The sequence below is a fragment of the Methanolobus sp. WCC1 genome (assembly GCF_045690315.1).
In the GTDB taxonomy this organism is placed as follows: domain Archaea; phylum Halobacteriota; class Methanosarcinia; order Methanosarcinales; family Methanosarcinaceae; genus Methanolobus; species Methanolobus tindarius.
Genome location: NZ_CP146979.1, coordinates 1,091,689 through 1,207,031 on the forward strand (window position 1 = coordinate 1,091,689; position 115,343 = coordinate 1,207,031).

The 115,343-nt window shown below is 40.1% G+C and carries 102 protein-coding genes and 1 pseudogene (2 of these 103 only partly in view); 45 read left to right on the plus strand and 58 right to left on the minus strand.

From position 1 onward, the window contains the following. Positions 1-42 (plus strand): annotated as a pseudogene (locus V7O61_RS05420) (transposase) (its annotated part extends 459 nt beyond the left edge of the window); the annotation flags it as partial. A 108-nt stretch (positions 43-150) separates the two neighbouring features. After that, positions 151-5,424: a hypothetical protein gene (locus V7O61_RS05425; RefSeq protein ID WP_407282500.1), complete on the plus strand. Its 5,274-nt coding sequence runs from the start codon at positions 151-153 to the stop codon at positions 5,422-5,424. Between the two features lie 356 nt (positions 5,425-5,780). On the opposite strand, the gene V7O61_RS05430 is transcribed toward V7O61_RS05425, so the two are convergent. The 9 genes from V7O61_RS05430 to V7O61_RS05470 all read right to left on the minus strand — a co-directional run bounded on the left by V7O61_RS05430 (position 5,781) and on the right by V7O61_RS05470 (position 16,173). Next, positions 5,781-6,413, minus strand: coding sequence for a hypothetical protein (locus V7O61_RS05430; RefSeq protein WP_407282499.1), 633 nt, complete (start codon positions 6,411-6,413; stop codon positions 5,781-5,783). Between the two features lie 25 nt (positions 6,414-6,438). Next, positions 6,439-6,765, minus strand: coding sequence for a winged helix-turn-helix domain-containing protein (locus V7O61_RS05435; RefSeq protein ID WP_288067789.1), 327 nt, complete (start codon positions 6,763-6,765; stop codon positions 6,439-6,441). A gap of 756 nt (positions 6,766-7,521) precedes the next feature. After that, positions 7,522-8,811 (minus strand): nitrogenase component 1, encoded by a 1,290-nt coding sequence (locus tag V7O61_RS05440; RefSeq protein ID WP_407282498.1) that lies wholly within the window; start codon positions 8,809-8,811, stop codon positions 7,522-7,524. Then, complete coding sequence (locus V7O61_RS05445; RefSeq protein WP_407282497.1) at positions 8,808-11,027, minus strand: nitrogenase component 1; 2,220 nt, start codon at positions 11,025-11,027, stop codon at positions 8,808-8,810. The genes V7O61_RS05440 and V7O61_RS05445 overlap by 4 nt, the downstream gene beginning before the upstream one ends. Beyond that, positions 11,024-12,124 (minus strand): ABC transporter ATP-binding protein, encoded by a 1,101-nt coding sequence (locus V7O61_RS05450; RefSeq protein ID WP_407282496.1) that lies wholly within the window; start codon positions 12,122-12,124, stop codon positions 11,024-11,026. The genes V7O61_RS05445 and V7O61_RS05450 overlap by 4 nt, the downstream gene beginning before the upstream one ends. After that, positions 12,121-13,224, minus strand: coding sequence for an iron chelate uptake ABC transporter family permease subunit (locus V7O61_RS05455; RefSeq protein ID WP_407282495.1), 1,104 nt, complete (start codon positions 13,222-13,224; stop codon positions 12,121-12,123). The genes V7O61_RS05450 and V7O61_RS05455 overlap by 4 nt, the downstream gene beginning before the upstream one ends. Continuing rightward, on the minus strand, positions 13,221-14,399 hold the full coding sequence (locus tag V7O61_RS05460) for an ABC transporter substrate-binding protein (RefSeq protein ID WP_407282494.1): 1,179 nt from the start codon (positions 14,397-14,399) through the stop codon (positions 13,221-13,223). Before V7O61_RS05460 ends, V7O61_RS05455 begins: the two co-directional genes overlap by 4 nt. Before the next feature lie 34 nt (positions 14,400-14,433). Continuing rightward, positions 14,434-15,654 (minus strand): adenosylcobinamide amidohydrolase, encoded by a 1,221-nt coding sequence (locus tag V7O61_RS05465; protein ID WP_407282493.1) that lies wholly within the window; start codon positions 15,652-15,654, stop codon positions 14,434-14,436. Positions 15,655-15,876: 222 nt separating this feature from the next. Continuing rightward, positions 15,877-16,173 (minus strand): winged helix-turn-helix domain-containing protein, encoded by a 297-nt coding sequence (locus V7O61_RS05470; RefSeq protein ID WP_023844062.1) that lies wholly within the window; start codon positions 16,171-16,173, stop codon positions 15,877-15,879. A gap of 615 nt (positions 16,174-16,788) precedes the next feature. On the opposite strand from V7O61_RS05470, the gene V7O61_RS05475 reads away from it, so the two are divergent. The 7 genes from V7O61_RS05475 (at position 16,789) to V7O61_RS05505 (ending at position 23,627) form a co-directional block, all read left to right on the plus strand. Next, positions 16,789-17,409, plus strand: a complete 621-nt coding sequence (locus V7O61_RS05475) for a flavin reductase family protein (protein ID WP_407282492.1) — start codon at positions 16,789-16,791, stop codon at positions 17,407-17,409. A 209-nt stretch (positions 17,410-17,618) separates the two neighbouring features. Beyond that, on the plus strand, positions 17,619-18,260 hold the full coding sequence (locus tag V7O61_RS05480) for an FmdE family protein (RefSeq protein ID WP_407283419.1): 642 nt from the start codon (positions 17,619-17,621) through the stop codon (positions 18,258-18,260). A gap of 2 nt (positions 18,261-18,262) precedes the next feature. Beyond that, positions 18,263-20,002 carry an ABC transporter substrate-binding protein gene (locus V7O61_RS05485; protein WP_407282491.1) on the plus strand — a complete coding sequence of 580 codons (1,740 nt, stop codon included), beginning with the start codon at positions 18,263-18,265 and terminating at the stop codon, positions 20,000-20,002. Between the two features lie 29 nt (positions 20,003-20,031). Next, positions 20,032-21,027, plus strand: coding sequence for an ABC transporter permease (locus V7O61_RS05490; RefSeq protein WP_288067774.1), 996 nt, complete (start codon positions 20,032-20,034; stop codon positions 21,025-21,027). Position 21,028: 1 nt separating this feature from the next. Further along, positions 21,029-21,853 (plus strand): ABC transporter permease, encoded by an 825-nt coding sequence (locus V7O61_RS05495; RefSeq protein ID WP_407282490.1) that lies wholly within the window; start codon positions 21,029-21,031, stop codon positions 21,851-21,853. Continuing rightward, positions 21,850-22,818: an ABC transporter ATP-binding protein gene (locus tag V7O61_RS05500; RefSeq protein WP_407282489.1), complete on the plus strand. Its 969-nt coding sequence runs from the start codon at positions 21,850-21,852 to the stop codon at positions 22,816-22,818. Before V7O61_RS05495 ends, V7O61_RS05500 begins: the two co-directional genes overlap by 4 nt. 5 nt (positions 22,819-22,823) lie before the next feature. Continuing rightward, on the plus strand, positions 22,824-23,627 hold the full coding sequence (locus tag V7O61_RS05505) for an ABC transporter ATP-binding protein (RefSeq protein ID WP_407347461.1): 804 nt from the start codon (positions 22,824-22,826) through the stop codon (positions 23,625-23,627). Positions 23,628-23,675: 48 nt separating this feature from the next. On the opposite strand, the gene V7O61_RS05510 is transcribed toward V7O61_RS05505, so the two are convergent. From V7O61_RS05510 to V7O61_RS05590, 17 genes are all read right to left on the minus strand, one after another. Then, positions 23,676-24,458, minus strand: coding sequence for an ABC transporter permease (locus V7O61_RS05510; protein WP_407282486.1), 783 nt, complete (start codon positions 24,456-24,458; stop codon positions 23,676-23,678). Continuing rightward, complete coding sequence (locus V7O61_RS05515; RefSeq protein ID WP_407282485.1) at positions 24,455-25,438, minus strand: ATP-binding cassette domain-containing protein; 984 nt, start codon at positions 25,436-25,438, stop codon at positions 24,455-24,457. The genes V7O61_RS05510 and V7O61_RS05515 overlap by 4 nt, the downstream gene beginning before the upstream one ends. A gap of 14 nt (positions 25,439-25,452) precedes the next feature. Continuing rightward, positions 25,453-27,159: a dipeptide ABC transporter ATP-binding protein gene (locus V7O61_RS05520; RefSeq protein WP_407282484.1), complete on the minus strand. Its 1,707-nt coding sequence runs from the start codon at positions 27,157-27,159 to the stop codon at positions 25,453-25,455. Between the two features lie 2 nt (positions 27,160-27,161). After that, entirely contained in the window at positions 27,162-28,091 is a 930-nt protein-coding gene (locus tag V7O61_RS05525) for an ABC transporter permease (RefSeq protein WP_407282483.1), read from the minus strand. Beyond that, a complete protein-coding gene (locus V7O61_RS05530; protein ID WP_407282482.1) occupies positions 28,088-29,071 on the minus strand; it encodes an ABC transporter permease in 984 nt (327 codons plus the stop codon). The genes V7O61_RS05525 and V7O61_RS05530 overlap by 4 nt, the downstream gene beginning before the upstream one ends. Before the next feature lie 14 nt (positions 29,072-29,085). After that, positions 29,086-29,940, minus strand: coding sequence for a class I SAM-dependent methyltransferase (locus V7O61_RS05535; protein WP_407282481.1), 855 nt, complete (start codon positions 29,938-29,940; stop codon positions 29,086-29,088). Beyond that, positions 29,918-31,564, minus strand: a complete 1,647-nt coding sequence (locus V7O61_RS05540; protein WP_407282480.1) for an ABC transporter substrate-binding protein — start codon at positions 31,562-31,564, stop codon at positions 29,918-29,920. Before V7O61_RS05540 ends, V7O61_RS05535 begins: the two co-directional genes overlap by 23 nt. A gap of 312 nt (positions 31,565-31,876) precedes the next feature. Beyond that, positions 31,877-33,124 (minus strand): ABC transporter substrate-binding protein, encoded by a 1,248-nt coding sequence (locus V7O61_RS05545; protein WP_407282479.1) that lies wholly within the window; start codon positions 33,122-33,124, stop codon positions 31,877-31,879. Positions 33,125-33,161: 37 nt separating this feature from the next. Then, complete coding sequence (locus V7O61_RS05550; protein ID WP_407282478.1) at positions 33,162-33,941, minus strand: ABC transporter ATP-binding protein; 780 nt, start codon at positions 33,939-33,941, stop codon at positions 33,162-33,164. Between the two features lie 4 nt (positions 33,942-33,945). Further along, entirely contained in the window at positions 33,946-35,028 is a 1,083-nt protein-coding gene (locus V7O61_RS05555) for a FecCD family ABC transporter permease (RefSeq protein ID WP_407282477.1), read from the minus strand. Positions 35,029-35,038: 10 nt separating this feature from the next. Continuing rightward, entirely contained in the window at positions 35,039-35,860 is an 822-nt protein-coding gene (locus tag V7O61_RS05560) for an ABC transporter ATP-binding protein (RefSeq protein WP_023844051.1), read from the minus strand. Between the two features lies 1 nt (position 35,861). Then, positions 35,862-36,983, minus strand: a complete 1,122-nt coding sequence (locus V7O61_RS05565) for a FecCD family ABC transporter permease (protein ID WP_407282476.1) — start codon at positions 36,981-36,983, stop codon at positions 35,862-35,864. Positions 36,984-37,070: 87 nt separating this feature from the next. Next, positions 37,071-38,342, minus strand: a complete 1,272-nt coding sequence (locus V7O61_RS05570; protein ID WP_407282475.1) for an ABC transporter substrate-binding protein — start codon at positions 38,340-38,342, stop codon at positions 37,071-37,073. Then, a complete protein-coding gene (locus V7O61_RS05575; protein WP_407282474.1) occupies positions 38,339-38,935 on the minus strand; it encodes a hypothetical protein in 597 nt (198 codons plus the stop codon). Before V7O61_RS05575 ends, V7O61_RS05570 begins: the two co-directional genes overlap by 4 nt. 68 nt (positions 38,936-39,003) lie before the next feature. Beyond that, a complete protein-coding gene (locus V7O61_RS05580; RefSeq protein WP_407282473.1) occupies positions 39,004-39,768 on the minus strand; it encodes a P-loop NTPase in 765 nt (254 codons plus the stop codon). An 11-nt stretch (positions 39,769-39,779) separates the two neighbouring features. Further along, complete coding sequence (locus V7O61_RS05585) at positions 39,780-40,622, minus strand: class I SAM-dependent methyltransferase (RefSeq protein WP_023844046.1); 843 nt, start codon at positions 40,620-40,622, stop codon at positions 39,780-39,782. 401 nt (positions 40,623-41,023) lie between these two features. After that, positions 41,024-41,464 (minus strand): flavodoxin, encoded by a 441-nt coding sequence (locus tag V7O61_RS05590; RefSeq protein ID WP_407282472.1) that lies wholly within the window; start codon positions 41,462-41,464, stop codon positions 41,024-41,026. A 408-nt stretch (positions 41,465-41,872) separates the two neighbouring features. Between V7O61_RS05590 and V7O61_RS05595 the strand changes: the two genes are divergently transcribed. Genes V7O61_RS05595 through V7O61_RS05605 form a run of 3 tightly spaced genes read left to right on the plus strand, consistent with a single transcriptional unit; the run spans position 41,873 to position 45,887 of the window. After that, positions 41,873-43,636 carry an ABC transporter ATP-binding protein gene (locus V7O61_RS05595; protein WP_023844044.1) on the plus strand — a complete coding sequence of 588 codons (1,764 nt, stop codon included), beginning with the start codon at positions 41,873-41,875 and terminating at the stop codon, positions 43,634-43,636. Further along, entirely contained in the window at positions 43,637-45,448 is a 1,812-nt protein-coding gene (locus V7O61_RS05600) for an ABC transporter ATP-binding protein (protein WP_288067762.1), read from the plus strand. Continuing rightward, positions 45,399-45,887, plus strand: a complete 489-nt coding sequence (locus V7O61_RS05605; RefSeq protein ID WP_407282471.1) for a metal-dependent transcriptional regulator — start codon at positions 45,399-45,401, stop codon at positions 45,885-45,887. The genes V7O61_RS05600 and V7O61_RS05605 overlap by 50 nt, the downstream gene beginning before the upstream one ends. A 2-nt stretch (positions 45,888-45,889) precedes the next feature. Here the strand turns inward: V7O61_RS05605 and V7O61_RS05610 are convergent, their stop codons facing one another. The 4 genes from V7O61_RS05610 to V7O61_RS05625 all read right to left on the minus strand — a co-directional run bounded on the left by V7O61_RS05610 (position 45,890) and on the right by V7O61_RS05625 (position 52,524). Continuing rightward, complete coding sequence (locus tag V7O61_RS05610; protein WP_407282470.1) at positions 45,890-46,252, minus strand: DUF2149 domain-containing protein; 363 nt, start codon at positions 46,250-46,252, stop codon at positions 45,890-45,892. Next, the gene (locus V7O61_RS05615; protein ID WP_407282469.1) at positions 46,249-46,872 is read right to left on the minus strand and encodes a MotA/TolQ/ExbB proton channel family protein; all 624 of its coding nucleotides are present in this window, start codon (positions 46,870-46,872) and stop codon (positions 46,249-46,251) included. Before V7O61_RS05615 ends, V7O61_RS05610 begins: the two co-directional genes overlap by 4 nt. After that, positions 46,872-47,549, minus strand: coding sequence for a DUF2162 domain-containing protein (locus V7O61_RS05620; RefSeq protein ID WP_407282468.1), 678 nt, complete (start codon positions 47,547-47,549; stop codon positions 46,872-46,874). The genes V7O61_RS05615 and V7O61_RS05620 overlap by 1 nt, the downstream gene beginning before the upstream one ends. Positions 47,550-47,637: 88 nt before the next feature. After that, positions 47,638-52,524, minus strand: a complete 4,887-nt coding sequence (locus tag V7O61_RS05625) for a cobaltochelatase subunit CobN (protein WP_407282467.1) — start codon at positions 52,522-52,524, stop codon at positions 47,638-47,640. 700 nt (positions 52,525-53,224) lie between these two features. Between V7O61_RS05625 and V7O61_RS05630 the strand changes: the two genes are divergently transcribed. The 3 genes from V7O61_RS05630 (at position 53,225) to V7O61_RS05640 (ending at position 56,794) form a co-directional block, all read left to right on the plus strand. Further along, positions 53,225-55,117: a sirohydrochlorin chelatase gene (locus V7O61_RS05630; RefSeq protein ID WP_407282466.1), complete on the plus strand. Its 1,893-nt coding sequence runs from the start codon at positions 53,225-53,227 to the stop codon at positions 55,115-55,117. Positions 55,118-55,213: 96 nt separating this feature from the next. After that, positions 55,214-55,924, plus strand: a complete 711-nt coding sequence (locus V7O61_RS05635) for a hypothetical protein (RefSeq protein ID WP_407282465.1) — start codon at positions 55,214-55,216, stop codon at positions 55,922-55,924. Between the two features lie 36 nt (positions 55,925-55,960). Beyond that, a complete protein-coding gene (locus V7O61_RS05640) occupies positions 55,961-56,794 on the plus strand; it encodes a class I SAM-dependent methyltransferase (RefSeq protein ID WP_407282464.1) in 834 nt (277 codons plus the stop codon). Between the two features lie 15 nt (positions 56,795-56,809). Here V7O61_RS05640 and V7O61_RS05645 read toward each other — a convergent pair whose 3' ends face one another. Further along, positions 56,810-59,638: a DUF3458 domain-containing protein gene (locus V7O61_RS05645; protein WP_407282463.1), complete on the minus strand. Its 2,829-nt coding sequence runs from the start codon at positions 59,636-59,638 to the stop codon at positions 56,810-56,812. A 262-nt stretch (positions 59,639-59,900) separates the two neighbouring features. On the opposite strand from V7O61_RS05645, the gene V7O61_RS05650 reads away from it, so the two are divergent. Then, positions 59,901-62,441, plus strand: coding sequence for a methyl-accepting chemotaxis protein (locus V7O61_RS05650; RefSeq protein WP_407282462.1), 2,541 nt, complete (start codon positions 59,901-59,903; stop codon positions 62,439-62,441). Positions 62,442-62,525: 84 nt separating this feature from the next. Here V7O61_RS05650 and V7O61_RS05655 read toward each other — a convergent pair whose 3' ends face one another. Next, positions 62,526-63,212, minus strand: a complete 687-nt coding sequence (locus V7O61_RS05655) for a 4Fe-4S binding protein (protein ID WP_023844029.1) — start codon at positions 63,210-63,212, stop codon at positions 62,526-62,528. Positions 63,213-63,400: 188 nt separating this feature from the next. Between V7O61_RS05655 and V7O61_RS05660 the strand changes: the two genes are divergently transcribed. After that, positions 63,401-63,826, plus strand: a complete 426-nt coding sequence (locus tag V7O61_RS05660) for a peptidylprolyl isomerase (protein WP_023844028.1) — start codon at positions 63,401-63,403, stop codon at positions 63,824-63,826. 142 nt (positions 63,827-63,968) lie between these two features. Then, a complete protein-coding gene (locus V7O61_RS05665) occupies positions 63,969-64,406 on the plus strand; it encodes a hypothetical protein (protein WP_023844027.1) in 438 nt (145 codons plus the stop codon). Positions 64,407-64,413: 7 nt separating this feature from the next. Here the strand turns inward: V7O61_RS05665 and V7O61_RS05670 are convergent, their stop codons facing one another. Next, positions 64,414-67,218 carry a DEAD/DEAH box helicase gene (locus V7O61_RS05670; RefSeq protein WP_407282461.1) on the minus strand — a complete coding sequence of 935 codons (2,805 nt, stop codon included), beginning with the start codon at positions 67,216-67,218 and terminating at the stop codon, positions 64,414-64,416. 248 nt (positions 67,219-67,466) lie between these two features. Between V7O61_RS05670 and V7O61_RS05675 the strand changes: the two genes are divergently transcribed. Beyond that, positions 67,467-68,009 (plus strand): pyruvoyl-dependent arginine decarboxylase, encoded by a 543-nt coding sequence (locus V7O61_RS05675; RefSeq protein WP_048135660.1) that lies wholly within the window; start codon positions 67,467-67,469, stop codon positions 68,007-68,009. 73 nt (positions 68,010-68,082) lie between these two features. Here V7O61_RS05675 and V7O61_RS05680 read toward each other — a convergent pair whose 3' ends face one another. Beyond that, on the minus strand, positions 68,083-68,301 hold the full coding sequence (locus V7O61_RS05680) for a hypothetical protein (RefSeq protein WP_407282460.1): 219 nt from the start codon (positions 68,299-68,301) through the stop codon (positions 68,083-68,085). 187 nt (positions 68,302-68,488) lie between these two features. Between V7O61_RS05680 and V7O61_RS05685 the strand changes: the two genes are divergently transcribed. Continuing rightward, the gene (locus V7O61_RS05685) at positions 68,489-68,806 is read left to right on the plus strand and encodes a hypothetical protein (RefSeq protein ID WP_407282459.1); all 318 of its coding nucleotides are present in this window, start codon (positions 68,489-68,491) and stop codon (positions 68,804-68,806) included. 133 nt (positions 68,807-68,939) lie between these two features. Here V7O61_RS05685 and V7O61_RS05690 read toward each other — a convergent pair whose 3' ends face one another. Beyond that, positions 68,940-69,443: a GNAT family N-acetyltransferase gene (locus tag V7O61_RS05690; protein ID WP_407282458.1), complete on the minus strand. Its 504-nt coding sequence runs from the start codon at positions 69,441-69,443 to the stop codon at positions 68,940-68,942. A 480-nt stretch (positions 69,444-69,923) separates the two neighbouring features. Here V7O61_RS05690 and V7O61_RS05695 point away from each other — a divergent pair, with 480 nt between their 5' ends. From V7O61_RS05695 to V7O61_RS05710, 4 genes are all read left to right on the plus strand, one after another. Continuing rightward, a complete protein-coding gene (locus V7O61_RS05695; RefSeq protein ID WP_407347483.1) occupies positions 69,924-70,799 on the plus strand; it encodes a phosphate/phosphite/phosphonate ABC transporter substrate-binding protein in 876 nt (291 codons plus the stop codon). Between the two features lie 86 nt (positions 70,800-70,885). Then, positions 70,886-71,689 (plus strand): DUF1638 domain-containing protein, encoded by an 804-nt coding sequence (locus V7O61_RS05700; RefSeq protein ID WP_407282457.1) that lies wholly within the window; start codon positions 70,886-70,888, stop codon positions 71,687-71,689. Positions 71,690-71,737: 48 nt separating this feature from the next. Next, a complete protein-coding gene (msrA, locus tag V7O61_RS05705) occupies positions 71,738-72,247 on the plus strand; it encodes a peptide-methionine (S)-S-oxide reductase MsrA (RefSeq protein WP_048135007.1) in 510 nt (169 codons plus the stop codon). A gap of 87 nt (positions 72,248-72,334) precedes the next feature. Next, positions 72,335-72,571 carry a cytochrome b5 domain-containing protein gene (locus V7O61_RS05710; protein WP_023844018.1) on the plus strand — a complete coding sequence of 79 codons (237 nt, stop codon included), beginning with the start codon at positions 72,335-72,337 and terminating at the stop codon, positions 72,569-72,571. A 49-nt stretch (positions 72,572-72,620) separates the two neighbouring features. On the opposite strand, the gene V7O61_RS05715 is transcribed toward V7O61_RS05710, so the two are convergent. Next, the gene (locus V7O61_RS05715) at positions 72,621-75,560 is read right to left on the minus strand and encodes a PAS domain S-box protein (RefSeq protein WP_407282456.1); all 2,940 of its coding nucleotides are present in this window, start codon (positions 75,558-75,560) and stop codon (positions 72,621-72,623) included. A 226-nt stretch (positions 75,561-75,786) separates the two neighbouring features. Here V7O61_RS05715 and V7O61_RS05720 point away from each other — a divergent pair, with 226 nt between their 5' ends. Continuing rightward, positions 75,787-76,245, plus strand: coding sequence for an FAD synthase (locus tag V7O61_RS05720; protein WP_288067729.1), 459 nt, complete (start codon positions 75,787-75,789; stop codon positions 76,243-76,245). 63 nt (positions 76,246-76,308) lie between these two features. On the opposite strand, the gene V7O61_RS05725 is transcribed toward V7O61_RS05720, so the two are convergent. The 11 genes from V7O61_RS05725 to V7O61_RS05775 all read right to left on the minus strand — a co-directional run bounded on the left by V7O61_RS05725 (position 76,309) and on the right by V7O61_RS05775 (position 86,012). Continuing rightward, on the minus strand, positions 76,309-77,451 hold the full coding sequence (locus tag V7O61_RS05725; RefSeq protein WP_023844014.1) for a pyridoxal phosphate-dependent aminotransferase: 1,143 nt from the start codon (positions 77,449-77,451) through the stop codon (positions 76,309-76,311). A gap of 75 nt (positions 77,452-77,526) precedes the next feature. After that, positions 77,527-77,931: a 6,7-dimethyl-8-ribityllumazine synthase gene (gene ribH / locus V7O61_RS05730; RefSeq protein WP_407282455.1), complete on the minus strand. Its 405-nt coding sequence runs from the start codon at positions 77,929-77,931 to the stop codon at positions 77,527-77,529. Positions 77,932-77,991: 60 nt separating this feature from the next. Then, entirely contained in the window at positions 77,992-78,456 is a 465-nt protein-coding gene (gene ribC, locus V7O61_RS05735) for a riboflavin synthase (protein WP_288069248.1), read from the minus strand. A gap of 44 nt (positions 78,457-78,500) precedes the next feature. Next, positions 78,501-79,649 carry a pyridoxal-phosphate-dependent aminotransferase family protein gene (locus V7O61_RS05740; protein ID WP_407282454.1) on the minus strand — a complete coding sequence of 383 codons (1,149 nt, stop codon included), beginning with the start codon at positions 79,647-79,649 and terminating at the stop codon, positions 78,501-78,503. Between the two features lie 325 nt (positions 79,650-79,974). Then, the gene (locus V7O61_RS05745; protein WP_288069245.1) at positions 79,975-81,444 is read right to left on the minus strand and encodes a hypothetical protein; all 1,470 of its coding nucleotides are present in this window, start codon (positions 81,442-81,444) and stop codon (positions 79,975-79,977) included. 172 nt (positions 81,445-81,616) lie between these two features. After that, on the minus strand, positions 81,617-82,333 hold the full coding sequence (locus tag V7O61_RS05750; protein WP_288069244.1) for a M50 family metallopeptidase: 717 nt from the start codon (positions 82,331-82,333) through the stop codon (positions 81,617-81,619). A gap of 30 nt (positions 82,334-82,363) precedes the next feature. Beyond that, complete coding sequence (locus V7O61_RS05755; RefSeq protein WP_023844008.1) at positions 82,364-82,921, minus strand: CBS domain-containing protein; 558 nt, start codon at positions 82,919-82,921, stop codon at positions 82,364-82,366. Positions 82,922-83,036: 115 nt separating this feature from the next. Then, a complete protein-coding gene (locus V7O61_RS05760) occupies positions 83,037-83,498 on the minus strand; it encodes a hypothetical protein (RefSeq protein ID WP_023844007.1) in 462 nt (153 codons plus the stop codon). Between the two features lie 81 nt (positions 83,499-83,579). Continuing rightward, positions 83,580-84,533 carry a calcium/sodium antiporter gene (locus V7O61_RS05765; protein ID WP_342766012.1) on the minus strand — a complete coding sequence of 318 codons (954 nt, stop codon included), beginning with the start codon at positions 84,531-84,533 and terminating at the stop codon, positions 83,580-83,582. 91 nt (positions 84,534-84,624) lie between these two features. Further along, a complete protein-coding gene (locus V7O61_RS05770) occupies positions 84,625-85,257 on the minus strand; it encodes a hypothetical protein (RefSeq protein WP_407282453.1) in 633 nt (210 codons plus the stop codon). A gap of 197 nt (positions 85,258-85,454) precedes the next feature. Continuing rightward, complete coding sequence (locus tag V7O61_RS05775) at positions 85,455-86,012, minus strand: VIT1/CCC1 transporter family protein (RefSeq protein WP_023844004.1); 558 nt, start codon at positions 86,010-86,012, stop codon at positions 85,455-85,457. A 139-nt stretch (positions 86,013-86,151) separates the two neighbouring features. Between V7O61_RS05775 and V7O61_RS05780 the strand changes: the two genes are divergently transcribed. The 6 genes from V7O61_RS05780 (at position 86,152) to V7O61_RS05805 (ending at position 91,391) form a co-directional block, all read left to right on the plus strand. Further along, complete coding sequence (locus V7O61_RS05780; RefSeq protein ID WP_023844003.1) at positions 86,152-87,027, plus strand: DUF89 domain-containing protein; 876 nt, start codon at positions 86,152-86,154, stop codon at positions 87,025-87,027. A 21-nt stretch (positions 87,028-87,048) separates the two neighbouring features. Beyond that, on the plus strand, positions 87,049-87,234 hold the full coding sequence (locus V7O61_RS05785; protein ID WP_407282452.1) for a CooT family nickel-binding protein: 186 nt from the start codon (positions 87,049-87,051) through the stop codon (positions 87,232-87,234). A gap of 110 nt (positions 87,235-87,344) precedes the next feature. Next, positions 87,345-88,352 carry a type II glyceraldehyde-3-phosphate dehydrogenase gene (locus tag V7O61_RS05790; protein WP_288069234.1) on the plus strand — a complete coding sequence of 336 codons (1,008 nt, stop codon included), beginning with the start codon at positions 87,345-87,347 and terminating at the stop codon, positions 88,350-88,352. A gap of 24 nt (positions 88,353-88,376) precedes the next feature. Beyond that, entirely contained in the window at positions 88,377-89,204 is an 828-nt protein-coding gene (locus tag V7O61_RS05795; RefSeq protein ID WP_407282451.1) for a bifunctional fructose-bisphosphatase/inositol-phosphate phosphatase, read from the plus strand. After that, a complete protein-coding gene (locus V7O61_RS05800) occupies positions 89,191-90,024 on the plus strand; it encodes an NAD(+)/NADH kinase (protein WP_288069230.1) in 834 nt (277 codons plus the stop codon). Before V7O61_RS05795 ends, V7O61_RS05800 begins: the two co-directional genes overlap by 14 nt. A 194-nt stretch (positions 90,025-90,218) precedes the next feature. Then, on the plus strand, positions 90,219-91,391 hold the full coding sequence (locus V7O61_RS05805; protein WP_407282450.1) for a homocitrate synthase family protein: 1,173 nt from the start codon (positions 90,219-90,221) through the stop codon (positions 91,389-91,391). A gap of 6 nt (positions 91,392-91,397) precedes the next feature. Here the strand turns inward: V7O61_RS05805 and V7O61_RS05810 are convergent, their stop codons facing one another. The 3 genes from V7O61_RS05810 to V7O61_RS05820 all read right to left on the minus strand — a co-directional run bounded on the left by V7O61_RS05810 (position 91,398) and on the right by V7O61_RS05820 (position 93,510). Beyond that, positions 91,398-91,997, minus strand: coding sequence for a TIGR00288 family NYN domain-containing protein (locus V7O61_RS05810; RefSeq protein WP_288069226.1), 600 nt, complete (start codon positions 91,995-91,997; stop codon positions 91,398-91,400). Positions 91,998-92,227: 230 nt separating this feature from the next. Continuing rightward, a complete protein-coding gene (locus tag V7O61_RS05815) occupies positions 92,228-92,641 on the minus strand; it encodes a hypothetical protein (RefSeq protein WP_288069225.1) in 414 nt (137 codons plus the stop codon). Positions 92,642-92,646: 5 nt separating this feature from the next. Next, positions 92,647-93,510 (minus strand): rhomboid family intramembrane serine protease, encoded by an 864-nt coding sequence (locus V7O61_RS05820; protein WP_407282449.1) that lies wholly within the window; start codon positions 93,508-93,510, stop codon positions 92,647-92,649. 380 nt (positions 93,511-93,890) lie between these two features. On the opposite strand from V7O61_RS05820, the gene cdhA reads away from it, so the two are divergent. From cdhA to V7O61_RS05855, 7 genes are all read left to right on the plus strand, one after another. Further along, positions 93,891-96,302 carry a CO dehydrogenase/acetyl-CoA synthase complex subunit alpha gene (cdhA, locus tag V7O61_RS05825; protein WP_407282448.1) on the plus strand — a complete coding sequence of 804 codons (2,412 nt, stop codon included), beginning with the start codon at positions 93,891-93,893 and terminating at the stop codon, positions 96,300-96,302. Continuing rightward, on the plus strand, positions 96,303-96,815 hold the full coding sequence (gene cdhB / locus V7O61_RS05830; protein ID WP_023843992.1) for a CO dehydrogenase/acetyl-CoA synthase complex subunit epsilon: 513 nt from the start codon (positions 96,303-96,305) through the stop codon (positions 96,813-96,815). It abuts the gene before it with no gap. Between the two features lie 34 nt (positions 96,816-96,849). Further along, the gene (gene cdhC, locus V7O61_RS05835) at positions 96,850-98,259 is read left to right on the plus strand and encodes a CO dehydrogenase/CO-methylating acetyl-CoA synthase complex subunit beta (protein WP_023843991.1); all 1,410 of its coding nucleotides are present in this window, start codon (positions 96,850-96,852) and stop codon (positions 98,257-98,259) included. Positions 98,260-98,271: 12 nt separating this feature from the next. Next, positions 98,272-99,024, plus strand: a complete 753-nt coding sequence (locus V7O61_RS05840; protein ID WP_023843990.1) for an AAA family ATPase — start codon at positions 98,272-98,274, stop codon at positions 99,022-99,024. Between the two features lie 26 nt (positions 99,025-99,050). Then, positions 99,051-100,376, plus strand: coding sequence for a CO dehydrogenase/acetyl-CoA synthase subunit delta (gene cdhD / locus V7O61_RS05845; protein ID WP_407282447.1), 1,326 nt, complete (start codon positions 99,051-99,053; stop codon positions 100,374-100,376). A 3-nt stretch (positions 100,377-100,379) separates the two neighbouring features. Beyond that, positions 100,380-101,789, plus strand: a complete 1,410-nt coding sequence (acsC, locus tag V7O61_RS05850) for an acetyl-CoA decarbonylase/synthase complex subunit gamma (protein ID WP_407282446.1) — start codon at positions 100,380-100,382, stop codon at positions 101,787-101,789. A 160-nt stretch (positions 101,790-101,949) separates the two neighbouring features. Then, complete coding sequence (locus V7O61_RS05855; protein ID WP_407282445.1) at positions 101,950-102,297, plus strand: hypothetical protein; 348 nt, start codon at positions 101,950-101,952, stop codon at positions 102,295-102,297. A 28-nt stretch (positions 102,298-102,325) separates the two neighbouring features. On the opposite strand, the gene V7O61_RS05860 is transcribed toward V7O61_RS05855, so the two are convergent. Genes V7O61_RS05860 through V7O61_RS05870 form a run of 3 tightly spaced genes read right to left on the minus strand, consistent with a single transcriptional unit; the run spans position 102,326 to position 102,871 of the window. Next, positions 102,326-102,499: a hypothetical protein gene (locus tag V7O61_RS05860; RefSeq protein WP_156916227.1), complete on the minus strand. Its 174-nt coding sequence runs from the start codon at positions 102,497-102,499 to the stop codon at positions 102,326-102,328. Beyond that, positions 102,496-102,663, minus strand: coding sequence for a hypothetical protein (locus V7O61_RS05865; RefSeq protein WP_023843985.1), 168 nt, complete (start codon positions 102,661-102,663; stop codon positions 102,496-102,498). Before V7O61_RS05865 ends, V7O61_RS05860 begins: the two co-directional genes overlap by 4 nt. A 46-nt stretch (positions 102,664-102,709) precedes the next feature. Then, positions 102,710-102,871 carry a hypothetical protein gene (locus V7O61_RS05870; RefSeq protein WP_023843984.1) on the minus strand — a complete coding sequence of 54 codons (162 nt, stop codon included), beginning with the start codon at positions 102,869-102,871 and terminating at the stop codon, positions 102,710-102,712. 336 nt (positions 102,872-103,207) lie between these two features. Between V7O61_RS05870 and V7O61_RS05875 the strand changes: the two genes are divergently transcribed. The 7 genes from V7O61_RS05875 (at position 103,208) to V7O61_RS05905 (ending at position 110,482) form a co-directional block, all read left to right on the plus strand. Further along, positions 103,208-104,269 (plus strand): DUF362 domain-containing protein, encoded by a 1,062-nt coding sequence (locus V7O61_RS05875; protein ID WP_407282444.1) that lies wholly within the window; start codon positions 103,208-103,210, stop codon positions 104,267-104,269. A 100-nt stretch (positions 104,270-104,369) separates the two neighbouring features. Beyond that, positions 104,370-105,416 (plus strand): 60S ribosomal export protein NMD3, encoded by a 1,047-nt coding sequence (locus tag V7O61_RS05880; protein ID WP_407282443.1) that lies wholly within the window; start codon positions 104,370-104,372, stop codon positions 105,414-105,416. Positions 105,417-105,435: 19 nt separating this feature from the next. Further along, positions 105,436-106,626 (plus strand): ATP-grasp domain-containing protein, encoded by a 1,191-nt coding sequence (locus V7O61_RS05885; protein WP_407282442.1) that lies wholly within the window; start codon positions 105,436-105,438, stop codon positions 106,624-106,626. Between the two features lie 108 nt (positions 106,627-106,734). Next, positions 106,735-107,232 (plus strand): transcription initiation factor IIE, subunit alpha, encoded by a 498-nt coding sequence (locus V7O61_RS05890; protein WP_023843980.1) that lies wholly within the window; start codon positions 106,735-106,737, stop codon positions 107,230-107,232. Further along, positions 107,229-107,747, plus strand: a complete 519-nt coding sequence (locus V7O61_RS05895) for an HDIG domain-containing metalloprotein (RefSeq protein ID WP_407282441.1) — start codon at positions 107,229-107,231, stop codon at positions 107,745-107,747. The genes V7O61_RS05890 and V7O61_RS05895 overlap by 4 nt, the downstream gene beginning before the upstream one ends. A 94-nt stretch (positions 107,748-107,841) precedes the next feature. Next, the gene (gene psmB, locus V7O61_RS05900) at positions 107,842-108,471 is read left to right on the plus strand and encodes an archaeal proteasome endopeptidase complex subunit beta (protein ID WP_023843978.1); all 630 of its coding nucleotides are present in this window, start codon (positions 107,842-107,844) and stop codon (positions 108,469-108,471) included. A 100-nt stretch (positions 108,472-108,571) separates the two neighbouring features. Continuing rightward, on the plus strand, positions 108,572-110,482 hold the full coding sequence (locus tag V7O61_RS05905) for a beta-CASP ribonuclease aCPSF1 (protein WP_023843977.1): 1,911 nt from the start codon (positions 108,572-108,574) through the stop codon (positions 110,480-110,482). 38 nt (positions 110,483-110,520) lie between these two features. Here the strand turns inward: V7O61_RS05905 and V7O61_RS05910 are convergent, their stop codons facing one another. From V7O61_RS05910 to pylD, 5 genes are all read right to left on the minus strand, one after another. Beyond that, positions 110,521-111,414, minus strand: coding sequence for a HEAT repeat domain-containing protein (locus V7O61_RS05910; protein WP_407282440.1), 894 nt, complete (start codon positions 111,412-111,414; stop codon positions 110,521-110,523). 61 nt (positions 111,415-111,475) lie between these two features. Next, positions 111,476-112,129, minus strand: a complete 654-nt coding sequence (locus tag V7O61_RS05915; protein WP_407282439.1) for an HAD family hydrolase — start codon at positions 112,127-112,129, stop codon at positions 111,476-111,478. A gap of 74 nt (positions 112,130-112,203) precedes the next feature. Beyond that, a complete protein-coding gene (locus tag V7O61_RS05920) occupies positions 112,204-113,154 on the minus strand; it encodes a tyrosine--tRNA ligase (RefSeq protein WP_091710855.1) in 951 nt (316 codons plus the stop codon). Positions 113,155-113,251: 97 nt separating this feature from the next. Beyond that, entirely contained in the window at positions 113,252-114,880 is a 1,629-nt protein-coding gene (locus tag V7O61_RS05925; protein ID WP_407282438.1) for a methylamine methyltransferase corrinoid protein reductive activase, read from the minus strand. A gap of 62 nt (positions 114,881-114,942) precedes the next feature. Further along, positions 114,943-115,343 carry the 3' portion of a 3-methylornithyl-N6-L-lysine dehydrogenase PylD gene (gene pylD / locus V7O61_RS05930; protein WP_407282437.1) on the minus strand. 385 nt of this gene lie beyond the right edge of the window, so 401 of the gene's 786 nt are visible here — the last part of the coding sequence; its start codon lies off the right edge, out of view — the gene reads right to left on this strand; its stop codon occupies positions 114,943-114,945.

Consider the following 115,343-nt stretch of genomic DNA (forward strand, 5'->3'; position numbering starts at 1 on the left):
ATAAGGATTTCTACAATGTCAATATGTTATCAATTTATATAATATCTATAACCAATTATGATATTCTTTTATATGTTTATTTTATATTCTTCTATAGCTTTGCTAAAAATTTGGATGTAATGAATAGTTATAACATTTGGAGAGAATAATGTGTATGCAAAAAGAAGTTTAATGTTTTGTGTTCTAATCTTGTCTTTCTTATTGACAATTAGCATAGGTTCAGCATCAGAAGAACAGGTAAGTGTGGACCTTGTTGGAAGCTATGCTGGCAGTAGTTACTCTGACATAGATGTAATTGATGATTATTTGTACGTTGCTTGTTATTCTGGTGGGTTTGATATTGTAAATGTTAGCAATACAAGTAATACAAACTGTATATACACAAGTTCATACAGGGCAGATTCAATAGCCGTATCTCCTGAAGGTTATGCTTATGTATTTGATGCTGCTTCTAAATCTCTTCGTATCGTAAATGTTACTAACAAATCCATTCCACAGATGCTATCTTCTGTTGGAGGGCTTCATATTCAATATACTAATTCTCACTTCCAGGTAGAATATCAAAATGAAAACGTAGTTGTGGAAGACTTTTCGGGAATGCGAAGAGTAAATGTAAGTGATCCATTAAATCCTGAATTTGCATCTGGATACTTTTATAGTCCTAAACCCGCTGAAGAATCAAATTATGAGGTTGTAGGTGATTATGTATTTAGAGAACTTAGTGGTCTTCTCATAATTAATATGTCAACGGGGTCTATAGTATCTTATTCTGATAATTTATCAGGTCTTTCTAGTCTTGCAGTAAGCTATAGTTCGTATCAACCTGAACCTCAACCTGATTATGTGTATCTGGCTGTTGATAGTGGTCTCGTTGTTCTTGATGTCACTGATCCATTAAATCCAACATACTTAAGTTTGTATCAAACAGCAGGAGATGGAGTGTGTATTGACTTAAATAGGGATTCTATCGGTGATCAGCATAGCTATGTATATCTTGTAGAAGATTTTGGAGATGATAATTATGGTCTGGATGTAATAGATATAAGTGATCCAGAATCTCCCTATTTAGCAGGACAAAAAAATTTCACAGAAGATTATGTTTGGGATATGGATGTAACTCATGATACTGTATATGTATCAGGTTCTGCTGTCAAAATTTTTGAAGTAAGTGAACATGATACAACATTACCAGAAGCATCTATAACTTCACATTCAGATGAAGAAATAACACTTAACAATACTATTACTCTCATAGGAACTGCAACTGATGATGTAGGAGTATCTAAAGTCACAGTAAATGGAATTCTTGCCAACGGTACTACTAATTGGAATGCAAATATATCCTTGCTTGAAGGGGAAAATACTGTTACTGTTGTTGCAAGAGATTATGAAGGGAATGAAGTTGAAAAATCGATCACAATTGTTTATGTCATTGATGACAACTGCCACTCTCTATTCACAGGAACGTCACAGGTGGAGATAGGAGGAACTTATTATAGATGGTATCAGACAATACCCTATTCCACAATATCAATGGATTCCGAATACCTGACATATTCACAACCTGACAAAAATGGAATATTTAATGTTTCTATTGATACCGAAGAAGAAGGATTTAGTGAAGGAAGTTATGATATTTCAGCTTCCAATATAACATTATCAATCGCTAACGAGGTATATGAAATCAATCCTTTGCTTTTCAATTTCTCACTTGAGGTCTTGCCTCGTGATTACTCCACATCATGGTATATAAGTAAAAATAGCGGGGGAGGTGTTGGATATTATGTATATGCTGATACTGATGTAAAGAAAGACTTTAAGCTGACTTCTGGAATCTTGGACTCAAATCTGATTATGAATAGGGACATAGATACAACGCTAACTACAGGAACAACTACTTCTGGTTTTGAAGCGCAAGTAGGTCCAGTCGAGGCATCCATGCTTAGTGCAGATTTATATACAGGTTTTACAACAATGAAAGGTTCACAAGTTCATGTAGATTATGAAAATGCAGAAGATAGTGAAAAACTGGAAAGTGCATTGTATATTCTCTCAAGTGTTGCAGATAGCAATAATCCCCTAATATATAAAGCGATTGATTCCGCGACAACACAGATTGAAGAAGACCTTTCTATCGATTACTATGAGTCAGGAATAGCAACATTTTCTGGTGTTAGTGTTGATCTATTCAGTATTGGAATCGTAAAAGATCATCCTACCAAGAACATAAATGCTTCTGCCACATTAGCTAATCTAGGAGTTAGTGGAGAGATTAGTGGATCTTCAAAAAGTAGATATTATCCAGAAATAAATTATCAAGAATGTTTAATACAACGTGTTAGAAGTGCCGAGGTTGATTCAACAGGCCCAATAGGATCATTAATAGATGAATGGTTCGATAGTGGGTGGAGTAGTGAACTAGATCAAACTGTTATCTTTGGTTATGATGAAAATGATAGAGTATATGGAAAAGCGGTAATCAAAGATAATGTATATTCAGGAGAAAGTACTACCCGGCAGGTAATTTATGATTATGGTGATATTACAGAATCTAATGTTTTAAACCCATTCCAAACTGAGGAGTTTAAATCATATGCCGGATTCACAGATTTCTTTGATAAATCAACTTCTTTCACTACAGGTAACATTAGTATACAGGAAACAAAGGATGATTCTCATGGAATTGACATCCCCCTAAGTGTGACAGTAGCGTCAGTTAAGCTTTCCTTACACAAAGGTATTGAACTTGGGACAGCAAACAATTATGTTACTGAAAAAAAGCAAATATACAATAAAAATCCATATACAGTAGAAAAATATTCATATGATAGCTATGTTGACGATTCTACTCATGCCCTCACAGACATATTTGGTGAACTTCTTGAACCCGTTGGAACAGCTTTGCAGTCTGCGGTAAATACATTGGTGTTAGAAATTAGCTCTGCTTCAGATATTATATTTTCAGGTGGAAGTATTTCTATCCCTCAGGCACTGAATGGAAATATTTCTGTTACCTCCTTTGAAACCAGTGAACCAGAAACAGCAACCGTTCAAATGTTCAGTACTATGGGAGTATCTTCAAGTGTTGTAACAAGTATAAGTGGAGCAGACTTTGTAATTGGGAACATTACGGACTTGCAACCATATAACGTTACACTAGAGAAGGAAGCGATATTAATGCTCAACTACGATGACTCAGGAATTACAGATGAAACCAATATTTCTATTTACAAATGGAATGATTCCTTTAATGCGTGGTTACCTTTAGATTCAACTATAAATGAAACGTCTAATGAAGCAGAAACAAACATATCATGCTTTGGAACTTATGCTGCAGGATATGATCAAACAGTTCCTGTTTTACAATGGAATGCATCTCTAAAGCAGTATGATAAAGTGCAAGTATCTGCAAGAATTACCGATTCGGGATCAGGTATCAATTCTTCTTCAATTACTTTATATGTAGATGGAAACCAGCAGAACTTCAGCTATAATATGCTTACTGGAATGTTGAATTCTACTGTAAATACCTCAGTAGGTACCCATTCAGTTAGTATATCTGCATATGATACTTCAGGTAATAGTGCAATCCTTACAGAAAATGTGTCAGTAATTGAACCTGTAGAAATTATTAACCTGGATGTTAATTATCAGGGTAATGATTCAATTATCTTCGAATGGGAGACCGAAAATGGAACATATTCACTTGATCACTTTAGTATTTACCAGAATGCAGCGTTGCTACAAAATATAACATCTAATACCTATGTTTCTTCAAAGTCAGAAGCAATGTATATGATATACCCAGTTGATACACAAGGAAATATTGGATATGGAATTTATGTCTATTATCAGGATAATCAGCTAATGCCATTATTCTGTTATGATGGAAATAGTTCATTCCGTCCGACTGTTGGAAATTCAGTAAATTTCAACGCGTCTGATAGTTATGTAGTTCAGGGTACAATTGAAACAAACATATCATCATATACCTGGATATTCAATGATGACATTGCCAATGCAACATCTGGAAAAATAGTCAATCATGTATTTGACACTGAAGGATTGAACAAAATAAAGCTTGTAATTGAAGATGAGCAGCAGAATAATGCATCTTTGATTAAAGTTATTAATGTGTCAAACAGTACTCACATTTCCTCAGGTCAAATAATAAATGGTGGTTTTGAAACTGGAGACGTATCCGGATGGACTGTAACTACAGATGAAAGTGGACCAGGAACCCATATACATACATACAATGTTTCAGAAGAACATAACTATTCAGGAACATATGGATGTGAGCTGTTTACAAATACTTGCTTCATATCAACTTCTTCTATTTCCTTGACACAAAATGTCAATTTAACAGATATAGACTATTTTACTTTCAATCATCAGTGTACATACGAATATTCAGGAACTTCTAATAACAGTGCATATTCTCAATTAGAATTCTATGTAGATGACGATGTTACTGCTATTCCACTGTTTAATAATTCATCTATAATTAATGTGTGGAAAATAGAATCAGTAGATGTGTCCAATTATATTGGGTATCACAATGTAACATTAAGACTTTATTCTACAGCTCCATTACAACCATCTATTGCTACAGCAAAAGTTGAAATTGATAATGTATCATTAATTCATGCACAAAAGGATTGGAATCCATGGAACGAGCCAGATTCAGATGATGGTTTATTCATAACCACTAGTGAGCTTCAAGAAGCAATTAACTGCTCAATAAGCAATTATCCTGCACCTATTACGGGGGCTGAGGTTAACGAAGCAAGAAAAGAGTTATTGCTTGATTATTGGGTTAATGGCATTGAAATGCCAGAGGGCACTGATACTTCTCCGCTTATTTTAGCAAACAGAACAATTTATACTTACAATGTGACAGCAAATAGCAGTTTTAATGTGGTTGTCAATATAGCGGTTGATATGGCATCTGATCAACAGATTAATTGCCTTGAATTGCATGAAAATCTTCCTTTGGATTGGAGTATAATATCAGAAGTTAATAGTGGTTGGAATTTTGATAATTCAACTGATACTTGGTTAAACTCATCCACTATTTCTGGAAAAACAAATCTTAGTATTACTTATGATGTTCTGGTACCTTCTAATCTAACAACTGGAATTTATAATATCTCTGGTTTTATCTCTTCCAATGAAGTGATTAGCACAAATATCTATGGGGATTCTCAAGTTAATGTGATAGATTGGAATCCGTGGAATGATATGGATTCTGATAACGGATTATATATAACGACAAGTGAACTCTTGGAAGCAATACATTGCTATTCAAGTAATGAGCCTGCACCTATTACTGGAGCTGAAATTACCGAAGCAAGAAAAGATTTGTTGCTTGATTATTGGGTTGATGATCTTGAAATGCCGGAGGGAACAGATGTTATATAAATATCCGAATTCATGTAATAGAGGGTTTACTAGTTGAATTTGTTTTTAATTTTTCCTGCCTTCTAGGTAGGATTATTTACATTTATTGCTAAAAAAACGAGAATTATTTCTCTCTACAAAGCCAAATTAATCTCTATTTGTTCTCCGTGTGAATAAAACAGTTTTATTATTTGCTGTAACAATTCATTGAAATATATAGAAGTAATATCCTTACGAATTCACTTATAAGCAATACTAGAGGAATTGATTCACTTTTAAATAATGATGTCATAAATTTAATGTGAAGCGTACTTTCTGTGAAACCAAATCTAAAATGAGCGATGCAATATGTATCATTATAAGAGTACTTGAATGGTTCACTTGCTACTTTTTGAATTACTGTTATCATTCAACTCTGAAACCACATCAACATCATCATTATCAACTTCATCAACAACAGAGGATGCAACCGCCGTATCAGCAATTCTAATCTCAGCAGTATTCAAATTAACCCGATTCTGTTTTCTTTTTCTATTCCATCTGGTTCCGGTAAGTATCATTCCGACAGCCAGTACTAATATGGCTCCTGAAGCGTAGAATAAGCCTTTATTTGAGACATTTATTTTTACCGGTATCTTTATTCCACTGCCGACTTCAAAGTCAGAAGAGGGTGCTGAAGCTATGACATAGGCTTTCATATCATAGTTTCCGTTTGCTGAAACAGGTGGTTTAAGTCCAATGATCACTTCTTTATGTTCTCCAGGCTGGAGTGTGAAGTTGTTGGGTGATATGGAAAACCAGTCTACGTATTGGTCATCAACGTATACTCTGTAATCTGATATGCTTTGTCCGTCGTTTATTACAAAAAGAGATTGATACTCCGTTATTCCTACATGTGCATCAAAGCTCATGTTTGCAGGACTAACACCGACTCCTACAGCGCTGACATTTGCTACAGAGTAAATGCAGAAGATCGTGAAAATAATACATATTAAAAGTTTTTTAAACATTTTCATCAAGTTGCAATTGAGGAACTTATTCATCCGATGCAATTCTTCGAAGTGACTCTACTGTATTGAATATTTTTTGATAATCCTTAGTTATTACTTCTTTTGATTCCTCTGCAAATTTGAATAATTTTTTATTTTTGCTGGAAAGGACATGTGTTTTTCCAAAAATTTTTCTTTCGATAAGATTTGCATCTTCAAGTATACTGGCATGTTTAGATGCCACAGGAATAGAAATCTCTAATATTCTTGCCACTTTTGAGATGTGCATATCCTCTTTATTTATATGTTTAAACATTTTCAAACGTGTTTCATTTTCAAGTGCATTGAGGATTTTGACATTTTCATAGGACATAATATGCATGATTATTTATGATGATATATATGTTTCGAATAATCTCTATTTATTATCTCAAAAGCAAACAACAATGTGACATGTTTTGAATAAAAAATTAAGTTGTTGGCACCCAAAATGAAATAGAATCAAGTTTAAAATCACAGAGTAAAATAAACGCTTCAAATCATTATAGTTTAAGCTAACAGATATTATCGCAAATCATACGCTTAAATATTACAATTACCAATTAAGTCGCAGGAGCCAAATAATGTAGTTGACCATCCTTCATTGCAACCAATATTTTTCTGTCAACACGTTATTTGGCCGGTTGGCTGGCAACCCCTTTTTTCTTCATCTACACCTTCCACAATTTAAACCCAGCCAACGAATTTTCTTTCAGGCATCTGCTTATAAGTACAAATGAACTTCAGCAAGCTATACATTACTGGCTGAATGACATGTCATTTGAGAATACAAATGAAACAATAACTACTGAAAGACTACAGTATTTGATTCATTTATGGCTTGAAAGCTAATAGCCTGAAAGTGATTTAACCAATTAATCTAAAAAAAGATAGCAGTTACAATCTGAAAACGATTGTAATTGCTATATCAAATATTTCTGTTTTCTAAATGCAAGAACATTCAAGTTAGCAGATGTAATCACACATTTTTTCCTTGCATTTTTACCTAAAGAAAACCATGATTTGCTTCAACTTCACCTGGAGGACTAATAAAATACTCTGCAATTATTCAGGGTCTTAATATGAAAAACTATAATGGTCTCCTCCTTAAACCATTGAATATCTCTTCCAGTAAAAATAAAGCACCATTAATTCCAACGTATGTTCTTGGCAGGAAATTCAAGTATCCTGATGATGGCATAGCAATCTCAATACCTTTTTTGCACAGACTTTTTTCCTGCATCATCCTGACTGTGTGCCCGTCGGAAATTACGATATCAACCTGTTCATCGTCACAAAACTTATTCCAGGACTCTGAAAATCCTGTTTTTTCAAGAAAATCAATAATCTGACTTTCAATCTCAGGTTTAGATCCCGGTAATGTTTTTACGCTAAACGGTGCCATTCCCAGATATTCATACAGCCATTTTGTTAAAGGCAAAACAACTGAACTATCCCCATTGATTGCAAATGTTGCACCTTTTGGAAGGCCTGTAAGAGAATGAAAACGTGAGATTTTATGATAATGCTTTTTCCGTTCATTTCTTAAAATTTCGATAGCATGAGATGAATCCAGCTCCATAAACGATGCAATTTTCTCAATCCATATTTCAGTTGCATCATATCCGACAGGAGCACCTGCCGGGGATAAAACATATGGGATGCCAAGTTTTTCTTCATACCATTTTGCAATTTCAAGGCCATATTCCGGAAAAACTACAATGTTGCATACGGCAGATGTGGATTTTTGCAGTTCCTTAAGACTTGTTCCGGCACAAATGACAGCTTCGATCTCAATATTCAAAAACGAAAGAATTCTTCTTAATTCATATACTGTACTGTCCCAGTTACTATTGTAAAGTGAGATTCCAATAAGATTCACCTTTACCGGATTTGAATTATTCAAATTCTCTTCAAGATTCATCCATTTGAGGATCTCTATTACAGTTTGCTCAAATCCTTCACAGACAGGTGATGAATATCCAGCATTCTCAATAGCTATACAACGGTTTGACAGGCCGGCAGAACCAATGAACTTTTTAAGGTCATCCCCTATCAAAGAAGCTCCCGGTGAATTTAAAATAACAAGCATATCCTCACTTTTTGCTGCAATAGCAGGGAGAATTCTCCGTAATTTTTCAGTTGAGCCGGCAACGTAATCCTCACCCTCAAGATAGGTGCATGGTACCCGTGGCTGGCCGAAATAGAATTCTTCTGTATAGCCAAGCGGGTCAAAAGAGGAAGCTCTTGGGTATTGGCAATCGGAAATATGTGAATGATAGAACTTGCAACCTGTTGGGCCGTTTAATACAACTGCTGCATCTTTAATACCTTCCACTGCCAGCAGTGAACCGGTAAATGCATCTGCTGTTAGTGTCATGACACGTCAACTCCATCCAGTTTCCATCCTTCTACAACCGGAAGTCTCATGAGTGTTCCCCATCGTCTGGCCATTACAAGTCCGCTATAAAAACCTACATCAGGAGAAATAGGTATGGCATCATGATGAACTCCATCTTTTGTCATCATAGGTGGATAATTTGATAATACAAGATCAGGGTTAAGTGCTTCTATATCCTTTTGCCTTTTTTCGGTAGTATAATCATATTCCAATGGCAATATCCCAATATATTTGCTTCTGAAATCATCATATGATGATGCAATCAGGCCTACTTTTACCAGTTCCATTCCAAGATCTATGATTGTATCAATTATCCAGTCAAGATTCAAGGAAAAAGAACTTATTATCACTCTCTTTCCTTTCAGAATAGGACGCAGGTTTTCGATTTCGGAAAAATATAAATTCTTATGGCAGGCAATTAATTCTTCTGATCTTATTTCAGTATCAAAGCGATCTGCAAGTAGATCCAGCCACTCAGCAGTTTCATTAAAACCTATGGGAAACGGAAGACCAAAGAATTCGACACCTGCATTTGATTCCAATAATCTCTTTAAAACAGTGCCAGAATCGTCGTTATGTGCCAGAATATTCAATGAAGCCCTTTTGAATTTCCTGATTTCGTCAACAGTTGTAGTTGACACAAAACGGCAATTGACTTCAACTCCTATACTTCCAAGAAGTTCTTTAATAATTCCATAATTTGAATTTAGATTTCCTGACAGTGTTTTTTCCCCTACAATATTAACTAGGGATTTATCTTCGTTTTCTTTAATGACCGGGTCTATCATATTGCTAATTATTTTATATGCTTCAACAATTCCCTGTGAAAAATCACCTGCAAGATTACCATCTACTTCTATTGGGAGTATATCTGTTTCAGGGAATTTTTGTTTCACTCTTAATGCTGCCTGTTCGACATCATCCCCTATAAGTCCAGAAGGACATGTAGTGACAACGAAAATGGTATTCCATCCTTTCATACAGGCTTCTTCAATGCACATCGCAAGCTTGTCAATTCCTCCAAAGATGAAGGATTTTTCACTCATTTCAGTAGAAACAAGATTTTTTCCCTCACTTTCTGAGGGAACAATTCCATATCTTGAACTGGCGTTAAGCAGCGAGTTATTGAGAAAATGGGATGCAATATGTGCACAGCTCCCAGGACCATGAACTATTGTCAGTGCATCGGTTATTCTGGAAGTTACAGTGACAGCACCCGCAAATGAACATCCCTGGAGTGGTTTTTTGTTTTTAACATTTTTTGTTAAAAAATGGCTTTTCTTATTTACCAGGGATTTTTGTTTTCTCTCAGGTATTTCAAAGTGCAGTGGTTTTTGACTTGCAGCTAAATTTTTTTTATTCTGTTTAAAACTATGAACTCTCCCAAGAACTATCTTTTCCATTTTTTCATTGCTAAGCGGATTTGCTTTGAAAAGACTGATGTCCTCATTAGATACCTTTTCAACATGATCTGCAAGTTGCTTAAATAAGAACGAAGGTACAGACATAGGATATCCCTGTATAACTGTGCATCCTTCTTTTTCAGCTTCAGCAAACAATTCATCCCTGGGAATCGAAGTAACCACTGGTAATCCAACGGCATCGGCAAAGGCTCTTACTTTTTCATTTTCATGCTCCAGTCCCCTGCTATTATGGATAATTCCTGCAACCCGCGGTGAATTATCATCAAAATTACTGATTCCGCGAAGAATATTGTTGGCAGCATACAGTGCCATGTATTCTCCTGAGCTTACAATGTATATGGCATCAGCATATTCTTTTCTTATAGGAACTGCAAATCCTCCACATACAACATCCCCCAGGACATCATAGAGCTTAATATCAAAAGGTATTTCTTCAATTCCCAGTTTTTCAAGGATTTCAAAAGTGCTCAGGATTCCCCTGCCTGCACATCCAACCCCGGGTTCCGGCCCTCCGGCTTCTACACAGGCTATGTCTGCATACCCTCTGAAAAGTATGTCATCAAGTTTTCGATGGTCTGGATACGTATCGCGGATATAATCCAGTACAGTAGGTATTGATTCTCCATCCAGAAGAAGTCTGGTGGAATCATGTTTAGGATCACAGCCTACCTGTAGTACACGTTTTCCCCTGTTTCCAAGGGCAGCCGAAAGATTTGCTGAGATGGTGGATTTGCCGATACCACCTTTTCCGTAGATTGCAATCTGGATCACTGGAGACTGATTCCTCCTGAAAGCCTGGTGGAGAAATTATCAGTTATCTGCTTTTCATTGCTATCTTTTTCGTGTGTCCTGCACAGGAACTGTATCATATCTGCAATGGAAAAGAAATCATGTTCTGCTGTATGATTTAAATATCTCCAGCAAGTATCTCCATTGTTATTCTGGATCTCAATAGTAATATCACAGTTACCATCACTGCAGATACTGTATCCTGCACGTTCAAGTGCATGAGATGTCCAGATAAATTCGTTATTGTCATTATTGTCTTCCCCTATGAGGGTGACATTTCCTTTTTGTTCAGGAGAAATAACAAATGTCCCTTTTTTATTATCAAAATGTACTCCTCCCATTTCAAAAGCCGATCCGAAAACACCTTTTAAAATAAGATCTTCAGGAGCACCTGAATAAAAATCTCCATTTTTATTAAAAAGCCATATTTTATCAGCTGTTCGCATGGCAATATCAAGATCATGAATCGAAAGCAGAACAGCTCTGCCCGGATGACGTGAAAGTGATTTAAGAATTCTCATTATCTCAATTTTGTGTGGCATATCAAGAAATGCAGTTGGTTCATCAAGAATAAGTACTGAAGGGTCCTGGGCCAGTCCACGTGCGATCATCACTTTCTGTTTTTCTCCGTCACTTAGTTCTGACATGTAACGTGAGGAAAGTTCACTGGCACCAACTGCTGCTAATGAATAGGATACTATCTCCCTGTCCTTTTCTGATAAAGTGCCTGACCATCCTGTATGCGGATAACGGCCTAAGGATGCAACATCAAAAGCCCTGAAATGTGAAATTGATACCTGTGATGTTAATACCACACTTAAAACCCTGGCTTTTTCTATGGCACTGTAATCACTCAGTAATTTTCCTGCAAGATGTACATCACCTGAAATACCGGGTTGCATTCCAATAAGTGTTCTTATTAAAGTTGATTTACCGGCACCATTTGGACCAATAAGACAGACAAGTTCTCCAGACATCAAATCCAAATTAAGATTACTGGAGACTATTGTGGATTCCTTGTTCCTGTGTTTGTAACCTATTGAGAGGTCTGATGTTGATATAAGAGGTGCATCTTTCAAACGGAAACACCTCTTCCAAGTTTGTTACCGTAAAGTATGACCCATATGATAACAGGTGCTCCAAGCATTGATGTAACTGAACTTAACGGCAAAGTAAGACTACTTCCCGGAAGATGTGCTATCATATCTGCAAATAATGCAAGTCCTCCTCCGATTAATGTGCATCCCGGTACCAGTATCCTGTGATCGGCAGTGACAAAAATTCCTCTGCAAAGATGTGGAACAGCCACGCCAAGGAAAGTGATTGGTCCGCAGAAAGCAGTTACAACACCTGCAAGAAGGGCTGTGATAATTATCAGGTAGCTCCGTGTTTTGCTGAAGTTCATTCCCATACTGGTAGCATATTCTTCGCCCAGCAGCAAAGCATTCAGGGGCTTTGTAAGTAAAAATGCAAATATCAGGGCGATTATAATCACGGGGGCAAGTATGCTTATTTCCGTCCATCTGATATCAAAAGTACCAAAAGTCCATTCTGAAAATGCTTTTACTTTTTCAGGGTCACTGAAGTGTATAAGGATTGTAACCAGGGCGTTTGTGATGTAACCGAACATCAGTCCTAAAATGAGAATTGTGACATTGCTCTCTATTTTTCGCGATACGAAAAGTACTATCATAAGCACCGCTGAAGACCCAAGAAATGCTGCCATGGCAACTGTGGCACTACCCAGAAAACCAAGGCTTCGAAGCATTTGTGGGAGTGTTGCTGCAGAAACTCCTCCAAATAGAAGAATTACTATGGCAACTCCAAGGCTTGCACCTGAACTGATTCCAAGAATAAATGGTCCTGCAAGGGGATTCCTGAATAATGTCTGCATCAGAAGACCTGCAACTGCCAGTGCAGCACCACCAAAAACAGCCGCTAATGCCCTTGGAAGTCTCAGATCCATTATTATTATCTTTGATGAATCATCTACCGGAGTATTCCCGAGTAGTACTGAAAGAGTTTCACCAAGTGGAATGTTTACTGATCCGAATACAAGGTCTAGCACAAAGAAAAAAAACAATGCAATAAGAAAGAATCCCAGGAGCAGTGCTGTTCTCTGTGAATGATTCTTTAATTGCATTTTTTTATTCAAATCTTGTTTTTCAGTTTTTTTCATTCTACCCTCTTATGATAAACCATTTCATGGTCCGGAATTAATTCGGGATGGAACATTTTTACAAAATCAGCCAGTACCAGATCAGGTCTCACAACTCCGGATTCATAATAGTCGTTCCCTCCGTTTTCGTTGACCTTGTAGTAACTGGAATAGACAGTTCCATTGTTTACTGAATTAAATTCTATGTAAAGAGAATCTTCAGCTTCAAGCTCCTCTAAGTTGTTCCAGGTTCCTGAAGAAACCCAGTAGTCAGCATCTTTGCCCATGTCAAATACTGCTTCAAAATCAAGAGTTAAAGTACCCGTGTCATTATTGTCATTCCAGAAATAGCTAGCTCCGGCATCATCGATGTACTGGGCTATCAGGCTGTTCCCACCAGGTACGTACCATGTACCTTCCCATGCCATTCCACTCATTACAACCGGTCTGTTTTCTACAGATTTTGTCATTTCTGCAAGTTCGTTATAGTCATTTGCAACCTGATCAAAATATTCATTAGCTTCATCTTCCGCATTGAAAAACAGGGATATGAACTTGATCCATTCTGCTCCGGCAAGTGCGGATTCTTCTTTGTATTCATCAACAACTACGGGTTTTATACCGATATCAATCAGATTGTCTATATGTTTGTCATCGTAAGGGACACCTGTAGTGAGAGTAAAAACAAGATCCGGATTTATCCTGACCATTGCTTCGGTATTCATGTAGCTGCCGGTTCCTACTTCTTCTATAGTTCCCTCTTCAATCATTTGCCTTACAGGAACCGAATTTATATATGTAAAAGAGCTGACAGCTTTGAGTTTGTCTGTCTCTCCGATAATCTCAAGAGCTGGCAAATGTGTTGTTGAAAGAGCAGCAACACTTTCTACAGGTATTTCAATTACAACGGAATCTTCATCATGCTCAGGAACAGGAGTTCCCTTTTGCACAAGTATGTATGAATATTCATTGTTTGTAACAGAGTCCATCACAGTTACAAGTTTGTAATTATTATGATATTCAACTGTGAATCCCTGTGCATATTCTATGTCTATCTTGTCAGGAAAATAATCTTTTGAAGAATTGTAGTCTTCATTGACAGGATTATTTGTTTCCTGACTGCTGTCTCCTATGCATCCTGATAAGGGACTACAGATCAAAAGTATAAGCAAAACAAAAACATAATTTCTATTCATTGAATTCTCTCCGGTTCATACTGGGTAATTTATTTTAATTTTCACTCTCGCCGTGATTTTCTTCTGCATAACATTTTCCATTTTTACAGACCCAGGCTGTAACACGTACCCAGTTGTCAAGTATACTGTCTTGTTCGTTGAGGAGTTTGTAAAATGGCGGCTGTTTATTGCAAGGTAAAATTTCAGGAATACTTTTCATAAGTGAAAGTGCAGCTTTTTTACCGGCTTTCTCAGGAAGCAATCCCCACGATATTTCATCAACAATATGGAGCAGGGATGTTGTTAGACTCACAAGTGCAGGATTTTTTGCAATAATCCTGAGCTCTTCAACAAATTGTGTTTTCCTGTTTTCCCCTTCCATGGAAGAAGCTTCTTTCCAGTATTTTTTCTCATCAATTCCAAATCTTTCAAGCCGAACTAACATATTGCATTGGGTCTGCGATGTAAGGTCAGATTGCTGTGCAAGGGCCTTTTTGGTAGCTTCTTTCACACATTTTCCTATGAGCTCCCCGAGTTTGGAATGTTTTCCGGAGTCGTCAAGATACAGATGGCTGGTATTATCAGAAACCACAGCTATCATATCTGTTCCTGACCCGGTGGCGATTCCCTGAGAATACTGGCTGGGAGCCATAAGTTCATTTACTGCAACGGCTTTAGCTTCACTAGCTGTAACTACCGCGTTCACCATGGCATAATGTGGGACATTGGCACCGATGAGTAAAATGGTGTTAATTGTCCCGGGAATCATGGTAAACTGTCCATTTTCCTGATAATATGTTGCGGGATCCCCTGCACGCCCCCCATTAACCTCAATTCCACCGGTGATAATTGCTGTAACTTCAAGATCTCTGAAATTGTGGGTTACTATTGCCACGTTTTTCATATTAGCTGCCGTCATAAGACCGGTAGAATATAGTGGATCAAGTCCCAGCTTTTTTGAAACCAGCGCAGCATAAGCTGAAATTCCTCCTCCTTCTAGAGAGGAAACTTCATGGTCAACATCAGATTCATGCAGAACCTGATGATTATATATGTAGCGAATATCGTTCCGGTATCCTCCATTTAACCAGGATGTAGTGAGCGTATTTCTACCAGATGGCAGTTCCACGACAATCGACTTCTCATGAAGGAAAACCCTTTCTCCACCAGATGTTTGCCATAATAATTCTTTTGAAAGCCAGCTATCATTTTTTACTTCAACCTGGCTGTTTTCCATAGATGAGATGATAGTTTTTTCATCTGTTTTTCCATTCATGTTCAATCACCGGTTAACAAGGTATTTTTCATGGATGATGTAATATTAAATTGAAAAATCTCATACCAAAATTAACACGGAGCATCTGAAAAAAGTTGTATTTATAGAGTGGATTTTACCTCATAGCTATTAGCTTTTTAAGTAATAATGGCATTTTGAATGGCATCTTTGCCGGAGTGTGAATGACTCTGAATTGGTGGTGAAAAATAGTAGTTGGTTTTATCAAACCAAATAATAATTATCCAGAATGTACAATTCCAAATCTGATGAATAGTCTTGATTAATTATTTTTTTATTCACTTTATTTGGAAGTGAAAGAACATGACTTTTACCAAATATATTTCTTTCAACAAGCTTCGCTTCTTCCAGTACCCGTACATGCTTGGAAATACTTGTACATGAAATTCCAAGCTCATTTGCAATTTCTGTGATGTGTTTATCTTTGGAAGAAAGTGAATCCAGTATTTTTAATCTTGTTTCATTACCTACCACTTTAATCATGTTAGTCTTTTCAACCATTTGGTAACTCCTTGATGTATCCGTATTCATAAATTCTGCAACCTGCAAAATACCTGGAAACCTACCTACGAATCTATATTTCTAAAGAAATAATTTATTAAGAAGTAGTAACAATACTATATATAGTGCTTTATTTTAGTTATACATCTTAGTTTCTATGCTACAAATTGATGTAATTATATTATAATGCTAATTTACTCTTATACGGGAGAACTATTTTTTATTGCAATTCTCTATGTATTTTTACGGTTATTTATACGTCATTGTAGTATATTTACTGTAAAATTCATAATTTTTACTTATTCTATAAACTTAATAATCTGAAGCCTTTTTTCCGTAGAATAGGAGGATTGGCCAATTAAAGTGGAAGGTCTTGGTAAATAAATTGGCCAATATTAACAGGCCAAACACAGCAGTTATGCGTGAACCACTAACATGCTATACAGAATATATTTCGGAGAACTTCTAGTTATTGTTGTGATAGTGTTCGACCTGTCTGGTTCTAAATAGGATTTCTTCATATATCAATGTTACGAATAAACATAAAAATAACAACTAATAGCTATTTATTGTATTATGGTATTACTAAAATCTGTAAATAAAATGGTGAAAACTATGGAATTAAAACCATTCAAAAGAGAATCTGTAATGCCTCTTCCTGTTGCTTTCATCTCTACGGTAAGTAAGGAAGGTGTAAGAAACATTGCTCCGTATGGCTGTGTAATGCCGGTACTAAGACCTCTTGACCTTATATGTATAGCAACGGCAAAAAGAAGAGACACACTGGATAATATCAGAGAAACAGGAGAATTTGTCGTTAATCTTGCCGGTGCAGATTTTGCAGACAAGGTTATACCAACTGCAAAAGCTATTCCTGCCGATCAGGATGAATTTGAATTTGCAGGTCTTGAGGAAAAACCCTCAAAAAAGATCAGTGCTCCCGGAATAAAAGGATCTTATGCATGGATGGAGTGTGAACTTTTCAAACTGTATGAAGAAGTCAGCTACATACTTATTATGGGAAAAGTTGTCCACCTGGAAGTTGAAGATGAAGTATATGATGAGACTGGATTATGCAATGTGAACAAAGCCTGTCCTTTAATGATGATGGGTGCAGATGATGGCATGCATTTCTGCACAGTTGAAGAACTTGGAAAATTCGAACCTTTCAGTGCAATGTTTCCCCAGGGAAAAGACCCGCTTGCTAAAATGTACAGGGAAAATGATTCTACTTAATATCAGATAAAATGATGTCTGCACATTTATTCTTTTTATCTTTTTTATTGATTTTTAGTTCACAATATTACTGGTATCGTATAATTTGTGTTATCATATGATTTGCAATATTTGATGTCAAATTATCGATGTTATTATTATATTCAAGTAAAATCTAATAACACGAAAACTATTATATGTATTACTTACTTTTACCATTCGTGATTATCATGTCATCAGATTGTTCTACCGAAAACACAACTAGAGAAATTGCTTCATTTGAAGATGCTGCGAAGTTCCACGGACACGTCTGTCCTGGCCTTACAATTGGTTACATCGCAGCAAAAGCAGGTATTGAAAAACTGCATACCGAAAGGGACATTGACGAGGAACTTGTCACCATCGTGGAAAACGATGCCTGTGGAGTTGATGCAGTTCAGGTGCTTACGGGCTGCACAATAGGTAAAGGCAATCTCATTTACAAGGACCATGCAAAACAGGTATTCACATTCATCTGCCGTGACAGCAAAAAAGCTGTAAGAGTAGCCCTTAAAGCAAGTTTTAATATTGACAACATCGACCCGAAAGTAAGTGACCTCCGTCCTAAGGTAATGTCAGGAACTGCTACTGATAAAGAGGTAAAAGAGTTCAGGGAAAGGATGGATGGCATTTCAGTCACAATGAGAAACACACCTGTTGAGGAGATGTTTGAGGTCAAATTCGTTGATGCGGAGATTCCAGGAAAAGCAAGGATATTCAATTCAGTCCAGTGTACAAAATGTGGTGAAATGATGGCTGAATCCAGAGCCAGAGTGCAGAATGGTGAATATATCTGTATCCCTTGTTATGAGGAATACAACAGAGGATGGTAAGGATGAAATTGAGTAAAAGATCAATTTCTCTTTTCATATCATTACTTCTTGTAAGCACAGTAATCGCAGGATTACTCATGCCTGCATCAGCTTCAGGTGAAGACAGCAGTGAAGAAAAAGTGTTCACCGCTAGCTGGGGAACAAGCTCAACAGCAGACTGGGGATTTCCTTCCCCATTGACATTCTATCCACGCGGACCTGGCTACATAATGACAAGCTACTGTTTTGATGCACTTGTGTGGCCGGAAGAGTCAGGAGATTTCACAGGTCTGCTTGCTGAATCATGGGAAAGTTCCGATGATGGTCTTGAATGGACATTCCACCTGAGAGAAGGAGTAACATGGCATGATGGTGAACCATTCACAGCAGATGATGTCGTTTTCACAATGGATTACATAAAAGGAAAAGCATCAATAAGTCCTATAGGTTCAAGCTGGTATAACACTGGCGTAATTAACAGTGTTGAGGCTCTCGATGAACATACTGTTGTTATCACACTTAATTATCCTTATGCACCTTTCATGCAACAGGTTGCAGCAGTCATCCCAATAATGCCAGAACACATCTGGGAAGATGTTGAAGACCCAAGTAAATACATGGAAGATGAGGCTGCAATAGGTACAGGGCCTTTCATTCTTGAAGATTATGACACGGATCAGCAGTCCTACAAATACACTGCTAACAAGGATTACTTCCTTGGCGAACCAATTATAGACACTCTCATCTATGTCAAAACATCCGATGTTGTTATTTCCCTGAAGACAGGGGAAGTGGATGAATCAGGCCTCACTCTCGATCAGGTTCAGGCACTTGATGAATCAGACAACATGGAGGTTATCAGCGGACCAGGTTACTGGGTTTACCGCCTGAGATTCAATATTCCTTCAAATACAATACTCAATGATACAACTGTTCGCCAGGCAATTTATTATTCACTGAATTGTTCGGATATTGAGGGCAGAGTACTTCATGGTGGTGGAATTGAAGGAAATCCGGGATATGTTCCTCCTTATTCAAGCTGGTATAATCCTGATGTAACCCAGTATGAACATGATATTGAAAAAGCCAATCAGATGCTGGATGATGCAGGTTATTCTGAGACTAACAGTGATGGTATAAGACTGGATTCAGAAGGAAACCCACTTGATTTCCAGTTATTGTATTCTTCTGACCAGCAGAGCCAGAGGATTGCTGAACTTGTCCAGACATACCTGAAGGACATTGGTATCAGTATAACTCTTAAACCGGGAGATACCAAAACCGTAGACGGACTGGTCGGTGCAGGCAATTTTGACCTTGCAATATACTCACACGGTACATCCACAGACCCTGCCAGAATGTTGAACTCATTCCCGACATCAACCGGATGGAACAATTCGGAGTTCATGGCTCTTGCAGAAGAGCAGATGAGCACAATGGATGAGGATGAGCGTAAGGAACTGGTTGACAAGATGCAGGTTCTTATAGCTGACAACGTGCCAACGATTCCGCTCATGTACAGGAACGTTTACAGTGCAACCAGTAAGGACACAGTAACCGGCTTCTTCTATACAGATGGTGGAGTAGGTGGCGGTGTGCCAACCGAATACAACAAACTTGTTTTCATCTATGGAACCTGGAACGGTGCCAACGATGACACTGCTGAAGGAACAACAGAGAATGCAGCTTCAAGCATAGGAATCCTTGGTTCAGTTGCAATCTTTGCATGTGCCTTCATCCTGATACGCCGCGGGAATAGCTAAACAGGGAAAAGCAGGAGAGATAAAGAGCAATGGACAGGAAAAGGTCAGGGCATATAATATCCAGGGGACTGGAGTATGCCATCACTTTTTTCCTGATCCTTGCAATCAATTTTTTTCTTCCCCGGGTAATGCCAGGTGGACCACTACTCAGTATCACAGGCAGCCAGAGTGCTGATCTTCCTGTGGTCATCGATGAGGAAATGAAATACAAGTTGATGGAATACTATCATCTTAATGACCCTCTCCATATTCAGTTCATACATTACATCTTAGATGCATTGCATCTTGATTTCGGTTATTCTATTTTCTATAATGTACCTGTAGTTGACATTCTTATAGGCAGACTTCCATGGACTATACTGCTCATGGGCACTGCTCTTGTATTTTCAACTATTTTCGGGATTATCATCGGCCTTGAATCTGCCTGGAAACGAGGGGAGAAACTGGACCATGCCCTCCTTGTGATAATGCCATTTTTCAGGTCGATACCTGCATTTTTCCTTGGAGCTATCATGATATTTGTCTTCGGATACAAGACAGGATGGTTCCCCACTTCAGGTGCAATAACCCCGTACATGAACTATGCAGGGTTCAGTGATTATGCACTGGATGTCCTTTCACATCTTGCACTGCCGATGCTCTGTCTTGCTGCTTTTGAAATGCCTGGTACATACTTGCTTGTAAGGAACGTCTGTGTTCAGCAACTTGGAAAACCGTATGTGCTCATGGCGGAAGCCAGAGGACTAAAAGATCGGACAATAAAAAAACATGTGCTTATCAATTCAATTGTACCGGTAATAAACCAGATAGCAGCAATGCTTGGTTTTATGGTGGCAGGTACGGTGTTCATAGAAACCGTATTCTCATATCCTGGAATGGGGCTGTTAGTCTACAATTCATTTATAGAACGTGATTATCCTGTACTTCAGGGAGCTTTCATATTCATGTCACTGGTGGTACTGGCATGTAACTATGCAGCTGACATTGCATGTTCCTATATTGACGGAAGAACGGGGCAGGAGTGAAATGCACGAAAAAACGTTGTTCCAGAGATTGAAAAGTCCAAAAGGTATTACCGGACTTGTCATTCTTTGTTCTTTCATTTTCGTTGCAATTGCAGCACCGTTAATCACGCCCTATTCACCTGCTGATGTATCCAGCAGTCCTTTACTTAAGCCCAGTAGTGAACATCTCCTTGGAACCGATGATGTTGGAAAAGACATATTTTCCAATCTTGTCTACGGATCAAGAACTTCGCTGATGGTAGCCCTTATGGTCTCTTTCGGAGTTTTGGTGATTGGTACTCTTGCAGGTGTATTTTCAGGGTACACCGGTGGGAACTTTGACAGGGTCATGATGAGAGGAGTTGATATTTTCCTCATGATACCGGACCTGCCTCTTATCCTGATACTTGCAGCGTATCTGAGTCCAAGTCTCTGGAATATTATTTTCATTCTTATTGTAATGGGATGGCCTGTCGGTGCAAGAATCACCAGGGCCCAGACAAAAACATTGAGAGTCTCAGGTCATGTGGACTTTGCCAGAGTCTCAGGAGCTGGTAACTGGTATGTAATCAAAAAACACATAGTTCCTGACCTGTATCCGATAATGATAACCACAGTTGTTATGCAATCCATCCGTGCCATACTTTCAGAATCAGGTCTTGCATTCCTGGGTCTTGGAGATCCTTCATTTCCAAGCTGGGGGACCATGATAAAATATGCAGTATCATATCCGCTGGTATTTTTCACAGATGCGTGGATGTGGTGGCTGATGCCTGCCGGACTATGTATCACTTTATTGGTGCTCTCTTTTGTGCTTGTTGGACAGGCACTGGAAGGTGAAAAATGATGTCATTGCTTGATGTTAAAGGACTGAATGTTGATTTTTCAACGAAGGAAGGCATGCATTACGTACTCAAGAATGTGGATTTCAACATAGACAAAGGAGAAATTGTAGGTCTCATAGGCGAATCAGGTTCTGGAAAATCCACACTTGCCATGACAGTTCTGGATATAAATTCCCACAACAGGCATATGTCAGGAAATATCAGCTTTATGGGAGAGAGGATTGACAGCATCAAAAAGGAAAAGATGCGCCAAGTCAGGGGAAAAAGCATCGGATTTGTTCCCCAGTCTTCAATGAATGCACTTAACCCACTTGTGAAAATAAAGTCACAATTCTTTGAGACAATTAAAGCTCATACAAATATGTCCCGTGAGGACATGCTTTCATTGACTGAAAAGTCACTTGAAATGGTAGGTATCAATCCTTCAAGAATGAATTCCTGTCCCTATGAATTCAGTGGTGGACAGCGACAAAGAATAATGATCGCACTTTCAATGCTCCTTTCACCTGAACTAATCATTGCTGATGAGCCGACCACCGCACTGGATGCAACTGTTCAACTGAAAATTATCGAACTACTAAAGGATGTAGTACAGAAGAAACACACATCCATGCTTGTGATTTCCCATGACCTGCATACTATTTCCAGAATATGTGACAGGATTTACATCATGTATGCGGGAAAAATTGTGGAAACAGGTACCAGGGATGAAATTCTTAACAATCCTGTTCATCCGTATACCCGGAAACTTCTGGCTTCAAGATTACCTCTGATGTGTGAGCCCGTGAGGGTGAAAGGAATATCAGGCACTCCACCTTCAACTTTGAAGAAGTATGAAGTCTGCGAGTTTATGGAACGCTGTGACAGGGTTTCAGAAATATGCAGGACTGTAAGACCTCCTGAATGTACAGGTAGTGTGAAAGTAGCATGTCATCTGGAATCTAATTCAGAGTGCCATTTGGAGTGATAATAATGGAAGATTCCTGTCTCATAAAAATAGACAATCTCAGCAAGGTGTTCAGAGGTAAAGGCATTTTGAGGAATGACTCTGAGGTAAAAGCTCTTGATAATGTTTCCCTTGCTGTGAAAAAAGGTGAAGTGCTTGGAATCATCGGTGAAAGCGGAAGTGGAAAAACAACTCTTGGAAAACTGATACTGGGTCTATTGAAGCCGACTTCCGGAAATATCTCTTTTGCAGATATCAACAATAATTCCACAGAAAACGGCAAACCTGTTGTTCAGGTGATATTCCAGGACCCTTATGATTCTCTAAGTCATATGATGACAGTTGAACAGCTCGTGGCAGAACCTTGTATTATTCAAAACGGTAAAAATGCTGATAGAAACAAGATTGTTTGTGCTCTTGAATCTGTTGGACTCACACCAGTTGAGAGTTTTCTCCATAAATATCCACATACACTTAGTGGAGGACAACGCCAGAGAGTTGCAATAGCAAGGGCAATAATCACAGAACCTGACATGATAATTGCCGATGAACCAATATCAATGCTTGATGCATCCATTGGGGTTGATATCCTCAACCTGATGCTTGACATGAAAGAAAAAATGGGCATTACTTTCATGTTTATCACACACGATATTGCTGCAGCTGCATATATATCAGACAATATTGCTGTCATGAAAGAAGGAAAAATTGTCGAATACGGTTCCAGAAAACAGATAATTTCTGATTGCTGCCATGAATATACAAGGTCACTGCTTTTGTCTGCAACAGTTGGAAAAACCGAAACCTCTACACTTTGTTCTGAATGTTGATTTGAATATATTTTTAACCAATATATCCATTGTCTAGTTATCGCCTTCCTATTCAAGCAACCTGCTGACCGAAATTGAAGCAAGGACTACAAGGGCTAAAGTAATTACAGATAGAAATGCTATGTCATCAGGAATATTTGAATAATCTCCTGTCAGAAGCAGTGCTCTAAGCGCATCAACCACATATGTTAAAGGATTTAATTTTGATATGGACTGGAGCCATGGTGGCATCAGGGTTATAGGATAGATCGCGTTGCTGCCAAAAAATAACGGCATAGTTATCATCTGACCAATTCCCATCATCTTTTCCCTTGTCTTCAGAAATGATGCAAGGCACATTGAGAAACTTGAAAAGCACATTGCAAGCAATATTATCACTACAAAAACGCCCATCATATTCAAAAGATTGTGTCGTAGGTTAACACCCATAAAAAGTGCCAGTGTAAAGACCATTAATGCCTGGAATATGCCTCTTACTCCTGCAGCCAGAGCTTTACCAACTACTATTGAAGAACGGGGTGAGGGGGTTGAAAGTAATTTGGCCAATAATCCCACATCCTTTTCCCATACAAGAGTTATCCCGTAGAATATGGAGATAAAGAGTACAGACTGCGCCAGTACGCCAGGTGTGAGAAACTGAATGTAGTCGTAACCTGGGATTGACAGGTCACGAACCCGGTTGAAAACTTCTCCAAAAAGGACAAGCCATAATGCAGGTTGGACGCCTCTGGTCCACAGTTCAGTTGAATCATGACGGATTTTCCGTATTTCCATTTCAACTATCGAAAGAGCACTGTATGCGAAATTATAAATTTCACTTGTATAGGTCATCTTCCCCGCCTCACAAAACTTCTGCGTACAGAGCGAGTATCTTTCATGGAACCCTGGGACTGAAGGCTCGATCTTGCATACTTCATAAAAACATCGTCCAGTGTTTGTTTATTGACAGTTACAGAACTGACAACAATTCCATTAGCTTCAAAATGTCTTATTATCTTAGGAATAGCAGTTTCTGCATTTTCTGTGGATATCAGTATACAGTCATCATCGTTGCCGATTATCAAACCCAAATCATCTGGAATTGACACATTTTTATCACTTTCCGTTAGGCCCAGGGATACGATATCTCCACCTATGGATTGCTTCAAAAGGAAAGGTGTATTTATTACTGCTATCTTCCCGGAATTCATTATAGCTATCCTGTGACAGAGTTCATCGGCTTCGAGCATGTCATGGGTTGTAATGACTACAGTCATTCCAAATTCTTCATTCAGTCTTTTAATGTATTTCCATACCTGCCTTTTAGAAGAAGGATCCAGCCCAATGCTTGGCTCATCAAGAAAAAGTACTCTAGGCCTGTTAACCAGAGCCTGTGCAATTTCCAGTCTCCTCATCATTCCGCCAGAATAGTGTTTAACAAGATCATGGCTTCTGTCTGCAAGGTCCATGTATTCAAGGGCATTGTTAATCCTTTTCTCACGTTCATTTTTGCTCACGTAGAATAATTTGGCAAATATGAGAAGGTTTTCATAACCTGTAAGGTCTCCATCTGCAGATATTGCCTGTGGAACATATCCAAACATCTTCCTGGCTTGCCTTGGTGATCTTACAACGTCTATACCAAAAGCTGTGATAGAACCGGAACTTGGTTTTCCTAAAGTTGTTATTGCTTTTAAGGTCGTGGTTTTACCAGCACCATTTGGTCCCAGAAGACCAAAAATTTCACCATCATCAATGTAAAATGAAACATCATCCACAGCCGTAAAATCTCCATACTTTTTAGTAAGGCTGTTAATTGTTATTGAATTCATAGTATGCAAAACCTTCAAACAGAGATCTTTGAATCAATAAGTCTTTTAGTATACTCATCAGAAGGTGAAAGCATAACTTCGTGGGAATTGCCCATTTCAACGATCCTCCCATGATTCATCACTGCTATTCTGTCAGCAATTTTCAATGTCATGGAAAGATCATGTGAAATATAGATCATTGCAAATCCTCGCCTGTTCTGGAGTCCTTTTAAAAGGCGCATTACATTTGCAGAAGTCGAAACATCCAGTGCTGAGGTAACTTCATCTGCAATAAGGAGTTTTGGCTGCATAACCATGGCTCTGGCAAGTGCTACTCTTTGTCTCTGCCCGCCACTGAGTTCACCACAATATTTATTGAGAAAAGCATCTGTACATGGAAGGTGGACGAGTTCAAGGGCATTTTTCGCCATTTCTACACGTTCTTCCTTAGGCCAGATTTTGTTAATGTCAAGAGGTTCTTTGATAGCATCAAGTACAGTGAACCTGTTGCTGGTTGAATTGAAAGGATCCTGGAACACTATCTGGATTCCGTTGAGTTTGTTTCCATAATTTGCCTTGTTGCTGCTCTCATTCATGAAAGTTACTGTTCCATTTTCCGGCTTAATCACGTTTGCAAGGATGTGTGCAAGGGTGGACTTGCCTGAGCCTGTCTGTCCGACAATTGCCAGGACTTCCCCTTCCATTATTTCCAGATCAACATCATTAACTGCTTTTAGGTATTGTCCATCAGGAAGCTGATAACTGTAATTCAGGTCTTTAGCTTTTAGGAGTTCTGCCACACCTCCTCTATGGCATGCAATTTCTCTTTCATCTCCGACAGGTACAAGTTCAGGAGCTGATTCATTGCATTTCTTGATCTTTTGATTACATCTTGAGAAGAAAGGACAGCCTGTAAAATCGCTGTTTGTGTGGATATCACCGGGAATTCCCCAGAGATCCTTGTATACGAAAATATCAGGTGTTGAATGAACAAGTCCCCTTGTATATGGATGTCTGGGTGATACAAGAATATCTTTTACAGGTCCGGTTTCAACAACTCTTCCTGAATACATGACAGCAACCCTTGATGCCACAGAAGACACAAAAGTGATGTCGTGTGATATCATCAACATTGTATAACCATTTTTTTTCTGAAGCTCAACAAGAAGATCTCTTATCTCTTTCCTGGTAAAAGCATCAAGTGCGGAAGTAACCTCGTCTAATATCAGTAATTTAGGATCGCATGAAAGTGCCATTGCAAGAAGTACTCTCTGCCTCATGCCTCCGGAAAGCTGATGAGGGTATGAATCCATCCATTTTGGATCAAGATGGACAGCCCTGAAAAGATCAGCACATTTGCTCCGTGTTTCATCTTGACTGATATCAAGGTGCCTGTTCATTGGTTCCATCACCTGAATACCAACTTTCATAACAGGGTTAAGTACTTCAATTCCATTCTGAAAAACGATTGCTATATCTTTCCATCGGAACCTGTCCATTTCAGCTTCTGATAAAGAGGAGATCACCTTTTCATTGTAGATAATCTCTCCTTTGATAGCCGTGTTTTCCGGAAGAAGTCCCATGATACTTAGTGCAGCAGTTGTTTTTCCACTTCCTGATTCTCCCACGATTCCAAGAATCTCTCCTTCTTTTATTTCAAAAGAAACACTATCAACTGCCTTTACAGTGTGAGTATCTGTCTGGTAATGACATTTCAGATCATTGATTTTAAGCAGACTCATAATCAAATCCCTTTCTTAATCTTTAATTTAGGATCCAGTATTCTCTCCATATCCCTGCTTATGAATGCAAGACACAGCAGAAGGAGAATAAGCATGAACAACGGAGGCAATAGCCACCATTGCCAGTAAGGTGTAAAATATATCGAGCTAAAACTGGTTGCACTATTAAGCATCATACCCCAGCTTTTGGATGTGGGGTCTCCGAGTCCCAGAAATGCAAGTCCTGCTTCGGCTATTATGGCATGTGATGATATGCCGATTATAAGAACGAACAAAACCGGCATTACCTCTGGAAAAATGTGTTTTCGGAGAATGTAAAATGGACTTGCACCGTAGTTACGGGCAGCAATGATATAGCTGTTCTTCTTGATAGCCAGTGTCTGGGAACGAGCAATACGTGCGGGTTTTGCCCAGCTGAACAGTACAAGTATAAGAATCACATTAAGAACACTTGGCCCGAGAAATGCAGATATTACGATAAGCAGTGGGAAACTTGGAAGTGCCATTGTCACATCAATTATTCTCATTAGTGCCTGATCGATGTGTCCTCCGATATATCCGGCCAGCACGCCGAGAGCTCCACCTCCAAAACCTGAAACAAATGCAACTGCAAGGCCTATTGTAAGGCTCATTCTTGCACCGTAACATATCTGTGACCAGATATCCATTCCAAGTTCATCGGTACCTAGAATATGAACTGATCCAGGTGCTTCCAGTGAATCGCCTGTAATTTTCTGGGGCGGGTAAAGTGTTATCATTGGGGCAAAAACGGCCATCAGGATTATTGCAAGAATTCCAATGACACCGATCTTACCTTCCATACTGAATTTTGAGAATGTATTGTTCAGGTTAAGACTGATCCTGTAAATATTCAAGGCTTGAATATAAGCTATCATTCTATCATAGCCGGAGGTATTGATGCTATCTGTCATATCGTAACCCTTGGGTCAAGTTTACTGTATATTTTGTCAACCAGCAGGTTGCAGATAAGTATGGAAACTGCAATTACAAGCAAAATTCCCTGAATGAGCGGATAATCACGACCAACAACAGCACTTCGAAGTGTCATTCCTATTCCCGGATAAGAAAAGACACTTTCTACCAGCACAACACCTCCCATCATGATACCTATCATAAAACCTGCTCTGGTTACTACCGGAAGAAGTGCATTGCGAAGTGCATGTCTGGTCCACACGGTCTTTTCACCCAGTCCTTTTGCCCTTGCAGTCCTGATATAATCTTTAGTGGTAACTGTGATCAAGGTATTTCTGGTAAGTAAATAGACACCTGTGAGCTGTGCAAGTGAAAGAGTCATAACAGGTAGGCAGGCATGATACAATATGTCCCATAGCTGTTCCCCTAAACCACTATAATGTGCGAAGGGTGTGATAGCACCTGCAAGAGGAAAAAGTCTGAGATGTACGCTAAAGATGAGCAGCATAATCAGTCCAAGCAAAAATGATGGTATCTCGGCAAAAGCTATCAGGCCAGTCATCATTATCCTGTCACTTCCCTTTTTCCGGTTCTTTGCCGAAAATGTTCCAAGGATAACTCCGGCAATCGTACTGATCACTGTTGATGCAAGGACGATAAACATGGTCCATGGAAGATGCAGCATTATCACATCACTAACCGGCATTTTATAGTATATGCTTCTGCCAAGGTCAGCCTTAAGCAGATTCTTCAGATATACCAGAAACTGTTCGTGTACTGGTTTGTCAAGTCCATAATAGTTCATGTAATACTGCCGCTGTTCTTCTGTCATTATAATAACCTCATCTCCGGAATCGTCATCAGAAGTTGTGGAGAATGGGTCACCCGGCATCATTCGTGGAAGGAAGAAATTAATGACAAGAATTACAAAAAGGGTTAATACTAGCCTGAAAACAAATGAATTCCTGTCATTTTTCATCCGACCACCCTGCCTTAAATTTCCCAGACCATCATGCCAGTGTACACATCTGACTCTGAAAGGTACATTCCATCGACAGCGACATTTTGATAATAATCCATTATCTTTTGTTTTGTTCCATCGTCAAAATCCCGGCCTCGTCCTATGAAATCTATTGCGCGGTCAGCAGTTTCCTGCCAGCTTGCTTCTTCTTTCCATTCGTCATGGTTGATTTTGACAGATGGCATGTAGCCTGCAAGGTAGAGATACATGAACGGGAAGTTCAGTCCGTTCATATTGTTCTCAGACTTTTCACCGAGTATTGAGCTTCGGATATCGCGATACGCTTTATCTTCCTCTCTTCTCAGGAAGTTACTGTAATAACAGAACTTCTTTGAACATGCCATCATTCTCTCAAAGCTCTCAACATCCCTGATTCCCGGTGTCATGGAAGCAATTACGAGATCGAATTTATTCCTGAATCCAAGCTCATCTATATCTGCTGTCCACCATGAACATTCAATAATGTCTATTGGAAGTGATTCCTGCTTTACCGAATCTTTCAATCTTTCAAGCATTCCGGAAGAGATATCAAGTGAGGTTACATCCGCTCCCATCCTTGAAAGAGGAAGGGAGAGGGTTCCAGGTCCGCACCCGATATCAAGAACCTTTGCTCCTTGTGGCTTAAAACCGCATTCATCAAGGAATGAAATTATTTGCTCGGTTTTCTTCTGTCTTCTATTCTTTTCCTGATTTCTGGCATAGGTTGCAGAACGTTTGTTCCAGACTTCTGCCATCCTTCCTTCATCCAGAATATTTAATCCATTTCTGGATGCTTTGTTCCAGCAATCAACAAGGTTGCTAATGTTATCTTTTTGCTGCAATTCCATCCCTCTGGATATATGAAAGAATACTGTGTGTTCTTGCGTGATGGTCATACATATTTATCCATCCATCATAAGTTGAAATTCGCCATGCATCGTATTTTGTAGTGTAATAGAGTGGTATTGCAGGCACATCTTCAGCAAGTACTGTCTGCATTTCGTAGACTATTTCCTTGCGTGCCTCGTCATCAAGTTCCTGCAATTCCTGAGCACCAAGAGCATTCAGGGTTTCATTGTGGTAACCAAATACTGATGCAGCAGACGATACACTGTTGGTTTCTGAAGTTTCATCACAGTATCTTGTACGGAGGTAATCTGCATCTTTTCCCCATCCTCCAAAGCCGCTTATGGCAAGCTCGAAGTCTCCGGTTTTCAGGTTTGCATCACGTGATTTGCTTTCAAGAGCCTGTACCTGAACATCAATTCCAACTTCGCTGAGTCTCTCTTTTATAAGTTCTCCAATACGGACCTCGCTGCTTCCAAGAGACAATACGTATGAGAGTTTTTCCCCATCCTTGTCACGGATTCCATCTCCATCAGTATCGGTCCATCCTGCTTTTTCAAGTAATTCACCGGCTTTTTCAGGATTGTATGAATATTCCGGCTGATCAGGGTTGTACCAGATATGGTCTTCAGAGAGTATACCCATTTTACCAGGTTTTCCTGCACCTCTGCCGATCTTTTCCACGAGTTCTTCGCGGTCGATTGCATAAACAAACGCCTGTCTTATCAGTTTATCATTAAGCTCTGTACATTTGTTCATGTTGAAATAGAACTGGTATCCCCAGAAAGCAGGTTGCTGCACAACTCTTATTTCAGAGTCTGATGTAAAGCGTTCAAGTGTATCAGGTGATATGCTTGTAAAATCGATCTCACCCTGTTCAAAGGAAACAAGTGCATCACTGACTGGAATAAATTCAACTGCTTCCACAGATGTATCTGGTCCCCAGAACTTTTCATTTGTTACAAACCTGTATGTTCCATGTTCCTGGTTGTATTCTTCAAGAAGGAAAGGCCCTGTACCGATAACTGCTTCTGGTTCAAGGTAACTGGCAGGATCTGTTATATCTTCGTATATGTGCTGAGGTATGATTTTAAAACTTGTAAGTTTGTAAAGGAATGTGCAAACCGGCTGGGTCAGTACAAATGTTACAGTATTATCATCCACGACCTGAACGTTGTCTACAACTCCTGCTTCCATTCCACCTGCGATAGGTACATATTCCTGTTCGTAATCAAATGTGAATTTAATATCATTAGCTGTGAATGGTTCTCCGTCACTCCAGCTTATTCCTTCACGGAGATTGAATGTGTATTCTGTTCCGTCTTCATTTACATCCCAGCTTTCAGCCAGCCATGGAATAATACCAACTTCATCTCTTTCTACCAGACTGTCAAAGATCATTCCAACCTTTGATGAACCCGGACCTCTTGGATATATTGAGAATGGCTGCGGATAACCATAATCTCCACCGCTCAAACGGACAACATCCACTTTCTCTGATCCTGTATCTGTGCCTGCAGTTGTAATACTGGCCTGAGTATCTTCCTGATCAACACAACCTGCTGTCATTAAGAACAGAGATATCATGAATACTGAAAATAATACCAATAACCTGTTTTTATTCATTATTTTACACCTTTATGTTTGTGATATATTCAATAATCAATTGTAAATATTATAGGTTACATGAACTAGATTCGATATTACATTATTCTATAAAAGTATTACTAAATATTCTATTAATTAAATTGATTGTGATTTTAACATATTTCTTATTATCAAAGTAAAACTAAACAGCTAAGCATGCTTTATAGTTTAATAATAAATCCGGAACAAAAAAAGATACATAATCATACCAATGTGCCATGATTATGTATGGAATCAAGTTTTTTATTTAGAACTTGAATATTTCTTTCTTAGTTAAATGTAGATTGAAGTTCAGGGACAACTTTGACATTCATCTATAGTCCAGTCCATCCATTGTGCTGAACGCAGCTGCTTTGCTGTTTCAACATCGACACCATAGACATTCTGGTAGAATGTAATAAGCCATTCATCAAGCTCCACATCTTCAAACAGCTCAGGATAAGTGCCGGTTGCAATAACCATTACATCTATAGGGTATTCCAGCCTTTTCGCACAATTACATGGTGACCATGGAAGGGCTACTACTCTCCTATTTTGGATTGCATCCATTTCCTGCAGATTCTGGTAATAAGGTGCCTGGTAAAGTTCAAGTGGTGGATGGTATCCTGAGGCTGTACATAGAACAATAACATCAGGGTTCAATGCCAGCAGATGCTCTGCACTTACCGTTTTAAAATATCCTTCTTCCTGGAAAGCATTGTTAGCATTCACTATATCTTCAATAAAGAATGATTCAAAAGTATCAAGTCCAAATACCTGTCCAGCTCCGCCTTCTCCTCGTACTTTAGGTGATGCTCCAAATACCAGCACATCAGTTTTTTCATCTGCCTGAATGTCCTGTGTCCGCTCACTTACAAAACTGAGTTGTTCTTCAAGGTAATCTGCAATGATCTGAGTTTCATCTTCTTTTCCAAAAATCTGGCCGATTATGTTTATTTCATCGGAGATGGTGGCCATGTCTGGAGAATCATAACAATTCGGATCATAAAGAACAACTATCGGAAAACCAAGTGATTCCATAGTTTCAATGCTTTTCTGTGTATTTTCATCGTCAAGATATCGTAAAGAACAACTTCCAACACGAACTATCACCACATCAGGCTCAAGGCTTGCAAGGGTTTCATAGTTCACTGCAGAACCAGATGAAACAAAGAGTGGAAGATCCATGATCCATGGATTGAGATATGTTACGGGGTTCATTCCGTTCTTGTATTCATAAGTTTCTCCACTAACGGTTTCATATGTGTAATTGAAATTACGTTGAAGACAGCTCGAGCCGACCCCTACCAGTGTATCCTGGACACCGATGGATGTCATTACACCTTCTACCAGACCATCGCTGACAGTAGCAACGCGTTTAATATTTGCTGGAATCTGGACTTCGACTCCACGGCTGTCAACAACTGTTCTGTATTGTTCATCGCTATTTGTGTCATCTGAAACAATACTATTATCGGTCATATTCTCAGTACATCCGGCACTTAACAGAATGCACAGCAATATACCCAACACTGCAATATACTGTACCTTTGATTTCATTTTAAATCCTCAATAAAAAAGAAAAAAGTGATTGGTGCTATCCAACTCTGGCAGACACGCTTCTTGGCAATACCATTCTTATGCCTTCAAAAGACCTGACTGAACACATATCCTGATAAACATCATTGAGTACGGATTCTGTTATCACATCATGTGGCGGACCCTGACAGAGAATACCACTCCTGTTCATCACTACTACTTTGTCACAGAACCAGGATACGTGGTTAGGATCGTGGCTGCACGCAAGAATCGTTATGCCCTGATCTTTGACTTTTCTCATCAGGTTCCAGATTCTCATCTGGTTGCTAAAATCCAGGGCAGATGTTGGTTCATCCAGAAAAATAATTCTTGTTTCCTGTGCAATTGCCCTTGCTATCAATACCATCTGACGTTGCCCTCCTGATAATTGATTGTAAGGTTGATCTGCCAGATGGGAAATGTCAAGTAATTTCAGAGCATTCCATGCTTTTTCCTTGTCATCACGATTAATGCCAAAAAATCCTCCAAGGTGAGGAGTTCTTCCCATCAGGACAACTTCTTTTACAAGATATGGAAATGGAGGTTTATGCTCCTGGGGAACATAGGCAACGATTTTTGCCATATCCTCGATGCTACATTCTTTAATATCCACACCATCCATGACAACTGAACCAGTGTGGTATTTCAGGAAATTCATACAGCATTTGAAAAGCGTTGTTTTCCCGCAGCCATTAGGTCCGAAAAGCCCGCATAACTGTCCTTCTTCAACGTTGAAAGACAGGTCATTCAGAATTTTGCTGCTTCCATAGTTAAAATGGATATTTTTTACTTTCAGCATCTTATCACCCCAGTAATGATCTTCCTTTATTTCGCAGGAGATAACACAGATATGGTGCACCGACTATCGAAGTTATAATTCCTACCGGAATCTCCGAAGTTGTCAATGTTCTTGCCATCGTATCACAGACAATAAGGTAGATGCTTCCAAGCATAGCAGCAGATGGGATAACAAACCGGTTATCCGGTCCGAGTATCATCCTGGCAGCATGTGGCATCATAAGTCCGACCCATGCGATTATGCCTACAGTAGAAACAGCTACGGCAGTCACAAGTGTTGCAATGGTGATTATGATAAGTTTTGACTTTTCAGGATTGACACCCAGTGCTTTTGCTTCTTCATCTCCCATTGAAAGGATGTTGAGTTTCCATGAATACATCCACATTATCAGGAATGAAATGAAAACTATTGGAACAGTGAGAAACACATCCTGCCAGGTTGCATAGTAGAATCCTCCCATAAGCCAGAACACGATTTCACGCAGAGCAGAGTCATTTGCCATGTATTTTAGCAGGGATACAAGTGCTGAAAAAATCGATCCGATTATTACTCCTCCAAGTATCAGGGTCACGATTGGTGTTTGGCCACGTGTCCTTGCAAGGGTGTATGCAGCCAGCACTGCAAGAGAACCGAATACGAATGCGGATATCTGAACTGAGCTGAAAACAGAAGGATAAACAATTCCAAGTGCTGCACCAAATGCAGCACCGGATGATACTCCAAGAATATAAGGTTCAACAAGCGGGTTTCGAAAACATCCCTGGAAAACCGCACCTGAACTTGCAAGTGCAGCTCCGACAGTTATTGCAAGCAGAACTCGCGGGAGACGAATGTTCCATATGATTGTGTTATGCAATTTACTGACATTGGAAATATCACCAAAGAGTCCTATATTTGCGAATATGGTGGCATAGACATCTGTAAAAGAAATATCATAAGCTCCCATAACCATAGCAATAGCTGCTGCAAAAAACAAAGTCACGAAAAATATGAATAGAATTCCATATTTTCGTATATCAGAGAATGTTTCAATATTGGTTTCGTTTCTGTCCGTTAATTGCGAACTTTTCCTGAAAACTTCAAACATTTTCATTCTCCTAAGCTTTTAATCCGTCTTCAGCCTTCATCATGCAGGAATCAGCTGCCAGTCCCACCTGCTTGAGTGGCATCACATACGGAATTCCTGCATGTGTATGCACATGTGCTTCAACACCGTAGACCTGTTCAATATTATCACAGGTAAGCACCGAAGCCGGATTCCCGGCAGAGACGATTTCCCCGTTTTTCATCATCAGGATCCAGTCTGAATACTTGGAAGCCATATTGAGGTCATGGACAACCATCAAAGCTGTCACGTTTTTGTTATTGACAAGAGCTCTCACATTTTCCATAACATCAAGCTGATGCCAGATATCAAGATTACTTGTGGGTTCGTCAAGGAGAATAACCCCTGTTTCCTGTGCCAATGCTCTTGCGATCAGGATTTTTTGCTGCTGGCCTCCACTAAGTTCGTCAAAATTACGTAAAGCAAGGTCATCGAGCCCCATTTCCTCAAGAACCTGCCAGACTTTTTCCTTATCATCTTCGTTACTGAACCATCCGAGATGAGGTCGTCTTCCCATCATAACTGTTTCAAATACAGTTGTAGGGAAGACCCTGTTCGAACTTTGAGGGACGTAGGCAACGTTTCTTGCCACTTCCATCCGTTTCATTTCATGAATGCTGTTTCTGTCAACAAGAATCTCTCCGGATTCAGGTTTGAGAATCTTGTTAACACATTTAAGCAGCGTTGATTTGCCTGCTCCGTTTGGTCCAACAATACTGACAAAACTTGATCTGTCAATATCGACTGATACATTTTGAAGTATTTTTGTGCTGTTATAGCCAAAAGTGACATTGTTTACATTCACCGTAACCATTTTACCAGAACTCCTTGCGTTTTCTTTTGAGAATGAGGTACATGAAGAACGGTACTCCAAGCAGAGAGGTCATAATACCTGTCGGAATGATGGTCGGACTTATTATGTTCATACCAGTGACGTCAGCAGATATTAGAATAAGAGCTCCCAGTAAACCGGAGGCCGGAAAGAGGTATTTGTGATCAGAACCAATCACCATACGAGCCATATGCGGTGCAACCAGTCCGATGAAAGCGATAGTTCCTGTAAAGCAAACAATCGTTGCTATCAGAAGACTTGAAAGCAGCATGCAGAACATTCTTACTTTGTTTGCATCAATACCCAGACTCTTCGCATTTTCATCTCCTATCACCATAATATTCAGATCGTTTGCTTTTAGGTAGAGCAGGGGAGCACAAATAACAAAAATCCCCAGCATCAGGAAAAAATTACTCCAGGAAAAAGCAGACAGGTCTCCCATCCCCCAGCTTACCATAAGTCGAAGCTGCTCGTCTGTTGCAAAATATTCGAATAATTCACGAAGAGAGCTGAAAAGATAATTTATGGCAATTCCTGCAAGTATGAGAGTTTCAGAAGTAGCTCCTTTAAGAGTTGCAAGAGCAATGATAAACAGAGCACACAGCATAGCAAATAAGAAAGCATTACCAACAAGCAGGTAAGGACCACTTATTACCCCAACACCAAGTACCGCAGCAACTGCTACTCCAAAACTTGCTCCTGAGGAAATACCAAGTGTAAACGGACTTGCCAGGGGATTTTTCAAGACGGATTGCATTACGCATCCGCATATTCCCAGGCCAAAACCTGCGAAAATACCTGCAACAATTCTGGGTAAGCGAATATTCCAGACAATCTGTGAAGGCAAACCTGAGACCATAAATGAATCGGGGAAATATCTGGACAAGAGAATTTTGTAAACTTCAATTACAGAGACTTCAAGAGGACCTATTGTAACGAAAAAAGCTCCCAGGAAAACAACAAGGGCAAATAGGCCGATTATGAGAATTATTTTTCGTCCTAAATAACGCTGGTAATTATCCCTTGCATCTGATTGCTGCTTATTATCAGAACTTTCCAAGTGTTCTGTATTGTGTTTGACCTTTTTTTTAAAGAGGTTCGACATCTTTTTCACCTAAAAATAGAGATAAATAAACATGCATTGCAGTCTGGACTGCAGGCATGTTCATTTTCTGTAAATTACATTTGATTCTTAATACACTTCTTTGGGAAACGTCTGATATTCTACAAGTTCGGAGAACAAACCATCAACTCCAAGGAACTGCTCATATATCTCATTCCCTTCAGCTTCCAGATCAATGTCACTGAATTCTTCCGGATGAAGGCGTTTTGCCATATAAATCAAATTGAATAAAGTCTTGTCAATAGGCCTGCCTCTGCAATAAGGATAGAAACAATCGTAGACCTGTTCGTTCTTTACAGCAGGAATCTCTGAAAGTTCCGGGGTCTCCGTTACAAAACCAACACCACTATCTCCATCCCATGTACCGATTGCGACGAAGATTACTTCAGGTTCCCATACAACAATCTGCTCAGGAGCAACATTGATGTTAGAACCTGTACAGTCCTTTGCAAGATTTATTCCTCCTGCAATGGTTAATGGTTCGTAAACGGCTTCGGTACGGGTAAAGTCTCTTCCTTCAACTGAATCATAAAAACCTTTTGTAGCTCCTCTTGGAGCAAAATAAACTGTCGGCTTTTCACTTTCATCCATTTGTGAAGTTACTGATTCAATCATTTCAACTTTGGATCGTATAAATTCATTCAGTTCATCAGCTCTCTCTTTTCTGTCAAGTACAGTCCCCAGCAGTTCTATATGATCATAATTCTGTGCGAAAGTAAATCCGGAACCCGCTTCTACGCACGGACACCCTATCTTTTCCTCTATCAGTTCGCCTCTGTTAGCAGAAGTAGTGTCTAAAACAATGTCCGGTTGAAGAAGAGCCATTGTTTCATAGTCGATTTCATAACGAGTGTTTGTCTCAGGCAGATCATCGAGTTCCCCTCCTCCATATATCTGAAGAGCTTCCCAGGCATCTGTAGCAATTTTCTCGTCATTTGAATCTCTTGGGAGCACACATTGTCCGCGTGTGCACTCATCTGAAGAAACCAGTTTATCAAGATCACCCAGCGCAATAACAATTCTCGAATTATCAGGGTTAGTTGTGATTATTCTTTCAATAGGTCTGTAAAAAATAACTTCCCTATCGTTATAGTCAGTAACTGTTTTTGGTCTCCCATCCCAGAATGTAAGTATATATGCAGCATCTCCAACATCATCCAGAGTGTAGTCTCCTTCTTCAAGCATATAGTCACATATTGCATCTGAAACCTCGCTTTCAGTCAATACTCCGTCACTATCATCGCATGGAAGACTGGAGCCTATTGCGGTAGCATTCATCATGGAGATAAATGAGCAGGCAAGTACTATCATTCCAATCAAAAAAAATCTGCTTTTACTCATTCTTCCTTCTCTCCTGGGTTGTTTTTCCTTACTAAAAGAACACATACAAAAATAGAGACCGAAGCCAAAAAGAAACTAAAACCCGGTACACTGGATTCCACGCCGGATTCAGAATCTCTGGAAGAATCTGCAGTGGAACTCTGTCCGCTTGAAGCAGAATTAGGATCAGTTACTGGAACCCATCGTTCTTTTCCTTCATTTAATTCCTGTGTCTGGTAAAGCATGTCAACCCAATATCCTTCAAACGAGTTTTCAGCATCATCAGAAGGAATTACATTATATTTTACTTCAGTAACGTCAGTCACTGAGAAAGAGATTTTTCCTGCATCCCTGTCAACTTTAAAAGACGTGGCACTTGATATATCTGCATCTGATTCAGGGAAAGTGAACCCCTGTGGAATAGTTTCCACTATACCCAGAATAAACGGGCTCTCTCCTGTTATTTCCAGCGTAATCTCTGCCATTTCGCTTTCAGAAAAATCAGAAGGCACATGCCTTTCAACGTCAATAAGTTCCGAGCAGGAAGCAAAACCGATACTGGCAACTAAAAAAACCAGCAGGCTTATACCAACAACAAATTGCTTTATGTACATATTATCCTCTTAATTTCAAAAATTACAGTTCAATTATTTAACAAGTGAAGTGAAATTTAAGTGAAATTCTAAGTGCTACTTATATTCTTCAAAAAACCACAGATTTCTTCAACCTCAGGCACATCCACCTGGAATTTTTCACCAAGAAGTCCGGCTTTAAAAACAGAAACCATCACAGGAAGAGTTGCAATAATTCGGTCTTCAGGAACTTTTTCACAAAGCACGGTTTTAGTTTTTCCTTCAACTCTATTAAGTACATAATAGAGGTCTTTCCCGGCAGCTTCTGCAAGGCTGCTTATCTTTTCAGAAAGACAGATGGACTCATAGGACGGATCAATTACCATTAGAAGTGCATCGCATCCTTCCTCCACTCCCCTGCCAAAATGTTCTATTCCGGCCTCGGTGTCAACTAAAACAATATCATTGGTTCCTGCATCAATATTCTTTATCAGATGCTTTGAAAGAACTCCCATTGGACAGGCACACCCTTCTCCGAAGTCGTGTATCTTTCCAACAGCCATCAGTGAAATGTTGTCTGTTTTTGAGACGTATTCACCGGGTATGTCTGCAATTTCCCATCTGTTGTCAAAGAACTTTACTTCTTCTCCGGTTGAAAATGAAGCTTTCATTCTTTCAACAAGATCTTTTTTCCCGCCAAAAAAATTCAGGAAATCCTCTGGAAGTTCCACTCCCAACTGCCTGTGAAGTCCGAAATTGGATTCGTCATTGTCAACCACAAGTACATTGTATCCATCTCTGGACATTGCCTGAGCCAGCAATGATGTTAACGTGCTTTTACCACATCCGCCTTTTCCGCATATCAGTATTTTCAAACTCTCAGCTCCTAATTGTTCTGTTTCTTTTCCCAGCAGATCCGCACGCGTGTGGAATCGGCTTTTTCAGAGATGCTGCCATTTTCCCATGAGAGCTCATCCCTGAGATAATTATAAAGAATAGCTTCCTGCTCAGGTGTCTCAATTGTATATCTTGATTTGAAGAAATCCATGGCTTCGTCCATGGATGTAAAATCATTTGTGTATTCCATAGGGAACACTGCCATATCCGGATAGATTCCCATATCGTAGAGAACGTTGTATAATACATCGCATTTAGGACCGCATGTATAATTAGTTCCGTACAGGTATGGCCACAGGTTTACAGAATGTTCTTCCCAGGGACTGGTTCCTGCAAACCAGTATAGGTAAACATGTTTTGAAGAAGCCTGTTCCATTTTTTGAATGGCATCCCTTATATCCGGCATACCAAGAGAGAATGATGCAATGACAATATCATAAGGACCGTCAAGGTCTTTCTCAACGTCAAGGTCTTCCCAGCGTTTGCTGACGCAGTCAAGGTTAGTTATTCCTTTTTCAGTAACATTATTAAGAAGCAGATTTCTCATACCTTCTGCCGGTTCAACAGCCGTTACGTGTGCAACCCTTTCTGCAATAGGTATTGAGAGTCTTCCGGGCCCTGCACCAATATCAAGTACCCTGGACTGTGGTGTTAGCGGAAGTTCTTCCAGAGTAAGTTGTGTTCTGTCAGAGAATTTCTGAGTTCTTTTCCAGAATCTTTCGGCGTTGTCCTTTTTGTTCCACAGGTTGTTCTCAACTTCTTTGTTTGCTGAGTGTTGGGCAGCCATTCGTTCTTTCCATATTTCATTCCAGTCTATTTTTCCGTGTTCCATTTTGAACTCCTTCTTTTGGGGTGTTTTACATTGAGATAGAATTGCTATTGTTATTATTACAAAAATAATAAATCATCAGTTTTAATGTTATTTTTTAATTTATTCGTAGCACTAAACGGCATGTAATATATACTTATGTATTAACGGTGAAAACCTCTATGAAAAATTCCGTATAGCAAATAAAATAAAAGGATACTGAAAAAAATCAAGATATAGCAGATTCTATCCTGACTTAATGCACGATCTTTTTAGAATGCACAAAATGAGGCATTACGCAAAAAATAAAAAAAGGAATTATTCTATCTGTTTAATGTCAAAGAATTGTTCATTTTTAGTTAATGAGCACATGATTATAAACAGTTGTACTATAAATTTCCATAAATATTGCATTTTATGTTTTATCAGCTTATATTAGCAAGGAGTTTTTCTGCCCACTCAGATGCCAGGTCAAGCTGGTCATCAACATCCCCGTCAATTTTCAATCCTTCCGCGACAAGTTCTGCTCCGCATGATTCAAGCCTCGCTTCAAGAATATTTACTGCCTCACAGAAGAAAACGTAATCACTGTCTCCCGGCCCAAAACAGGCAGCTTTTTTTCCTTCAAGTTTCAGCCCATCCATTTCGCGTTCAAAGGGAATGAAATCATCCTGCAGTTCACCTTCTCCCCAGGTGGAACATCCTAACACTATCAGATCGTAGCCTGTAATTTCAGGAGGTTCAATGTCAGTGATATTCACAAGTCTGGCATCAAAACCATTTTTATTGAATGTACTTTCGATTTCTTCTGCAAGCGTCTGTGTGCTCCCCGTGGTACTACCATATGCAATTATTGTTTTTGTCATGTTTAACACCAATCATTTCTTTTTACTGAGTCTCCCGGTTTTTGCATTAGCATCTGGAATTCCAGTTGGTATTTTAGGGAAGACTACAATGTCTAGTAAAAACTAGTAAATAATGGATTATATATAAAGCTTTGTTATTTTCTCTGCTGGAATAATCCGGGTTTGTGTTTTTCTGAATTTATAATAACGAATATCATACATATTTTATTTTGAAAAACATTATTAGAAGCATGTTACATTCTGATTAAATGTATCTGCCTTGTTTCTTTTTATTAATCTGCAAAAACCTTTATATCTAATGTATGTAGATATATCTTGTAATATTAGTCATAACTAATTTATCTTGTTAATTCTATGGATAGAATTCTGTGGTTGGTTATTTTGCATCCCTGTCAGAGGTAGTTTAAAATGGAATTATTACTGGAAACGTTCAAACAAAAGAAGATCGAATTTATATTGTCGGTAATCCTGGCTGCGTTAGGTTCTGTATTATACATTGTCCCTTACGTAATCATCTTTTACATTATCAGGTACTACCTGAATGCAGGGGTAAATGCATCCTTTGAACCTGTAATAGAGATGCTGTTTTATGGATTTCTGGCAATAGTGCTGCGATATATACTGGTAATTTCCAGTTTTGTTTCCAGTCACATTGCAGCCTTTGACCTTCTCTACATTATACGTAAACGTCTTACGGAACACATTGGAACTTTGCCAATGGGATTCTGGTCATCCAATAATACAGGAAGGGTCCGTAAGATCATACAGGAAGACGTTGAAACCATCGAAAATTTTGTTGCTCATCACATTCCTGACATGGTCTCTGGCCTGGTGCTTCCACTGGTAACACTTGCTTTTCTTTTTACGGTTGACTGGCGTCTGGCCATTGCCGCCGCAATTCCATTGCCTCTTGGCCTGATACTGGTCAAAATGATGTGGAGTGGCGCCGGTACAGGTCAACAACGTCGTGAATCTTTCAGGGAATACCATGACTCTCTTGAGAAAATGAATTCCACAAGTGTGGAATATGTACAGGGAATGCCTGCGGTGAAGGTTTTTAATCTTACACTGGATTCGTTCAGAAGGCTGAAATTCTCGGTTCTTGATTACAGGAAATTCGTCCTGAAAATCTCAAAGAAAAGTACCCCGTATTGGGCTACATTTTCTGCCATAGTTGTTGGTGGTGGGATATTTGTAATTCCCACAGGACTTTACCTTCTGCAAATGGGGGAAATTAATGTATCCACCATGATTCTTTTCCTTTTGCTTGGTACCGGTTGTATGTGTGAGTTCATTCCTTTCATAATGACCGTTTCCCACTCTGAGTACATATTTGAGGGTGCAAAAAGGATTGAATCAATACTTAACGAAAAACCACTTCCTGAACCTTCCAGTCCAATTATTCCCGACAGATATGGTATCGAACTCAATGATGTTTGTTTCAGATATCACAACTCTGAGGTTCTTTCAAATATCAATACCGTTATTCCTGAAGGGTCCTTTACAGCAATAGTAGGCCCAAGTGGAGCTGGTAAGACGACCCTTGTAAACCTCATGGCAAGAATGTGGGATGTTTCATGCGGAACAATCCGTATCGGAGGTATTGATCTCCGGGATATGGGCACTGCTGGTGTGAACCGGACAGTTGGGACTGTTTTCCAGGAAGTGCAGATGCTCACTGATACTGTAAGGGAAAACATCCGTATGGGAAAGACTGATGTGACTCAGGAGTCCATTGAGAAAGCTGCCAGGGCAGCCGCATGTCATGATTTCATACTTTCTCTTCCCAATGGTTATGATACCGTCATAGGCGAGGGTGGCGAAGTTCACCTGAGCGGGGGAGAAAAACAACGCATAGCTCTGGCACGGGTGATACTCAAAGACCCTCCGGTAATCCTTCTGGATGAAGCCAGTTCCTATGCAGATGCAGAAAATGAAACACGGATGCAGGAAGCTTTTTCAAAGCTCATGGCCGGTAAAACAGTTGTTGTGATTGCCCATCGTCTTTCTACTATTGTTAATGCGGATTCTATTCTTGTTGTCAATCACGGTGAGGTTGAAGAGCAGGGTACCCACGATCAACTCCTGGAAAATAAAGGTCTTTATTACCAGATGTGGAAAGCCCATACAAAAGCAAGACACTGGAAACTTTCAGACAAGGAGAGTGATTAAATGAAAGAAAATAAATCATGGGATTTATATGCTGATAACAGGAAAGACATCTTAAGCATAGTTGGCCTTAATTTCCTGTCCGATATTCCCAGGGGATTATTCAATGGTCTGCTTTACCTGTTCATCCTGGGATTGGTACTACCGGTGTTAAACAATACGGCACATGATTTTTCCTATCTATGGGAATTATTTGCTTTCTATATTTCAGCATTCGTACTTTACCTGATGTTAACTGTGATAAGCCAGACCAATAACTATGTACGTGCTTACTCTATCTCAACTGACCTGCGTATTGTTCTGGGAAATAAGCTCAGGCGTCTTCCGCTTGGTTTTTTCAAACAGAAGGATCCGGGAGATGTCACAGGCCGTCTTTTGCATGATGTCAGCCAGGCAGAAACAACATTATCACATAACCTGCCGGATATAGTTACTTCAGTGGTAGTGCCTGTGCTTATTGGCCTGTTCCTGATATATGTGAATGCGGAAATGGCCGGTATAATGCTGCTGTCTGTGCTTATTGCTGCATTTTTTGTAATTCTGGCCCGGCGGATAATAGCCGCACTTGGAATGGAGCATGTAACAGCTATTAATCAGACTTCCTCAAGGATACTTGAATATGCACGCTCTGTAAAACTGCTCAAATCATATGATATGACAGGTGACAAATTCAGCATACTTGACAACACCATGAGAAAACTGAAAAAACTCAGTTTCAAAAGTGAAGTATATGCCGGAATTCCTGTCCAGATCTTCCTGTTACTGCTGGATGCAGGATACCTGATCATGCTGTCAGCTGGAGCCACAATGACTCTTACAGGTGATATATCAATACCGGAACTTTTTACTTTTGCAGTACTTGGGTATTATTTCTTTGCTCCGATCAAAAAGCTTGGACCTATCCTTGTCCTGATGCGCTACACACGTCTTTCAATTGACCGCATTGGTGAGGTCCTGACAGCAGAAGAATTGCCGTTTGATGCCGAACAGGAACTTCCTGATGATAACACAATTGAGTTCAATAATGTCAGTTTCCGTTACAAAGACAAAGATGTCCTGAAAAACATAAACTGTCGTTTTCCGGTGAACTCCATGACAGCTCTTGTAGGACTTTCAGGTTCCGGAAAATCAACAATGATAAACCTGATAGCGCGTTTCTGGGATGTCCAGTCAGGTTCCATTAGTATTGGTGGAGTTCCGGTTAAAGAGCTTAATCCTGATCTTCTCCTTTCCCGTATATCAATGGTATTTCAGGATGTGTATCTTTTCAATGACACTATAGCTAATAATATACGGGTGGGTAAGCAGTATGCTACACTTGAGGAAATAAAGAAAGCTGCAAGACTTGCACGCTGTGATGAGTTTATTGAAAAACTTCCGCAGGGTTATGATACGATTGTAAGTGAAGGTGGCAGCTCACTTTCAGGTGGTGAGCGCCAGAGAATATCAATTGCAAGGGCAATCCTGAAAGATGCACCTATAGTCCTGCTGGATGAGGCAACGGCATCACTGGATCCTGAAAATGAAGCAGTCATCCAGGAGGCTCTGGAGAATCTGGTAAGGGGGCGTACTCTTATTGTTATTGCACACCGGTTTAAGTCCATAGAAAATGCGGACCAGATACTTGTTCTGGATGACGGAAAAATATCCGAATCCGGGACACATGACTTACTTGTATCAGGAGGAGGGTTGTACCAGAGGTTATGGATGATGCAACAACAGGCAGGAGGATGGAAGATGCGAAGTTCTGCTCCTGCGGTAAAATATGACAACATTATGGGAACATCTTCCGTTTCTGTGGATCAGCAGATTTGAGATTATATTTGATGGAATGAAATATTTCAGTATTGTCAAAAAGGTTAAGGCTGGATGGATGATGCTATCGAGAAAAGCAGAGAACTATTTGAAAGCTATAATGACTATCGAATCTGAAAAAGGCTATGCACGCATTAAGGATATTGCAGGAGCAATGAATGTCAGGGCTCCAAGTGCAACTGAAATGGTAAAACGCCTGGATAAAGAAGGTTATGTAAGCTATGTAAAATACGGAAGTGTGAACCTTACTTCAAAAGGAAACAATGTAGCAAGGATTGCGGAGAACAGGCATGACCATCTGAAATCCCTTCTCATGGACATCATACATGTCCCTGAGAGTATTGCAGAAAAAGATGCTCTTGTCCTTGAACAGCAACTTCATGACGTGACAATTGAAAAAATGAAAAAGTTTGTCCGGTCGAGAAGACCGGAACTTTGATTCTACTTGTTTTCCGCTGATTCTTCGCTGTCTTCAGGCACATAGATAACTCTGCCGTCGGCTAGTTTGTATGCTGTCCCAAGAGATTCTCCTGTTCCACCACCCACCTGATCTGTCATGTTCAAGACCTCAATGGGTTTCCCTTCATCCTTGATTATGATTTTCATGTCCTGTTGTCCCGGATTCTTGACAATGGTTATGTCCTCATTAGGGTTTAGCAATTCAGGCATCTGGTAGGACATAACAAGTGCCACAAGAAGAGCTACGGAAAACACCATGGCTATGTCAAAAAGATTAGCAACCCCTGTAAGGGGATTTTGCTCATCTTCGTTATCTATGAGTCTTCTTCGGCTTTTTCTCTTCAAGCTTTAACCTCCAGAGTCTCTAAAATGTAATCTATGTCTGCCATGTCCTGCCAGTACCATCTTTTTCTGATCTGGGTGAGAACATATCCAATGCTTCCTGCGAAAAGGCCTACAACCGTTGTAGCAAAGGCTATCATGAGATTGTTTGCAAGCTGTTCTATGTCGCCGTTAGATAGTCCGATGAGTGCAGGTCCAAGTGGTATAAGGGTACCCATAAGTCCAAGCATCGGTGAAATAGTAGCAACTATTCTTGTCTGTTCCAGTCTCTTTGACATTTTGATCTCAAATTCCTGTGCCAGCCATTCGATGGAAGGTAGCATGTTATTTTCAAGATGTTTTGAGGCCGCGTTTGCAAAATCTATTACCATCTGATTCTGTTTGATTTTTTGCAGGGATACTGCAGCCTTTTTGAAATCCTGTGAGCCAACATTCTTTCTTACAACAGTACAACATTGTTCCAGATTGGCAGGGTCACGATTCCTTTTTGAGTATTCGGAGAGGAATTCTCCTATCAAAGACAGGGAGAAAACTACCAGCAGGATCAATGTGATAATCACCGGATATAATAACGAAGCTGAAAATATATACAGCGTCTGGAATACATAAGACTCAAATGCCATTATGAATGCCTCCTTATCTTCTCTTTCAGATATCCACCAAGGATGAGTATCCCGAATACAAGGAAAGGTGTTATTCCCACACTTTCACCTGAGACCGGTGTTATGTTCATAGATTGCATTTTGATAAATGCAGGAATCAGCAGTACACCTAAAAGGTAAAAAATACCTAGGAATAGCATGATATTTCCAAGTGTATCCGGTCCTTTTCCCATTTTCCTGAATATGGATGCAGAACTGATTACTGAAATGAAGAACACCGTTCCTACAAGCAGTCCTACCCACAATCCGCTGACTTCAAGGGTAGTGACAAGAAGCATGCATGAAAGTAAAAGGGCTGAAAGACAAACAGGACATGGGAGAGAAAGAAGTACGAATGTATGCTTTGATACATCGCAGCCACAATTCCATTTTTTGTTCGTGTATATTCCGGTCACTATCAGTAAAATTGCCAGTATCGAATGTACTGCCATTCCCATACGGGACAGGTCTTCAAAACCTTCTGTTTCAAGGTGTCCTGCAAAAGCCCCTAGTATCAGGGACAAGACAAAGTATGAGCCACTTATAATTAGTACGTTTTTCTTTCCAATACTGGAAAATCCACATCCTGCCCCTGTTTTCAATCCGAAGATAAGGATGGATATCAGTACACCTATAACCATAGCATAAGCTATTTCCATTTTATTTCCTCATTTTTATTTCAAAAATCTATAATCTCAAATCAAAAAATTAAAAAGCACCCGTGTAAGCGGATGCCTTTATAATTCTTCATTTGTTTCTCCTGAAACCTGTATATATCACTCCAAAAGTCAGAACAACAATCAAGGTTCCTATCAAGGAAGCTCCTGAGAAAGACATGCCAGAGGAGCTTGCATCACTGGATGTGGATTCATGCTGCATGACTTTCCCTTCAACATAGTTGTCAGTTGAATGAAGTGTATCCGGCTGTGATGAATCAAGTCCATAGCCTCCATCTGATGTTGCAGTCTGGTTGCCTGAATTTTCTCCGGCTTTGCTGCTTGCTTCAATTACTCTGGCACTGCCTGTTCCACTTCCACCAGATGAGCTCTGCTGACTTGTTTCGGAGATCATTCCCGGGACGGTAACCATTCCCTGTACATAATCATCCAGCAATGCATTTCCACAGCAAAGTGCACAGCAGCATGGTCCATATTCCTCCATAGATTGCTGATATTCATTGGCCAGGTTTTGTATTACTTCGTTAGAAGCATCCCAGTACTCGGTCCTTGTAGCATCCAGCATTTGAGCAAGCATTGTCTGGCGAGCCCATGGATTCTCAGAATTGAACCATTCCTCCATACCAAGGTCATACGAATCCGTGACATAGATATCATACAGCTGTTGCCACATTTCATCGGTAACGGCTCCTGTGGTAACCTCAAGTCCCCATAAGTCGCTCAGCACACTTTCAAATTCCTGTGCTCCGGCGTATCCATGATTCATCATACCTTCTATCCACTTCGAATTGTAGTACGTGGAACGCATTTCACGGGAAAGGTATGCTGCCATGGTCTCAGTTTTCATATCTGCGGAATCCTTCAGGTTAACAATATACATTTCTGGTGTCTGTCCGTCAATAGTACGTATTGCCATTCCCATCCCGCCAAAAAACTCGTAGACATGATCAAAGACAACTCCACTGCTTCCACGCCCATCGTTACCACTTCTGCTAAATAGGAGAGCTTCTGTGCCGCTGAGTACCTGTGTGAAAAGGTCTGTATGCTGTTCACCCCATACTGCTTCTCCATAAACATTGGACATTGAACGAAGGTAAAGGTCTGCAAGATCACTTTCGCTATCCCATGTATCACTTCTACCAGTGGCAGTTGTCAGTCCGCCGACACCCCATGAACCGGAAGGAGGACCAAAGATACGGGATTCTGACAGAATTTTTGCCTGTTCCTCAGTATAGTTCCCGGTTTCCATGAGATATTCATACAGAACCTCAGAATCCTCTTTTATATAATTTGGCCATGTGCAATCAGTTTCATTCAAAGCTACGGTTTTTCTCACTGCCCTGTCCATCAGTTCAACCTGAAGTTCCCAGGTTTCCCTGTACACTCCTGTCATAGTAACTACTACATCTATACGGGGATGCGTCAGCTCTTCACAGGTAATAGCCTCCACATCTACAAAATTCCCGTAATCATCCCAGACCGGTTTCATACCCATCAGATAAAGTATCTCGGATTCCATAATTCCTTTATGTCTCATGGTCTCTGCTGACCACATGACAAAACCTACCTTTTTAGGATACTCTCCACCGTGGTTGGTCTTCCATTCCTCCAGAAATGCATCTGCAAGTTTTACTCCTGCACTCCATGCCTCTTCTGTAGGCACAATGTACGGGTTGAATGAATAGAAATTACGACCTGATGGCAATACACTGGGACTTCTCACAGGATCGTCACCAAGACCCGGTGGTATGTATTGTCCCTCCAGTGCATCCAGTACTCTGGAAGTCTCAACACTGCATTCTCTAAGATTCTCTGCATAGAGGAGGGCTTTTTCAAGATCATCTCTGATGGTCAATGTATCTGGTGCGTCTTCTTTGTGCTCTTTTATAAGTACAACAAGTGCATCAGAAGAGTTGACCCTGTTTCCGCTCATTCCTGAAATGTAATAGGCCTGGCCTGTTAATGTTTTGTTTCCCCTTTGGCTTTCCAGTGAGTTTACAGTTTCCTCATCTGAGCTTCCCAGTTTGATCTCACAGCTCGCATTTTCTTTCTTGATAGTTAGTTCGTTTTCTCCTGCTTTGTAGAAATACGCCCCCATCCCTGAAAGAGTGGTATATGCAACAACAGTGTACTCTCCTTCCGAAACATCTGTAAATATGAAGTAGCCATCGTCATCTGTAGTGGTTTCAGATATCACAGACTGCTGTATGAGTAGCACACTTGCGTTTGATGTGTTCACTCTGTTTCCGTTCATTCCTGATATGTAATAGGCCTGACCTGAAACAGAAGAATTTCCGGCAAGCTCCCTTACTTCTGAAACACTGTCCTCATCAGAAATTTCCAGTTTTATATCGCAATCTACGGTTCCATTACTGCTTATAGTAAGTTCATGTGACCCTTTTTTGTAGAACACACTACCCATGCCCGAAAGTTCTGTTACTGAGACTGCAGAATAACTGCCATCTGAAAGATTGTCGAAACTATAGTATCCCTGTTCATCAGTGATAGTTGTTCCAATGATCTCTGTTGATGAGACATATTCAGTTATGTTCAGGTACGTCTGCATTACAGTGTCAGGATCAGTGTTGTTCAGCAGCATGTCTGCAAGCATCATGTCAAGTACATTTGGTGAATGTGCAGCATCAAGTGCAGCATCATTTTCGTATACTTTTGCCACATCATTTACAAAACCACTTCCAAGTAACGATTTGACCATAGAGACCAGTTCATCTCCTTCAAGCACCTGTCCAAGGATGTGTAATCCGTATGGCATGTACTCAGAAGATATCTCATGCAGGTATTCATGAACTTCTCCTGTAATCACAAAAGACTCAAATTCTTCTTCTGTCATCTCTGCAAGATCTGATGAACTCGTACCCAAATCGCTTTCCAGTCCCAGACTATTGTAAATTTCGATAATTCCCGCTCTGTATTCATCTTTCATAGAGTCATCGAGTTGATCGGCTTCTGTGTACAGGTGTATCTTCTGATGCAAATTCGAAAGATTACCGTATAGTCCTGATTCAACAATGGCAGGGGTTGCATGATCGACAATAACGGCATTACCTCTCCTTTTTGCAACAACCCCTTCGGCTATACCCCCAACATTATAGATATAAACCACAGGCATGTCACCGATTGTAAGAGCCGGCCAGTCCTCGGTTGCTGAAAGTCCTACACCTTTGCCCTTGAGCCATTCCTGTGTGCCATGCTGTCCGAAATGAATTACTACATCTGCATTATATTTATGTTGAAGCCAGAGGTAAAATGCTATGTACTGGTGGTTTGGAGGCATTGTCTGATCATGGTAAAGTATGTCTGTATTGTTGGATGCACCACGAGTAGGTTGGGGTGCAAGCAGGATATTACCCATGGAAATCTTCGGGAATAAGAAATACTTCCCACTCTCATTCTCGTAGACCATTACATTCCCCGGAGCTTCGCCCCAGGTGTCTATAACATCATTTCTTGCATTTTCGGGTAGCTGGTTGAACATTTCCATATACTCTTCAACAGGTAAGAGCTCGGTTTCATTGGTACTTACTATTTTTTCGAGCTCATCAGGTGCCCATACACCGATATTCCTTCCCTGCTTAAGCACCAGTTCAAGAAGCTCATCCTGATCCGGTGTACTGTTATCAAGGTTATAGTCCCGTTCTTCCATCTCTTCCAGCAGGATAGATATGCTTGGAGCAACATCAAGATTATTTGCAACCATAGCACCATCCCTTCCCGGAGAATTATGATAGTAGATAAGTGCAACCTTGCGATTACTATTATCTATATGTTTTAGATTTACCCAGTTGAGGGTTCGGTCTATCAGCCATTCCATCTGAGATGGAATAGGTTCGTCCATCATGACGCCATATCGTTCATTGTATCTCTGGCCACTCACAACAATGGATTCGATATGCCCACCCATTTCCATAATAGGTATCTGGTAATGGAATCTATAATCAGTGCCGGTGTTACTATTCTCCCATTCTTCAAGGGTTCCCTGAAAAAGTATCGCATTTATTACCGGGACATTGATGTCCTGGAGGTACTCTGTGTTCTGTATCATGCCGCTGGATATCATAATACCTGAACCCATGTCAATAAAAGCATCAACTATCCATTCTCCTTCATACTCAAAATAATCAGAGGTGTTACTGTATAGTACCCAGTGCATGTATGCAGGTATCACATTAACTCCTCTTGATTCAAGTCTCCTTACCGCATCATTTACAACATTGTTACCGATCATTCCATTAGTGTTTACTACAAAAGGAATACCGATGGTGATATTTTCAGGGTTGTAAACATGATGGTTTCCATCATCACTGGTGTACCACTCTATGTACTGTGTTATATTTTCAAAAGGTAGGTCTGCATCCGGATGATATATTCCGTTCGATGGGATTCCTGCAGGAGCTTCTATAGTCCCTTCTGCATCACAGAATGCTATGAGTATATACGTAAGCATTCGCTGGGAATTGATAGATATCCAATTGTCCCAGTATCCCACAAGATAAGGGTGCTCTTCTAGATCCACGGTTCCAAGCCCGAAGCCTCCCATGTCTATGACGATGGCATCTTCTCTTTTTGTTTCGTTTACTATCTTTTCTACCTGAGGCTGGACACTTTCAGCCATAAATGACATAGCTGTCATTGAACCGAGGACAATTACATCAAAATCCCCAAGGTCAAGTTCATCCGGCAAAGTACTGTATGATACATTTATACTAGATTCTCTTGAGTATCCATAGACTGAAACGTTTACTCCATTTTCACTTAGCTCCAGTTGTTCAGAAGCATTTTTGAACATGTATACGAATTCGTCACCTACTACAATGAATGCTATCTTCGGATTCCCTGTTATGTCAAGATTTGTTGTAGGATCCTCTTCCTGAGACTCATTTAGTTCTTCACTGCCTGCGCTTGCACACAGTGAGCCTGCAAGCACGGTCAATGCCATAAAAAGAAATATTATTAACTTCCGTTTATTTTTCATATCCACCACTTACTGTACTTTGTCTGAATGTTTTTTTTTAAAATACTTCAAAAACAGATGCATAATTATGTAATACACCTGATATTCAATAGGTACTCTAATAATTATTAGGTATAGATAACAAGTGGTCTAACAATGTTAGTATTTACAGGAATCCCTATTTTTTGATCAGTTGAATTTAAACAAAAGTGGATAGTATTCAAAAAAAATCACAATTACAAAAGATCTTCTGAACAATCAAGTTGTTTACATATTTGAAAAAATAGTAGTGTGCGGAAGCTACCATGCAGCAGTTTGAAAAATAATGTTGCACTGCTGTAGAAAGTGACCTATGTAGCTCTATCAGGAAGCCGAATGTGCTTTTGAATATAGTTGCTGCATGGTAGCAAAACCTACTATATTTTTATTCTATTTACCTTTTTCGCAGTGACTACATTTTTTAGATTAAAAATCAGGATCCAATAATTACTCCATGAATACTCGGTTTATAGCTAGCTTTTGTTTTCCCCAAAAGTTAGGTTTCAAACCAAAAACAAATATTATTAGGAATTCCTATCTATATTCCTAATGCCATTATTGAATAGCATCCAATAGGATGTGACGATATATGAAAAATAGGCAAAAAATAATTTCAAAGAGTATTACAACTGTTCTGGTGGTCTTTATGGTGGTATTGACAATTAGTTTGCCCGCTGGTGCCAGTGATTCTTCAGAAGAGTCAGGCAGTGAAACCATTGGAGTTCTTGTGGTGGCTCATGGAAGTACAAGCGAGACCTGGTGCAATGCAGTCAGAACCGCAGTTGAAGATACGAACCTTGCTTATCCAATAGAGATCGGGTTCCTTGAAATGGTGGAAAATGAAACTCTTCCAGATGCAGTGGATAAACTGGAAGAACAGGGTGTAACAAAGATAGTCGCAGTTCCACTGTTTATTTCATCAAACAGCGGCCACATCGGTGAGATTCAGTACATTCTTGGTCTTACAAGTGAAGCACCTGAGGAAGGACTGGTTCAGGTGGATACAGAGTCTGAGATTATCATGACAGGTGCAATGGACGATCACTCATTCATTGCAAAAATAATCGCAGACCGTGCCGCTGAACTGGTGCAGGATGCAGAGAACGAAACTGTTATACTTGCTTTGCACGGTACCACAGGTGAAGATCTTGAAGGCTGGAATGAAAGCTCAGCATCCCTTTCAGAAAAAGCAAAACTCATTTTAAGGCATAGTATGGGCATCAATATCGAAGATGTAAGATATGGATTTATCAATGTAGACGAGTCAAATGAGGAACTTACATCATTTGAAATAAGTAATGTTGTCAGTAACGTTTCCGAGTCATCCCATGCTATTATTATTCCGGTATTTGCATGTGAAGGGTATTACACAAACACAAAAATCCCACGTCTTCTGGAAGACATGGATTACAGCTATCCGGAAGAAGGCAGCAGGGCTCTTATTCCTCACAGCAATGTTGGTGACTGGATAGAAGTCATGGTTGCAAAAGAGCTTTCATATCCTGAAATTTCAATATATGATGATGAAGAGCTTGTAACAATATCCTTTGATGACCTTGAAGCATGTCTTTGTGGAGTATGTGCATATCGTTCTTCCCTTGAAGCATTCTCATTTGAGGATGTATGGGAAGGTATACCACATAGAGGCGACGTGAGCATAATCAGTGCACATCCTTCTGACGGGCATGAGGAAGTATTCCTGTACATTCTTGGTAACCTGACAGAAGATTACACAATTGATGCTCCTGAAGGTACGGATGAAACGTATATCATACCTGAAAACTATGATTACACTTTCATTCAGAAATCAAGCGGGGACTCCATAGAGGTTTCCATCAGTGATGATGTCTTTTATGACAATATGTATGAACTGAGAACGAAGGCAAAACTTGGAACGGCAACCGCAGAAGAAAAAAGTGCTTTTAAACTGCTGAAATCTATGATGCAGGAAAAGATGACCTATGGTCCTTCTGAGGAATTATTTGATGTTTCAACATCTCTTTCCGATGGGCTTCCAATATCCTCAGGCTGGAATTTCATCTCAGTTCCTTCTGAACTAAATGATGCATCAGTTGATTCTGTATTTGAGGATATTGAATATGATGTGGTATTATACTATAACACATCATCAGGAATGTGGGAACAGGGTGGAGTTGATTTCACAGAACTGGAGCCCCTTAAGGCTTACTGGATCAAGAATTCTCTTGGATATTCACAGTTTGTTTCAAGTGACAAACTCAAGCCCGCAGTACCAGCAGTTCCTGCAACAATAAGCCTGCACAAAGGCTGGAATGCCATAGGATATAGTGATGCTGCAGATTCCCTGTCTGCGGAAATGACACTTCAGTCAATGGATGATTCATATTCATTGATCAAAGGTCCTTATTATTCCGAAACCATGTCTTACGGTTATGTGGGACATAATGGTGAAACAGGAGTAATTTCCGGCAGTCATGTAGGCACTGACTCTTTTGAGATGGCCCCCTATAATGGATACTGGATTCTGGTAACACAGGAGACAATATTGTACGGTTTCTGATGAATGGATGACGGAGAATGGATTGGAATGAGTTGAAGATGGGTATTTTCCCATCTTCTTCTTCCTCTTTTTCCTATTAGGGTTTAAGGTGAAAAAATGTTTTTAAAATTTGGAATTCACAGTTTTTACAATACGAGATGTCTGGTTATACTTATGATGGTAGTTGTGGGAATGTCTGCCATTCCTGCATCTGCAGATTCAAGTACTGTTCCTTCCCTTCCCTTGATAATTGAAGGCAGTGTCAGCACGGGAGATGAGGCGGCAGCAGCAGGAACTGAAATAACAGCAGAACTTGACGGACAGGTTATCGGAAGTGCCACGGTAGTTTCGGATGGGGTTTATGGGGATCAGCCAGGTACAAAGCTTGTTGTAACATGTGAGCCTGCGGATTATGAAAATATAAAGTTTTATGTGGATGGAGTTGAATCCGGGATTTCGGGTGCGGATTTTAGTAACTCAAACCCCGGTGACACTGTAAGTCTTGATCTTTCAGTCTCTGCTTCATCAGATTCAGAAACTGGTAGCAGTAAGAGCAGTTCATCTTCCGGTACTTCAGGTAACATGGGAACCTCTGCTTCATCAGTTGAATCAGGAGAAGCTGAAGATGCAGATGTCAATGTTGTTGATGAAAACGACAATGGAATACTTGAAAGTACTGCAGATAATGTACCTGTTTCCTCCGGAGAATCCATACCTGCTACTCCAAAAGAGACCTCTGCAATATCTTCGGTTTCAGGAATTGCAGTTGCATTTATGGTAACTCTTGTGGTCTTGTTAGGGGTTATGAAAATAAAAGGTCGTAAATAATGTAATTCAGTAAAATCATTTTCAGGGAGTGAAATAATGAAAGAATCTTTAATTCCTAAAATAAGGCCTCAGATTTCAAATGAAATAGCTGAGACTTTATTTATCACTTTATACATGCGAAGCGAAGAGACTAAAAATCCGGGTGGAATTATCAGTGACCCGACAGCTGAAGATCTTGTCAGCAAAATCGATTATGACTTTTCAAAATTCAGCAAAGGAAAAATGAGTGGTATCGGGACTTCAATAAGAGTTCGTCACTTTGATACGAAAGTGTCTGGCTTTATTGAAAAACACCAGCATCCTGTGGTTGTCCTGATAGGCTGCGGGCTTGATACACGTTACCAGAGACTTTCTAACAGCAAAAAGGCTGTTTTCTATGAGCTTGATCTTCCTGAGGTCATAAAATTAAGACAGATCCTTTTGCCGGCAAAGTCAAATCAGAAGTACATAAGTGCTTCAATGCTTGAAAGCGAATGGATGGCGATACTGGCAGACAATCATCCTCAGGGTAATTTTATTTTTGTAATTGAAGGAGTGTTGATGTATTTCTCAAAGTCTCAGGTAAAATCTGTGATCTGTAATCTTGCCAGTCATTTTCCGGGTTCTGAAATCCATTTTGATGCAGTAAGCCAGTGGGCTTGTAAGCATTCAAAATGGCATGATACTATAAAGCATGTAAAAGCAGATTTTGTCTGGGGTCTGAACGATGTTTCTGAAATCGAATGCTGGAATTCAAATATTAAACATCGTGATACTCTTTACTACATGGATGTGGAGAAAAAAAGATGGGGCATGAAAGGTCATTTTATGAGCCTTATACCCACATTCAGGAAATCGTCCTGTATTCTTCATTATGATGTTGTTTCATAATGAAGAAATCAGGTTTCAACTCAGGTCAACCTTCCCGTTGATCTCCTCATACTTTGCCACAGCACTTGGAGTATTGAGCAATATCTTTCTTATCCTGTTATATACACTCGGGTTGTTTTCAGGGTCAAGCTTGTTCAGGAAACCGAACATCATTTCCACAAGGGGTATATGATATTCATCTTCCATCCTGTCAATGTTGGCCAGCACATTGAGAATTGCCACAGTATTATATTCATTCACCGTCGCCAGTTTTGGAACGATTTCACTTAGAAGCTCTCTTCCCTTTTCAGTTTGCAGGGATTTTTTCCTGTTGAAAGCAAAACTTGCAAAGAGTGCTCTCTGGTCATTTGCCTGCTCTATCCTGAAAGTTTTGGATTTTTCAACCTGTTTTACCAGGTCAGTTACATCATCCCCGCTGCTTCCCCCGATAACTCTCAGGTAAGCTTCCCAGCTGACCGGGTTCTTTTCAGCTTCCTTCTGGTAATTCTGCATAAGCTCTATTTTGTCAGATGCAGAACTGTCAAGATAAAGTCCAAAAGCAGTTAGTTTATCTGTGGCATTTTGTGCAGTTTCAAACTGCTTCCTGATAATGTCATGAATAGCCGGAGTATCAAGAGTTGAAAGAATAGACAGACATTTATTCTTAACCTGTCTGCACTTGATAGCATGAACCTGCCCTTCAAGGTAATCTAAACTATCACTGATTTTTGCATTGCAAGCTTCATACAGTGACATGAGACTTTCTTCATGTCTGCTCGCGATGGCTTTTAAAATTCTTTGTTTAACTTCGTACAACAACTGGTAGCTGTGTGAAAACTTATCATCTTCCACAGATTCAAAGATGGCCAGGAATTGTGAACCTGCTCTTTCCATCAGGTCGAGATCCATTATAAGTTCATGGAAAAGATCTATGAATTCTTCAGATGGCAGAGCATCACTATCTCTTATAAGTTTCATCTTTTCAGAATCCACTATCCTGTAGAATGCAAGGAACCGGTTTATCAGGTCAGAGTCCGTTTTAGCCTGCAGAATCAACTCATCAATACTTGCATCATGAACGACCTTTCCAAAGAATGAATAGTTGCGGTTAAGGGAAAGGAATGCGGGCCTGTCAACATTTTCAATCACAATTTCCTGTTCCCCGGCTGTCATGCGCTCCATGACTTGCGCAAGGTCGTTTCCATTTTCATCAACAAGGGCTGCACATATTGGCAATTCCCAGAAGGATTTTCCTTCAGGAACTTCCTGTTTAAAGGATAAAGTACATTTTCTTTCATCTTCACTGTATGAAGAATCAACATGAAGCACCGGGAACTGTGTTTGTTTAAGCCATATATTTGCCATGTCCTTGATATCCATGCCGGAAGCTTTTTCCATCTCATCAAGCCACTGCCAGCTTGAGGCATTTGAGTGTTTGAATTTGCAGTGGTAAGAATCCAGAGCTTTTACAAAAGTCTCCTTTCCCATCATGGTCTCGATCATATTCACAAATTCAGGAGCTTTAACGTATGTAACTGAACTGATGAGGTCGTCCGGGTCATTGAACCCTTCAGGGATTATTGGCATTGAAGCTGCTCCCCTGTCAAGTGCAAAAGTTCCGGAACCCGGTGCCAGTAGAGTAAGCACTTCACCAAGACGGCTGTATTCCTCACCAAAGTGATAAGCATGGTACATCCTTTCAATGTGAACAGTAACAGCTTCGTTAAGCCATATTTCAAAAGGACTCCGGCCTGTGACCTCAGACCCGTTCAGGTTATGGTAAAATTCATGCACCTTAACCCTCATGAGATATTCAAAAGCAGTATCTGTCATTTGAGGGAATGGCATTATACGATTGGTACTGATAGTGGTGTTTCCTACGTTTTCCATTCCGCCGAAATTGGAGTTCTGCATTCCGATTTCCCTGTAAACAGTTCCTGTGTACTTGTATCCCGGTTTAATTAATGAAACAGCTTTTTTCAGTTCTTTCCTTATTTTTTCCAGTTTTTCACTTGCAGTTTCACCTTCATTTTTAAGAAGATCTCTCTCCTTGATCATATCCATGATAGCTTTGCGCTTTTCAGGCTGTTTATATTGTTCAGGGCCTGTAAAGAGATACATCCACATAATTGAGTCGTAAAGGACATCAAGTGACCTTCCGGCAATCACAGGGTCAGAGCCAGGAGGTACAAGTAATTCCAGATCAAAGGTATCGCCTTCAGGGTATTCAAATTCCTTTTTGAATGTATCATATGTGCCAACACCCAGGAAGAAAAGATAGGTCGCCATTGGAGTTACAGAGTTATCGTAGACTATCATATCCCTGCCATTTCCCACAGAGTGTCTTTCCTCTATGATATCTCCGTTGGTGATGAGATTTGTGTATCTCCCATCGGCAATGATGGTTGTAGTATAGGTGCACTTTGCGGTCATGTCGTCAATGCATGGAACAATGCGCTGGAATCCCCACTGCTGGCACTGGGTAATCTGTTGTGGCGGAGCACCTGCAGGTGTTTCATCATAATAGAGCCCTTCCAGAATATTATCTGTTGGCCTGCAGATAGTTTCTGTATGAATTACAATTTCAGTGTTTTCGGGTACATTTTGCTTGAATTTGATTAGCAGGATATCGTCTTTAATTTTGTATTCGTGGTCAATTTCATATTCACTGCAGCTTACTGACAGTATTTCCAGTTTCTTGCAGTTAAGCTCAAGTTTATCAATGGGTTTGTCGAGGGTTTGCAATTTCAGGTCGGATGTCACTTTTGTATGATCATCAAAAACATCGAATATAAGGTTCATATGAATGACTTTTACACTCAGTTCGCCAAAATCTTCAGGATAATATTTGTATATTCTGTTCATCAAATTCCCTCTTTTTATGATCAATTCTGTAGATTAATTGCTATCTATTGGTTTATGCTGTTATACATACATTTGTATTAGCCAAATATGAATAATCAGTTAAGGATGTCACAGTGTATCACACTTTTATGTTTAATGATACACTTTTATATTATTAATATATTAATACTGTTTGCAGGTACTAATCTATAATGTTTGATATGTTGTGGTTGGTATGTGCAGATCTGAAACAGGTTCAATACCTGTTTTATGTGGTGAAAATATGTTAGGGAATGATAAACAAAAAAGAGAAATCATCAACGTTCTGGATTCTATTGAGTCCGGTAAAGAAGATGCAAGGTTAAGCTTACATCGGAATGGTAAAGACAGAGACTTTGCTGAGGCTTTTAACAGTTTTCTGGACAGGGCTTTGGAATGGAAAACTGAAGCTGATGAGCAAACAAAACTATCACAAGAAATGAAGGCTGCTCTGAATGCAACTGCGATAGGAAATTTAAACTTCCGTCTGGAAACAGATGATTTTAATTCCAATTCGGCTGAACTTGCAGGAATAATCAATAGCATGCTTGACAATATTGTTAAACCTCTGAATGAAAGCATTTCCATTCTGAAAAAATATGGGGTTAATGATTTTCAGGACAATGTGGAAACTGAGTATCAGGGAATATTTGCAGAAAATATGCAGGCTGTAAATGAAGTTCGTGCGAGATTAATGAACGTGCAGCATACATTGGAAGATATGTCAAAAGGAAATTTCAATGACCTTGAAATGTATAAGCAGATTGGAAAGCGCTCTGAAAATGACAGACTTCTTCCTTCCATGGTTAGTATGATGGAAACAATAAAAGGAATGACTGATGAGTTCATACTGCTTGGCCAGTCAGCTGAAAATGGCAAACTCGATTATCGTGCAGATAATACTAGATTCCAGGGTATGTTCAATGAAGCAGTATCAACTGTAAATGGTGCTTTTGATGCTGTTATAAGCCCGCTGAATGTGACGGCAGAATATGTAGAACGTATCTCAAAAGGTGACATTCCTGAAAAAATCACAGATGAATATTATGGTGACTTCAACGAAATCAAGAACAACCTTAATAGTTGTATTGACGGCCTTGGAGGACTTGTTGAAAGCAACGAAGTCCTGCAGTTAATGGTCTATAATGATCATACAAGAAAAGTAGAAGGGCAGTATCAGGGAATATTTGAGGAGGTTGCATCTGCAACCAATAGTATTCATGAAAGGCTGCTGACTATTATGAGCATGAACAAGAAGATCGCTATTGGCGATATGAGTGATCTTGAAGGCCTTCAGAAAATGGGGAAGCGTTCGGAAAATGATGAACTGGTTCCCTGTTACATATCAATGCTAAGTAATATTCAGGGTATTGTTGACGAGTTCATTAAACTTGGAAATGCAGCGGAAGCCGGTCATATCAAATATCGTGCATCAAGTTCTGAATTTGAAGGCGGGTTCAAGGAGGCAATTGATACGGTAAATCTTGCAATAGATGCATTGGTAACTCCTCTGAAAGAATCAATGGATATTGTTCACAATTATTCGGAAGGTCATCTTGATGCCAGGTTCAGCTTTGAAACAAAGGGTGATTTCCATGAATTTTCTTCAACACTTGACAGTTTCGGGCAGGAGTTGCAATCAATTATTGCAGATTCATCCGAAGTGCTTGAAGCCATTTCCAATAATAACCTGAGCAGACCGGTTAAAGTCCATGGAATAGGCGAGTTCAAAGTTCTGACTGATGGAATTGAAAAGACAAGAAATTCATTGAACGATGTGGTTTCGCTGGCCCATGAAAGCTCAAGGGATGTTGCAGCAACATCTGAGGAAATGTCTGCATCAATTGAGGAAATGACATCTTCATCACACCAGATAGCTGAAACAGTTTCTGATATTGCACAGGGTTCCCAGAACCAGGCTTCTAAGACTGAAGAGGTTACACGTGCAATGGTTGACATGACAATGACGGTACAGGAAGTAGCCAAAAATTCCCAAAAGGCAGCTGATAGTGCAAAGGACTCCAATGATCTCATAAATAATTTAGGAGCTATAGCAAGAGATTTGTTTGCAAAAATGAACTCAATAAAAAGTGCTACAGGGGATTCTTCCAGTGTTATAATGGAACTTGATTCCAAGTCCAGGCAAATTGGTGAGATAGTCAGTCTTATTACCAATATTGCTGACCAGACCAATCTTCTGGCTCTCAATGCAGCTATTGAAGCAGCCCGTGCAGGTGAACATGGCCGTGGGTTTGCGGTTGTTGCAGATGAGGTAAGGAAGCTGGCAGAAGATTCAGGAAATGCTGCAAAACAAATCGAATCACTGATTTCCGAAATCCAGACCGGCACTCACAATGCAGTAACTTCCATGAACCAGGGTGTTAATGAGGTAGAAACCGGTTCTGCCGCTCTGACTGAAGTAGTTGAAGTGGTTGAAAAAGTGGTTGAAGCCGGAAACATGATTGCTAATATGGTTCAGGATATTGCTGCAGCCGCAGAGGAGCAGGCAGCTTCAATAGAGGAAGTAACGTCATCGATTGAAGAAGTAAGTGCCATATCTGAGGAATCGGCTAATGGAACTGAAGAAGCATCAGCTGCTGTGCATGAACAGAATGCCACCATGCAGGATCTTTCACATTCTGCAGAAGATCTCTCATCTCTTGCAAGAGAGATGAAGTCTGTAGTTGATAAATTCATATTGGATTCCAGTAGTTCCAGAGGTGGACAGACTTATCAGCCGGAAGCAAGCATCGATAAAATAAGTAATGAATATACTCTTGCCTGAGTCTACTTCAAACATCAAAGATGTTTTTACTCCTTTTAAATCAACAAGGCATCATTGATGCCAATTTTCTTTTTGGTTCTGTCTTTATAGTGGACAGACCTTTATGCACATTCCGCACCTGAGTCCTCCAAGAGTGTTGAACATATAATCTGCACATTTGTGCCTGTCAATTGTTCCGTCTTCTGAAAGTGCTCCAACAGGACATATTTTAATGCATTTCAGGCAACTGCTGCAATGCTCATGGACAAAAGGCAAGGTAATATCAGTCTCATTATCAAGCTCAGCGTCTGTTAATATTGCAGTCATGCGGACCTTTGGACCGTACTCCTTACTTATAAGTAAATGGTTCATGCCGAAGTTGCTGATACCTGCATGGTATGCAGCATATTTGATTGACATATTGGCTTTCAGTGTCTCTTTATTGGCATACCAGTAGCCGAATTCACTTCCCTCGGATGGTAATATTGTAGCTTTGTAGCCTTTTTTCTCAATGAGTTTTGCAAGCTGGAATGCTATTACTCTTAGGGTTGCAGTACCTGCCATAAGAGTATTTGTGTATTCTGCTCTTCCTGCTGGTAATGTTTCAAATGCACCTCGTGGGACACTGACTCCAAGGACAAGAACTGATTTGACATCGGACATTACATCCTGTGGTTTATTTCCTGTGTATTCAGGGTTCAGAAAACATGCCGGATCTGCAAATCCAATAATGTCAGCATTCATTTCAAAAGCAGTTTCTTGTAATGATTTTGTCAGATCTTTATCAGTCATGTTTTTTCTCCAGTTTTCGGGATTTGTGGGACTTCTAAGTCCTAATCTAATATTCATATTGTCAGCAATCCTACTTTAAAACTTGGAATGACAACTGCATGCATTTTTCACCAAAACACCTAAGTAAAGTCCCCACGTCCTTGAGCTAAATGAGTGCTAACTTATTTTTATAAACTGAGTTGATATTTTTGGCAATAAAAGACGGAGATACAATAAAAATTTCATATACCGGCACACTTGATGACGGTACTGTTTTTGATAGTTCTGAAAACCACGATGCACCTCTTGAATTTACAGTTGGTGCAGGTCAGGTCATTTCAGGTTTTGATGAGGCTGTAAAGGGAATGGAAGTTGGGGAAGAAAAGACATTCAGAATTGAAGCTGCTGATGCATACGGCGAACCAAATCCAGCCATGACACAGACAGTTCCAAAATCCATGCTTCAGTGTGACACCGAGATAACAGCAGGTATGACAATTGTGGTAGGTACTGCAGATGGTCAGCAGATGCCTGCAAAGATAACTGAAGTGACAGATGAAACACTTACACTTGACATGAATCATCCTCTTGCTGGAAAAGCACTTACTTTCAGCATCACTGTTGTTGAAGCATAAAATCAATTGAATCTTTTTAAAAATTGAACTCTATAAGAGTTCAGTTTCTTTTCTTTGAAAATTATTAGGAATTGATATATACCATTGCATTCATCAGATATATTATATTTATTCGGTTATTTTGAATATCTCAGGTGAGGCAATGTCCGTAATTAATGTATTTGCAATATTTTATGTGGCTGCTCAGGTGATTGAACGAATTACAGATTCGATCATAAAACTAATGCGGTCGTATGATGATACTAAAGCTGACATAGAGGTAACTTCTTTTAAGATAGAAAAAATAAAATCCAGGCTTGGTGTTGACTGCGATAAGGACAGAGAAGACAGGTTATATGATGAACTTCAAAGCCAGTTAAAATATCGCAATCAAAGGGACAATCGTATGGTCCTTGAGATATTCCTTATGACATCTTTTCTTGGAATTATTCTGGCCTTCATTTTGCAGATACGCTTTCTACTGATGCTGGGTGTGGCAGTTTCTCCGATAATCGACATCACAGTTACAGGCTTTTTGATATCCGGTGGCACAAAACCTTTACATGACCTGATAAAGTACATCGAAAAAGCAAAGGGTTGATGAACTTCTATTTCAGGGTCTTCTCATAGGACTTTTGTCTGAGTTCCTGAAGTTTTATATCATCAGGCTTTTCTTTAAGAGCTTCATCGAACATTTCTACAGCACCGACAAAATCACCAAGGCGGTGAAGAGCTATTCCCTTGTGCTTCCATACAACACTTTTCCCATATCCCCGGCTTATGAGTTTGTTGAAAATAGTTAATGCCATCTGGTTCTGTCCGAGTCTCAGGCATGTCATACCTTTATTCATTAGTGCTGTTGCATTTGAAGGCTGAAGTTGCAGGGCAGCTGAGAAGCATTCAAAAGCCAGTTCATGATCTTTTTCTTTTCCGGCTTTGATGCCTTCCCTAATCCACTCATCAGCACTCTTACGGTCACGCTGCCTGAGTTTTCTCCTTGCCCTGTTCAGTGCTGCAGTATGGTCAAATGGCCTGTCCTTCGGATCTCTCTGCACAGGTACGTAACTTTCATCTTTCACAGGTCTTTCAACCTTTCTTGTTACTTTCTTTTTCTGCGGGATATATACTGGTTTGCCGAGCATCTTCCTCAGGATCATTATTGCAGCATCCTTGTCCAGTGGATTATTGTTGTTTCCACATTTAGGAGACTGGATACATGATGGACATCCATCATAACATGGACAGCTTTCTATTGATTTCAGTGTGACCTCAAGCATTTCAGTGATCCTCCCATAACCACTTTCAGCATAACCAACGCCACCGGGATGTCCGTCATACACAAAAATACCGCTGTTGCCTGAGATATCAGGATGTGATGGTGTTGAAACTCCACCAACATCATTTCTGTCAGCTAAAAGATGTAACGGGTACATTGCGATGATTGCATGCTCAATTGCATGGATTCCTCCTGCAAGGTCACGTTCATGTTCATTAACAAGGGCTGTAAAAGAATATGGCAGTTCAAGCCATATGGCTTCAGTCTCAAGACTGAACTGTGGCATTTCCAGTGAATGCTGACCAAGCTCAGTATCTGACCTCTGCTGTATTTTCCTGTAACCTGTTACCTGTTGTGTGACATCAACATCTCCAAAACCAACTTTCACTTCAGGACATGAGGGCAGGTCTTTTGTTTCAACTACTTCCCTGACAACAATATCCGAATCGACCATGGCTCTTGTGTAGTATCCATCACTTGCCGGTTCAACATGAATCTCTTTTTTATCGTGGTCCAGTTTTGTGACACAATAGGGCTTACCTTTATTGATATAGACCGCACCTTCAAAAGCTTCCCTGTATGCTCTTAACCTTTCGATATCTTTCTCAAGCGGTTTTCTGGTAGCCTTATCAATTATGGTGTAACTGTCATTTTCAATATTTCTTATGGATATTTTCATGTGTGGAGCCGGGTCACGTGAACGCTTCTCAAATTCTCCTTCCAGAAGGCCTTCTTCTTCAAGAACCTGCACAATAGTATCAAATTCAGGTCCGAAATATTCTTTGTCTTCAGGTTTTAGCGGCAGTTCCCTTGCTGCACAGAGCAGATGACCTGCCTGGATGTAGCGGTTTGAAACATTTATGACAGCTTCCTCACAATCACGCCTGAAAAAATCCCCGGGATTTCTCATGTAGTACTGGTCAAGAGCATTGGAATCTGCTACAAGGGTAACTATACTTTCCCTGCTTCCACGTCCAGCTCTTCCTGCCTGCTGCCTGGCACTCATAATAGTCCCGGGAAAACCATCCATTATACAGGCATCCAGCCCACCGATGTCTATTCCAAGTTCAAGGGCGTTGGTGGATATCACTCCTTCTATTTCACCGGAAGCAAGTCCTTTTTCGATATCTTCGCGTTCGTTTCCGTGGTAACCTCCACGATAGGGGCTGATAGTTTTATCCACACCTCTTTCTGCAAGTGTATTTCTTGCCTGCACGTACATCCTTTCAACTTTCTGCCTGGACCTTGCAAAGACAATTGTCTGGAGATCACTCTGCACAAAAGTTGTAAAAAGGTCTACAGTTTCCCCAAAGCTGGCTTTTCTCTGGGTGAAATTTCTTGCACGTGAGTACAGGGGCGGGTTCCAGAACATAAATTTCTGTGCACCCTGGCCGGAACTATCGTTGTCGATAAGTGTCATTTTCCTGCCTGTAAGGGCGGAACTGTGTTCAACCGGATTTCCGATTGTGGCCGTGCAGCAGATGTAAAGGGGTTTGGCACCATAGTTATCACAAATACGATTCAGTCTTCTGAGAAGGTTTGCCATATGGCTTCCCATGACACCGCTGTATGAATGACTCTCATCAATGATGATATAATTAAGATTGGAAAGGAACTGTCTCCACTGTTGCTTCCATTGAAGGAAACTCAAATGAAGCATTTCAGGATTTGTAAATATGATTTTTGTATTTCCATGCTTTACGGCATCCTTTTCAGCTTTTGTCATTGAGCCTACAAAACGGTCAATTTTGACGTTCAAAGTCATTGTCTGACTCAGTTCCCTGAAAGTATCAAGCTGATCGTTTACAAGAGCGTTCAGGGGTGATATGTATAGTGCAGTTGCATGCGGTTCTTTAAGCAGGCTTTCAAAAACAGGAAGCATGTAGCATAATGATTTTCCGCTGGCAGTGCTTGTGGAAAGGACGATATTTTCCCGTTTTCTTGTCATCTCAACAGCTTCAGCCTGATGTGCGTACAGTTGCTGGATTCCTTTCTGGTTCAAAGCATATCTTATAAGTGGATTCATCTCCAGTTCTTTGTAAGATGGCTCTCTGGCTGGTACATCCTCTATGTGTGTAATTTGCCCATCATATCTTCTTGATGATTTTATTTTTTCTACCAGCCGGGAAATATCCATTTTTAGTCTGCTCCGCGCTTTGTTAAGGAGTTCATCCTTTAATATCTTACACCTGCAAATCAACTTTAGAAGGAAAAAATCTCCTATTATTGTTTTTCAAGCACTCATAATCTTCATATATAAAGATACAATTTCAAGTATGCTTTTGGATTGATGTTATCAGTTCCAGTTTATACTTAGAAATGTCGAAAACGATAAATTTCTGTAAATGTAAACACAGATGAATAATATATAATGCGATGATTGAAATGGTTCCAAAAAAATGCTTTTTGACTAAAGGTGTTGGTGTTCATAAAGATAAATTAGCATCTTTTGAATTGGCACTGCGTGAGGCACTTATTCAGAAATATAATCTTGTTACCGTTTCCAGCATACTTCCTCCAAACTGTAAATTAGTATCGCGTGAAGAAGGAGTTAAAGATCTGCCCGCAGGAGAAATTGTACATTGCGTTCTTGCACGCAATGAAACAAAAGAGCCTCACAGACTTATTGCAGCAGCTGTTGGCACTGCAGTCCCTGTAAATGAAAATAATTACGGATATATTTCAGAACATCACTCTTTCGGGGAAAATGAAGAGATAGCCGGTGAATATGCTGAAGATATTGCAGCAACAATGCTTGCAACCACTCTTGGAATTGAATTCGATTCAGATTGTGCATGGCAGGAAAGGGAACAGGTCTACAAGGCAAGCGGTCATATTATAGACACTACACATTATTGCCAGACCGCATACGGTGATAAGGATGGCAAATGGACAACTGTTATAGCCGCCATGGTGTTTATCGAGTGAAAGGAGTTACCTTTTACTTGTGATTCTTTTTGTTGTTACATTTTTATTTTCAGATGACAAGTTTCATCTTTAGTTATTCTTTCAGGACAGATATTCTCCCAATATGAAATCCTTCTCCATAGGCAAATAATCTTCCAGTTGCCACAGGAGTTGCTTCATCATAAAGTGTTAGATGGATTGATTTATCGTCATTCATATCCATCTCAAGTTTTTCATCATCCTGTTCAATTATAAAAACGTCCTTATGCACACTGTATGTGTCTTTAAAACCTTTTAAACCGTCTATCCACATGCTTTTTATATTTATTTTATCATCATTTGATGCAGATTAACTTTCTCAGAAACCGCAATTTCTCTGGATATTATTTCTTTAAAAATATGATATCAAGAAACATTGCATATCGAAAAACTTAAGTAATTTATGGTTTATCCGTAGACGTCTATAGAATATATAGATTCGTAGTGATCGGAGACGTAACATGAAGAAATTTTTAAGCATACTTATGGTTTTCCTGATGATCGGACTTGTAGCCGTATCAGGTTGTGCAGACACAACAGAAGAAGCAGCAGATGAACACGCAGAAAATGCAGAAGAAGTAGCAGAAGATGCTGTAAACGAGAATGTAACTGAAGAAGTTGCAGAAGATGACATGGAAGCAGATGTTGCTGAGAATGCAACCGAAGAAGACATGGAAGCAGATGTAACTGAGGAAGAAGCAACCGAAGAAGAAGCAACAGAGGAAGCTGCTGAAGAAGCTGCAACCGAAGAAGCTACCAACGAAACAACAGATGCTTAATCCTGTTTATTTTAGATCTACCTGGCATTGTACAATATGATATTGAAATGCCAGGGACATGATCTTTTCATACTATTATTTTGTTCTAATTTTTGCTGATTTTATTATTTTTGACTTTCTTTATCGCTGAATACTATCTTCTTTCGGCAAGCTCGTCTATACCTTTTTCATCAAGCCTGTACAGAAGCCACTCTTTCTGGTGTTCACCGCCCATATGTTCATAGAATTTTCTTGCGGGATTCCAGTCAAGTACACTCCACTCCAGTCTGCCACAGTTTCGTTCCCTGGCAATTTTTCCGCAATGGACCATAAGTGCTTTACCTACACCCTTGCCGCGATATTCAGGATAGACGAAAATGTCTTCAATATAGAGTCCGGGTTTACCGGTAAATGAGGAAAAGTTATGGAAAAATATAATGAAACCTGCGGGTTTCCTGTCAATTTCGGCTATTATGGCTTCTGCATATACTCTTTCGCCGAAAAGGGCTTCATGAAGAGTTTTTTCTGTTGAAAGGACGTGATCACTCAGGTCTTCAAAATCAGCCAGGGACCGTACAAGATTCATTATAAGAGGAATATCCTTCTCATCTGTGTGCCTAACAGTGATTTCACATCTTAAATCATTTTCATCTTTCATTTTTATACCTTCATGGAGTTATGATTAATTCATTCATAATATCAACCTGTCATAATATTGAATTAGTATTATTTCTATCGAATCTCTTAAAGCAATAAAAGAGCAAGTTAATAACAATGAAAGTTCTAAAATCTCTGATTATAAGTCTGGTTATTTCCTTATTGGTTACTATAATTGTTACTCAGGCACTGGAAGATACTATTTATTTTTCACTGTTTATAGGTATTCCATGCGGATTCATTGTTTTTATACTATCATTTATATCTCTTGGAAGATGATATATGTAGTTATGGTTAATTTGCATAAAATCTCATAAGTTTATGTATTTATTAAATATCATGCATCATCATTGTCCAGATTAAAATCAGATGCTATAATAAGAAATGCCAAGGTACTTGCATTCAATAAAGGAATGAATTTAACTATGAATGTTTTCAGAACCATATAAAGAGATTCTATATTTTAATAATTGCATTAATTCTGAGTGCAGTCCTTCTATCCGGATGTGTAGAAGAACAGGAACCTGTTGAAGATCCGAGTTCACAGAATGAACTAAGAATCGGACTTATATTGTGGGACACTCCTGTGGAAGTTACCAAACAGTTTACTGCTGTAGAAGAATATCTTGGTTCGGAACTTGGAATGGATGTAGTAACTATAAAAAGTACAGATTATTATGCTATTATAGATGCAATGGAAGCAGGAAAACTGGACATCGCCTTTTTTGGTCCATTTTCTGCAGTCATTTCAGCTGAGCGTTCAGGTTCTGAAATCATTGTAGCTGGTGGGAATGCCGATGGTAATCTTGAAACTTACAACAGCTACATTATCACTAACAGAAAGTCAGACATTACTGGTATTGACTATCTGGTAAACAATTCTCTGAATATATCATTTGCTTTTGTAAATCCTGCTTCTACTTCAGGTAATCTTATTCCTCGCGGATATCTGTTATCACAGGGTGTTGACCCTGATGGCGATTTCAAGAACACATTGTTTTCCGGGGGACACGATAACACTATAGATGCTGTACTGTCAGGCAATATTATTAATTCCGGTGCAGTGTCATCGTCAACCTATGAGCGTTATTTCGAAGATGATAACTCTTCAGAAAATAATATTATAATTATCTGGGAATCCGATCCTATTCCCACAGATCCGATTTCAGTGAGAAGAGATATGGACCCTGCACTCAAAGAGAAAATCAAGAATGCTTTCCTTGAAATGCATGAAAAATCTCCTGAGACATTTCAGAATTTCATGGATGTGCGCGAAGGGCATGCCTTATATGTAGAAGCTAATAACAGCGATTATGCTTTTATCAGGGAAATGGCTCTGTCACTGGGATATATTTAATCACTCCCCATTTTTCATAGGCTTTTTATCTGCATTTATGGAAAACAGGCAAAAGGGTCAATAACCAGTAGTGAAAACATAGTGATATGCCATTACTGACAATACTGTCGTGCAAGATACTTCAGGATGAGATCGTGCACATACTTGAAAATGATAGTTCCGTGGATGAGATTCTTGTAGTTGGTAACGGTCAGGAAGACGATTTTGTTTTTAAGCTTAGAAAATCAGGTATTGATTTTCGTATAATTTCACCTGCAAAAATTCGTTCTGACACGGAGAGTTACAGGAATAATCCTGAACAGTATACAGTAATGATCTATATGGTTGAACTTGCACTCCATGAGTTCCCCAAAATACTCAAAGCTGAAATCTATAAATTATTAGATGAATTGAGTACATGTTCAAATGCTATCCTGATGTTCTACGGTTTATGCGGTAATGTGTTTGATAAAATAGAAGCAGATTATGCACACCTTGAAGGAACATGTCCTGTGAGAATACTCAGGGATGAAACACGCACCGTGGACGATTGTGTTGGTGCAACCCTTGGAGGCTGTCAGGAATATCTGGCGACGCTTAAAAAGTTCAGCGAGCATGGGACGTTTCTTTTTACTCCAATGTTTGCTCATGCATGGCGTGAGATTATGAGAGTTGATCCTGAGAAACCTGAAAAGACCATAAAGATGCTTAGAAAGGTCAATGAGGTCACGGGGTATAAAAGGGTTGCAAAGGTCAGGACCGGACTCACTTACACCGAGAATTTTGATGAAAAAGTCGACGAGTTTGCAGAAATCTTTGACTTTGAAGTACTTGAAGTTGAAGGTGGACAAAGCCTTTTTGAAAAATGTTATTCGGATATTAAAGACGAAGTTCTTGTAAAATCCCATTAACAGAAACATTTATGGCTTATGCATGCTCACCTTTTCATAGGTGATGGGATGCTATCTCAAGAGGAATTACTTGGCAAGGGCTATGAAAAAGCAACATTTGCAGCAGGTTGTTTCTGGGGTGTGGAAGCAGTATTCAGAAAAGTGCAGGGTGTTGAATTCACACAGGTCGGTTACACTGGCGGGAACAAAGAAAATCCTACTTACAAAGAAGTCTGTATGGGTAATACGGGACATGCTGAAGCTGTGGAACTTCTTTTCAATTCAACTATAGTTCCATATGAGAAGCTGCTGGAACTTTTCTGGGAACTGCATGATCCAACAAGTCTAAATAAGCAAGGCCCGGATGTTGGGACTCAGTACCGTTCTGCTATATTCTATCATAACGAAGACCAGAAGAATAAAGCTATTTTCTCTAAAAATGAACTGGAACTATCAAATCGCTTCAAAAATCCTGTAGTAACACAGATACTGCCTGCTGGTCCGTTTTACAGGGCAGAGGAATATCATCAACAGTATTTTGAAAAGACAGGTACGCAGGGTGGCTGTTTTTTCAAATAAGTACTTTCGATCTTATTTTTACTTTAATAGTGGAATAAATACCCAAAAGTCTATTTATTTGAAAGATGATTGTAGAGTGGTGAGGATATGCAGGAATTTACACTTGAAGAAGTAGCCAAATACAATGGCACTGATAATGAGAAAGTTTATGTTGTTTATGCAGGCCAGGTTTATGATGTGACTGCAAGTGAGTTCTGGGAATCAGGAGAACACATGGGCTTGCATGAAGCAGGAACAGATTTAACTGAATCTCTTGATCTGGAAGCTCCTCATGAAACAGATGCACTGGATAATTTCCCGGTTGTTGGAAAGATAAAAGAGTGATTACAAGTTATCTCATATCTTTTTTTACTATCTTTTTTTATTTTGTATTTCAGGAATTGTTATAGATAGGCAATTCAAATATGAATGATGAACCTACATCAGGTTCACTTTCAACCCGTATAGAACCTTTCTGCATTTCAAGGTATTTTTTGACAATTGCAAGTCCCAGGCCAGAACCCTGGTAGTTTCTGCTTAGCGCAGAATCAACCTGTCTGAAAGGTTCAAACAAATCTTTCTGGTCAGCTTCGGGTATACCAATACCGGTATCCGTTACCGCCACTTCTATCATGTTAAGAGTTCTTTTTGCTGTTACCCTGATATTTCCACCTTCCATTGTGAACTTAATTGCATTGCCTATCAGGTTGTACAATATCTGTTTGAATTTGAGTTTGTCCGTTTCTATAATAGTAACATCATCTTCAATCTCAAATTCAAGTGTCAGGTTTTTCTGTTCTACTAATGAAGAGACATTTTTCATGATTTCGTCCATGATCTCAACAACATTTGTCTCTTCAATTGAAAGGTCCATTCTGCCAGCTTCTATTTTGGAAATATCCAGAATATCATTGATAACTTCAAGTAAATGCTTTCCACTGTTGGATATGTTGTTAAGATACCTTGTCTGTTTCCTGTTAAAATCATGGTCTCCAATATGCAGTAGCATGTCGGAAAATCCGATAATTGAATTTAGAGGTGTGCGAAGCTCATGGCTCATATTTGTCAAAAACTCGCTTTTAGACCTGTCAGATTCCTCTGCTGCAATTTTAGCATTAATAAGTGCTTCTTCAACTTTTTTCCTTCCGGAAATGTCGTAAAAACTTTCAACAAGGTATTCTTTTCCTTTAAGTTTTACAGAAACCACGGATTTGATTACAGGTATTTCATTTCCGTCTTTGTCCAGAAGTATTCTCTCTGATTTGTCTACTTTTTGACGCAGATCAATTATAGGACACTGGTTTTCGAGTGCGTTACAAACGAATTTATGACAGACATTGCCTATAATTTCCTCTCTGGGAAGTCCTATCATTTTTGCAGCAACAGGATTCACATCTGCTATTGTTTTGTTCTCTTTATCTATAAGGAGTATGCCGCTGTTGATATTGTTAATGATGGTTGTTAATCTTTCAAGAATCTCATGTTCCATTTCATCGATCTTTTTTCTTTCAGTAACATCACGAATAATTGCTACTGCATTCCATGATCCGTCTGAAAGCTGCATGGAAGAAAGGGAAAGTTCAATCGGGAACTCTGTTCCATCCTTACGTTTTCCCTCAAGCTCAATAGTATTTCCAACAACTTCTCCATGTCCGGTTTTAGTGAAGATCTTAAAGCCTGCTTTGTATTCATCAATGTATTTATCAGGTGCAATGAAGCTATGGACTTCCTGACCAATGATCTCACTTTCTGAATATCCGAACATCCGGGTAGCTGCTTCATTCCAGAATATAGTCTTACCTTCATTGTTGAGCATTATTATTGCATCATTGGCTGATGTTGCTATTTTTGAGAATTTCTCTTCGCTTAGCCTCAACTTTTCTTCAGCATCTTCTCTTCTGTTTATTTCATTCCTGAGTTCTTTCTCATGAAGAAGTATTTCCGTAATATCATTGTGGGCATATATCCTGCCATAGATTTCATTGTTAATTACAAGTGGAATTGAATATGTCTGAATTGTTCTTCCATCCCTGAGTTTCAATAATGATCTGTTAGAATCAGCTGAATATTTCCTTCTATTGACTTCGTTTTCTACAGCTTCAGGATTCTCAGCTAAATTCAGGATTTCTTTAAGTATGGTATCCCCGTCAGTTTCAGGTCCAATATAAGACGGAAGATTAAATATGTGCCTGTATTCCGGATTCATGAAAAGGACTTTTGCATTTCTATCAAACGCAATGAGACCATAGGATACAGATTCAATTGTTGACTGGAATATTATACTTTTTTCCTGCAGGGAATCCAGCATTGAATTAATATTGTCTGCAAGTTCGGAGAGCTCATCATTTCCTTCCTTTCTTAGACGGGATTTTATATCCGCATTGAAGTCAATTTCCTTAATTCCATTCTTAAGAGATGTTATTCGTGAAATCAGGTTTTTATTCAGGAGTGCAAGAAGTAAAAATGCAAATGTTATTGATATTATGAGTGAAAGGTAAAACGTAGTAAATATTGTTGCCAGGCCTTCTTTATAAATCACTCTTTCCATTTTTGTTTTGAATATGAGGGCAGGTTCACCATTTATGTCATTTACAAGGAAATAGGCATTAATAAAGCCATTTTTCTCTTCAATCATTGTTGCGTACCCATCATCCAGTACCTGTTCTTTTACTGCTGCATAATCTGGCGGCAGGTTTCTGTTACCAAGTTTCTGGAAATCTATTGGAAGGAGTGTCTGCTCTTCTATTGGTTCAATAAATGATTCGTCAAGGAAACGTCCAGTGATCAGTGTCCCTTGAATAGGTCCTCCATAATCACTTTTTGTAATAGGCCTGGATGCAATTATGAGAGTTGAATTTGAGAGTTCAATGATTCCTGAATAAGATGATTCAATATAGGTGTGGTTTAAGATTACACTATTATTTTCGATATCTCTAAGAAGTTCTGGTGAAAGGTTAATTTCCTCTTCATTTTCAAGATCACAGGCAAGTCCATAAACAAGTTCTCCATCTTTGTTGTAGAAAAGCATGAAATTTATATCGAGTGTTAATAGTGTTTCGATATCATCAATGTTGGATTTGATATATTCATTATTTCTATTCTGTATAAACTCATACGTATCATCCCATGTAGCCCAATCGTAAGTATTCTTATCAATGTGCTTTACTTCATTTTCAAAAGCTCGCTGGACTCTTAGAGCATTGTCCTGTAAAACATTACTTTCGACTTCTTCAGTATGCGTTAAAAATACATAATGGGTGACTGATGCAGTGAGGAAAAAGAGGAAAATAAAAATAATTCCCAGAATCGTTATTGTTTTATTATAAATTCTCATGCAGTCACCATATTATTCCATAACAGAGGAATCATACTGATTTAAAATGTTTTCGTATTAAATTTATAAATTATCCGGTGCACAGGACGTTGCTTGTGTAACATTTTAACAATTAAATTATGTGTATATACTATATAAGTTTGCATATAATATTAATTTAGATTATCGCTATATTTTTAGCTGAATATCTTTTTAAAAACTAAAGCTTGAGCTATCTTTATAATAGATGATTGTTTATAGGAGGCAGCATACAGGTGATGTTTTGGTAAAAGTACTTGCAACAGGAACATTCGATCTGCTTCATCCGGGCCATATCCATTATCTTAGCGAAGCAAAAAAACTTGGTGACAAGCTTTACGTTATCGTTGCCAGAGAGTCCATGATAAGACATAAACCAAAACCAATAATACCGGATGAGCAAAGACTGGAAATGGTCAGTTCTCTGAAAATAGTGGATAAAGCTCTTCTAGGTAGTGAATCTGATATTTTTGATCCAATTATGCAAATCAAACCGGATATTATTGCACTTGGATACGATCAGGGTTTCGATGCCGGCCATCTTGAAAAGGAACTTCGTTCCAGAGGTTTTGATTGCAAGGTTGTCAGAATTGAGACATCGCTTAACTGTCTTTTATGCGGCAGTGGGAAAATAGTTAAAAAAGTGCTCGAAAGATATCAGGAATAATCGTTCCTCAAATCATCTTTCAGTAATTATGCAAATAATAAATTAATTGAAAAAAGGACAGGATCAGACAAGTGCTGTCTTAATCCTTTCCAGACCTTCCTGTATTCTCTCTATTGATGTGGCGTAGGAAATTCTGATGAAGTTCTTACCACTTTCTCCGAAAGCTGATCCAGGGGTGACTGCTACGTGTGCATCCAGCAGGAGTTTTTCAGCAATGGAATTTCCATCTCCGTACTCGCTGACATCTGCAAATGCATAGAAAGCACCGCCAGGTTTCTGGCACTTGATTCCAATTTCATTCAGGCCATCCACAAGAACATCTCTTCTCATCCTGAACCTTTCAACCATTTCAGCTACAGGTTCTTGTGGTCCTTCAAGCGCTGCAATGCCACCGTACTGTACAAAACTGGTTGCACTGCTTACTGAATGTGACTGGATCTTTAGCATGGGTTTGATAACATCGGATCTCGCATGAACATAACCAAGTCTCCAGCCTGTCATTGCATAGGCTTTTGAGAAACCGTTAACAGTGATGGTTCTGTCCTGCATCCCTTCAAACGAACCTATGCTGATATGTTCCTGGTCGTAGATTATCTTCTCATATATTTCATCGGAAAGTACAAGGATGTCATTGTCAATGGCAATGTCAGCTATATTTTTGAGTGTCTGCTTATCATAAACAGCACCTGTTGGGTTGCCGGGACTGTTGACTACAATGAGCTTTGTTTTTTCATTGATGTACTCTTCAAGATCAATGGGCTTAAAACCATTTTCAGTGTCAGTTGGAACCCATCTGGTGTTCGCACCTGCAAATTTAATGGCAGGATCGTATGAAACCCATGCAGGATCAAAGAGTATTGCTTCATCATTGTCGTCAAGAACTGACATCATGACTTCAAAAATAGCCTGTTTAGCACCAGGTGTTACGATAATTTCTGAAGTTTTAGCATCCAGTTTATTCTCTGTGCAAAGCTTATTTGCAATAGTTTTTTTCAGTTCGGAGATTCCTGCTCCGGGTGCATAGTGTGTCTCCCCCCTGTACATTGCATCTGCTGCCGCGTCACAAATATGCTTAGGAGTATCAAAATCAGGTTCACCTAAAGTGAAACTGATAACATCAATACCATCCTCTTTCATTTTGTTGGCAGTATTTGCAGCTTTCATCGTTGCTGATTCTTCCACCCTCTTTAACCTTGATGATGCCATGCAATTAACACAACCATTTTTAGTTTTGCACTTTGAAATTCTAAATATAATGTTTTGTAGTTTAACTTTTGATACTTACAGGCGCTGTACAAGCTTGACAGCTGCCTCAACAGCACGCTTTCCGTAATCCACACGCTGGTGTGCTTCCATTCTGGTCATACCGGGTCCTGCAATTCCCAGTGTAACAGGCTTGTTGTATTCCAGTGAAAGATCAGTTATCTTTCTTGCTGCATGCTGAACAACAATTTCATCGTGCTGGGTTGCACCTTCGATGACAATTCCCATGGTGGCAACAGCATCGATGTCATTGCGCTCACAGAGTTTCTTGATAGCCAGTGGCATATCATATACTCCTGGAACCAGGATCTTTTCTACAACCTCTGCTCCGAGGAACTTAGCATGCTCTTCACCAAGCATTTCCATCTGGAATGTAAGATCCCTGTTAAATTCAGCTATTACAAATCCCAATTTTATTGTCATAATAATCACTTAAAGTTTAGATTTAAATTTAATATTAACTTTCTGTTGGTTTCTGTCCTTTTACATCCTTGCAGGACCAACATCTTCAAACCCCTGTCTCTGACCGGTGCCTGCTTCCTTTATCATTTTTTCAGGTCTGCACAGCATTTTAACGACATTAAGTGCATGTTCCCTTGATCTCTGTTCCATGAGGAAAACAAGCTCGTTCTCATCCTTTGCTTCATCCTCATGGACAAAGACCTCTATGATATGGGTGTTTGTCATAAGCTGTGCCTGGATTATTCCGGTGGATGCTTCGTGGGCACAGATCTTGTCCTGTTCTTTACTGCCTGGCATGCCAAGAGCCATGACTATATCGCATCCTTCTTCCTCAATTAGCTTTTTAGCAGCAACCGGAAGATCCTTGATACCGGGAACAGTCCTGCGTATAATCTTTGCAGTGGCGTTCTGCTGTATCTCATCTATGGCTGCTTTTCCCATATTGAAGCGTGCAAATGTTGTGTCAACGACTCCTATTGTTGCCATGCTTTACCTGTACTTGCCTGATTATATCCGGATATTTTTTGAAATTAAAGTGTGTTCAGCACTTCTGCTGCTGCTTCAACGCCAGCTCCGAATTCAGAAACAACTCCTCTTTTCACCAGGGTCATTTCAAGTTCCTGTATTGTGAGCATAATGTCCTTTGGCTGGACATTACCCATGCTTCCTATCCTGAAGATCTTGCCGCTAAGATGTGCCTGGCCACCAGCGATGGTGATTCCTTTTGCCATCAGGTCTTTCTTAATATCATTTCCACTTACTCCTTCCGGAGCTTTCATTGCGGATACTGTGTTTGAATAATGACTGTGTTCATCATTAAGCTGTGGGAACATTTCAAGTCCCATTGCATCTGCAGCAGCCCTGATTGCTTTTGCACCTGTTGCATGGCGGTTGATCCTTGCTTCCATACCTTCTTCCTTTACAATGTGGAGTGCTTCCTGAAGACCGAAGAATAAAGGAACTCCTGGTGTGTATGGTGTCTGTGACTTATCAGCACTCTTTTTGTGTGCTTTAAGATCAAGATAATATGGAAGTGCATCCTTCTCGTTCATTGCTTCAAGTGCTTTTTCGCTGACAGAGATCATGGAAAGTCCTGGCGGTGCAGCAAGACATTTCTGTGAACCTACAACAGCAATGTCAACGCCCCAGTCATCTACTTTCACAGTGTCTCCTCCAAGGGTTGTAACACCATCCATAATAAAGAGAGCATCGTACTTCTTTGCGAGTTTTCCTATTTCTTCTGCCGGGTTCTGAATGCCTACGGATGTTTCGTTGTGGACAAGAGTAATTGCCTTTGCACCTTCCTCAAGTTTTTTCTCAATTTCTTCAAGGTTAAAGGAATGTCCCCACTCATTTTCAAGTGCGTTTACTTTTCCGTATCTTGCAGCAATGTCCTTGAATCTCTCTCCGAATTTACCATTTTCAAGGGCAACTACAACATCATCCTTTCCTACAGTACATCCAACAGCAGCTTCCATTGCAGCAGTACCTGAGCCACTTAAAATGAAAATATCATTCTTTGTCTGGAAAACATCGGCAAGAATTTCACGGCAATCATCAAACATTGCTGAGAACTCTGTTCCCCTGTGATTAATCATAGGTTTTGACATTGCCCTGAGAACGCGAGGTGCGACCGGAACCGGTCCTGGCATCATAAGAAGTGTATCTTCAAGATCCATATTAATCTCCTGATTATATTAGTGTTAATGTAATTGAAATATGAAATTCTATTTGCCTGTGGGCATCTTGTCCATGCGGCAACTTTTGCCTGATATGCAACCCTATTATATAAACCTATTATGGACTCTCAGTTCAATTTCTGATTCCATAAAGGATATACATATTTCAGCCAATTCCATTCAGCAAATAACATCATAGAATCTTTGAATTTATAAGAAACATTCGCTTTGCAGGTAATTCAGCAGGATACGATAAAGTAGGGGCGAATAAGGAATAGTTCAAACAAATATTGTGGAATAATTAAAAAAGAGAAATGGAAGAGAATTACTCTTTCCATTCGTAGATGTAGTTTGTTCTGTAGGTTCCTCCATTAGAATAGTAATAAAGTATTCTGAATGAACCTCCAAATGCATCTGCTCCCGGGGCATTTGCCTTGAATGTACCTTCTTTAATATCACCTGTTTGATCGCCCCATCCCATCTTGAAATATGCTCCGTACGTTTCATCTTCAAGGGAATACGAGCTTGAGGTTCCTCTGTCAACAGCTACATCAGCAAAGTCTATACCAATAGAACTTGTATCATAAAGCCCGAGATCGTCTGGTGCTATAAGTTCACCCTCTTTTCTGACATTGATAACGATTTCTTCTTCAGCAGCATAGAAGTCTTCTGGTTCATCACTGATGGTTCTGACCTGTACTGTTTCACCGTGATCTCCGGTGTTACTTGTCCAGACATTACCTCTCTCATAGTCGACATCGTATGAGTAGTAGTCATTTGTGCTGATTACTTTATCTCCGTAATCTTCAACTGTAACAAGGTACCATCCAGGTGTAACACCTGATGAAGCTGAGCTTGTTGTAGTCATTGATTCTCCTACTCTGGTTCCTGTCCATCCCCCGCTCCATGTTGAACTGTCTGAGCCGTATCTCCAGTTTCCTTCAAATGAATTCCCATCACTGCTGAGTTTAATTTCCACATCACCTGCATCGTTTGGTTCTGCGTATGAAGGGCTTTCAGACCATGTTCCTATGAATACATCGCCGTTCACAACACCTTCAAGTCTACCTGCATCGTGTGTGTACTCACCATATATCTTGCCGTCTGATTCCCAGAATTCCATGTCACCCCAGTTGGAAGACCATTCACCCACAAAGCTGTGCGATGTGCTTTCGGCTGTGAATCCGCTTTGCGGAGCTGGTGTTTCGTCACTTGTACCTGAGTTTCCGAAATCTGCTTTATGGCTGTCAACAGTTGCACCGTTCAGCAGATCAAATGGTTCTGAAACGGTTGCTCCGTCTATAATTTCAAAGTCTACTGATTCTTCAATGCCTGCGCCACTAATTACCACTCTGTAATCTCCGAGCGGCCAACCGTCATCCGGTTGTTCAAGAATGAAAGTTCCACGTCCAAAGTCTTCTCCGGTTTCAGACTCGAATGTGTAAATTGAATAATCAGATTCAAGGTAAATCCATTCCACACTTATTGTATCGTAATTGAAGTTGTCATAGATGAACCATGCATACAATTCTTCTGAGTCTTTTGAGTATTTGAGTACTTTATCAACAGGTATGAAGTTTACAGTTGATGAAGTCATCATCACTTCAAGGAGTCTTGGTTCTCCGCTGGCTGTCATGTCACCATATTTTTCAGTAACTGCATCCACTATCTGTTGTTCTTCCTCGGTCGCTCCGAAACTTCCGGGTTTGTAGGAGTCACTGATATCAGTACATCCTGAAAGTGCCACAATGCATATTGTGAGCATTGCTACTAATGCTATTAATTTTGTTTTCATTTTTTCCATCCAGCCTAAAATCTACAATATATTACGATATTATTATATAATTACATCAATCTCATTGGATTTCTTAATATTTAAATTTATTAGAATTGGACTGAACCTTATAATTAATAATCATGAATGTTAGCATCTGTGTTAGACTGGAGAAAATTTACTTGAGCAAATTCTAAAATTTGCTATATATCATTTTTACCAGCTGCTCTTCTCTGCTTGCATTGCCGTAGATGTATAATGCAATAAGCAGTAACCACAAATCAGTGAATAAACCAAATACTCCCAATAAAACAGCAATTATCTTTCCAATTAAAACGGCTTTCTCTGTTGCTTTAACATAATCCATAAACAATGAAAGAAAAGCCCTTAGTATTCTTCCTCCATCCATTGGGAATGCAGGAATCAGGTTGAAAAGCCCCATGAAAATATTGACGTATCCCAGAATAAAAAGCATCAATAATGTTGTATTTCCTTCTGTAAAGGATGCAGGGTTTAAAATATAATTCAAAACGAGAAGCAATACTCCAAGTATTATGCTTGAAAGCGGTCCTGCGGCTACAATTACCATTACCTTCAATGGCTCCTTAACCTCTCGATTCATGGAAGCGACTCCTCCAAGCAGATGGAGTCTTATCTCTTTAATACTTCCTCCGAATAGCAGACTGAAATATGAGTGTGCAAGTTCATGTACCAGTACGGATACAAAAAGCAGAATTGCAGTCAGCAATGAAAAAGCATATTTCATTATCTCAGGCTGGACACCTGCGAATCCAAATGGCTGTACATATGAAGAAAAGAACCATGCAAATAAAGGCAGTACAATTAGAAATGAAATGTCTATTTTTATAGGTATTCCAATAATTTTCCCAATTTTGTAAGCCTTACTCATTGTTTCCCCTGAATTTGTATATCATAAAACTCATTCACTCAGCAATTTAAGAATATCGTATTTGGTAACAACACCTGCAACCTGCCCTTTTTCCAGTACGAGTACTGCAGGATGTTTCTCAAGCATATAAGATGCTGTCTTAACATCAGTTCCCGGGGAAAGTGTCGGGAAGGAATCTCCCATAATATCACCTATTTTCATATGTGATACCTCAGATGCTTTTTTGTTAGCCATGGACCTGACGATCATCTCTTCAGATATACTGCCAACTGAAATTCCGTCCTTAATTACAGGTATCTGGGAAATATTGTATTTTTCCATGATGCTGACAGCTTTATCAATACTCTCGTTAGGATCAACAGAAATAAGCTCTCTGTTCATGATGTCCCTGAGGTATATGTCCTCTTTTTCGATATCATTAAAAACATCGATTATTTTCCTGAGAGTTGATAACCTGGGATCCACATCTCCTGCTTCTATTCTTGCAATAAGTGGCTGACTTACTCCTGCACGTTTTGCAAGGTCACTCTGCGTCAGGCCGAGATCAATCCTTTTCTGTTTCAGTTCATCTGGGGACGGCAATTGCATAGTTATTACTCATGGTAATTATCCTATTTAAAATCAATTCAGAAAAGAATACTGAAGAAAACAGTGAGTTTTAATTAAAAAGTAGAATAAGGATGAGTAAAATGAGGAAACAGGATTATTCTCCCATTCCTCCGGTCATTTCAAAAGTTTCACCGTTCTCGTCCGTCATAGTCATTTTTCCGTCCATGAATTTCATTTCTGACAGGACATTGCCATCCTCATCATAATAAGTCATGATGAAGCTTTCATCATCATCATTAATCGGAGTGTACATCTCCATTTTAGCTACTTCTCCATCTTCGGCGTTTATATCAGCAACCATGTGGCACATTTCTACTCCTTCTATGACTTCAGTACCTACAATTTCCATAACCATGCCTTCACCGGTGTTTGGATTGCTCATTGTGATGGTTGAACCTACAGGGCAGACTTCATCTTCTGAACCTTCTGTGTAGGTAATATCCACATCATTACCTTCTTCATCCTGAACAGTAATTGTCTCTTCTTTATCGCTACATCCGGATACTGCAAGGGACAGTACCAGCAACAAAATGAATATCATAAATTTATTTTTCATAATATACCACCTTTCTATTAGAACTAGCAAGTGTCGTAACTTAAATTTATCGTTTTGTCATTACATTCGTTATTACACTTTTTAGTTGAAAAGAGTGAACAGGCCAGCTATGTAGCCCACATAAACTCCAAGGATAACTCCACCTTCCCATCTTTCCAGTTTTTTCCCTGTGATACCAAAAATTATCAGAATCAGCATCAATGCGATCATTATCGGAAAATCATAATTCAATGACTGTGAAAGTATTGTGAGAGGTCTTATCTGCGAAGATGCTCCAAGGATGAGTGCAATGTCCATTGTATTGGCACCGAGTATGTTTCCTATTGATATGTCCTGATGTCCTTTTAAGGTAGCTGAAACTGCGGTAATTAATTCAGGAAGGGATGTTCCAAGTGCCACCAGTGTAAGAGCTATAATCATTTCAGGAATACCGAGCCATTCTGCAATGGTAATTCCCGCATCAACAAGTATTCTACTGCCGATTACTACAAATAACGCACCAGTTATGAAAAGAACAATATCTTTTTTTAAGTCACTTAGAGGCACTTTTTCCCTGAGCTCTTCATTACCGTCAAAGACTGCACGTTGAAGACGGAAATTATAATACATGAATCCAACGAACACAAGCAACAGGAGTATCCCGTCAAAAGAGCTTACCACACCATCATATGAAACTGCTAACAACAGCAAGGCAGAACCAATCATGAATCCGCCTTTGCGTGTAAAGCCATGAAGTTCTATAGGTATTGCCTTAATGGCAATTACCGTGCCAAGTACAAGTCCTATGTTACAGATTGCAGAACCGACTGCATTTCCTACAGTCATTTCAACGTGATCAAGATAGGCTGCCATGGCAGAAACTGTAAATTCCGGTGCAGTGGTTGCAAAGCTGACAATGGTAGCGCCAATTATTATTTTAGGGATGCCGCTTTTTTCAGAAATAGTTACGGCAGATTCCACAAACCAATCTGCTCCTTTTGTGATCATCACAAGGCTTACCAGCAATAATACAACCGTTACAAGCATGAGGGTCATTATATATTTCCATGTGATTTAAACATGAGTGAAAATAGTGATTAACCTGTAAATAAAAAAAGAAAATAAACAATAGCTTATACTATTGTTTTTACTGTTTTTTCCTACTACTAATCAGAGCAAGTCCCATAATGGCAAGCATTGGGGTAGCTATTGTAGGGAATTCCGGTATTTCGGTCTGTGATACAGGAAGTTCATTGTTGCTTTCTTCATTTGTTGCAGGGCCTGTTGAAGTTATAGCTCCCACTGCATCCATGTCAGCACCTTCGTATGAGCTACCAATATTAAGTCCTGTGTAGTCCACAATTTTGACGTAACTGTATTTTTCTCCGTATTTAACTCCCGCAACAGAGTCAATATCAAAGAAGCTTTTTCTGTTTCCGGTTCCTACCCTAATCCATTCATTTCCATCCACGCTGATAAATACCTCTACTATTTCCTGGGCAGAAGTTCCGGCTTCATAAACTACCAGATCGTCCTGTTCATCTCCTGAACATGTAAGAGCATTATCTGTAAATTTAAGAACCACAGAACCATAGGCTCCGAGACTCACGGATTTCCTGTCAGGAATTCCAAGTATCCGGCTGATGTTCCCATCTTCTGCACCACCATTTAATTGATATTCCACAATTTCATCTGCAAAAGAAGAGTCTCCTGAGCTAAACTCAACTCCACTGTAGGTTTGCCCTGATACTGTGCTCACCAGCATGCAGGAAATAATCATAGTACCAACTACCAATAACAAATTTTTTCCGTGTTTAATAAGTAACCACCTTCTAGTTTTACTGTGTACCAGAAATTAATTTTGACTGGCTAAAGTGATTACTGAACTATATTGTTCTTAAGCTTTGCTAAATTATTTTATTATAATTCAAAACAAATCTATGGTTAATTTGATAATATTTTCAAATCCAATATTCATTACTCCAGTCCAAGTACAGTAACCGCAGTTACGATCATTATTCCCAGTCCGACCATGCGCACTGAGTGTTTGATCATGCTCTGCTTTGCAAGTTTTCCAGAGTACACTCCAAGTACTGAGAGCACTGATATACTCAATACCACTGCCACTTCAAGTGAGTATTCGTCCAGAAGAAGGAAAGGAAGTATTGGTACCAATGAGCCGCAGAAACTTGCTCCGCCGTGGAATATGGAATCGCTCCATATTTTCTTTTTAGTTTCTTCTTCTATTTTTGTCCTGTTAAGACTTCGAAGAAGTGGTTTTTCCAGTTCTGCCAGTTTGCCAAACTCCACTGCACTTTCAGCAAGATATGATCCGACTCCGTTTGTGAGTGCCAGGGCAACAGCTCCTCCAAGTGCGGCATTAATAACAATTGCCGGGTCATCTGCCACATGTGATGTACCTATGACAACACCAAGAATAGCCAGTATGCCATCGATACTTCCTAATATAATGTAGCGCCCATGCTCGGTTTTCAATTTAAAACGTTTAAACTTTGAAATACTTTTGTAGTTCATAATTATCTTAAATCCTTATCAGACTATAGATACACACAAAGCTTTTTTTCTTTTTCGGACTATTTCAGGATACTGGCAAGGTTAAGCTTATAGCAGATGATAAAAATACACGACAGACAACTCACACAGGAATGGTCCGATGAAAGTTCACCCAAGATGTTCATATTGCCTGTTATCCCGGGTTCACCAGGAAGCAGAACTGTCAACTGATAACGAAGAGCTGATCCAGAAAGCAATTCTCGGAGGAATAAAAACGCTCAATTCACTCTATGAGCCGGGAATGCCTGCGGCAGAACTATCCACTCCCATGCACAGGAAAGCCTACGAAATTCTGGATGATAATGATCCGTACAAAAGCATGAAAGAACTCAGTAGCAAGACCGCTGAAAGGTTCATGCCTGTAATACGCTCTCATGTTTTCAACGGTGAAGGGGATGATATTGCTACATTTAAACGCGCAGTGCTTGCGGCAGTCATTGGTAACTATTTTGACTATGGTGTAATGGGTCTTGAAGTTCCTATTGATGTTTTCGATGAAACATTTAAGGACCACTTCGAGCGTGGCCTGGACATAGATGATACAGACAGGATGCTGGATAAACTCAGCAATGTTGTCTATCTTGCAGATAACTGTGGTGAGATTCTTATTGACACTCTTGTTTTTGAGATTATTAAAAAAATGGGCGGAAAAATCACTCTCGTTGTAAGGGGTGCACCAATACTCAACGATGTGACCATGGAAGAGATTGAGGAGTTTGGAATTGCAGACAAAGTCGACCGTGTTCTGACAACCGGGTCCAATGCAATAGGTGTTCGCCTTCAGGAAGCTCCTGAGGAACTTAAGGATGCACTGGACAATGCTTCACTTATCATCAGTAAAGGCATGGCAAATTACGAGACCATGTCAGAAGAGAGTTATAGACCAATCGCATATTTACTAAAGGTGAAGTGTGACCCGGTGGGAGAAGATATCGGGGCTCCAAAGGGCTGTTCTGTAGCCCGTTTATTTGAGTAAGCATTTAAAGAGGGAATAAGTATGTGTGAGCTAAAGGTCATCCTCATTGACGGTGAGAACCGTGATGTAGTTATGGAATCGGTAACAAGACTTGTTGTTGAAGGTGATTCCGTTACAGTCTACGGTATATTTGGAGAGAGCGAGACTGTAAAAGGGTCTGTAAAAGAGATCAATTTTGGAACTGGTGAAGCTACACTTCACAAATGATTTTAATATACATAAAAGACATTGTATATTTAAGTGAATTTAAGATTCCATTCACAATTATTGAGGTACTAATATTAAAATTAAGGACGAAAAGATAGGAAGGAACTAATATGTCAAAAGTAAAAGTTGCAATAAATGGATATGGTACAATTGGTAAACGTGTTGCTGATGCTGTTACCATGCAGGATGACATGGAAATAATAGGCATTGCAAAGACAAGACCAAATTATGAGGCTTTCGTTGCACATGACAAAGGTTACAATGTCTATACCTTAGCTGACAGGGTAGATGACATGAAGAAGGCAGGAATTCCTGCTGCAGGTTCAATCGATGACATGATCGCAGAAGCAGATGTCGTTGTTGACTGTACTCCAGGTGGAATCGGTGAAAAGAACAAGGCTCTTTATGAGAAAGCAGGCGTTAAGGCAATGTGGCAGGGCGGCGAGAAACATGAACTTGCAGGTTGCTCATTTAATGCTGAAGCTAATTATGAAGAAGCACTCGGCAGGGATTTTGTAAGAGTTGTTTCCTGTAATACAACAGGTCTGTGCAGGGTAATCTATCCTCTTGATCAGGAATATGGTGTAAAGAAGGTAAGAGTAACACTCATGAGAAGGTCTGCAGATCCAAATGATGTAAAGAACGGTCCTATTAATGCTATTGTTCCAAACCCAATCAAGCTCCCTTCACACCACGGTCCGGATGTAAAGTCCGTAATTCCACACATCAATATCACATCAACAGCTGTAAAACTTCCAACAACGCTTATGCACCTTCACACCCTGAACATCGAGATGGAAAAGGACTGCAGTACTGAAGATGTGAAGGCACTTCTTGCAAAACAGCCACGTGTAAGGATGATTGGACAGGGCATTGGTTCTACTGCTGAAATCATGGAGCTTGGAAAGGATATGGGACGTCCAAGAGGCGACATGTGGGAGAACTGTATCTGGGAAGAATCTGTTACGATGTATGAAGGTGAACTGTACTTCTTCCAGGCAATTCACCAGGAGTCTGATGTAATTCCAGAGAATGTCGATGCTATCCGTGCATTGACAGAGATCGAGACAGACGGTGCGAAGTCCATAGCAAAGACCAACAAGGCAATGGGACTTTAATTTCGTCACTACTTTACAGATTACATGCACTCCGGCAATGAATTCCTGGAACTGAGTGAAAGGATAGCAAAAGCAGTGCATGTGTCTGTCAGGGATATTGTCGGCACAGATGAGGCCGGCAAGATCCTTTACATGGGTGCCGATGGTACACCTACGAAACTCATTGATGACGTTTCGGAAAAAGCTATTTTTGAAGTTCTGGGAAAGGAAGACAGTCCTTTCAGAATTATCAGTGAAGAGGCCGGGGAGAAGATTGTAGGTCATTCTCCAGAGCTTCCTGATTTGACACTTATAATCGATCCGATAGACGGTACGTACAATGCCGTGCAGGGTATTCCTTTTTATAGTATTTCACTTGCCATAGCTTCAACTGACCTTAATGATATAATATTCGGGTATGTCCGAAATCTTGCCAATGGGGATACATTTTATGCAGAACATGGTAAAGGGGCTTATTTCAATGGGACAAAACTGAAAACATCCGATAATTCTGATATTCGGAAATTCTGTGTCAGTGTTTATGGTTACAGGCAAAATATTTCTGCTGCTTCATGCCTTTCTGGGAATGTGAGGCGAATCAGGTCACTGGGTAGTGTGGCACTTGAGTTGTGTTATGTTGCAGCAGGAAAAATTGATGCTTTTGCAGATGTCAGGGGTACCATGCGTATGACTGATATTGCGGCCGGTAAACTCATGATAGAGGAAGCCGGTGGAACTGTCACCGATGGGAACGGTTACCCTTTAAAGTTAGAAAACCAATTATTAAGCAGGGTTTGCGTGATAGCATCCAACGGACTTGCACATGATAGTATCTTAAAGCTTTCAACAGGGATAACAAATGAAGGTAAGTAAAATAGGTATTGTATCGCGATTTGACCAGCAGGATGCTCTTGATATGGTCAGGAAGATCTATGATGAGTTTAACTCAAAAGTGGAGATCTTCTTTTCACCAAAAACCGGTCAGCATCTGGGTATAACTGATAATTGTCTTCCGGTTGAGCAGATGCAGAATGCAGGTGTACAGCTTATCATCTCAGTTGGTGGTGATGGTACAGTGCTTCGCAACATTTCAAAGATGGAAGATCCTCTCCCGGTTCTGGGCATAAATCTGGGTACACTGGGTTTTCTGGTGGATGTTCCTCCTGAAGATGCTATTAAAGACATTGCTGATGTTCTTAAAGGTTTTAGTTACACGGAGCGTTCACGCCTGAGTGTTTATTTGAACGGTAAAAGGTTACAGGATGCAACAAATGAGATCGTTCTCATAACAGCAAGACCGGCAAAGATTCTTACTTTCAGGATTGCAGTTGATGAATCGGAAATTGAGGATATGAGGGCTGATGGTATTGTAGTTGCAACACCAACAGGTTCAACGGCTTATGCAATGAGTGCAGGAGGGCCAATTGTAGATCCACGAGTGGATGCATCAATAATTGTGCCAATTGCACCTTTTAAGCTTTCAGCAAGACCCTGGATAGTACCCGGTAACAGCAGTATTAAAGTTGAGATGACAATTCCTGAAAAGGAAGCTGCACTGGTAATTGATGGCCAGCATTCCTACAACATGGTGGAGAATGATCTTGTTACGGTTACAAGGGCTGAGAATCCTGCAAGGTTTGTGAGCAGCTCTATTAACGGGTTCTATGAAAAGGTGCAGAGTAAACTATCATGAGGTTTAAGATTGCGCAACCTTTAATGTGATTCCTGGTTTAAATGAAAATACACAAAATCAGCATAAAATTGCCTTCTAATTTCTTAATAAACATTGCTCTTGAACATTTGTGGAAAAAGAAGAAATTATCTTAAAAAACCTAACAGTTATATAATGGAACTGGAAATTGACCAGCAATCAAAGGAGTCAGATGCATGTCAGAAAATAAAGATTACTCAAGAAACAAGCTTATGGATTATTTGAACTTGCCACCTCTTGATATTGAGATATGTGATGTGACACTCAGGGACGGTGAGCAGACACCGGGAGTGGTCTTTACAAGGGAGGAAAAAATTGCCCTTGCTACAAAGCTTGACTCAGTTGGCGTTGATATTATAGAAGCAGGCTTCCCTGTTGTCTCAGCTGGTGAGAAAGAAATAGTCAAGGAAATAGCCAATATGGGTCTTAATTCCAGGACATGCTGTCTTTCAAGATCAAGGGTAAGTGATGTTGAAGTTGCTGTTGACTGTGATGTTGATTTTATCAGTATATTTATTGCAATGTCAGATCTTCACCTGAAACATAAATACCATAAAAGCTGCGAGGAAATGTTCTCTGCTGCAATGGAAGCTGTCCAGTATGCAAAGGACCATGGTGTTGGTGTGAGATTTGCAGCGGAAGACGGTACAAGAACTGATATTGAAGTTCTTAAAAAGGCATTCAAGGCCGCCGAAGAATACAAAGTTGATTATGTGAGTATTGCAGATACCATTGGTATTCTCAATCCCAGCAGTACATATTATCTTGTTAGTGAAATCAAAAAAGCTGTAAATACTCCTATCTGTATCCACTGTCACAATGATCTTGGAATGGCAACTGCAAATACTCTTGCTGCAGCGGAGGCGGGTGCAAAGCAGCTTCATACAACTGTAAATTCGATTGGTGAGCGTGCAGGTAATGCTTCGCTTGAAGAAGTTCTGGTTGCACTCAGGGTACAGTATGGAATTGACAGGTATGATACTACTAAACTGACAGAGCTGTCAGAAATGGTGAACCAGTATTCCGGGCTTAAACCTTCGGTTACCAAGGCGATTGTTGGTGAACATGCATTTTCACATGAATCAGGCATTCATGTTTGCGCTATTCTTGAAGAACCACGTACTTATGAACTGTTCAGTCCTGAAATGGTAGGTGGAAAACGCCATCTTATAGTGGGCAAACACACAGGTATGAAAGCCCTGAAAGGTATTGTTGAAGAAATGGGACATACGCTTTCCAATGAGGAACTTACCGTACTTCTTGACAGGATTAAGAACTGTACTGAAACCAAGCATGGAATTTCCCCTTCCAGGCTGGAAACTATGATCAATGAAACTAAAAATCAGTAAAAAGCATTAATAGTCAATTAATGCTTCATTTTTTCTACGGGAATTCTGGCCGACATCATTGTTGTTGTTAAACTCAATGTCGTCATCATCTTCATCCTCAAAATGTGAATCATCGTAATAATTCATTTCGTCGTTTTCCAGTAAGATGACATAATCAGCTGAATTTCTAAGAGCAGTGGAAAATCCCGGTTCAACGCCAAAAATGATTGTTTCTTTTCCATGTTCGTTGGCTTTGTTCAGAAGAGGTTTGAAATCTGCGTCCCTTGTTACAAGTGCCATTGTGTCAATAGTGGGATTGTAGACGAGTTCCATTCCTTCTACAGCAAGCCTTACGTCCACATCGCTTGAACATATGATTGGTTCAAATCCGTTGTTCTCAATTGCTTCCACAAGTTTGTCAGATGCGTACTGGTTCAGGAATACTCTCCCAATTTTAACATTTCCGTATTCTTTCAGTACATCCCTGATCTCTTCTAGATTTACGTTGAACTCCTTTCGGAGCACGTTAGGACCGTCAACAAGAAGCCCGATACTTCTTCTTCCGGTTTCCTTTTTTGTACTAAGATATTTGACTATTGAATTAAGTCCGGTTTTAACATTGGCCATGATGCCTCGCTATAATTGTAATATGAATGATTATGAGTAATGCTCGTTATCGGAAGATCATTTTCCGATAATTTATGGTAATATATACCAGGTTGATATTGGTAATTTATAACTGTTAATAATGGGGATAACATCTAATAGAATATAATAATTACTGATGTGGCCATATGATGGCACTGTTGAATATAAGTTTACTAAAGTGTTATCCGCTTTGCAGCAAGAGGCAGATCTTAATTATCTATAATCTCCGCCAGATAATGCTTTTTGATACTTGACCGCGACCTTCTTTCATCACCAAGGATGAAGTAGTTTACAAACCTCCCACTCATTCTTTTTCTTGTAAAAAGAATTTCACCGCCATCTTTTATAAACGTATCCATCACTTCTTCAAACTGGGCTTTTTCCATATCAGAAAGTTCAATAAGACTTTCACCATCCAGAAGCCAGTTGTAGACTCTGAGCAGGTGGACTTCCCTCACTCTTTTCAGGCCATCGGTATCTTTAAAATCATCTACATATACAGATCTTTTAAGTTCAGGTGACCAGCCGGCAAGCTTTTCCTGCATGTCAATAAATTGAATGGGTATTGTCTCACCTTCTTCAGGTCTTGGAAAAACCCTGGCAAGGTGTGAGGCTGCAGCCAACAGTATCACCTTCTGTAATATGTGTCATTGTAGTTATATCGATTTTGTGCTCTCTTTATCCTGCTTCCCATGAGAAGTCCCACAAGGGCTCCACTAAGATGTGCCGTGTGAGCAACCATGTCATTTGACCCAAGCAGGAGGAAGTCTAAGAGTATGAAGAGTATCAGTGCATGTGTGATCTGCATCGGAATGAAATATACATATACTCTTATATCCGGTGCTATGAGCGCAAGCGCTGCAAATATTCCCATAATTGCACCACTGGCACCTACTACTGGTGTATAAGGACTACTGCTGGTTAAAGTATATGCAATAGCAGCTACCAAGCCTGCGGTGAAATACACGTAAAGGAATATTTTCTTACCGGCTCTTCTTTCCATTTCCGGTCCGAAAAAGAACAGTACAAGCATGTTGAAGAAAAGGTGAGTGAAACCGGAATGCACAAACATATGTGTTACAAGTGTCCAAGGCCTTTGTAATACAAATGCCGGTACAAGCTGTAATAGCTGCATGTATCCTGATATGAATATCTGCAGGATAAACGAGAAAATACACAGGTAAATGATGGCCATTGCAGGACTGTTTTTCATGGAATACTTTATATTACTTCCAACTCCTCTGACTGCGCTCCTGGCCGCATATTTAGCAGTGCTTTTTAAAGCATCCTTAAATATGTCATCGGTACTGTCAGTTCCATAAGCAGAACTTCCGTTGCTATATCCTTCTTTTTTTAGCTGTTCAAGGCCTTCGCATGCATGTTGCTCAGGTAGTCTGTGTCTTGAACAAAATGTTTTTCCGCAAAAACGACATTTAAAGGGTATTGCCTCTTCCTTGCCACATATCCAGCATTTTTTGTCCAAATGATTCACCGTGATTAAATGCTCCTTCATGGTAGAACGGCATTAAATAAAACCATTTCCTAAAAATACGCGATAGTAGGGCATTGGTATGTCAAGAATAATCGTGACAGTTATCGGAACACTTATATGTTAAAATCGTATATTGTTGTCACTTATTACTCATATGTACGTATATATCTTTTTGACCGGACTCATGATGTGAAACATTGAATGAATGGTAACAAATAATCATGATAGATTCCGGAAACTTTTTTATAGGGGATGGTGTTATTAGAACATCCTACACTACAGTTTCAAAAATATTACGAATTTAGAGATAATTCATAATAAATCATAAAATAGTGTTTTTTAGTAGCACTTCGACATCTACAAAGGAGGACAAAACAAACATGAGCGACTTAGAAGCTGGACAATTTTCTATTGATGATTTGGAAAATGTTCAGATTACAATCGGTAAGATCGTAGGTGCCATTGAGAAAAAGGCAAAAGAAGAAGGGGTTGAGGTAGGTCCAACTCCAAAGCCGGGCATCTCAGGTCTGAGAGACTGGGACTACACACTTCTGTCCCGTTACCAGCCAGTTTACACACCAGTCTGTGACCAGTGTTGTTACTGTACCTTTGGTAAATGTGACCTTTCAAACAACAAGGAAGGTGCATGTGGTATCAACATGGAAGCACACCAGGCACGTGAGACACTTCTCAGGGTAATTACCGGTGCTGCAGCACACGCAGGACACGGACGTCACATCCTTCACCACCTGATTCATCTTTATGGTGAGGACAAGCCAATAGAAGTTGGTCCATCAAACCTGATTGCACCAAATACACAGGCTGTAACAGGTATTAAGCCAGAGACGCTTGGTGACCTTGAAGAAGTAATGGACTATGTTGAGGAACAGCTCACACAGTTGCTCGCAACCATCCACGCAGGTCAGGAAGGAGCAGCAATCGATTTCGAGTCAAAGATTCTCCACGGTGGTATGCTTGACCACGTAGGTATGGAAGTATCCGACCTTGCACAGATATCATGTCTTGGAATGCCAAAGTCAGATCCTGAGGCTCCCCTTGTAGAGATTGGAATGGGTTGCATTGACTCAAGCAAACCGGTGCTTGTTGTTATCGGTCACAATGTAGCAGGTGTTACTAACATTATGGATTACATACACGACCACGGTCTTGAAGACAAGATGGAGCTTGCAGGACTTTGCTGTACTGCAATTGACATGACACGTTACCAGACAGATCAGGGCCAGAAACCACAGGCTAAGGTCATCGGTACCCTTGCAAAGGAACTCAAGATGATAAGGTCCGGTGTGCCTGATGTTATTGTTGTTGACGAACAGTGTGTCAGGGCAGATGTCCTCGATGAGGCAAAGAAGCTCTCTATTCCTGTAATCACCACTAACGAAAAGATTATGTACGGTCTGCGTAACAGGTCAAACGACAGTGCTGCAGATATCATTGAAGACCTTTCAACTTTCAAAGAGCCAGGAGCACTTATTCTTGACTTCGATGTACTCGGAGAAGTTGCACCTGAACTTGCTATCAAGATGTCAAAGATACGCGAGGAAATGGGTATCAAGGCACTTCCAGGCGATGACGAACTTCAGGAACTTTCCGCAAAGTGTGTCCAGTGTGGCGCTTGTGAGATGGATTGTCCTGACAACCTCCCGATCATGGAGGCAATGAGAGCAGGTGTTGACAAGGACTTCAGCAAGTTTGAGTACCTGCATGACAAGTGTATTGCCTGCGGACGCTGTGACCAGGCATGTCCAAAGGATATTCCTGTACTTAATATGATAGAGAAGGCATCCCAGAAACTCATCCGTGAGGAGAAGGGCCTTATGCGTGCAGGAAGAGGTCAGATTAGTGACCCTGAAATCCGTGAGGAAGGTGTCAACCTTGTACTGGGAACAACACCAGGTATTGTTGCAATGGTAGGGTGTTCCAACTATCCTGATGGTACAAGAGACCTTTACACAGTAGCAGATGAGATGCTCAAGAGGAACTACATCGTTGTAATGTCAGGATGTTCTGCAATGGACCTTGGTATGTACAAGAACGAAGACGGTGAGACTCTCTATGAGAAGTATCCTGCAAAGTTCCTTGCCGGTAACCTCATTAACGTAGGTTCATGTGTTTCAAACTCGCACATCACAGGAACAGCAATTAAGGTAGCTGCTATTTTTGCTCAGAGGAACGTTTCAGGTAACTACGAAGAAATTGCTGATTACATCACAAACCGTATCGGTGCTGTTGGTGTTGCATGGGGAGCATACTCCCAGAAGGCAGCATCCATTGCATCAGGATGTAACAGACTCGGTATTCCTGTAGTAGTTGGACCACACGGTTCCAAGTACAGAAGAGCTCTTATTGGTAAACCTTACCAGGAAGATGACTGGAAGGTATACGATGCAAGAGACGGTTCGGAGATGCCAATTCCTGCAGCACCAGAGTTCCTGCTTACAACAGCAGAATCCATTGAAGAGCTGCTCCCAATGCTTGCAAAGAACTGTATCCGTCCATCCGATAACAACATGGGTAGGATGATCAAACTCACTCACTACATGGAACTAAGCCAGAAGTATCTCGGTCACAGGCCTGACGACTGGTACAAGTTTGTAAGGACAGAGACAGACCTTCCGCTTGCAAAGCGTGAAGAGCTTCTTAAGATCCTTGAGGCAGACCATGGATGGGAGATTGACTGGAAGCGTAAGAAGATCCTTTCAGGACCAACAATGAAATCCGATGTTTCATCCCAGCCTACAAATGTAAAGAGACTCTGCAAGGGGGAATGCTAAATGGTGGATACAACTAAAAACACCCAGATATATGCAACATGGGGACGAAATGTAGCAAAACCTGTCAACCCAAATGTAGCAGGAAAGCTTATTACCAAGGCTAAGAGACCTCTTATGGTAGTAGGATCTGAGATCCTGAAAGATGAGAAACTTGTCGAGAAAACAATTGCAATTGCAAGAAAGGGTGTTCCGGTAGCAGCTACCGGACATTCCATCACTGCACTTGTTGACAAGGACATCGGTGCAAAATATATCAATGTCCACTCACTTGGCCACTTCCTTGGTGACAAGAACTGGGGCGGTCTTGACGGGCAGGGTTCCTATGATACAATTCTTTTTATCGGTCACAAAAAGTACTATCTTAATCAGGTACTTGCCGGTATCAAGAACTTCACAGATCTGAAGACCATAGCTATCGAGAGAAATTTCATGCAGAATGCAACACTGTCTTTCGGAAATCTTAAACCGGAAGTCTATCTCGAGGCGCTTGACGAATTTATTGATAATTTATAATTTAACTTTAAGGTGACAATACGGAGAACTAATCATGGCAGATGAATTCCCTTTTGAAATATCTCCTATGTTTGAAGGAGAGAGGATTAGAAAAGACGGTATGCACGTGGAACTCGGTGGACCTAAATCCAAAGGATTTGAGCTTGTAAGAGCAGCTGAGATGAGCGAAGTTGAGGATAACAAGTTCACACTTATCGGTCCGGACCTTTCAGACATGGAAGAAGGTTCAAGATATCCTCTTGCAATGGTCTACAAGATCGCAGGAGAGCTTGTAGAAGCTGATCTTGAGTCAATTGTTGAAAGAAGGAACCACGAATTCCAGAACTATATACAGGGTTTCATGCACCTTAACCAGAGAGACGATGTCTGGATGAGGGTAAGCAAGGACGCTGTTGCAAAGGGCATGACATCCTTCGAGTCCGTTGCAAAGGCTATTATGATGCTCTTTAAGAACGAGCTTCCATTCATAGAGGCTGTAGAGGCTATCTACATCACAGATGAAGCTGAGATCGACAAGGAGATCGACAACGCAAGAGCAGTCTACAAGGCAAGGGATGAAAGGACCCGTGACCTTCATGATGAGGATGTCGACACATTCTACGGATGTACCCTTTGTGCATCATTCGCTCCTACCAATGTTTGTGTAGTTACCCCTGACAGGATCTCACTTTGTGGTGCTATCAACTGGTTCGATGGAAGGGCAGCTGCAAAGGTAGACCCTGAAGGTCCTCAGTTTGCAATTCCAAAGGGAGATGTCATTGACGCAGAATCCGGAGAATACACCGGTGTCAATGAAGCAGCAAAGAGACTTTCAAGCGGTGAATATGACCGTATAAAGCTCCACTCATTCTTTGAATACCCACACACATCCTGTGGATGCTTCGAAGTAGTAGGTTTCTACATACCAGAAGTAGACGGTATCGGATGGGTAGACAGGGACTTTGCAGGTACAGCACCAAATGGTCTCCAGTTCTCAACCATGGCAGGACAGACCGGTGGAGGTAAGCAGGTAGTAGGTTTCCTTGGAATCGGTGTTAATTACTTCCGTTCACCAAAGTTCATCGAAGCTGATGGTGGCTGGGACAGAGTTGTATGGATGCCAAAGATGCTCAAGGACAAGGTACTTAACGATATTCCTGAAGAGATGCGTGACATGGTTGCAACCGAAGAGGATGCGGCAGATGTAGAGAGTCTCAGAAACTTCCTCAAGGAAAAGAATCACCCAATTCTTGAGAGATGGGTAGAGGAAGAAGAGGAAGCACCGGAAGAGGAAGAAGCAGCTGAATCAGCTCCACAGGCTGGATTTGCACCACAGATGCAGATGCCAACCAACTTCATGCCTTCCATGCCAATGATGAGCGGCGGTGGATCCGGCGGTGTTAAGATCGTCCTTAAGAATGCAAAAGTAAGCATTGAGAAAGTTATCATTAAGAAACAGGACTAAGAGAGGTCTTCTGTGGCTAAGATAATTGCAGTGACAGGTAAAGGCGGAACAGGGAAGACGGCAACGACCAGTCTTCTCATTCGTCAACTTACAAAGGGTGACAAGGTAGTCCTTGCCGTTGATGCGGACCCTGATACCAATCTCCCGGAAACTCTCGGGTGTGATACCACCAAAACAATTGGTGACATAAAAGAGTACATGCATGAGGAACGTGATAACCTTCCTCCTGACATCAACAAGGAATCCATACTGGAAGGAAAACTCTATGAGATCCTTGAAGAAATGCCAGGATATGACCTGCTGGTCATGGGAAGGCCTGAAGGTTCTGGATGCTACTGTTATGTTAACAACCTGCTTCGTGGTATCATGAACAAGCTTGTAACAAACTATGACGTACTCATCATCGATGCTGAAGCCGGTCTGGAACATTTCAGCAGGAAAATCTTCAGGAACGTAGATGATCTTGTGGTTGTTACAGATGGTTCACGCAGGGGTCTTAGGACTGCTGAGCGTATCAGGGAACTTGTTAACGAGCTGGAAACCGATGTTTCCAACATTTACGTTATTGCAAATAAGGTCACAGATGCAAACCGTGAGAGGATCTCCAGTACTGCTGAAGAACTCGGTCTTGAATTAATAGGAATGATCCCTGTGGATGAGATGATCGTGGAAAGAGATCTCGCCGGGGAACCTTTATTTGATCTTCCTGACGATTCCGTTGCAGTACAGGAAGTTGAGAAGATCGCTCAGAAACTTGGTTTGTAACAAATTTATCATTAGGTGGAATGCACATGACAAAGAAAATGAAATTATCACAGCTCAGTGATATTTTGCAGGACCTCGATGTGGAGTCACTTGAAGGTGTGACCATCGAAGGTGACATCGAGCTTAATATCACAGGCGGTGGAGGTCTTAATCCTGCACTCGCTTATGCACTGGGAAATGAGATCTCCCAGATATCCCTGCACATGGCCAACATCGGAAGGATGCTTGGATTCCCTGCTGAACAGTTGTTCGCATCTGCTTTCGGAATGGGAGAGATGCCACAGCCAGAAGCACTTCCAACTTCTCCGAAGATACAGGAACTCCTTGCTTCCAAATTTGAGGTTGCAAAGGTAGACAACTGGAAGAACCCAATACAGGAAGTAACACTTGGTGCAACATCAGGTGACGGTGGAACGAGAAAGAGCACCGTGACCATTGGTGGAGAGAACGCACTTCCATATTACTTCGATGCAGAAATGCCACACAGAAACTACGTCACAATGGACGTTTTCGACATGCCAATAGGTATGGCTAAGGCAGTAAAAGGCAACTACGAGGATGTTATCAACGACCCTGCAGAATGGGCAAAGAAGGTCGTGCGTGACTTTAACGCAGATATGGTAACAATTCACTTAATTTCAACTGACCCGCTCATCAACGACACTCCTGCAAAGGAAGCAGCAAAGGTTGTCGAGGATGTTCTTCAGGCAGTTGACGTACCAATCGTTATCGGTGGTTCAGGCAACCCTGAGAAGGACCCTGAAGTACTCGAGAAGGCAGCAGAAGTTGCAGAAGGAGAAAGAGTACTCCTTGCATCCGCAAGTCTGAACCTTGACTATGAGAGGATTGCAAAGGCAGCCATGGACTACGGACACAATGTACTTTCCTGGACACAGCTTGAGATCAACGCTCAGAAAGAGCTTAACAGGAAGCTTATGAAGCAGTGTAATGTCCCAAGAGAAAGAATTGTAATGGACCCAACCACAGCAGCACTTGGTTATGGTCTTGACTACGCTTACACTAACATGGAGCGTATAAGACTTGCAGGTCTTATGGGCGACGACGAACTGACATTCCCAATGTCATCCGGTACCACCAACGCATGGGGTGCTCGTGAGGCATGGATGGTCTCATCCCCGCTTAACCAGGACTCTGACTGGGGACCAAGGGAGTACCGTGGACCTATCTGGGAAATTGTCACAGGTCTTGCACTCTCACTTGCAGGTAACGATATGTTCATGATGATGCACCCAACATCTGTACAGGTGCTCAAGGAAATTACACAGACACTCTACGGTTCCATCGAGTCCGAAGAGATAGACATCACCAATTGGATTGGAGCGGAGGTGTGATAAATGAAAATTAACAGTCCACTGGAAGCTTACAAATTCCTGCCAGCTACTAACTGTGGTGAATGTGGTGAAGCTACGTGTATGGCTTTTGCAGCACACCTTATCGACAGGTCACACAAACTTACTGACTGTAAGCCAATCCTTGAAGCTAAATTCAAGAAGAAGTACGAAGAGCTCGATGCACTCCTTGCTCCTGAGATCAGGGAAGTTGAGATTGGTGTCGGTGACAAGATAGCAAAGATAGGTGGAGACGATGTTCTCTACAGGCACAAGCTTACATTCTTCAACCAGACACAGTTTGCATATGATGTAACTGACAGCATGGATGAGAAGGACCTCGTGGAGAGGGTAAAATACATCCAGGACTTCAAGAAGTTCTATGTAGGAAACTTCCTCACCGTAGACATGATTGCAGTACGTTGCACATCCAAAGACCCTGCTAAGTTTGCAGCAGCAGTTAAGAAGGTAGTTGAGACAACAGACCTGCCAATCATTCTCTGTTCATTTGATCCTGCAGTCTTAAAGGCTGGTCTTGAAGTTTCAAAGGACAGGAACCCACTGCTCTACGCAGCAAACAAGGACAACTGGAAGGAAGTCGGGGATCTCGCACTTGAGTACGATGTACCTGTAACACTCTTTGCACCAGATGACCTTGACATGCTCAAGACACTGGCAAAGACATTTGCAGAAATGGGTACTGAGAAACTTGTACTCGATCCGGGAACATTCCCAACCGGCAAGCAGCTCAAACAGACACTTACCAATTTCCTCAAGGTTCGCAGGGCTGGAATTGACGGTGACCGCGAGATCGCTTACCCAATTATGGCAGTTCCATTCACAGCATGGATGGCACACGATGACCCTGTAAGCGCATCTTACTGGGAAACAGTGGTTGCTTCAGTATTCACCATCAAGTACGGTGACATAATGATCCTCCACAGCACAGAGCCATATGCAATGCTGCCTGAACTGCACATCCGTGACACAATCTATACTGACCCAAGAAAGCCGGTCACAGTAGATCCGGGTATGTACAAGGTAGGAGAACCAACCGCAGATTCACCAGTTCTCGTTACAACCAACTTTGCTCGCACATACTACACAGTAGAGAGTGATATCGCATCCAACAAGATCGACTGTTTCCTCTGGGCAATTGATACCGACGGTATCGGTGTAGAGGCTGCAGTAGCCGGTGGGCAGCTTACCGCCGAGAAGATCAAGAAGGGAATCGAGGATTCCGGATTCGATCTGAAGAATGACACAAGCCACAACACTGTTGTCATCCCCGGACTTGCAGCACGTCTGCAGGGTGATGTGGAAGATGCAACAGGTGCTAATGTGATGGTAGGTCCTGCAGATTCCGGTAGGATCCCTGGCTGGATGGAAAAGAACTGGCCACCACAGAAGAAATAATCTGATCTCTTAAACTTTGAGATGCTATGATTTTTGCATAGCATCTTTAATTTACTTTTTTGGCTATTTTTGTCGCTTTTTACTATTTTTGTTTTATCTGAAAAGATATTTCTGAACAAAAAATTATTATATTATTTGAATATCGTTAATCTGGGATAAAATGGACTTGATAGTAAGAACTCACAATAGCATGGAACTTACACGTAATGGAATGCATTGTGTCATTATGGGTGACATTGTGGATGTGAAAGACGAGCATATTGAAAAAATGGCAGAATGGGCAAACTGTTTGTGGGATTATTCTAAAATCAGTATGTGGAAAAAATCGGAATCAATGAGTCCTGGATATTTTATCCGTGATAGTGATGAAGGACAATACAAAGTTCATGTTCTTGATGATAACCAAAAATCGGATGTATTTGGCGGAAGTCGTAATGATAGTCCACAAAAGATTGGTAATTGGGATAAAAAAGAGCTGCTTGCTTACGTGGATTGGTTCATAGAATAATATAAATTGACTGCGGTTTTATTCAGTATTAAAATCCGCAATCATCTATTAATATTTCCTGAAAATACTCATTGTTAAGATCTGCAGTTATTTTTGATTCAAGGTAGTTCAGGAATTCGCATTTCCCTGTTTTCTGGAAAATAATGCAGCTTGTACAGTATATTTTTTTGTTTTCTTCAGAATACCCAAGTTCCTCTATCATACACATGCTTTTACTCCATCATCGTTTATTCTGATTGTTACCAGATCTTTTGCGGAAGTAATCCTTCCGCAATCCTTACAGTAGTAGAATACATTTGATCCTATCAGCTGTCTCTTAAGTTCGGTATTGCAAAATTCACAGCACAGACTTTCTTCTATTTTCATGTTTCTCCCACGCTTAAAATTGGCAAATATGGTCTATATGTCTGCTTTATTTTGCACCCATTCCACCTATCATGAAACGTGCAAACTCTATGTCTTCCTCATCCATATTGTTTCTATACTGACCGTTTTTTATCAGCTTGAGACCGGCTTCTGATGCGCCTATTGTGGAATTTGCATATATTTCCATACACTTTTTTATATTTTTCATTTATTCTCTCCTTTTTTCTTTTCTCAAACTCTAATACTCCATGCACAGATATATACAAGATGCATATAATCTATTTATATCTGTAAAATATATATAGATATTTGTGTTTTGGGTACTTTTTGTTTCTAACAAATTGGGAGCTTCATTAATTGCGTTTTTAAGGATATTTTATTATTTGTGCTGTCTCTGTTATTGAATAATTAGTCTGTTTTACATCAACACATGTTTAATATATTTATTATTATGTATTCTAATATATAAAATACATGGTCTGTCCACATAACTGAAGTATGTATAAATATGTTAGATTGTAAACCATATACTGGAGAAGAATTTATGAGCCAAGTTTTTTTCAAAGCTGCAGAGGACATCGGTCCTATGAATACCCAGATAGATCAGGTAACTAACCTGTTTCCGGAAATATCGCCAGTTTCCGAAGGTGATATTGTTGCCATAAAAATACATCCCGGAGAACTTGGAAACACGACTTATGTTCGCCCCGTGATAGTAAAGACAGTTGTGGATCTTGTAAAAAAAGCAGGCGGCATTCCGTTTGTCACCGACACTACTGTACTCTATCCCAGCAAGAGATTCAATGGTGTAGATGTTCTTAATACGGCTGCTACTAATGGTTTTTCCCTGGGGACTATGGGTGCTCCATTTATCTGTGCTGATGGTATTCATGGCGATGATTCAGTTTATGTTGATATAGGCGGGGAAGTTATTGACAGTATTACAGTTGCATCAGCAATAGCAAGTGCAGATTCTATGATCGTGATATCCCATTGCAAAGGACATCCTGCATCAGGTTTTGGTGCGGCTGTCAAGAACTTGGGGATGGGTTGCCTGGACAAGGCAGGAAAGACTGCGGTCCATAAAGTAGCAAGACCTTCTATAGATGTCGATAAATGTGTAGGCTGCAGAAAATGTGTTGATGTCTGTCCATGGGATGCTCTTTCCGTAGTAGACGGAAAAGCAATTGTGGATCATGATTTGTGTCGTGGAGAATTAGCATGTTTTGCCAGTTGCAATTTTGGTGCCATTGTCCCTCCTGCAGATTCTCCGGTACGGATGCAGGAAAAACTTGGTGAAGCAGCTTATGGTCCCATCAAACTACTCCCAGGCAAGATAGGATATATTAACTGGATATTTGATCTCACTCCCGGATGTGACTGCTTTAATTTCTCATCTCCTGCATTTGCCGGGGATGTTGGAATTGCAGCATCTAAGGATCCGGTAGCTCTTGATAAAGCCAGTCTTGATCTTGTTAATGAAAGGATGAAGCATGATGGTGGAGGCTGTGTCAACAACGTGTGGGGAATAGACCCTATGATACATCTGGAATTTGCTGAGAAAATAGGTGCCGGAAGAATGAATTATGAATTGATACGTAATTAATTTAGATTCATGATTGTGAATCAGGATTTTACCTAATGTTCCCGGAACATAATTATATCTGAGCGAAAACAATATTTAACTAAGCATGGTATCAGAGCCGATGAACAATATCGTATGCCCAAAATGCGGAAAATCCACTACAAAGCTATTCCAAGGTCACTGTAAGGAGTGTTTTCTGGAAAATTTCACTCTTGCTGAAATAGCACCTGTAATGCATGCGAAGTTATGTCCTACTTGTGGGGCCCGCAATGTAAAGAATAAATGGGTAGACCATGGCAGTCTCGAAGAGATAGTAATACGTGCTGTAGAGGATGCACTTTTTGTGCATGAAATGGCAGAGGATATAGAGGTATATATTGAGCCAAGGGCACAGACTCCTTACCTTTACAAAGTTCATATTGAAGTTGATGCTTTATTGCTTGATGAGATGTTCCATCAGGAACTTAAAACAGAAGTCCGGGTAATCCGTGAGTCATGCGATATGTGTAGCAGAATATCAGGTGGCTATTTCGAGGCCATACTACAGATACGTGCCACCAACCGTATTCCATCTGACGAAGAGAAACAGGAATGTATCAATATAGCAGGTTCTGTCCTTGAAAGGTTGATTAATAAGGGTGACAGGCTTGCATTCATATCCAGTTCCCTGGAACTTAAGGAAGGTACTGATCTTTACGTTGGCTCTTCTAATGCAGCAAGACATATCTGCAAGGAAATAACTTCTCATCTGGGTGGAAGTTTTTCCGAGTCAGCTTCTTTGCAGGGAATGAAAGATGGAAAGGATATCTATCGCATAACTTTTTCGTTACGCCTGCCGGAATTTATGCCTCAGGATATTATTGATCACAAAGGAAGGATCATTGAGATTAGGAAGTTCTCAAAAAATGTAACCGGAATAGATGTTGAAACCGGAGCTCGTTTTACAGCTACTCCTGAAGAAATTAATGGTGCAACACTTATTGCAAAGAGAAAGGATCTTCCAAAAACAATGCTAGTTGCAATAGAAAATGAAGACCTGATGGTGCTTGATCCGGATACTTATGAAACAGTGACAGTCAGGAAACCTGTATTGTTCTCTGCAGATCCGGGAACTGAAATACCTGTTGTTAAGACTGAAAAAGGTCTCCTTGCTATTGCTGACCTTTAATTATCTGGTCTGTGGAATTATGATGAACATACTAGTAATTGGTTTTAGCACCCGTAATATTGTTTGTTCGGGTTTCAGGGCCGGATACAACATGTATGCGATTGATGCTTTTTGTGACCATGACCTGCAGCAATGTGCAAAAGGTTTTGTAAAACTGGATATTGGTGAAGGTTTTGATGCAAGTAAAATCAGGCTTGATGAAATTACAGGGCTAATAGAAGGATTTGGCGTTGATTTTGATGCTATAATTCCGGGTTCAGGTTTTGAAACCATAGGTTTTGAAAGACTTCCATACTGGATTCTTGGAAATGATCCACGGATAATGGCAGAAGTATCTGACAAACATCTATTTTCTATTTTTCTGAAAAATAGAAGGATAGCTCATCCCGAAACCGTGCTTCTCCAAGATATTGGAATGCTGGAGTTTCCGGTAATGGTAAAACCTGCATCTTCAGGTGGCGGAATATTCAACATGAAAGTTAAGAGTCCGGAAGATCTTTTGCTTCTGGGAACAAAGTTGAATGAAGCTGGGATGCCGCCTGGTAAGAGCAAGATAATAGCACAGGAATTTGTTGAAGGTATTCCGGCAAGTGTTTCGGTTTTATCTACAAAGGACAGGGCTGTTGCAATCGCTGTGAATGAACAGCTTATTGGTACGTCCTGGCTTACTGAAATGCCGTTTGCATATTGCGGTAATATAACTCCGTTTGAAACTCCGCATGCATCGGAAATGAAACATATTGCTGAAAATATGATACTTGAATTAGGACTTGTGGGTTCCAATGGTGTTGATTTTATAATTACGGATGATGGGCCTGTTGTGATCGAAGTGAATGCACGTTTCCAGGGTAGTCTTGACTCGGTTGAAATGGCAACGGGCATCAATCTTCTGGATGCACATTTGAAGGCATTTGAAGGAATTATTGAGATGTCTTCTGAAATAAAAGACGAAAAAGAAAATAGCAGTAAAAATAAGTATGCTGGGCGAGGCATTTTATATTCGGACAGGAAAATGTTAATGACTGAAACTGTTCGGGATATGCTGCTTGAAATAAATGTATGTGATGTTCCGGTTGCAGGTCAGGCTATTGGAACTGATGAACCTGTTATATCTGTGTTGAGTTCGGGAAAAAGTCGTGATGAAGTTATCTGTAAGATGAAAGATAGCGTCATGTTTATACGTGAATCATTGAATTTACTTGAATCCTGAATAATGACTTTAAACAGGTATTGATGTTTTGTATCGGACAGAATTCCCAAGCAAAGGTTAATATTTAAGTAAATTGCATTAAACATGCACATCATGAGGTGAAATTTTTTGATAGATTTGAATGATCCGGTTGTCAGAGGTTATCTCGTCCGGCTGGTGGGTGAAGATGGACTGCAGATGGTAGAGAACATGCCCGAGGGCGAAGTTACCGATGAACAGATTGCAGAAGCCACTGGTATTCTTTTGAACATAGTCCGAAGAACCCTTTTTATCCTTAATGAAAACAAGCTTGCAATATGCAGGCGTGAGCGTGATTCCAGTAGTGGGTGGCTTACTTACCTCTGGACACTTGATATGACCGATATTGGACCTCAGCTTCTTAAAGAGAAGAAAAGACTTGTAAAGAACCTCAAGTCCAGAGTTGAGTTTGAAGAGGAAAATGTTTTCTATGGTTGTCCTGAAGGTTGCATCCGCCTGAATTTTAATGAAGCTACTGAATGTGAATTCCTTTGCCCTTACTGCGGCGAGGATATGATGTATGAGGACAATGCTGAATTTATCAATAAGATTGAAAAGCGTCTTGCATTCCTTGGCAAAGAAAAATGATCTCCAGGGAAGCTGCTCTTAATATTTTGAAAGAATCTGGATGCAATGATAAAGTTATAGCTCATTGCATTGCAGTTTCAGGTGTTGCTCTGGAACTTGCAGCCGGGATGAAATCTCAGGGAAAGGAGCTTGATCTTTATCTTGTGGAAATAGGAGGTCTTCTTCACGACCTTGGCAGAGCCCAGAGCCATGGAATTGATCATGCTATCCTAGGTGTTGAACTTGCAAAGTCTTACGGTCTTGAAACTGAAATACAGGAAATAATCAAAAGACATGTAGGTGCAGGAATCATGCGGGATGAAGCAAGGGATTTGCATCTTCCGGATGATGATTACATTCCTGTAACTCTGGAACAGAAGATTGTGGCTCATGCTGATAACCTTTTAGTGGGTACTAAAAGGATCTCCATTGAAAAGCGTATGCATAAAATGGAAAAGAAAGGGATGAACAGGGAAAGCATCAATCGTGTGAAGGCACTTGCTGAGGAAATTGGAATTATACTTGGCAAGGGATAAATATATATATAAAAATTGCTAATGGATAACTGATGCATGTCATGCATTGTACATTTTTCAATTTATTTTCTCATTTTTGTATGAGGTATAATTAATGGTTAATGATAAACATTACAAAGGTACAACCACTGTAGGGATAGTTTGCAAAGACGGTGTTGTTCTTGCAACCGAACAGCGTGCAACAATGGGGAATTTCATTGCAAGTAAAACTGCAAAGAAGGTATACCAGATTGATGACAGGGTTGCAATGACCATTGCAGGCTCCGTGGGAGATGCACAGCAGATCGTAAGGGTCATGAGTGTAGAGTCTAAGTTGTACAAAATGAGGCGAAAAGAGTCCATGACCATTAAGGGTCTCACAACACTCTTATCCAACATGCTCAGTGGACAGAGATACTATCCTTTGATGGTGCAGCTTCTTGTTGGTGGATATGACAAGAACGGACCTTCAATATATTCACTTGATGCCCTTGGTGGTAGTATAGAAGAAACAAAGGCTGTATCCACCGGCTCAGGTTCCCCGTTTGCATATGGTGTACTTGAGGACAGGTACAGAGAGAATATGTCCACAGAAGAAGGTGTTGAACTGGCTGTTAGAGCACTTCACAATGCAATGAAGAGAGACTCTGCATCCGGTGAGAACATTGATGTGGTTGTTATTAACGAAGATAAATATACAAGACTTGATATGGATGAAGTTAAGAAAATGAGGGAAGAATTCTAAATAGGTTCAATACTCCTTTAATTTTTCATTTAGCTAATATTTTAAATATAGTTCTTTTAACTATATCATTTTTCACTTTTTTATAAGGAAGGCTGTTTTAATGGCGGTAGAAGAAGTACTATCTGATCTGAAGAAGAAAATAGAAGAAAAATTACCTAGCGGTACTACTATTTCTAGTGTTGAGTTTGAAGGCCCCCAGTTAGTTGTTTACACAGAAGAGCCTAAAAAGTTTGCAGATAACGGTAATATTGTCAGGAACCTGGCAAAAGCACTGAGGACACGTATTGTTGTACGTCCTGATCCAAAGGTGCTTATGCCACCTGAGGAATCAATTGATAAAATATTAAAAACTGTTCCGGAAGAATCAGGTGTTTCCAATTATCACTTCGATCCTGATGTAGGTGAAGTGATAATAGAAGCTGAAAAGCCCGGTCTTGTAATTGGAAAACATGGAGAGACTCTCAGGGAGATAACTAAAAAGATAGGATGGACTCCTAAAGTTGTGAGAACTCCTCCTATAAAATCACGTACAGTACAAAACATACGTGAGTTCATGCGTACCAATCACAAAGAGAGAAAAGATATTCTCAAATCAGTTGGAAGAAAGATCCACAGGGGATGCACTTCCAAAGATGAGTGGGTACGAGTAACCTCTCTTGGTGGCGCAAAAGAAGTAGGAAGAAGCTGTTTTATTATATCAACTCCTGAATCACGCATAATGATAGATTGTGGTGTCAATGTCGGTTCTGATGACAACATGACTCCTTATCTCTATGTGCCAGAAGCATATCCAATCAACCAGATTGATGCTGTGGTACTGACACATGCTCACCTTGACCATCAGGGTCTTGTTCCACTTCTTTACAAGTATGGATTTGAAGGACCAATTTACTGCACCCCTCCAACAAGGGATCTCATGGCATTGTTGCAGCTTGACTACATTGATGTGGCTGCAAAGGAGGGCAAGAGGCCTCCTTACGCTTCAGCGGATGTCAGGGAAGGACTGAAACACACAATTGTTCTTGATTATGAGGAAGTGACAGACATTGCTCCTGATATCAAACTTACATTCCACAATGCAGGACACATTTTAGGTTCTGCGGTATCCCACTTCCATATTGGTGACGGTCTTCACAATGTTGTTGTCACAGGTGACTTCAAGTATGAGAAGACAAGACTTTTCGATGCAGCAGTTAACAGGTTCCCACGTGTTGAGAGTGTTATCATGGAATCCACATATGGAAACTCCAATGCAACACAGCCTTCACTTCAGGAAGCTGAACAAAACCTGCAGAACATTGTCAATTCCACACTGAAGAAGGATGGAATCGTTCTAATCCCTGCCTTTGCAGTAGGAAGAAGTCAGGAAGTAATGATAGTTCTTGAGGATGCAATACGTAAGGGAATCATACCAAATGTTCCTGTTTATCTGGACGGTATGATCTGGGAAGCAACTGCAATCCATGCAACATATCCTGAGTATCTTAATAATGACCTGCGTAAGCTTATTTTCCAGAAAGGTCAGAACCCATTCCTTTCAGAGTGTTTCAAGCCCGTAGATTCCAATGAACTGCGCCAGAAGATTATCGAGGAACCACATCCATGTGTAATTCTTTCCACATCAGGTATGATGAATGCAGGTCCGGTTATCGAGTATTTCAAAGCATTTGCTGAGAATGAGAATAACACACTTGTTTTCGTAGGTTATCAGGCTGATGGAACTCTTGGTAGAAGAATCCAGAAAGGATGGAAGGAAATTCCAATTTCTACAAGAGAAGGCACCCATGTTGTAAAAATGAACATGAACGTTGAGGTTGTTGACGGTTTCTCCGGTCACTCAGACAGGAGGCAGCTTATGTCTTATATCCAGAAGATGAAGCCACGTCCCGAAAGAGTCTACACCGAACATGGTGACGAGCGTTCATGCATAGACCTTGCAAGTTCCCTTCACAAAAAGAACAAGCTTGAGACAAAAGCACTTACAAACCTTGAAACAGTACGGTTGGTATAACCGTATCTGTTCTCTTTTTTAAATATGGGATATCAGATTTAATTGGACAGATTTGTAAAATTGACGTCTGTAGTATAAATGCGACTTTCGACATCACCATCATCATCAACTGTATATAGGTACGTAAAATTCATATCTTCCAAGTCTGTTACGTTATACCAGCATACTGGCATTACTGCGACTCCACAATATACAAATCTTACAGGCACCTGATTGATACCTCTCTTTTTTGCTTCGATGTCATAAATTTCATAAATCACATTCATTTCGGAGATTTCAGGCTCAACGTCACTTGCAATTTCTATATAACCACTTTTGATATTATAGCTTCTCATGATAGTTGTAGCATTTTCAATTATAGGTGAACCATTGTTCAAACTGAATTCATCCATTATTTCACCTACATTGTTCCTGTAGAGCCTTTGATCTTCACTCAAAGGGTATGGAAGCTTTCCATAACTTGCATAAACGTTTTCTTTATCGTTTTCTACTTGATCAAACACATATGCAACATGGTAAAAGATAAGTCCGTCATCACCATAACTGAGATTTGCAAGAGGCATGAGCATGGTTTCGTTGCCAATCTCTCCAAGAGCAAGTATTGATGCCATTCTCACTGTTTTCTCTTCTCCTTTGTCCAGAGAAATGTTAAGCAAGAGTTCAGAGGCCTGGTTATTTCCAATCGTTCCAAGGACTTTAATTGCATTTTTCCTTTTTTCGACTGGATTGCTATTATTGCTGGTCACCTGTATCAGGGATGAAATTGTATTCTCATCACCTTTTTGTGAAAGTTTTTCTATTGCAGTATTCTTTATACTCGCATTTTCATTGTCCAGATCATTTATCAAAGAATCCACAGAATTGTCTTCAATGCAGCCGGACAATATTAATAACAGAGTACACAAAATCAGTATGGTGGGATAAAATTTCATATAGGTATGGAAATACCTAAACTAAATAAACTTTTTGAGCAGAAACATTTTATTTTTTAAATCATGCACTATTGTCTTTTAAATCTGTCAGGTACTCAATAAGTTCAGAATGATTCCTAACTACAAAATCAGCTTCCTTAAGCTTAGATTCATCAAGATAAGTAGGAATTCCTACACAAAAGACGCCTGCATTCTTTGCTGATTCCACACCAAGAGGTGCATTTTCTACAACAAGACATTCATCTTTACTGAGTCCTAGTTTTGCAATTGCCTTTTCATAAGGCTCAGGGTCAGGCTTTCCATTTTCAACATCTTCTCCGGAAATAATAGCGTCAAATACTCCCGGATAGAACTTATCCATAAGTGATGTAACAATTGTCCTGTCGGCACCTGATGCAACTGCTAGTTTGAACTTGTTTTTAAGGGAACTGAGGCAGTCATACATACCTTCAAAAACTTCGGCACGGTTATTTTCAAGGAAATGTGCTCTTTTCTTTTCGAGTATTTCAGCATAAATCTCAGGCTCCGGTGTCCTTCCAGCTTTGCCAAAAAAGATGTTAATAACTCCTACATGATTTGAGCCTTCAATCTCATAGATGTCTTCCTCGGTAACTTCGATACCGTATTCTGCAAAAACTTCTACCCATGCCTTTGCATGAAATGGCATCGAGTTAACCAGAACTCCGTCGGAGTCGAAAATTATACCTTTAATCATGGGTCTTTCTTGAAGATGTTTTCTGATAAACGTTTTGGATATGTCATTCTTTTTTTAGTAATGTGCTTCACTTATTACAACACTTCTCTAACAGGTTCAAGAATATCATTCACGTATTGTGCAGCACAATTTTTCAAATCTACAGGGTGAAGTGTTTCGTTTAAAAAAGCAGATTCAAGTTCCTGATAATCTTTGAATGAGATCTCACCACCATATTTATCCGACCTGTAGATAATGACTTCATCATATCGAGGGAATATATGATACTTGAACAACTGAAGCACAGGATTGTCTTCAGTAACACCTGCTGGACAGTATGCTTTTTTAATCTTCTTTGAAATGGAATCTGCAGTATCATCTATGGATATGTAGTTATCATTAGAAGATGCCATTTTAGTGCCATCCAACCCCAGCAAAATTGGAATATGTATACATAAAGGTGCTTTGTATCCTAATCCCGGTAAACCTTCCCTTGCAAGCATGTGAATCTTTCTTTGATCAATTCCTCCAACGGCCACATCAATCCCCAGCATGGCAATATCAACAGCCTGCATCATAGGATACACCATCTGAGATACTTTCGGATCATCCATCTTGCGACCAACCTCATTCATGCTTCTTCTTGCCCTGTTAAGAGATGCAGTGCATGTTAGTTTCAGTACATTTAACGTATATTCAGGATCCAGCTGGAAATCAGTGCCATAAACAAATTTTGTCCTCTCAGGATCAAGGCCAAGTGCAATGAAGCAGCGCTTATTATAATCCGCGATTTCACGAACCTCTTCCATAGTTCCCTTTTGATTCATGTATGCGTGTAAGTCAGCCAGCAACACCGTAATCTCAAATCCGGTATTTTGAAGGTCCAACAGCTTATTCACAGTAAGAACATGACCCATATGAATTTTGCCACTTGGTTCATATCCAACATATGCTGTTGGATGTTCTTTTTCATTTAGTAGGCTTTCAAGTTCTTCTTCAGTTACTACTTCTTGTACATTTCTTTTAATCAGTTCCATTTTATCCATGTGTTCACCTTATAAACAATATTATAGCTTTAGAATGTTACATAATCGAAAAATCATCTGTAACTTCAAAAATGAAATGTTACTTTAATTTACCATGCTACTTCTTTTTCTTTATTTTCAAGATACTGTGATTCATTGTCTGCTCTGGACAGATAATCTCGCAGCGCCTGCAACTCGTACCAAGGCAGTGCTGACTATCGATATTGACGATCCTTGCACCGTTTTCCTCAATAATTTCCAGTGCATTCTCAGGGCATTCTTCAACACACTCCTGGCAAAGTATACATTTTTCCACCGGAGCTTCGAGTGTGATACCGATATCCTTCACAATATCCAGTCCAAGATAACCGACGTCATCGATATCCCTGGAAACCCTTCTTTCGATTTCAACTTTCTCAAGGTCCTGCGGGAACACGGGAATACCATACATTTCCAGCATCTGGGCATACATTTCACTAGGCATTCCCTGCTGCCATGTTGAGAGTTCGCAGACATAGATATCCTTAAAAGTCTCACTTGTTGCCATCATCAGGTGATCTGCATGTATCTTCTTTGCAACTGCAATGACCTCATCCAGTTTTGAAACATCGATGGCAAGCTTCCTTGCAAGTCCGATGGAAGTGTTACCGAACTGAATTATTCCCTTTGAAAAACCGGGAACAGAACCTATGTGTCGTGCTTTATCAGCATCAACATATGTGCCGGTTGCACCTGACATGTATGAGTATCTCAGATTCTCATATTTCAGGCCGGACTCGACCATGAGTGTCATATGGGCTGCGCGGATTGCGCCGATCGCCTTACCGACTTCCTCAACATCCGCATCGTTGATGACAATACCATCACCAAGTATCAGTTTTCCGTTGGGTAATTTTGGAAGTTTCTCAATAAGTCCTTCCTTGATAGCCAGTGCCATTGTGGAAATAACACCTGTACCAGTGATACCTTTTGGAGTAAGTTCACCTTCTTCAATGGTCTCCCCACTTACCGGATCAACAAGAGGACCTTTTCCGGGAGTCATTGTGTCATCAAGAACAGTGAGTCTCCAGTGCCCGTTCTCAACATTGATATCGCTGATAGCCCCCGGACCTGCAAGCATTCCACATGCAATTCCCTGTCCCTCGATTGCAGGACCGGCTGCTGCACTTGCAGTTATTATTCTCTCGCCGATCTTCAGCGCCATCTCAGCATTTGTTCCGTAATCAGTTACAAGACATGGTTCAGTCTGGTGGATGAAATCTGTCTCCAGCATCATTGCAAGGGCATCTGCACCAATCTCGTGTTTGATTGCCGGAGGAATTACTATCTCACAGTTATCCATTGGATAGATGTTTCTGAAAATCTCGTTTGCAGGGAAGATCCTTGCATCTCTTTTCACATCCTTAACACCAAGGGATTTCTGTTTGTTCTCACCTGCATACGCAAGATCCCTTATCTCCATGTTCTGGAAAAGTGAGAGCTGTATAGGATTACCGCAAACAGCTATACGCTGGATCTTTTCAGGTTCAACATCGAATTTTTCAAGTATCTCTTTCACAGTTTCGATGAAAAGCCTGTGGGCCACATCCGTTCCGGTGGTGATCGCAAAATCAAGGTGGTCCATCACATTTCCACCAGGAAGCGGGTGTCCCATTGTGATTACAGTCTTTACAGTTTCCTGTTTCTCAAGATCAATGAGCTGTGACCTGAAACCACTTGTTCCAAGGTCAAGGGAAATCACATACATTTTCTCAGCACTCCATTTCCAATTTAAACTTAGACTTCGATTTTAGACTTATACTTACAACTTTAATTCTGGATCACAGAATACAGCATAGAAGCCACTCCAATTACAAGAGGCTCCATAACAAGGTCAACGTGATACTTCTGTCCGATCTCAGGTGGAAGTCCGCAGGGAATTCCCGGGGTTGAGACAAGACATCTTTCTTCGATCATACCCTCTGATATTGTGTTTGCATTCGGTGTTGCCTCAAAGACCATTGAGAACTTCTTCCTGTCATCGCTACAATAGGGCTTGATTCCAAGTTCATCCACAGCCTTTTGCAGGAATTCCTTGTTTGGATCGCATGCGTAAACATTGAATCCCTTGTTCACAAGATGGCATGCTCCTGCATAACCAACCCTTCCGAGTCCGATAACAAGTATATCCTTTGAATTGGCTTCCTTGTATCTGGAAGCGATATCAGCGT

Coding starts and splice junctions, on each gene's coding strand:
- V7O61_RS05430 (WP_407282499.1), bottom strand. CDS start 6,413: ATGTTTAAAAAACTTTTAATATGTATTATTTTCACGATCTTCTGCATT.
- V7O61_RS05435 (WP_288067789.1), bottom strand. CDS start 6,765: ATGTCCTATGAAAATGTCAAAATCCTCAATGCACTTGAAAATGAAACA.
- V7O61_RS05440 (WP_407282498.1), bottom strand. CDS start 8,811: ATGACACTAACAGCAGATGCATTTACCGGTTCACTGCTGGCAGTGGAA.
- V7O61_RS05455 (WP_407282495.1), bottom strand. CDS start 13,224: ATGAAAAAAACTGAAAAACAAGATTTGAATAAAAAAATGCAATTAAAG.
- V7O61_RS05460 (WP_407282494.1), bottom strand. CDS start 14,399: ATGAATAGAAATTATGTTTTTGTTTTGCTTATACTTTTGATCTGTAGT.
- V7O61_RS05465 (WP_407282493.1), bottom strand. CDS start 15,654: ATGAATGGAAAAACAGATGAAAAAACTATCATCTCATCTATGGAAAAC.
- V7O61_RS05470 (WP_023844062.1), bottom strand. CDS start 16,173: ATGGTTGAAAAGACTAACATGATTAAAGTGGTAGGTAATGAAACAAGA.
- V7O61_RS05475 (WP_407282492.1), top strand. CDS start 16,789: ATGGAATTAAAACCATTCAAAAGAGAATCTGTAATGCCTCTTCCTGTT.
- V7O61_RS05480 (WP_407283419.1), top strand. CDS start 17,619: ATGTCATCAGATTGTTCTACCGAAAACACAACTAGAGAAATTGCTTCA.
- V7O61_RS05485 (WP_407282491.1), top strand. CDS start 18,263: ATGAAATTGAGTAAAAGATCAATTTCTCTTTTCATATCATTACTTCTT.
- V7O61_RS05490 (WP_288067774.1), top strand. CDS start 20,032: ATGGACAGGAAAAGGTCAGGGCATATAATATCCAGGGGACTGGAGTAT.
- V7O61_RS05495 (WP_407282490.1), top strand. CDS start 21,029: ATGCACGAAAAAACGTTGTTCCAGAGATTGAAAAGTCCAAAAGGTATT.
- V7O61_RS05500 (WP_407282489.1), top strand. CDS start 21,850: ATGATGTCATTGCTTGATGTTAAAGGACTGAATGTTGATTTTTCAACG.
- V7O61_RS05505 (WP_407347461.1), top strand. CDS start 22,824: ATGGAAGATTCCTGTCTCATAAAAATAGACAATCTCAGCAAGGTGTTC.
- V7O61_RS05510 (WP_407282486.1), bottom strand. CDS start 24,458: ATGACCTATACAAGTGAAATTTATAATTTCGCATACAGTGCTCTTTCG.
- V7O61_RS05515 (WP_407282485.1), bottom strand. CDS start 25,438: ATGAATTCAATAACAATTAACAGCCTTACTAAAAAGTATGGAGATTTT.
- V7O61_RS05520 (WP_407282484.1), bottom strand. CDS start 27,159: ATGAGTCTGCTTAAAATCAATGATCTGAAATGTCATTACCAGACAGAT.
- V7O61_RS05525 (WP_407282483.1), bottom strand. CDS start 28,091: ATGACAGATAGCATCAATACCTCCGGCTATGATAGAATGATAGCTTAT.
- V7O61_RS05530 (WP_407282482.1), bottom strand. CDS start 29,071: ATGAAAAATGACAGGAATTCATTTGTTTTCAGGCTAGTATTAACCCTT.
- V7O61_RS05535 (WP_407282481.1), bottom strand. CDS start 29,940: ATGGAATTGCAGCAAAAAGATAACATTAGCAACCTTGTTGATTGCTGG.
- V7O61_RS05540 (WP_407282480.1), bottom strand. CDS start 31,564: ATGAATAAAAACAGGTTATTGGTATTATTTTCAGTATTCATGATATCT.
- V7O61_RS05545 (WP_407282479.1), bottom strand. CDS start 33,124: ATGAAATCAAAGGTACAGTATATTGCAGTGTTGGGTATATTGCTGTGC.
- V7O61_RS05550 (WP_407282478.1), bottom strand. CDS start 33,941: ATGCTGAAAGTAAAAAATATCCATTTTAACTATGGAAGCAGCAAAATT.
- V7O61_RS05555 (WP_407282477.1), bottom strand. CDS start 35,028: ATGTTTGAAGTTTTCAGGAAAAGTTCGCAATTAACGGACAGAAACGAA.
- V7O61_RS05560 (WP_023844051.1), bottom strand. CDS start 35,860: ATGGTTACGGTGAATGTAAACAATGTCACTTTTGGCTATAACAGCACA.
- V7O61_RS05565 (WP_407282476.1), bottom strand. CDS start 36,983: ATGTCGAACCTCTTTAAAAAAAAGGTCAAACACAATACAGAACACTTG.
- V7O61_RS05570 (WP_407282475.1), bottom strand. CDS start 38,342: ATGAGTAAAAGCAGATTTTTTTTGATTGGAATGATAGTACTTGCCTGC.
- V7O61_RS05575 (WP_407282474.1), bottom strand. CDS start 38,935: ATGTACATAAAGCAATTTGTTGTTGGTATAAGCCTGCTGGTTTTTTTA.
- V7O61_RS05585 (WP_023844046.1), bottom strand. CDS start 40,622: ATGGAACACGGAAAAATAGACTGGAATGAAATATGGAAAGAACGAATG.
- V7O61_RS05590 (WP_407282472.1), bottom strand. CDS start 41,464: ATGACAAAAACAATAATTGCATATGGTAGTACCACGGGGAGCACACAG.
- V7O61_RS05595 (WP_023844044.1), top strand. CDS start 41,873: ATGGAATTATTACTGGAAACGTTCAAACAAAAGAAGATCGAATTTATA.
- V7O61_RS05600 (WP_288067762.1), top strand. CDS start 43,637: ATGAAAGAAAATAAATCATGGGATTTATATGCTGATAACAGGAAAGAC.
- V7O61_RS05605 (WP_407282471.1), top strand. CDS start 45,399: ATGACAACATTATGGGAACATCTTCCGTTTCTGTGGATCAGCAGATTT.
- V7O61_RS05615 (WP_407282469.1), bottom strand. CDS start 46,872: ATGGCATTTGAGTCTTATGTATTCCAGACGCTGTATATATTTTCAGCT.
- V7O61_RS05620 (WP_407282468.1), bottom strand. CDS start 47,549: ATGGAAATAGCTTATGCTATGGTTATAGGTGTACTGATATCCATCCTT.
- V7O61_RS05625 (WP_407282467.1), bottom strand. CDS start 52,524: ATGGCATTGACCGTGCTTGCAGGCTCACTGTGTGCAAGCGCAGGCAGT.
- V7O61_RS05630 (WP_407282466.1), top strand. CDS start 53,225: ATGGTGGTATTGACAATTAGTTTGCCCGCTGGTGCCAGTGATTCTTCA.
- V7O61_RS05635 (WP_407282465.1), top strand. CDS start 55,214: ATGTTTTTAAAATTTGGAATTCACAGTTTTTACAATACGAGATGTCTG.
- V7O61_RS05640 (WP_407282464.1), top strand. CDS start 55,961: ATGAAAGAATCTTTAATTCCTAAAATAAGGCCTCAGATTTCAAATGAA.
- V7O61_RS05645 (WP_407282463.1), bottom strand. CDS start 59,638: ATGAACAGAATATACAAATATTATCCTGAAGATTTTGGCGAACTGAGT.
- V7O61_RS05650 (WP_407282462.1), top strand. CDS start 59,901: ATGTTAGGGAATGATAAACAAAAAAGAGAAATCATCAACGTTCTGGAT.
- V7O61_RS05655 (WP_023844029.1), bottom strand. CDS start 63,212: ATGACTGATAAAGATCTGACAAAATCATTACAAGAAACTGCTTTTGAA.
- V7O61_RS05665 (WP_023844027.1), top strand. CDS start 63,969: ATGTCCGTAATTAATGTATTTGCAATATTTTATGTGGCTGCTCAGGTG.
- V7O61_RS05670 (WP_407282461.1), bottom strand. CDS start 67,218: ATGGATATTTCCCGGCTGGTAGAAAAAATAAAATCATCAAGAAGATAT.
- V7O61_RS05675 (WP_048135660.1), top strand. CDS start 67,467: ATGGTTCCAAAAAAATGCTTTTTGACTAAAGGTGTTGGTGTTCATAAA.
- V7O61_RS05680 (WP_407282460.1), bottom strand. CDS start 68,301: ATGTGGATAGACGGTTTAAAAGGTTTTAAAGACACATACAGTGTGCAT.
- V7O61_RS05685 (WP_407282459.1), top strand. CDS start 68,489: ATGAAGAAATTTTTAAGCATACTTATGGTTTTCCTGATGATCGGACTT.
- V7O61_RS05690 (WP_407282458.1), bottom strand. CDS start 69,443: ATGAAAGATGAAAATGATTTAAGATGTGAAATCACTGTTAGGCACACA.
- V7O61_RS05700 (WP_407282457.1), top strand. CDS start 70,886: ATGCCATTACTGACAATACTGTCGTGCAAGATACTTCAGGATGAGATC.
- msrA (WP_048135007.1), top strand. CDS start 71,738: ATGCTATCTCAAGAGGAATTACTTGGCAAGGGCTATGAAAAAGCAACA.
- V7O61_RS05710 (WP_023844018.1), top strand. CDS start 72,335: ATGCAGGAATTTACACTTGAAGAAGTAGCCAAATACAATGGCACTGAT.
- V7O61_RS05715 (WP_407282456.1), bottom strand. CDS start 75,560: ATGAGAATTTATAATAAAACAATAACGATTCTGGGAATTATTTTTATT.
- V7O61_RS05720 (WP_288067729.1), top strand. CDS start 75,787: ATGATTGTTTATAGGAGGCAGCATACAGGTGATGTTTTGGTAAAAGTA.
- V7O61_RS05725 (WP_023844014.1), bottom strand. CDS start 77,451: ATGGCATCATCAAGGTTAAAGAGGGTGGAAGAATCAGCAACGATGAAA.
- ribH (WP_407282455.1), bottom strand. CDS start 77,931: ATGACAATAAAATTGGGATTTGTAATAGCTGAATTTAACAGGGATCTT.
- ribC (WP_288069248.1), bottom strand. CDS start 78,456: ATGGCAACAATAGGAGTCGTTGACACAACATTTGCACGCTTCAATATG.
- V7O61_RS05740 (WP_407282454.1), bottom strand. CDS start 79,649: ATGGATCTTGAAGATACACTTCTTATGATGCCAGGACCGGTTCCGGTC.
- V7O61_RS05745 (WP_288069245.1), bottom strand. CDS start 81,444: ATGAAAACAAAATTAATAGCATTAGTAGCAATGCTCACAATATGCATT.
- V7O61_RS05750 (WP_288069244.1), bottom strand. CDS start 82,333: ATGAGTAAGGCTTACAAAATTGGGAAAATTATTGGAATACCTATAAAA.
- V7O61_RS05755 (WP_023844008.1), bottom strand. CDS start 82,921: ATGCAATTGCCGTCCCCAGATGAACTGAAACAGAAAAGGATTGATCTC.
- V7O61_RS05760 (WP_023844007.1), bottom strand. CDS start 83,498: ATGAAAAATAAATTTATGATATTCATTTTGTTGCTGGTACTGTCCCTT.
- V7O61_RS05765 (WP_342766012.1), bottom strand. CDS start 84,533: ATGACCCTCATGCTTGTAACGGTTGTATTATTGCTGGTAAGCCTTGTG.
- V7O61_RS05770 (WP_407282453.1), bottom strand. CDS start 85,257: ATGATTATTTCCTGCATGCTGGTGAGCACAGTATCAGGGCAAACCTAC.
- V7O61_RS05775 (WP_023844004.1), bottom strand. CDS start 86,012: ATGAACTACAAAAGTATTTCAAAGTTTAAACGTTTTAAATTGAAAACC.
- V7O61_RS05780 (WP_023844003.1), top strand. CDS start 86,152: ATGAAAGTTCACCCAAGATGTTCATATTGCCTGTTATCCCGGGTTCAC.
- V7O61_RS05785 (WP_407282452.1), top strand. CDS start 87,049: ATGTGTGAGCTAAAGGTCATCCTCATTGACGGTGAGAACCGTGATGTA.
- V7O61_RS05790 (WP_288069234.1), top strand. CDS start 87,345: ATGTCAAAAGTAAAAGTTGCAATAAATGGATATGGTACAATTGGTAAA.
- V7O61_RS05795 (WP_407282451.1), top strand. CDS start 88,377: ATGCACTCCGGCAATGAATTCCTGGAACTGAGTGAAAGGATAGCAAAA.
- V7O61_RS05800 (WP_288069230.1), top strand. CDS start 89,191: ATGAAGGTAAGTAAAATAGGTATTGTATCGCGATTTGACCAGCAGGAT.
- V7O61_RS05805 (WP_407282450.1), top strand. CDS start 90,219: ATGTCAGAAAATAAAGATTACTCAAGAAACAAGCTTATGGATTATTTG.
- V7O61_RS05810 (WP_288069226.1), bottom strand. CDS start 91,997: ATGGCCAATGTTAAAACCGGACTTAATTCAATAGTCAAATATCTTAGT.
- cdhA (WP_407282448.1), top strand. CDS start 93,891: ATGAGCGACTTAGAAGCTGGACAATTTTCTATTGATGATTTGGAAAAT.
- cdhB (WP_023843992.1), top strand. CDS start 96,303: ATGGTGGATACAACTAAAAACACCCAGATATATGCAACATGGGGACGA.
- cdhC (WP_023843991.1), top strand. CDS start 96,850: ATGGCAGATGAATTCCCTTTTGAAATATCTCCTATGTTTGAAGGAGAG.
- cdhD (WP_407282447.1), top strand. CDS start 99,051: ATGACAAAGAAAATGAAATTATCACAGCTCAGTGATATTTTGCAGGAC.
- acsC (WP_407282446.1), top strand. CDS start 100,380: ATGAAAATTAACAGTCCACTGGAAGCTTACAAATTCCTGCCAGCTACT.
- V7O61_RS05855 (WP_407282445.1), top strand. CDS start 101,950: ATGGACTTGATAGTAAGAACTCACAATAGCATGGAACTTACACGTAAT.
- V7O61_RS05860 (WP_156916227.1), bottom strand. CDS start 102,499: ATGATAGAGGAACTTGGGTATTCTGAAGAAAACAAAAAAATATACTGT.
- V7O61_RS05865 (WP_023843985.1), bottom strand. CDS start 102,663: ATGAAAATAGAAGAAAGTCTGTGCTGTGAATTTTGCAATACCGAACTT.
- V7O61_RS05870 (WP_023843984.1), bottom strand. CDS start 102,871: ATGAAAAATATAAAAAAGTGTATGGAAATATATGCAAATTCCACAATA.
- V7O61_RS05875 (WP_407282444.1), top strand. CDS start 103,208: ATGAGCCAAGTTTTTTTCAAAGCTGCAGAGGACATCGGTCCTATGAAT.
- V7O61_RS05880 (WP_407282443.1), top strand. CDS start 104,370: ATGAACAATATCGTATGCCCAAAATGCGGAAAATCCACTACAAAGCTA.
- V7O61_RS05885 (WP_407282442.1), top strand. CDS start 105,436: ATGATGAACATACTAGTAATTGGTTTTAGCACCCGTAATATTGTTTGT.
- V7O61_RS05895 (WP_407282441.1), top strand. CDS start 107,229: ATGATCTCCAGGGAAGCTGCTCTTAATATTTTGAAAGAATCTGGATGC.
- psmB (WP_023843978.1), top strand. CDS start 107,842: ATGGTTAATGATAAACATTACAAAGGTACAACCACTGTAGGGATAGTT.
- V7O61_RS05905 (WP_023843977.1), top strand. CDS start 108,572: ATGGCGGTAGAAGAAGTACTATCTGATCTGAAGAAGAAAATAGAAGAA.
- V7O61_RS05910 (WP_407282440.1), bottom strand. CDS start 111,414: ATGAAATTTTATCCCACCATACTGATTTTGTGTACTCTGTTATTAATA.
- V7O61_RS05915 (WP_407282439.1), bottom strand. CDS start 112,129: ATGATTAAAGGTATAATTTTCGACTCCGACGGAGTTCTGGTTAACTCG.
- V7O61_RS05920 (WP_091710855.1), bottom strand. CDS start 113,154: ATGGATAAAATGGAACTGATTAAAAGAAATGTACAAGAAGTAGTAACT.
- V7O61_RS05925 (WP_407282438.1), bottom strand. CDS start 114,880: ATGTATGTGATTTCCCTTGACCTTGGAACAAGTGGTTTCAGGTCACAG.